The sequence below is a fragment of the Delftia tsuruhatensis genome (assembly GCF_903815225.1).
GTDB classification, from domain to species: Bacteria; Pseudomonadota; Gammaproteobacteria; order Burkholderiales; family Burkholderiaceae_C; genus Comamonas; species Comamonas tsuruhatensis_A.
This window is the reverse complement of sequence record NZ_LR813084.1, coordinates 4,632,405-4,746,026: the sequence shown is the minus strand read 5'-3', so window position 1 is coordinate 4,746,026 and position 113,622 is coordinate 4,632,405. Positions and strand designations below refer to the sequence as shown.

Sequence of the window (113,622 nt, the reverse complement as noted above, 5' to 3'; positions counted from 1 at the left end):
GCTCTCGCCATCGGCCAGTTCCACCGAGGTGTCTGCCCGGCGCGTGCGTATGGCGGGCACGGTGACGCCGCTGATGGTGACGCCGCTGTTGAAGTCCAGGTCGCTGGCTTCGGGAGAAACCTTCAGGGCGATGCGTTCGTCGGACAGGATGGTCGGCGTCAATTGCAGCTTGATGCCGAACTCCTTGTACTGGATGGCGATGTTGCCGTCGCGGGCCGGCACGGGGATCGGCAGTTCTCCGCCCGCCAGGAAACTGGCGTTCTGGCCTGTCTGGGCCAGCAGCGTGGGCCGTGCCAGCACGCGGGCCATGCCATTGCCCTCGAGAATGCTCAACTGGGTGACGATGCCGGCACCGCTGAAGGCCTTGCCGAAGGTCATGACCAGGCTCATCGCGCTGGCGATGGCCGAGGATGTGTTGTTGGATACGCCGCCGGAGCCTGTGCTTCCCGAGCCCGTGCTTCCCGAGCCGGTGTTGCCGCTTCCCGTACCCGTGCCGCTGGTATTGGTACTGATGCTGCCGACGACGCCGGGGCTGAAGCTGCCGAAGCTGAAGCCCTGGTTGTTGCGCCCGCCGCTATAGATGTTGACACCGATGCGCTTCATCGCTGATTTCTTGAATTCCACCACCTGCACGTCCACCTGTACGGTATTGCTCCTGACGTCGATCTGCGAGTTGTCCAGGAGCAGGGTCTGCGCAGGCGCGCCCTGGCGCAGCTCGGCCACGGCCCGGGCATGCTCGGGCACCGAGGTCAGGCGCTTTTCCAGCACCAGGTGCTGGCCCCGGACCTGCACGATCCAGTGCTGTGGCAGGCCGCTCTTGTGGGGCCAGGCCACCAGTGTGGTACTGCCCTGGGCCTTGGGCGTGAGCAGCAGCTGCGCCGCTCCGGAATCGGCGCCGGGCGTGGCGCGCAGCACCTTGACGTCCAGTATGTTGGGGTCGCCCACGGCAATGCGGCCCGGAATGAATCCCGGCTGCAGCAGATGCTGGCGGCCGGCCACGAGCTGCAGGGATTCGCCATGCGGGCCATCGATCGCACCAGCAGAGCGGGGGCCCGTGGCGTCCGGGGTGTCCAGCGAGTTGGAAGCGGCGGGCTGCAGTGCCAGCAGGGCGGCTCCCCCGCACAGGGCCCAGGCGGCGCGCTGCATGGGCGTCGAGCGGCCATGCACGCTCCGTGGCAGGGGCTGCCGGGGCCTGTCGACTGTCTGCGAGATCGTCTTGCGCTTCATGGCAACTCCCTCGTGTTGTGTGTTTTCAATAGTTCACCATCTGCACTGCGGCCCCGTTGTGCAGTTCCACGGTGTGCTGGCGGGGTGCACGTGGCTGCCGCACGGCCGGTGCTTGCGCCGTCATGGGGGCCGCTGCCATGGGCTTGCGGATGTTCCTGGGGTCGGCTCCGGTGGCCAGATCCTGAAGTCGCAGGCCGGCGAACGCACGGTCAGAGCCCAGCAGTGCCTGGTCTTTCCTGAGGCGACCCGCCGTGGGCTGCAGCGCCGTGGGCAGCGCCGCGAACAGCGAAGGGTCGGGGAGGGCCTGGTCATCGGGGTTGCGCAGGGCCAGCGTCAGCTGCCCGAATTTCTCCGCCAGTGTCAGCCGCTCCACATCGTCCAGCGGCACGGCGAGCACGGCCGATTGCACGTTCTCGGGGCGTTGTCCCATGTCCTCGCGGGTGTTGAAGCGGCGTGACGAGGAGGCTCCCGACTCCTGCTCCTGCTGCGGCTGGCGCTGGGCGGTCGGCATGGGCGGCCGCTCCACGCTGCCGGCCCCATAGGCCAGTACTCTGCTGCGCGCCATGAGAAGCCGGGTCTGCGCGTCCACGGGGGCCTGGTCGGACCGGCCATCCAGCGTGAAGTAGACATCGACGAAGTCGCCGGGTCGCACGTGGTTGCCCGCCGCCATCTGCTCACGCACGGCGATCGCGACCGCCCGCTGGCCCGGCTCCAGCTGCAGGGCCAGCCCGCTGAGCAACTGCTGCTCGAAAAACGGCGTGCCCGGGGACAGGGCCATCAGCGTGGTGCGGCCGAGGACGTCATCCGCATGGGTGAAGCCACCCTGCACAGGGGCGGGCAGATGGGCCAGCTTGATATCGTCGCCGCCTATGCGCTGGCCAGCCGCGACCGCCCGCGCAGCCACCACGACGGCATGCAGCTGGGCAGACTCGGCGGCAGGCTGAGGCGCTGAGGCTGGCGTGGGCGGCGCCACCGGGCGCGAGGGCTGGCTGCCCAGCAGCCAGGCCAGACCTGCAAGCACCACGGCCAGCAGGACCAGCAATCCGGCAAGAATCTTGGTTATGTTCATGGCAGGGACTCCCGTCGGTCGTGCCCGGCGCCGAGTACTGCTGGCTGGCTGGCCTCTTGCCCTGGCGCTTTCCTGTCGTGGCTCCAGTGCTGCTCCAGGGCAGGAAAGCGTCCCGGCGGTGCGGGCCGGGCAATGGCGCACGGGGTGGGTCCTGTCTGGCGTTGCGAAATATGCTTGCTCGGCATCGACGTCTCCTGTTCAGGCAAGTTGCTGGCCGTGGCCCCAGGCCGTTGCGATGGCCGCGATGGCCATGTAGCCGGCATAGGGCACGGAGCGCCGTGGCTGGCGCGGGGCATCGGTGTCGGACCCAGGCGCAGTGGCCGATGGCGCCAGGCGTGCGGCCAGCGGCAACGGCAGCCTGGCCTGCAGCCACAGTCCACCCGGGCTGTGCTGAAGGTGGCGCAGCAGCAGGGCCAGCAGGCCATGCACGCCGGCCAGCAGGCTGCCGCCGGTCCAGATCAGCAGCAGATCGAAGGACAGTCCGAACCACAGGCCGGCGACCGCGGCGAACTTGACATCGCCCGCTCCCATCCAGCGCAGCGCATAGAAGGGAAGCAGTACGAAAAACCCCGCAAGCATGCCGGCCAGCGCGCTCCAGGCCGTGGCCTGCAACGGCTGTGCTCCGCTGGCCAGTGCTGCCGCGCCCGTGGCCAAGCCCAGCAGCACCATCCAGTTGCGCACGCGCCGCATGCACAAGTCCATGACCGCAACCATTGCGAGCCATATGACGCATGCGCCGAGCCATGGCGAGGCCTGCTCCATCTTCAGGGGACGAAGGCGCTGAGCTTGGTCGCGATCCGTCCGAACAACGCGTTCAGATCGGTGCCCAGTGCCGTGGCGCCCAGGACGATTCCCACGGCGATCAGGCCTGCGATCAGTCCGTACTCGATGGCGGTTGCGCCTTCCTCGTCTTTCCAGAAGTTCTTGATGATGTCGGTCATGGCATGGTCCTTTCGGTTTGCAAAGTGCCTTGAATCCGGGGGCTGCGGCATGGCTGGTGCAAGCCCGGTCAGGTCGCGGGCCCGGCGTTCAGGGGACGAAGCTGGTGAGCTTGGTGGCGATGCGGGTGAAAAGGCCGTTGAGGTTGGTGCCCAAGGCTGTGGCACCCAGCACTATTCCCACCGCGATGAGACCGGCGATCAGGCCGTACTCGATGGCGGTCGCGCCTTCCTCATCCTTCCAGAAGTTCTTGATGATGTCGGTCATGGCATCGTCCTTTCGGTCTTGCAAAAAGCCCATCGGTTGGATGACAGCGGCTGGCGATGGGCCAGAGCCGGCCGCTGCGGGAAACCTCACTTCACCACTGCTGTCGTGAGGCAGTGGCCGAAAAAGCGTTGGAAACAGGGCGCAACTGTGGATCGATGCGCAGTTGAAGGCGTTGGGGCAGGGCGCTGGCGGACAGTGCGGCAACGGCTGCATCCGGATATTCGTGGCGGGGTGGCTGCGGTGCGATATCGGGCTTCGTGCCGGGGGCGGGATCGGGAGTGGCCGGCAGGGCCTCACCACCGGACGGCAATGGCTTCTGCGAGGTGAAAAGTGCGTTCAGCCACTGCTCTGGCGGATCCTGGGGAAGCAGGCGTCCGGTGGTGCGCACCAGCCGCAATTCGTTGATGCGCTGGTCGTGGACGGCATCGGCCTCGTCCAGCATCAGCCGTTGCATGTCCAGCTGGGCATCCAGCACCTGGGCGAGGCTGCCGCGCCCGACCTCCAGCAGGCGCCGGCGGCCTTCGAAGGCGGCGCGCGCCTCGCGCACGGCATCGGCGAGCTGGGTCTCGCGCTGGCGGCCGGACAGGGTGCGGCCCCAGGCGGCCGAAGCGGTCTCGCGCACCTGGCGGCGCACGGTCTCCTGTTGCGCTTCCTGGGCCTGGAGTTCGTTGATGGCTTTCAGGATCTTGTCGCGCAGCTCGAAGCCGTTGCCGAAGTTCCAGCTCAGCTCCACGCCGTAGCGCGTGCCTTCGGCATACAGCACTCCGCTGGGGTCGCGCGTGTGGGCCACCACGGCGGCCAGGGTGGGAAAGCGCTGGGACTTGCTGCGGTCGACCTCGGCGCGGGCCTTCTCGATCTGCTGCTCCATCTCCTGCAGTTCGGGGCTGACGGCCTCGGAGGCCTGCAAGGCCGTGTCCTCGCTGGTTGGTAGCCACTGGTCGGGCACATGCAGCCGAGGCAGCCAGCCGGCCTCGGGCGTGAAGCCGAAGTAGCGCGTGAAGCGGGCCAGCGCGTCCATGCGCTGCGACTCCAGCGCATGCTGCTGGGCCAGTGCCCCGGCCTGGCGCGATGCCGCCTGGCGCAGGTCGTTGCGGCCCACGGCGCCCAGCTCGGCCCGGCGCTCCTCGATGCGCGCGAGCTGGCCGATGATGCGCGCCGACTCGGCCGCGATGCGCGCCTTGCTCTCGAAGCGCTGCAGCTCCAGCAGCGAGGTCAGCGCCTCCAGCAGCACGTTCTGGCGCGTGCCGTAGAGCACGCTGCCCTGGGCCGCTTCCTGGGATTCGGCCGAGCGTATGCCTGCACCGATGGCTCCGCCATCGAGCAGGGCCATGCGCACCTCGGCGTTGACGGCGGTGTAGGACTCGCGGCCCCGGCGCAGTTGCGCATCACCCGTGTTGGTGCCGACCTTGAAGGTGGGCCAGCGCGCGCCGCGCGCCGTGTGCACGTCGTGGCCGGCCGACTCGAGGGCCGCACGGGCCTTGCGCACATCGGGATATTCGTCGAGCAAGGTGTACAGCGCCTGCAGCAGGCGCCTTTGCCCGCCGTCGCTGGCAAGCGTGCCGGGCGTGAGCTGCTGGGCCAGCCGAAGCGTCACGGGCGCGGGCGGGGAGGCGGTGGAGGAGGCCTGTTCCAGTTCCCCGGCGGCCAGGGGCGACGCAGCGGCATGCAGCGCCGGAAGGCAGCAGGCGGCCGCCAGCAGCCGGCACAGCCGGGCGGGCCGGCCTGGGGTGACGGGGGTGGGGTGGCCTCGCATCAGGGCTCCCGGAAGGCTTCGCTCTGGATGCGCAGCACGGGCCGCAGCAGGTACCAGATGAAGGGCTCGTGGCCCAGCAGCAGGTCGAGCTCGGCCTGCATGCCGGTGGTGATGCGGTTGTCGCTGCGGCCCACCCAGGGCTGTTCCAGGCTGGCCTGGATGCGGAAGTACGAGGGCGCGTCGGCCAGGTTGGGGTCGCGGTCGGCATCGGCCGCCACCAGGGTGACCTGGCCCGGCACCGAGCCGTAGCGCAGGAAGTCGTAGGCCGTGATCTTGACCTTGGTGGGCTGTCCCGGGCGCACGTAGCCCCGGTCGGCGGGGTTCAGCCGTGCCTCCACGATCACCTCGTCCTTGTCGGGAACGACTTCGAGAATGGGCTCCCCGGGCTTGACCACCCAGCCCGCGCCCGCGCTGCGCAGTCCCTTGACCACGCCGCTGGTGGGGGCGAGCACGGCCGTGCGCGTGCGCTGGTTGCGGGCGCGTGCCAGATCCTCGTTCAGGCTGGCCAGTTCGCGCTCGGTCTGGGCCAGCTCGTCGGAGGCGCGGCGGCGGAAGGCGCCCCGGGTTTCCTGCAGCCGGGCCTGCGCCTGCTCGATCTTGGCACGGTTGCTGAACAGCGTCTGGCGCGACGCGGCCAGCTCGGAGCGCACCTGCTCCAGCGCGCGCTGCTTGTCCAGCACCTCCAGCTGTCCGATCAACTGCTCTGCCGCCAGCTGGCCTGCGATGGACGCTTCCTGCTGGTGCAGTCGCAGATTGGTCTCCAGGCCTTCGATGCGGGCCTGGATCTGTGCCACATCCCCGTGCGCCTGCTGCAGCTGGGCCTGGGCGGAGGCCAGGCTGCCCTGCTGCTCCAGGGCCCGGGCGGAGAAGGCTCCCAGCTCGGCCAGCACCACCTGCTGGTCCAGGTCGGAGGGAAAGTCGGCACGCTGAAGCGGCTTGCCGCGGCTTTCCGCGCTCAGCCTCGTCTTGACCGCCTGGGCCGTCGCCATGCGCGCGGTGAGCTGTTCGAGGTTGAGGCTGTTGCCGCCCAGGTCGATCTCCAGCAGGGGCTGGCCCTGGGTCACGCTCTGGCCTTCGCGCACATGCACGGCGGTGACGATACCGCCCTCCAGGTGCTGCACGGTCTGCACGCGGTCGGAGGGGATGACCTGGCCGCTGGCCACCACCACGTTCTCCACGGGGTAGAACAGGCCCGTGGCCACCAGGGCGCCGACCACGGCGACGAGCAACCCGCGGCGCCGGGCCCATGACGCCCAGCGCGATGCCGCGGCCTGCCCGGGGGGCTGGCCTGCCTCGGCCTGCGCGGTCCGGGACTGGCGCAGCACCAGGGGGAGATCGTCGTAGCGGCCGGCCCTCATGATGCGAGCTCCTGCGCCACGGCCGCGCTGGCGGAATGCGGTGTCTTGTCCTTGTCCACGGGCGCCGTGGCTTCGCGTGCCGTGCCGAACAGCTGGGGCAGCAGTTCATGCGGGGCACCATGCTCGATGCCGCCGTCGCCGCGCACGTGGTAGAGATGCTGGGCCATGGAGGCCACGCGCAGCGAGTGCGTGACGACGATGACCGTGTGCTTGAGCGCGATCTGCCGCAGCGTCTGCAGCAGCGCGGTCTCGCTTTCGAAATCCAGGTCGTTGCTGGGCTCGTCCAGGATCAGGACCGACGGGTTGCGCAGGAACAGCTGGGCCAGTGCCAGCTTGCGCAGCTCGCCCGCGGACAGGCCCGCACCGCCTTCTCCCAGCACGGTCTGGTAGCCCTGGGGCAGGCGGCTGATGAAGCCGTGGGCGCCCGAGATCTGGCAGGCGGTGACGATCTTGTGGTCCTCGGCATCGGGGTTGACCATGCGCAGCCCGTCGACGATCGGCCCGCTGAACCAGTACACCTGCTGTGCCAGGCAGCCGATCCAGCGGCCCAGCTCGGCGCGGGGAAACTGCGCCATGTCGTATTCGTCGATGAAGATACGGCCCTGCGTGGGCTGGTAGAGGCCGGCCAGCAGCTTGGCCAGCGTGGACTTTCCGGCGCCATTGCGGCCCACGATGGCATGCAGCCCGCCGGGGCCGATCTCCAGCGAGGCCTGCTCCAGCGCCACGTGGCCGCCCGGATAGTGGAAGCTGGCCTGGTCCAGCCGCAGCCGCCCCTGGGGCCGCGGCAGTTCCACGGAGGCGACCGTCGGTTCCACGGGCTCCTCCAGCACGGCCTGCAGCCGCCGCGCGGCCTCGTTGGCCTGTGCCAGCGAGCGCCAGTTGCTGGCCAGCTGGGAGATGGGCCCCAGGGCCTTGCCGGACAGCAGGTTCACGGCCATGAGGCTGCCTATGCTCATCCACTGCGCATTGATCGCGATCGCGCCCATGGTGATCACGGCGATGGAGAACAGCGTCAGCAGCACGGTGCTGGCTTCGCGTGCGTTCTCCATCTCGCCGTTCTTGCCGAAGCTCTCGGTCAGCCAGCAGTCATAGCCGGCCTGCCAGTTCTGGCGCGCGGCCGCGTCGTAGCCCAGCACCTTGAGCGTGGCCCGGGCGTTGCAGACCTCGGCCGTGCTGCGGTCCAGCATGCGGGCCTGGGCGACTTCCTCCACCCGGCCGCTGCGCACCTCGTCGGCCCACCACCAGGCCAGCACGCCCATGATGACCATGGCCGCCAGGATCACGGGAAGCACGGGCCAGGCGATGACGCCGATGACCACCAGCGCCAGCAGCGCCATGGGCAGGTCCAGCAGCGATGTCGCCAGGCCGCCGCTGGCCCCGGAACGCATGGCGCTCACATCGCGGAACAGTTGCAGCCATTGGCTGGAAGAGCGTTGCTCCAGCGCGGCCAGCGGGTGGCGCAGCATGCTCTGCATGAGTGCCTGCGATACGTCCCGGTCGATCATGGCGCCGGCTTCCCGCAGCGCGCGGGCGCGCTTGCGGCGCAGCCACCACTCCAGGCCGAGAAAGCATAGAACGCCGGCCACCATGGCCGTCAGCGTGGCCGTGCCGCCGCGCGCGATGACGCGGTTGTAGACCTGCAGCAGGAAGATGGAAGGCAGCAGCCCCAGCAGACTGATGGGAAGGGACAGCCAGGCTGCCCGGCGCAACTGGTGCGCGGCCCTGTCGAACGACTCGGCAATGGCGGATGCGAAAGGCCCCACCGTCTCCGTTCCCGACGGGAGCGCAGCGGCCTGGGCCAACTGGCGGGGAAGAAGGTATCGGATCATGTTCTGGTGGGGTGGCAAACGCTTTTACAAAATGTAAATGCGGTTAGTTTCACAAACACTGTAGCGAGTTATATACAGTGGTTCATAAGTTTTATTCAATCAAGAATGCAGATTCATTTGCTTTTGATGAATATCAAACTGAGGGCGATCGATTGGGTGTATGCAAGAGGGGATGTGATTGCCAACACTGTCTCTCACGGCATCGGCGGCAAGGGCCAGATTGGTGGTGGCGCGACCCGCCAATAAAACCGTGTCACCTTTGTGGGCAGTGCGAAGCAGTGAACATATCAATTGGTTCAGATCGTCATACCAATTGACGTGCAGCAGGTCGGCCAATGCCGCTGCCAGCGTGCGCAGCGGCTCTCCGTACAGCAGGACGCGGCGGGCCTGGGCGGCCCGGACCAGGGGCTCCAGCACCAGTTGCGATGCATCCAGCTGCCCTTGCTCCGCCTGGATGCCTGCAAGTACGACGAGGCGATGCCCGGCCTGAGGGGCATGGGACTGCAGTTGTGCAAATGCAGCACGCATGGACAGTAAGTGATTGCTCAGGCTGTGGTCCAGCAGGCAGACGCCGTTGGCCAGCAGCTGCGGCTGGCCGGCTCCCAACGGCGGCAACCAATGGGCCAGGGACGCATGGACCGTCCCGGATGTGTGCCCAAGGGCCCGCAGCGTGGCCAGCGCGGCCTGGGCATTCATGGCCATATGGTGTCCATCCGATTGCAGGGAAATGCCCAGCCGGTGATTATCGATCGCCAATTCAAGATTCCCGTTGTGGAACGCCATTTCCCGGATGCCGGCATGGGAATGGGGGCCAAAGGTAATGATTTTCACTCCTGTCAGTTTTGCAATCTCGGTAATCCAAGGGTTAATACCTATCTCATGCTCCGTGACCAGTGTGCTTCCTCTGCGCAGCTGTCGAATGGCCTCAATGACATCCTTGAATGCCCCAGATGGAGGCGAGGCAGGGGGACTGGATGCAATGGCATCCCTGATTCTTGGTATGTCGCTTGTTGCAAGATTGGTAATAACCAGAATATCTGGATCGGCCAGCGGCAGGTCCGTGCGCAGGCTCGGCAGAGCCAGCTCCACGAGGGCGCACGGCGATGTCTCGCTCCAGTTGATCATCTGCAGCGCAGTGCCTTGCGCCAGCAGGGCATCCGCCCGGGCATCACCATGGTCCTGCAGGCACTGGCGCAGCATGCCCACCGTGGAGGTCTTGCCCACGCAGCCTGTCACGGCCACCACCGGAGTCCGGATGCGCCGGCGTGCGGCGCCCGCCAGTCCCCGCAGGCCCTGGTCGAGATCGGCCACATGCAGGACCGGAAGATCATGGCGCAGCAAACCATGCGGACTGCTGCTGATCAGCGCGGCGGGCCGCAGTGTCGGCAGCGCGGCGCCGGGGACGCCGAAAGCCATGCCTGTCCGGCGCACCAGCACGGCGGCGCCGGGCAGATGATGCTGGCGGGTGGTGTCCAGCCCCGTACAGGCCGGCGGGGTCTGTGCGGCTGCGCGCTCCAGCCAGTGCCCCTGCATGAACCGGGCCAGCTCGGCACTGGTCCATGACAAGGGCGGATACGTGGGTGCCGTTCCCGTCTCGGACGGCGGCGCGGCCGACCCGGATGCGGTGCCACGTCCGTCCTGTCCGGGAGGTGTTCCGAGGGCGGGCATGCTCGCTGGTGGCGGGTTCCGAGGTTGCGTCGGCTGAGAGAGGGGTGCTGCGGACTGCGGGGCCGGTGCGATGGCATCGAGCAGCTCCAGCCCGGCCAGGCTGCAGAGCAGCAGCACGGCGATCTCCCGGGGGCTTTGCAGTACCTGCTGCTGGCTGGTGTCCGAGAAGGCCGCGTGGCGGCGCTGTGCAGGCGGCAGATGCAAGGCCTGCTCGGGCCAGACCGAGCGCATGGCGGCGCAGTGCAGCTGGCGCAGCAGATGGCGGCGCCAGTGGCCGAGGATGTCCCCGGGCTGCGTCTCCAGGCAGGCATCGGGTTGCAGCCCCTCGACCAGTGCCATGCCTGCCCAGCGCGCGCCGGGATCGTCCACCGCGCGCCCGGCGGCCGAACCGTCGATGCCTTCCTGGAGCTGTGGCAATACACGGTGAATGAAGGCGGCGGACAGGGTGAATGTGCCGGGCAGCGCACTGCGTGCGGCGCGCAGCGTGGGGCTGTCGTCGGCGTGCGGGCGGCAGCCTGCGTAGGCATGCATGGCCAGTTCCGCCCAACTCAGGGCCGGCGGTGCGCCGGTCGCGGCCAGCAGCGCTTCGGCCATCTGGTCCAGCATGGCGGGGAGCCTGGTGAGGTGCTGATCATCCTGTCCGGCCGCCGTGGCTGCCAGGACGACAGCATTGCGCAGGTGGCAGGTCAGCACCAGCAGGGCCATGGCGCGGGGCACGCATTCCCGGGTCATGGTGGGCAACTGCTGCTCGAAGTGGTCCATGGCCCGGGCAACGCTGCGGGCCAAGGCGGCGCTGCCGGCGTGGCGCTGTGCCTGGAGCAGGGTGTAGGTCAGGCCCAGGTGATCGCAGATGTCGTCGCAGCCTGGCCAGCCGCCGTCTTCACGCTGCTGGGCCATCAACTGTTCCAGCGCGGCGTGCACGGGCACGAGCTGTGTCCAGGTGCCGCACTGCTGCGCCTGTGCCCGGGGAATGGCGATCGCGGGCCCGGCACCGCTGAGGTAGATGCCGCGCAAGTGCAGCAGCAGGCAGGGGGCGGACATGGGCGGCTGCACTTGCTCCACGTGCGGTGGCACGGCCGGCGTGCCGGGCGCACCGCCGGTGGTGGTGCAGGGCAGCAGTCGGTACAGGGGGTGGGCCCTGTCCAGGCTGGCATCGGCCAGGGCCAGCGAGGCCATGGACGGCAGGCCGGCGTTGCAGCCATCCGGCAGGGGGCTGCCGGCTTTCAGCGGTGTGATGTCCTGTGCCCAGTCGATGCGCAGGTCGACCTCGTCGCGCTTGCGCGCCCAGGCCCATTGGCGCACCCGTGTCGCCCCTTCCCGCCAGGCGGCCTCCAGCGTGGTCGCGCGTACATGGAAGACGGAGGCAGCCTTGCCTTCGGCGGCTACCGTGAAGAAAAGAATGCAGCCCGGGTAGGGTTCGGGCAGCGGCACCAGATGCTGCTCCAGGTACTCCAGGCCTTTTGCCAACTGCTGCGACAACATGCTCTCGGCCTCGATCAGGGTCAGGTGGTTCCCGCTCTTGTCGCGCGTGCGGCATGGCATGCTGCGGCGGGCTGGCTGCGTGGAGATGCCTTTCCTCATGGCGGCCTGTCAGGCGGCTGGATGCGGGGCGGGCGGGTTCATCGGTAGTCGAATTCGACGCGCCTGTTTCGCTGGTGCGCCTCCTCGCTCTTGCCCTCGTCGGCCAACCGCTCCTTGCCATAGCTGACGGACTCCGCCCTGGCTGGATTGACGCCGAGCAGCTGCAGGCTGTTGCGCACCGCATCGGCACGTTTCTGTCCGAGGGCCAGGTTGTATTCGATGCCTCCGCGCGCATCCGTATGGCCGCGCAGCATCACGGAGCGGCCCGGATTGCTGCGCAGCCACTGCGCATGGCTTTCGACGATGGCACGGTCGCTGCTGCGGATGGTGTAGGAGTCGAAGTCGAAATAGACGATGTGCGCGACATTGGCGGGACCGCGCTGGTCGGCCTGCGAGGTGGCCACCACGGGGGCGACGCTGGTGCCGGCCGGCGCAGGGGCTGCAGGTTTTCCGAAGGCGTAGTGGTGCTCCGCGCGCTGGGTGCTGGTGCTGGAGGTGGTACCGCAGGCGGCCAGGCCTGCGGCGATGAGTGCGATGGTGCACAGCCGAACGGTGGTGGGCATGGGTTTCTCCTTGGGACTGCGCCGCCGCCCTCGAGCGGCGGCGCAGGAATCGGCAGCGGCGCCGCGGCGCCGCGGCGCCGCAGGGCATCACAGCAGCGTGTTGTGGTGCAGCGTTTGCGTGACCACGCTGGCCGCCGCGTCGGCAGCGCTGCCCGCATGGCTGCTGATGGCGGTGGCCACGGGTTCCAGCTCCGAGGCCGTGGCCGTCGCGGCAGCCGCATGCGAGCTGCCGCCGCCCAGCAGGCCACCGAGCAGGCCCGAGCCAGAGGAGCCTCCCAGAAGCCCTCCCAGCAGGCCACCACCGCTGCTGCCGCCACCGAGCAGACCGCTGACGATGCCATTGCTGCCCGCCACCGTATCCACCAGGCCGCTGACGATGCCGTTGTCGCCTGCCACGGTGTTGACCACACCGCTGACGATGCCGCTGTCGCCGACCACGGTGTCGAGCAGTCCGCCGACCGGGCTGCTGCCGCCGGTGAGGCCGCCCAGCAAGCCACCTTCCCCGCCGAGCAGGCCACTGACGATGCCGCTGTCGCCGACCACGGTGTCGAGCAGTCCGCCGACCGGGCTGCTGCCGCCGGTGAGGCCGCCCAGCAGGCCACCTTCCCCGCCGAGCAGGCCACTGACGATGCCGCTGTCGCCGACCACGGTGTCGAGCAGTCCGCCGACCGGGCCGCTGCCGCCGGTGAGGCCGCCCAGCAGGCCGCCTTCCCCGCCGAGCAGGCCACCGACGATGCCGTGGTCGCCGACCACGGTGTCGAGCAGTCCGCCGGCCAGGCCGCTGCCGCCGGTGAGGCCACCCAGCAGGCCGCCTTCACCGCCGAGCACGCCACCGAGGAGGCCGCCGTCGCCTCCCACCACACCGCCCAGCAGGCCGTCGCCGCCGGTCAGTCCTGCGAGCACACCGTTGACCGTTCCGATCACGGGCTGAAGGGCCTGGCCCGGGACCTGCGTCAAGCCGTTGGTCAGGTCCGTCACCACGCCGAGCGGGCCGGTGTTCGCGCTGGTCAGGCCTTCGACCAGGCCGGTAACCACGGACAGGGCTCCGTTGCCAGGATTGATCAGTGAATCGAGCACTTGGCCGACAGGTGCGCCAGCAGTGCCTCCCAGCAGGTCATCCACGGTGTTCTGCACCGAGGTGACCAGGCCTGCGTCACCGCCCGTGCCGCCCCCGGGAACCAGTCCTCCCAGCAGGCCGCCGACCAGGCCACCATCGCCCAGCACGCCGCCCAGCAGGCCGCCGTCGCCACCCAGCAGGCCGCCGACCAGGCCGTTGTCGCCCAGCAGGCCGCCGTCACCGCCCAGCAGGCCGCCGACAAGGCCACCATCGCCCAGTACGCCGCCCAGCAGGCCGCCATCGCCACCCAGCAGGCCACCGACCAGGCCGTTGTCGCCCAGCAGGCCGCCGTCACCGCCCAGCAGGCCGCCGACAAGGCCACCATCGCCCAGTACGCCGCCCAGCAGGCCGCCATCGCCACCCAGCAGGCCACCGACCAGGCCGTTGTCGCCCAGCACGCCGCCCAGCAGGCCTCCGTCGCCACCCAGCAGGCCACCGACCAGGCCGTTGTCGCCCAGCACGCCGCCCAGCAGGCCTCCGTCGCCACCCAGCAGGCCGCCGACCAGGCCGTTGTCGCCCAGCACGCCGTCCAGCAGGCCGCCATCGCCACCCAGCAAGCCACTGACCAGTTCGCCGAGGCCGCCTTCACCCAGGCCGCTGCCCAGGCCCGCAATCAAACCATTGAGCGTGCCGATCACGGGCTGCAGTGCCTGGCCGTCCACCTGGGTCAGGCCATTGACCAGCTCGGTCAGCACACCCAGGGGGCCGCCATCCACGCTGGTCAGGCCTTCCAGCAGGCCGGTGACCACGGATGCGGTGCCGTCGGTGGGGTTGGCCAGTGCATCCAGCAGCTGGCCCACGGGGGCGGCCACGGTGCCGCCCAGCAGGCCGTCGACCACGTCCTGCACGGAGGTCACGATGCCGTCGCCACCGCCGGTGCCAGGGCTGCCGCCATGCACCAGTCCGCCCAGCAGGCCTTCGACCAGGCCACCGAGGCCACTTTCACCCAGGCCGTCGCCCAGGCCGGCGATCAACTGGTTCAGCGTGCCGATCACGGGTTGCAGTGCCTGGCCGTCCACCTGGGTCAGGCCGTTGACCAGCTCGGTCAGCACGCCCAGGGGGCCGCCATCCACGCTGGTCAGGCCTTCCAGCAGGCCGGTGACCACGGATGCGGTGCCGTCGGTGGGATTGGCCAGTGCATCCAGCAACTGGCCCACGGGGGCGGCCACGGTGCCGCCCAGCAGGCCGTCGACCACGTCCTGCACGGAGGTCACGATGCCGTCGCCACCGCCGGTGCCAGGGCTGCCGCCAGGCACCAGTCCGCCCAGCAGGCCTTCGACCAGGCCACCGAGGCCGCCTTCACCCAGGCCGTCGCCCAGGCCGGCGATCAACTGGTTCAGCGTGCCGATCACGGGCTGCAGGCCCTGTCCGTCGATCTGGGTGAGGCCGTTGACCAGTTCGGTCAGCACGCCCAGGGGACCCCCGTCGACCGTGGTCAGATTCTCGAGTGCGCCAGTGACGGCCGACAACAGTCCGTCGGTGGGATTGGTCAGGGCATCGATCAACTCGCCGACAGGTTGCGCCACGGTGCCGCCGAGCAGGCCATCCACGACGTCCTGGACGGCTGTGACCACGCCGGTGTCAGGCGTTCCGGGGGGATTGCCCGAGCCGCCGCCCACCAGGCCACCGAGCAGGCCGCCCACGCCGGCGAGCAGCCCGCCCAGTGCCCCGCCTTCATCCAGCAGGCCTCCCAGCACGTTGTCCACGACGCCGCCGATGGAGCCACCGGTACCCACCTCGTCCAGGCCCTTGAGCAACTCGTTGAGCGTGCTGATCAGGGGCTCCAGACCCTGGTTCTGGATATTGACAAGGCCATCCACCAGTTCGGTGAGTACGCCCAGCGGCCCTCCGTTGGTGCTGGTCAGGTTTTCCAGCAGGCCGGTCACTGCCGACAGCGTGCCGTTGCCCGGGTTCACCAGCGTATCGATCAGATTGCCCACGGGACCTGCCACCGTGCCGCCGGCCAGAGCTCCCACCACGTCCTGCACCGAGGTGATCAGGCCATGACCATCCGTGGGATCCGTGGGATTGGTCGGCTCCGTCGGGTTGGTCGGGTTGGTCGGGTTCGTGGGTTCCGTGGGGTTGGTCGGGTTCGTGGGATTGGTCGGGTTCGTGGGTTCCGTGGGGTTGGTCGGGTTCGTGGGATTGGTCGGATTGGTCGGATTGGTCGGGTTCGTGGGTTCCGTAGGGTTGGTCGGGTTCGTGGGATTGGTCGGATTGGTCGGATTCGTAGGATTCGTCGGATCCGTGGGGTTGGTCGGGTCCGTCGGATGGGTGGGGTCCGTGGGGTTGGTCGGATCCGTGGGATCGGTCGGGCGTGGCGGTGCCGGGTCATCGTCGTCGTTGGCCGCGGCGATCAGGGCGACCCCGCCAGCCCCGATCAGGCCGGCCAGCAGGAAGTCGCTGAGCACGGAGCCGCCGGCTTGCGCACTTTCCTTGGTGACGATCAGGCCGACGGCATCGCCGTCATTGGCGGGTGCGACCTGGACATTGCCCGAACTCAGGTCCAGCACCATGGCGCCGGCTCCGTCGCCTTCACCGCGCTGGGCCAGCGTGGCCTGCGTGCCGCCCTCGAAAGTGCCCACCAGGGTCTGGCCATCCTTGCCCTGGAACAGCGCCTTGGCGCTGCCATCGGCGGGCACGATGATCTTGTCGCCTACCTGCAGCGCGCTGCCGGCCTGAGCCATCAGCGTCTCCCCGTTGCGCACGATCTGCACGCCCGGGCTGACCTGCGACAGCGTGGCGGGGATGGCCGCCTTCGGCAGGGCCGCCGCCGGCTGCATGTTCGGCGTGGTCATTTGCGCGACCACGACACTGGAGGGCTGCTGCTCGGCGAGCTGAGCGGAGCCGGTGGAGGTGTTGCCAGCGGGCTGCATCGATTGGGCGGTCATTTACTCTCTCCAGAAAAGGGTTGAGACGACAAGGTCAGACATGGCTTTGACGCCGTGGAAAATCTGTCGAGCCCTTTTGTGCAACATGCATGCCATGCGTCCGGGGATCACCCAAATGGACTAGAAATTTCTCTAAGGCATTGATTTGTAAGGATTTGAGTTTTGTTCACAATGTCGTTACGGGGGCCTGTTACGGCGTGCGTTACGTAACGCCGCACGCTGTTCTCCGTTACCTTCGGCATTTGCGCCACCGTGTTGCCCATGGGCGCGGACGCAAGAGCCCGTGCGACCGGGCGTTGCGGCTTTCGCCTATAAAATTGCTGGCTTTTGGCGGCAGGCGCGTAGTGGCGCACGCAAAAGCGAACAGGCCCGTCTTCCAACCTCATTGCGTAGAGAGCGCCCATATGCTGATTTCGTCCAGAGTTCCGTCGCGAGTGCCGGGTCATACCTATTTGCGGATAGCCCGGCCCGTGGCCATCGCAGCCTTCAGCCTGGGAGCTGCGCTGTGCGGGGCGTTCGCCCATGCCTCCCAGGAGGCGGTGGACGAGGTTTCCCGGCTGCTGGAGCAGGGCAAGGGCGCCCAGGCCGCCAAGCAGGCCGAGGCCTATCTGAAGCAGAACCCTGCCGATGTGCAGATGCGTTTCCTGCAGGGCGTGATCGCGGCGGAGCAGCGCCAGAACGCCCAGGCCATCAAGATCTTCACGGCGCTGACCCGGGACTACCCCAGCCTGCCCGAGCCCTACAACAACCTGGCCGTGCTCTATGCTGCAGAAGGCCAGGAGCGCAAGGCGTCCGAGGTGCTGGAGCAAGCCATCCGCACCAACCCCAGCTATGCCACGGCGCATGAGAACCTGGGCGATCTCTATGCCCGCATGGCCAGCGATGCCTACGCCAAGGCATTGCAGCTGGACGGTTCGCGCCAGGCGATACAGCCCAAGCTGGCCCTGATCACGCAGATCTTCCCCAAGCAGGGCGGTGCACAGACCAAGGTGGCACAGAACACGCCGGCGGCGGCAGCGCCCGCGAAGACGGCAGAAGCCAAGGTCGCGGATACCCGGGCCGCCGACGAGAAGGCCGCCCAGGCCCGTGCCGCAGAAGCCAAGGCGGCGGAAGCCAGGGCCGCGGAATTCAAGGCCGCCGAAGTCAAGGCGGCCGATGCCAAGGCCGCACAGGCCAAGGCTGCGGAAGCCAAGGCCGCGGAAGTGAAACTGGCGCAGGCCAAGGCCGCGCAGGAGAAGTCGGCCCAGGAAAAGGCCGCGCAAGAGAAGATGGCACAGGACAAGGCGCGTGCGGCAGAAGCCGCGGCCAAGGCGGCAGCGCCGGTCGCGGCAGCGCCGGTCGCGGCAGCCACGGCGGTGGCCGCAGCAGAGCCCGCCAAGGCGGTGCCTGCCGCCGAGGAAAAGAAGCCGGCGCAGCCTTCCGCTTCGCCGGAGGTCGAGGCCGCCGTCAAGGCCTGGGCCACTGCCTGGGCCGGCCAGGACATGGATCGCTATCTGGATGCCTACAGCGATCACTTCTCCCCTGCCGATGGCAGCAGCCTGGCCAAGTGGAAGGAGCAGCGCCGCCAGCGCATCGTCGGGCGGGCCTCCATCGTCGTCACCGTACGTGATCTCAAGGTCTCGGTGGACGGTGACAAGGCCACGGCCCAGTTCCGCCAGTACTATGCCTCCGGCGCCCTCAAGACAACGACCCGCAAGACGTTGCGCATGCAGCGGGAAAAGGGCCAGTGGCGCATCACCCATGAAGGAACCGGTGCCTGATGCCTGAAAGAGCGGGTCCCCTGACGGTGCCGTCGTCCGGCTTGCTGCGGCTGCACGCACGAGCGGCCGGGGTGGCCCTGCTCATCGCCGTACTGTCCATCGGGCCGGCCGCCCATGCCAAATCCGCCAGGTCCAAGGCGAAGCCGGCAGCCAGCAAGCCGGCGGCCGCCAAGCCGGGCACCGGCAAGGCCCCTGCCGCGAAGGCCCGGGTCTCCGGTGCCCGGCCTGCCGCGGCAACGGTGGCGGCCACGGCCGGGGGGGGTGCCGCGGCAGCCCATGCCAAGGCCGGGACGCCGCAAAGCCAGGCGGAGGCCCGCCTGCTGGCCATCATCCGGCAGGTGGAGCAGCGTGATCTCGATGGCGCCCTGAAAGCCGCGGCCGACCTCACGGCCGAGGTTCCCAATTTCCGCGCGGCCCAGCTGGTGTATGCCGATCTGCTGCGCTTCAAGACCGGCCGCGCTGGCGAGGTGCTGGCAGGCATGCCCGTGGCCGTGTCCTCGGCCGGCAGCGGGCAGGGCGTGCTGGTCAGGCACAACCTGTCCGTGGGCAGCGTCACGCGGCTGGAAGGCCCGGCCAGTCCCACCCAGGCCCAGTTGCAGGACCTGCAGCACGAACTCAAGCGCCGCCTGCAGGCCGATGCATCGGCACCGCCCGCTGGCTCCGTGCCGGCGGAATTCCTGATGCTGGGCACCTCCGTGCGGCATGCTATGGCCGTCGATGCCAGCAAGTCACGGCTGTACCTGTTCGCCCATGAGGCGGGCGGCCTGAGGCTGGTCGGCGACTTCTATGTCTCCGTCGGCAAGCTGGGCACGGACAAATGGCAGGAAGGCGACCAGCGCACGCCCCTGGGCATCTATTTCGTGGGCCGCCATATTCCCGGCCCCAGGCTGCCGGAGTTCTACGGCAAGGGCGCGCTCACCGTCAATTTTCCCAATGACTGGGACAAGGCCGTGGGCCGCACTGGCAGCGGCATCTGGCTGCATGGCTCCCCTCCCGACCAGTTCTCGCGCGCGCCCGAGGCCAGCGATGGCTGTCTGGTGCTGGCCAACCCGGATCTCACGCTGCTCATGCAGACCGTGGACCGCCAGACGCCGGTGCTGATCCGTGAAAAACTCCAGTGGGTGGCGCCCAAGTCCCAGGTCCAGCAGCGTGCGGCCGATGCCTTCGTGCGCGTGCTCGACGACTGGAGGACGGCCTGGAATGGCGCGGATCCGCGCAGGCTGGCCACCGTCTATGCGCCTGATTTCCTGCAGTCGCCCACCGCGCGTGCTTCGCAGGACCGGTTGAGCGCCTATTTCAATCGCCCCGGAGTGACGCTGCAGGATCTTTCCATCTACTCCTGGAAGGACGACAAGGGCGAGATCCGCGTGGTCAACCTGCGGGCCAGCAGCAAGTCCTTCGCGGAGAGCCTGCCGTTGCGCCAGTACTGGCGCAAGACCGGCGGGCGCTGGCAGATCTTCTCCGAGGACGTGATGGGCTGACCGTGACGGGCACGGTCCATTCCGCGTCGTGCCCTAGATTTCCTCGTTCTGGCGGGCGCTCTCGAACCGGCGCTCCGCATCGAACAGATGCTGGATCAGCACATGCGAGGTCATGTTGACGCCTATGCCACCGATCATGGCCGGCAGCAGGTACAGTGCCGTGGACAGTTCCGAGACGAAGAGGGTGTTGTCGGACAGCGAGGGCGTCTGCCTGGCCGCCGAGGCCAGGCTTTGCAGCAGATAGACATCCACCCCCGCCATGGCCACCAGGGCCAGGCCGAAGAGCAGCACCGTGGTGCGCGAGATGCTGCGCTTGGCCAGCAGGGCGGCGTAGATCGCGCAGGGCAGCACGACGGAGAAGACCACCAGGCTCCAGAAACGGGCTTCGGTGAAGACGGTGGCGCTGATCCGCAGGCTGTTCATCGGTCCGGTCCTTGTCTGGTGCGCATCGCCATGGTGTGCCGGCAGGGCGCTTGAAGCGGCCACTGTGCCGTGCTTGGGTAAATGCCCGGTAAATCGCATGCAAACCAGGTGTTCCATCTGCAACCGGGCGCGGTTCCGGCTTCTCTAGCGATCCCGGTGATCGGACTCGCCGCGCTTCCAGTAGCCTTTGGTGGCCAGTTGGGAGCGCTCGATGCCGCGCTCCAGAAAATGCAGCTTCAGTTCACGCATGGCGCTGGATTCGCCGGCCATCCACAGATAGCCGCTGCCCGGCGGCAGGGGCCGGTACAGCAATCGCTGGCACAGACGCCGGCCGGGCTCGCCCGGCGCGGCCGTGATCCATTCGGTACGCCAGGCGGCGGCCGTTTCCAGGGGTTGGCATTCGGCGTCATCGGCAATCTCCACATAGGCCTTGACCCGGGCCGAGGCAGGAAGGCTGGCCACGCTGTGTGCCGGCAGCAGGAAGTGTGGGCTCATGCATGGCTCGTCCCCCGGGGAGGGGGCCAGCGCAGCAGCAAGGCCACGGTGGCAGCCAGGGCCACGGCCAGGGCCGCCGCAAGATACACATGGCCCACGCCGGTGGCGCCCGCCAGCAGGCCTGCGGCGGGCGCCGTCACGCCCATTGCCAGGTCGAGGAAGGCCACGTAGGCGCCCATGGCGGCGCCCCGGGCCTGGGGTGGCGCGCGGCGCACGGCCTCCACGCCGAAGGCAGGGAAGGCCAGCGAGTAGCCAAAGCCCGTCAGTGCGGCGCCCAGACAGGCCCAGGCCGCATCGCCCGCGCCCCAGATCAGCAGCAGCCCCGCTGCCTCCATCGGGATGGCGGCCAAGGCCACCCGCACGCCGCCCAGCTTGTCGGGAAGATGGCCGAAGAACAGGCGCGCGCCGATGAAGGCCACGCCGAAGGCCGTGAAGGCCAGCGATGCGGCGCCCCATCCCCGTGCGGCGAACAGCAGCGCCGCGAAGGTCGTGATCACGCCGAAGCCCACGCTGGACAGCGCCAGCCCCAGGCCGGGCAGCCAGACCGTGCCCAGCACCTTGTAGAAGGGCGTGCGGCGCTGGGCGGCGATCGGCGTGGCCCGCAGGCCCACCACCATGGCCAGGGCCACGATGGGCAGCACCACGGTGGCCACGGCAATGCCGGAAAAACCCCAGGCCGCCTGGACGGCGACGCCGGCCGGCGCGCCCGCCGCATAGGCGCCGTACATGGCGATGCCCACCCAGGCCATCACCTTGCCGGCATTTTGCGGACCGACCATGCCCACGCCCCAGCTCAGGGCGCCGGTGACGATCAGGCTCTCGGCGCAGCCCAGCAGGATGCGCCCGGCCGCCAGGACCCAGACGGCGGTCTGGCCGTTTTCAAAGGCACGGGACACCAGATAGGCCAGGCCCGAGGCCGCGGCCAGCGCCATGCCCTGGACGACGGCCTGCCTGGCGCCTCGCGTGTCGGCCAGCGCACCGGCCCAGGCCCGCGACAGCAAGGCGGCGGCGAACTGGCTGCCCATGACCAGGCCCACGCCCAGCGTACCCAGCCCCAGGGTCTGGCTCAGGTGCAACGGCAGCACGGGCATGGGCATGCCTATGCACAGGAAGCCGACGAAGACCGCCAGCGTCAGCGGCAGCAGCCGCGCGAGTGCATTCACCGGCGGCGCACCGGCCGCGGAATGCGAAATCTTGGAAGACATGTGCATCACCTTTCAAATGCGAGTAAAAACTCAGTTCACATGTCCATGAGAATATGAGCCATGGCTCACATTGAAAACTCGCATTCCCAGCCGGCCGGACGCAGGCCGCCACAGCCCCGCAAACAGCCGCGCCAGGCGCGTTCCCTGGCCACGGTCGAGGCCATTCTGGAAGCCGCGGCTCGCGTTCTGGCCGAGCGCGGCTACGCCGCCACCAACACCAACCTCGTGGCCGAGCGCGCGGGCGTCAGTGTGGGATCGCTCTACCAGTACTTTCCGAACAAGGACTCGCTGATCACGGCCCTGCACGAGCGCCACGCGGCCCAGATGTACGCGGCCATTGCGGCCGTGCTCGCGGCAGAGCGGCCGCAGGGCCTGCACGGCCATGTGCAGGCCATGGTCCGCGCCTTGCTGGCGGCCCATCGGGTCGAGCCCGACCTGCATCGGGTGCTGGAAATTGAATTCCCCTTCTTCGACGCGCCGCGCGAGCAGAGTGCGGCTGACGGCGGGATCTTCCGCCAGGTGCGGCAGTTGCTGGAGCAGCATCGCGACGACATTGCCCCCCGCGATCTCGATCTGGCCACATGGATGGTGCTCCAGACCATGGAGTCACTGGTGCACGCGGCCACCATCGACCCGCCGGCCATGTTCGCGCCTGCGGCCATGGAGGCCGCCATCGTGCAGGTGTTGATGGGCTATCTGCGCGCGCCTTGAGGGCCGCGCCTGCGTCAGGCCTGCGGGCAGTCGCCCGCATCTTCCACCGCCGGGCTCACCCGCCAGTACAGCCGGGGAAAGCCGTCGCCCACCGGCTGGTGGCCATGCAGCGGCACATCGGACAGACGAAGATGCAGCACGCCGCAGGTATCCACCATGTGCTGGGACACCCAGGGGCTGATGTCCAGGCGGTCGTCGATCAGCACCAGGGGGCGCTCGCGAAGTTTCAGGGCCAGGGCCTTGGCCTCGGCGGTGGGGCCGGAGATCACGCGGATATCGCCGCCCAGCGCCTGGCGCGCCGGCTCTGCGAGCGCCCGGCTCAGGGCCGGCGAATCGAAGTTGCGCCAATGCCGGCTGTTGAGCCGCAGTTCACTGCGCGCCGATGTCATCTGGGCCACGACGAGCAGCAGCAGCTGGAGGGCCACGAAGCACTTGACGGCGGTGCCGACCGAGACGCGCGACAGCGCCAGCCGCAGCCTGGCGCCGCCCAGCTCCATGGCCGCGGCAATGGCCAGCAGCAGAAACGGCGTTCCCCAATGCAACTGCAATGACGAGCCCGCGAAGAGGCCGATGGCGCAGGTCAGCACGATAGGCGTGAGCCCGAAGCACAGGATCAGGGCCCGTGATGCCGGAGCAGGTTGGAGCTGCAACGCCGTCTCCTGCGGATGGACCGCGGACTTGCGGTGCAAGGCCATGGCCAGCCCCAGCAGCACCCAGGCAAGCAGGGCACGATTGAGCAACTGGTCGGCCAGCCAGTGCAAGGTATTGAGCCATCGTGCGCCGGCGCCCAGGCTGGCGCCCAGCGAGGACTCGGTGGCATAGCGGATCGGGCCGAAGTCGTTGAGGAACAGCCAGTACAGGTGAGGTGAGATGATGGCCAGCGAGAGGGCCGCAGCCAGTGCCAGGCCGATGCGATGCACCCGCTCGCGCCAGGCTCCCGAGGCCAGCCAGAAGAGGAACACGGCCACGGCGGCCAGGATCATCTGGTACTTGGCCAGTGCGCCCAGGCCCAGGCAGCAACCCAGGACGGCCCACCAGCGCAGTTGCCCGCGGCCCACGGCGCGCCAGGTGAGCAGGGCACTGGCCACGAAGAAGGGCATCAGCACGACTTCATGGTTGAAGAAGTGAAGCCGCTCGTTGTAGTAGGTGACGCACATGGCGGCCAGCAGGGCCAGGGTGGCATGGCGACTGCCGCGCAGCTCCTGGAGCAGCTTCCAGAAGACGAACAGCCCTGCCAGCGTGAACAGGGCTCCGGTCACATAGCTGGTGCGCGCGGACAGGCCCAGCAGGCTGACCGGCACCGAGAACATCCAGGTCGGCAGGGGCGGGTGCTTGTAGTAGCCCCATTCCAGGCTATGCACCCAGGTCAGCTGTTCGAGGTTGTCCTTGGGGGCGGTGAGGCTGGAGCTGTCGATCTGCAGCAGCCATGCCAGGGAAAAGACCAGCAGGCCAAGGGCGACTATGAGTCCGGGCGAAAACGCGCGCGGTGTCAGGGTCAGCGGGGCGCCTGGCGTGACGGCACCTGCCGCGTGAGGGGGGACGGAGTGTGTCATAGGAAATGCCGGCAGCTAGGAGGTGGCACTGGCACGGGGGATCCCCGGGGAGGCGTTCGGACAGGTGCTTTGGCGTTGGCTATGGACTCTTGGCTTACGCAAGCGGTGCAAGCAGGGCAGCTTATGTCTGGTCAGTTAATGCGATGTAAAGATTGTGTGAAGATAATGTGGAGGCGGCAATCGATCTGTGAAGGGGCGCCAGGATGCAGAAGTGCCTCGCTGCGCAGAGGACGGGCAAGAAAAAAGCGCCCCGAAAGGCGCTTTGCTTCTGATTTCCCGAATCTGGCGGAGACTGTGAGATTCGAACTCACGGACGGTTGCCCGTCGGCAGTTTTCAAGACTGCTGGTTTAAACCGCTCACCCAAGTCTCCGAAGCTGCGTATTCTAGCCGGCCTTGGCGGGGTAGCGGCGCTCGGCAAGGCGCCCGTGGAGGCTGCCTTGCCTTTGGCGCGGATCAGCCGCGGGCCGCGATGGCCTGGGCTGCGGCCAGGGCCGTCATGTTGACCACGCGGCGCACGGTGGCCGAGGGGGTCAGCACGTGGGCCGCGGCGGCGCCGCCCAGCAGGATGGGGCCGATGGTCGTGCCGTGGCCACCCGTGGTCTTGAGCACGTTGAACAGGATGTTCGCGGCGTCGAGGTTGGGGCAGATCAGCACGTTGGCCTCGCCGTGCAACGAGGATTCGAGCAGGGCGCGGTCGCGGATGGCTTCGGACAGGGCGGAGTCGCCGTGCATTTCGCCATCACATTCCACATCGGGGTTGGCGGCGGCGAACAGGTCGCGCGCGGCGCGCATCTTCAGCGCCGAGGGGCGGCTGGAGGAGCCGTAGTTGCTGTGCGACAGGAAGGCCACCTTGGGCGGCAGGCCGAAGCGGGCCACTTCCTCGGCCGCCAGGCGGGCGATGTCGGCCAGCTCGGTGGCGTTGGGCGCCTCGTTGATGTAGGTGTCGGCGATGAACAGCGTGCCGCTGTCCAGCATCACGGCATTGACGGTGGCGAACTCGCCCGCGCCTTCCTTGAGGCCGAGCACGTCGCGCACATGGGCCAGGTGGCTGTCGAACTTGCCGACCAGGCCGCAGAGCATGGCATCGGCATCGCCCAGGTGGACCATGAGCGCGGCGATCAGCGTGTTGGAGCGGCGCACGGCGGCCTTGGCGGTCTCGGGCGTGACGCCGTTGCGGCCCATCAGGCGGTGGTAGGTTTCCCAGTACTGACGGAAGCGCGGATCATCTTCGGGGTTGCAGATCTCCACGTCCTTGCCCAGCACCAGGCGCAGGCCGGCCTTGGCGATGCGGGCCTCGATCACGGCAGGGCGGCCGATCAGGATGGGCTTGGCCAGGCCGTCATCGACAGCCACCTGGGCGGCGCGCAGCACGCGCTCGTCTTCGCCTTCGGCATAGGCCACGCGCTGCTGGTTGGCCTTGGCGGCGGCGAACACGGGGCGCATGAACATGCTGGTCTGGTAGACGAAGCGCGTCAGGCTCTCGCGGTAGGCGTCGTAGTCGGCGATGGGGCGGGTGGCCACGCCGGACTCTTCGGCAGCCTTGGCCACGGCCGGCGCGATGCGCAGGATCAGTCGGGTGTCGAAGGGCGTGGGGATCAGGTAGTCGGGGCCGAACTTCAGCTCCTTGCCCTGGTAGGCGGCGGCGACTTCATCGCTGACGTCCTGCTTGGCCAGCGCGGCGATCTCGCGCACGCAGGCCAGCTTCATGGCTTCGGTGATCTTGGTGGCGCCGCAGTCCAGCGCGCCACGGAAGATGTAGGGGAAGCACAGGACGTTGTTGACCTGGTTGGGGTAGTCCGAGCGGCCGGTGGCCATGATGCAGTCCGGGCGCACGGCCTTGGCCAGCTCGGGACGGATTTCGGGCTCGGGGTTGGCCAGGGCCAGGATGATGGGCTTGTCGGCCATGGTCTTGACCATGTCGGCAGTGAGCACGCCAGGAGCCGAGCAGCCCAGGAAGACGTCGGCGCCATTGACGGCGTCGGCCAGGGTGCGGGCGTCGGTCTTTTGCGCGTACTGGGCCTTGGAGGCGTCCAGGCCACCGGGGCGGCCTTCGTAGATCACGCCCTTGGAGTCGCACATGAAGACGTTCTCGCGCTTGACGCCCAGGCCCACCATCACGTTCACGCAGGCGATGGCGGCAGCGCCGGCGCCGGAGACGGCGATCTTGACGTTGCCGATCTGCTTGTCCACCAGTTCCAGGCCGTTGAGCAGGGCGGCGCTGGAGATGATGGCCGTGCCGTGCTGGTCGTCATGGAACACCGGAATGTTCATGCGCTTGGACAGTTCCTGCTCGATGTAGAAGCACTCGGGCGCCTTGATGTCCTCAAGGTTGATGCCACCCAGCGTGGGCTCGAGCGAGGCGATGATCTCGATCAGCTTGTCCGGATCGCGTTCGGCCAGCTCGATGTCGAACACATCGACGCCCGCGAACTTCTTGAACAGGCAGCCCTTGCCTTCCATGACGGGCTTGCCGGCCAGCGGGCCGATGTCGCCCAGACCCAGCACGGCCGTGCCGTTGGTGATGACGCCGACCAGGTTGCCGCGTGCCGTGAATTCGGCGGCCAGGGACGGGTCGGCCTGGATGTCCAGGCAGGGATAGGCCACGCCGGGCGAGTAGGCCAGCGACAGGTCGCGCTGGTTGGACAGCGGCTTGGTGGGCGTGACGGAGATCTTGCCCTTGTTGGGGCTGCGGTGGTATTCGCGCGCTGCGTCGCGCAGGGCTTGTTCGGCGGTGGACAGGTTTTGGGTCATACAGGAATTCTCTGCAAATGCTCTCGGAGCTTACCGGATAGCTACAGCCTATGAGGGTCAGGACAGTTTTGCCTCAGGGATTTCGACAACAAGCCCCCTGGCACCGATGGATGGCAGGGGGCGGACTGCACGGCGGGTAGGCCGGGCGGTTGCTGGGCGTGCCCGCCAGGGCGGGCACTGTCTCATCAGTGGGCGTCGGCCTGGCGCGCGGCCCGGACGGCAGCAGAGGTGTCGCTGCTGGCTCCGTTGAAGAAAACGTTCAGTGCCACGGCGGTAATCGAGGCCAGCAGGATACCGGATTCGATCAGTGGATGAATGCTGTGGGGCATCCATTGGCGGAAATTCGGGGCGACCAGGGGAATCATGCCCACGCCGATGGAGACGGCGACGATCATGGCGTTGTTGCGATTGGTCTGGAAATCCACGTTGCTCAGGATGCGGATGCCGGTGGCGGCCACCATGCCGAACATCACCAGGCCCGCGCCGCCCAGCACCACGGTGGGCAGGGATTCGACCAGGGCGCCCATCTTGGGCAGCACGCCCAGGATGATCAGGATCACGCCGCCGGCCACGCAGACCCAGCGGCTCTTGACGCCGGTGACGGCGACCAGGCCCACGTTCTGCGAGAAGCTGGTGTAGGGGAAGGTGTTGAAGATTCCGCCGATCAGCGTGCCCAGGCCGTCGGTGCGCAGGCCGCGCGTCAGTTCGTCCTGGCTGATCTCGCGGTTGGTCATGTCGCCCAGTGCCAGGAACATGCCGGTGGACTCGATCATCACCACCACCATCACCAGGCTCATGGTGAGGATGAGGATGGGGTCGAACACGGGGGTGGCGATCTCGAAGGGCAGCACCAGGGTGAACCACTCGGCCTTGGCGACCTTGCTGAAGTCCATCAGGCCCATGGCCACGGACAGCACGCCGCCGATCAGGATGCCCATCAGCACCGAGACGTTGGCCAGGAAGCCCTTGGCGAAGCGCGCGATCAGCAGGATGGACAGCAGCACGACGGCCGAGATGCCCACGCCGGTCAGGTCCGCGTACTTGGGGTTGGGGATGGTGGGCACGACCGCGAAGCCCTTGGGCACGGGCGGCAGCGAGGAGCCCGGCGCGCCGGCCGTGGCCTGGGCGTCGGCCAGCCACTTCAGGTGCTCGGGGTTGGGCACGCTGGGCGCGGTCGGGCCCACGGGGTTGCCGAAGATCCAGTTCACGCCCACGCGCATCAGGCTGATGCCGATGACGGCGATGATGGTGCCGGTCACCACAGGCGGGAAAAAGCGCAGCATGCGGCTGATCAGCGGGGCGATGAGGATGGAGACCACCCCCGCCCCGATGACCGAGCCGAAGATCAGCCCGGCCCCCGCCGAGCCGCCCGTGGTCTGCGCCATGGACACCATGGGCGCCACGCTGGCGAAGGTCACGCCCATCATCACGGGCAGCTTGATGCCGAACCACTGGGTGGCGCCCATGGCCTGGATCAGCGTGATCAGGCCACAGCAAAACAGGTCGGCCGAGATCAGGTGGGCCACCTGCTCGGGCGGCAGGTTGAGCGCGCGGCCGACGATCAGGGGCACGGCCACGGCGCCCGCATACATCACGAGAACGTGCTGCAGGCCCAGCGCCGTGAGCTTGCCCGCGGGCAGCACCTCATCGACGGGATGAACGGAAGAATGCATGGGGATTTGTCTCCTCGCTGATTTATCGGAACGGACCTTGGCATGGCACGGGCTGGCACCAACATCCATACAAAAAGTGTATACAGATCATGGGAAATCTCTGCTCCCGGTAAACCCTGTTGCGACCGGCCGTCGAACCCGTTTTGGTGCGACGTGCCGGTCAGGGCGGGAGCGTGCTGGTGCGTTGCAAGATGGGTGCCAGCCGCGGTGTGCGCCGTGTGCACCCTGGCGGTGCCGTCATGCCCGGGGGCGGGGCGTGGCCACGGGCCTTGCGGCGCGCCGCGTCAGGTTGTGCCCCTGGATGGTGCGGCGGGGCGGTGGAGCGCCTGGTCAGGCGCCATGTCGCCGGCCTGGGCCTGCGCTTCCCGCATGGCTGCGTCCACCAGGGCCTGGGCGATCCACAGCGCCGTGCCCTCCACCTGGCGGTTGCTGGCGCCCCAGATGTCTTTCAGGATCACATAGGGCTCGATGCCGTAGATGATGGACAAGGCCTGGTGCAGCCTGTCGCGCACGGCCTTGGGCATGCTCGATTCGAAGGGCTGCAGCGCGTGCTCCAGGATGCGGATGCGGCTGCCACGCCGGTAGGGCTCCTCCTGCAACAGGCCGGCCCGCTCCAGCGCCCATTGCTCCAGGGCCAGCTGCGCGGCGGCGCGCAGCTGGGGTTCGAATTCCTTGAAACGCGGAAACGTGCGCTTGAACAGCGCCGTGACTCTTTCCCGTCCGTCCAGCCGGTCCGGCGCCAGCTCGCGCACCGGGCCCAGCGATGCCTCGATGACCGCCGTCACCAGCGCACTGCGGCTGGGAAAGTAGCGATAGGCGGTGGCCCGCGAGATGCCTGATGCCGCAGCGATCTCGGCCACGGCGGGGATGTGGCCCTGGCGCTGGATCAACTCCATGGCCGTGTCCAGCAGGAGCTTGCGGGTGGATGCCCTGACCCCGCTGGTGGGTGCGGGCGCCGAACGGGAGGGTTTGCTGCGTTGTGAGGGCATGTCAGGAGCTATGCGGGTAAATGGGTATCAAAAGAATAGCCATTGAAATCATGTTTTTCATAGAATTTTCCTAACGAGATACTCGAATCTCAAAATTAGACGCAAGTCTCATTTTTGCCGAAGCCCGGAGGCTGGTTTCTCCAGAGGCTTCAGGCGGTGTGCTGCAAGGCGATGGACAACCGACAAGGAGGCAACCCGAATGGCCCACATGGATGGTTCCAGTGTGATCGATGCGCCCGTTGAACCGCCGCGGCGCCGCCAGGCCGCCTATGTGGCGGGTACCTTCGACACCAAGGGGCGCGAACTGCACTACCTGCGCCAGTGCCTGGAGCGGCTGGGCGTGCGCGTGGTCACGGTCGACTTGTCCACGAGTGGCGACAGCACGGCCACCGATGTCCTGCCGCAGCAGGTCGCGGCCCACCATCCGCAAGGCAGCCCGGCCGTCTTCGTCACGGACCGGGGCCGTGCGGTCGCCGCCATGGCCCAGGCATTCGAGCGTTTCGTGCAGACCCGGGACGACCTGGGCGGGCTGTTGTCCGCAGGCGGCTCGGGCGGCACGGCCCTGGTGGCGCCGGCCATGCGTGCGCTGCCGGTGGGCTGTCCCAAGCTCATGGTCAGCACCATGGCCAGTGGCGATGTGCGCGGCTACGTGGGCGCCAGCGACATCTGCATGATGTATTCCGTGACCGATGTGCAAGGCCTGAACCGCATCAGCGAGAAGGTGCTTGCCAACGCCGCCAGCGCCATGGCCGGCATGGTGGGGGCGGACCTGCCCCAGCAGCAGGCCTGCAAGCCGGCGGTGGGCCTGTCCATGTTCGGAGTCACCACGCCCTGTGTGCAGGCCGTCGCCTCGGCGCTGGAGCCGCAATTCGACTGCCTGGTCTTTCACGCCACCGGCACGGGCGGCCAGAGCATGGAAAAGCTGGCGGACTCGGGCCTGCTGGCGGGCGTGATCGATGTCTCGACCACGGAGATCGCCGATGAGATCGTGGGCGGCGTGCTGTCCGCGGGGCCGGGCCGGCTCGATGTCTTCGCGCGCCGCCGCCTGCCATGGGTGGGCTCGGTCGGGGCGCTGGACATGGTGAATTTCGGTGCCCCGGACACCGTGCCGCCCCGGTTCGCCGGGCGCCTGTTCCATGTGCACAACCCCAGCGTCACGCTGATGCGCACCACGGCCCGGGAGTGCCAGGCCATAGCAGAGTTTCTGGCACGCAAGCTCAATGCCATGCAGGGCCCCGTGCGCCTGCTGCTTCCCGAGGGCGGAATCTCGGCGCTGGACCAGGCCGGGGCCGCTTTCCATGATCCCGAGGCCGATCGCGCACTGTTCGATGGCCTGGAGCGCCATTTCCGCCCGGGGCCCGATAGGCAACTGGTGCGCCTGCCCCACCACATCAACGACCCCGCGTTTGCCCAGGCCCTGGTGCAGGCATGGACCGAAGTCGGCGGCGCCGGCAACCCCACCATCGAGGAGTGACACCATGGCGAGAATTCCCAGGCAGGACCTGCTGCGACGATTCCGCGACCGGCTGGCCCGGGGCCTGCCGCTGATCGGCGCGGGCGCGGGCACCGGCCTGTCCGCCCGATGCGAGGAGGATGGCGGCGTCGATCTGATCGTGATCTACAACTCCGGGCGCTACCGCATGGCGGGGCGCGGCTCGCTGGCAGGCCTGCTGGCCTACGGCAATGCCAATGACATCGTGTGCCAGATGGCCGGCGAAGTGCTTCCTGTCGTGCGGCACACGCCGGTGCTGGCAGGGGTCAACGGCACCGACCCCTTCATGATGACCGGCCCGTTCCTGCAGCACCTGGCCGAACTGGGCTTCTCCGGCATACAGAACTTCCCCACGGTGGGGCTGATCGACGGCAACTTCCGCGCCAATCTGGAGGAAACCGGCATGGGCTACGGCCTGGAGGTCGAGCTGGTGGCGCATGCCCGTGCCATGGACTTGCTGACCACGCCCTATGTGTTCGACGTGCAGCAGGCACGCGACATGGCCGGGGCGGGAGCGGACATCGTGGTCTGCCACATGGGGCTGACATCGGGCGGGCGCATGGGCGCCGGCACGGTGCGCTCCCTGGACGACTGCGCGCGGCTCATCAACGACTGTGCCGAGGCGGCGCTTGCCGTCAACCCCGAGGTACTGGTGCTGTGCCACGGCGGCCCCATTGCCATGCCCGAGGATGCGCAGTGGATCTTTTCCCGCTGCCCGGCCGTGCATGGCTTCTACGGCGCCAGCTCCATGGAGCGCCTGCCGGCCGAGCAGGCGCTGACCGACACCGCCCGCCGATTCACGCGCCTGCGGCTGCACGGCCAGCCGGCGGCCGGCTGAGGGCCGGGCCGCATCGGCTGTCGCCCGCAAGGGCTCCATCTTCCCCTGCATTGCCTTGTCCATCCCTTCCCATCCCACAGGAGACTGTCATGGCCCACGTCCTCGCATCCAGCGTGATCAACGCCCCCATCGCACAGGTCTGGTCCCGGATCCGCGACTTCAACGCGCTGCCCCAGTGGCACCCCGGCATCGCCGACAGCCGGATCGAGGGCGACGGGCCCTCGGACCGGATCGGCTGCATCCGGCACTTTCACACCCGCGACGGCGGCCTGATCCGCGAACAGCTGCTGGCGCTGTCCGACCATGATTTCTCGTGTACTTACGCCATCCTGGAAAGCCCCATGGGCGTCAGCGGCTATGTCGCCACCCTGCGCCTGCTGCCCGTGACGGACGGCGACCGGACCTTTGCGCAGTGGACGGCGGATTTCGACTGCCCCGCCGAGCAGGAGCTGGCGCTTTGCACGCTGATCGGTGGCGGCGTCTTCCAGGGCGGCTTCGATGCGCTGTCCCAGCATTTCCAGAGCCGCCAAGCCAGGACCTGAGGCAGGAGGTCTTTCCATGTCGGCCCAAATCCATCTGAACAATGTGACCCGCAGCTATGGCCGCGTGCGGGCGCTCGATACCGTCAACCTGCGCATAGAGGCAGGGCAGTTCGTCGCCCTGGTCGGACCCTCCGGCTGCGGCAAGACCACCTTGCTGCGCCTGGTGGCGGACCTGGACCAGCCCAGCAGCGGCAGCATCCTGGTGGCAGGGCTGCCGCCGTCCACCATGCGGCGCCAGCGCAGGCTGGGCCTGGTGTCCCAGCGGCCGGCCGTGCTGCCGTGGAAGCGGGCCATCGAGGATGTGCGGTTCACGCAGCAGGTGACGGGCAGGGCCGGCCTGGCGGCCGACGCGCTGCTGCGCGACTTCGGCCTGGCCGGGCATGAGCAGCAGTGGCCGCACCGCCTGTCCGGAGGCATGCTGCAGCGCGTCAACTTCGCCTCGGCCATCGCCCATGACCCCGACGTGCTGCTGATGGACGAGCCGTTCTCGGCGCTGGACGAGATGAAGCGCGAGGAATTGGGCATGTGGCTGGGGACCGAGCTGGCCAGGCGTCCCAAGACCGTGCTGTTCGTCACCCACCATGTCGATGAGGCCGTGCTGCTGTCCAACCGCGTGCTGGTGTTTTCGGGCTCGCCGGGCCGCATCGTGGCCGACCTGGAAGTGGGCGAGCGGCGTCCGCGCACGGCGGCCTTTCGCACCAGCCGCGAGTTCGTGGAAATCACCGACCGCGTGCGCGGGCTGCTGTTCGGCAGCGACCGGAGGGTCGCATGAACCCGAAAATCCTTTCACCCGCCGCGCCATCGCCGCACGGCCGGCGCCAGCGTGGCGAGGGCGCCAGGGCCTGGTACTCCTGGCTGCGCCTGGGTGCGCGCCTGGCCTTTCCGCTGGTCTCCATCTTCGGGCTCTGGTATCTGGCGATCGCCCTGTCCGACCTGCCGGAGTTCGTGATTCCCCGGCCCGCCCAGGTCTTCGCCGTCCTGACGCAGGAGACATCGTTCGTCACCCACCACCTGCTGGTGACCCTGCAGGCGGCGGCCTGGGGCTTCTTGCTGGCCAACGTGGCCGGCATCGCGCTGGCCGTGCTGTTCGTGGCCGTGCCGTTCGCCAATCCGCTGCTCATGCCGGCGGCCATCACCTTGCGCAACATTCCCTATGTGGCCCTGGCCTCGGTGCTGGTGCTGGCCGTGGGCGACGGGCTCTGGACCCGCGTGGCCATCGTCGCGGTGGCGGGCTTTTTCCCCGTGCTGGTCAACACCATGCGCGGCCTGGAGGCGGTGGATGCGGTGGTGCTGGACCGCATGCGCATCCTCGATGTGCCGGCCTGGAAGGTGTTCCTGAAGGTGCGCCTGCCGTACTCGCTGCCCTACGTCCTGGCCGCGCAGGAGATCACGGGCTCGGGCAGCATCATCGTGGCCGTGGTGGCCGAGTGGATGGTCTCCACCGAGGGCCTGGGCTTCGTCATCAACCGCGGCATGGCCCAGTACCGGGGCGACCAGGTGTATGCGGTGGCGCTGCTGGCGGCCCTGCTGTCGTACCTGATCTTCGTGCTGGTCCAGGTCACAGGCCGGCGCATCAACTGGAGCGAGCGCATGCGCCAGGACGGGCGGTGAGCCGCCGTACCTGTACCCGCTGCGCCTGCGCCGGCCATGGCCGCGCACCACGGTTTCCCCCATTCCACCGACCCATTCCAAGGAGTCCACCATGACTGCCTCCGTGTTTTTTCGCGCCATCGCCGCCCTGTGCCTGGGGCTGGCAGGCAGCTTTTCCGCGCAGGCCCAGCAGGCCCCCGAACAGGTCCGGATCGCCCTGTCCTGGCTGCGCAACGGGCAATATGCCGCCTTGATGGTGGCCGATGCCAAGGGCTACTTCGCGCAGGAAGGGCTCAAGCTGGCGCTGATCGATGGCGGGCCCGCCAAGAACCCGGTGCCGGTCGTCGGCGCGGGCCAGGCCCAGTTCGGCATCGCCAATTCATCGGCCATCCTGTCCGCGCGGCTGGCGCCTTCGCCCGTGGACGTGGTGGCGGTGGGTGCGCTGCTGCAGGAGTTCCCCTATGCCTACCTGACCCTGCGCAAACCCGGCGATCCCGAGCCCACGCCCAGGGATTTCGAAGGCCGGCGCGTGGGGATACAGGCGCCCGATGAGATCTATCTCAAGGCGCTGGCCCGGCGCAGCGGCATCGACATGTCCAAGGTCAAGGTCGACATGGTGCTGGCCACGCCCGAGCCCCTGCTGGTGGGCAAGGTCGACTTCTTCGGGGCCCTGCTGCCCAACCAGACCTACCAGATCGAGACCGAGACATCCCGGCCCGACGGTTTTCCGGCCGCCCGGGGCAAGGTCTGGAAGGCGGTGCGCTTTTCCGAATTCGGCGTGCGCCACTTCGGCGACGTGCTCTTCACCAGCGGCGCGCTGGTGCGCGAGCGGCCCGAGCTGGTGCGCAAGGTCGTGCGGGCCGTGGCCCGGGGCCTGCAGTTCACCATCGAGCATCCGCGGGAGACGGTGCAACTGGTCGATGCCTATCCGCAGCAGATCGAGCGCGCCGACAAGCTGGCCTGGCGACTGAAGATCCAGACGCCGCTGAGCCAAAGTGCCGAGACCCGGGCCAAGGGCCTGCTGTGGATGGACGCCAGGCCCTGGGAGGACCTGATGGGCTTCTATCTGGAGCAGGGGCAGATCCCGCGCACCGTGCCCGTGTCCGACATGGCGACCAACGCCTTCAACCCGGGCATCAAGCCGCGCTGAGACCCGGCGCGCTGCCTGCCGCGCGCATTCCCCTGCCTCTTGCCGATGCTGCCAGCGCAGCCCTTGCCGGGCTGCGGGCATGCCTGCGCCCGTCTTTCGTCAACCCCTGCATGCCTATCACCATGAAACCCTCCATACGTACCCGTGGTACCACGCCCGAACGCTTCACTGCCGAGCTGTGCTTCATCACCGAGCTGTCGAATTCTCCCGATGACGAGGACTTGTCCGTGGCCCTGGTGCGGGTGGCGCCGGGCGTGACCACGCGCTGGCACCTCGTCACCGGCTCGGCCGAGCGCTACGTGATCCTGTCCGGCGAAGGCGTGGTCGAGATCGGCGACCTTCCCCCGCACAAGCTGCTGCCCAGCGACGTGGCCATCATCCCGCCGCGCTGCCGCCAGCGCATCACCAACAGCGGCCCGGCGGACCTGGTCTTCCTGGCGCTGTGCACGCCGCGCTATCGGCCCGACAGCTATGTCGACATCGAATGAGGCCGGCCTGCCGCTTTCCTTGCCGCTTTTTCCCACGAAGAGGTGATCCCATGAAAACACACGCCCGTCTGCTGTGCGCGCTGGCCATGCCCTGCGCCTTTCCGGTGCTGGCCCAGAACGACGCCTACGCGTTCAAGGATGTCAGCTTCAATGCGTTCGGCTGGACCCAGCGCACCAAGGACCACACCGCGCCGGGGCCCATAGGTCGCAAGCGCAATTTCAACTATGTGGAGCTGCAAGGCGGCATGGGCGGGGCCTGGGGCGATGTCTACGGCTACCTGGACATCGAGAACCCGCTGAACAACGTGGCCGAAGCCAACCCCACCCGGGACCGCCGCTATGTGGCCAAGGTGATCGGCAACATCCGGCTGGCGCAGGCCGGCGGCCTGCCCATTAACCTGCGCGCCCAGGTCTACAGCATCAACGACAACGGCTTCTACGACCAGAACCGCGTGCTGGGCCTGAGCACCACGCTGGCCGGCGCGGGCTGGTGGGTCAAGCCCTTCTTCGGCCTGCACCAGGAAAGCAAGACCGGGGCCGGCTCGCACGGCAATGGCCAGATGCTGGGCTGGTCGGCCAGCTACCGCTTCAAGATCGGGGGCGAGTCCTTTGCCCTGAGCAACTGGCACGAGATCGAGCTGAACCGCAAGGCCGCCTATCTGCGCATGTCGCGCGACGGCAAGGTGCTGCTCGGCAGCCGCACGGGCCAGAACGGCGCCCTGGGCCTGGACTGGTCCGCGACGCCCAGCGTCACGCTGGGCGTGCGCTACCGCTATGCCTCCAACAAACTGGGCTATGCGGGCTACCAGGATGGTCTCATCCTGTCGGCACGCTACAGCTTCTGAAAGCAGGGGGCGCAGGAAGGAAAAAGGCAAGGCGCGCGGGCACCTTGCCTTTTTTCCGCATGCGGCCCGACGGAGGCTCGGGCCGCTGGCGATCGCCTCAGGCGGTCAAGTCGCACAGCATGCGCGCAACGACCTTGGTCGCGCGGCGCAGGTCTTCCAGCACCAGGCGCTCGTCGGCGCGCTTGGCGTGGGATTCCAGCACGGTGCGCGGGCCGGCGCCATAGATCACGCCGGGGATGCCGCGCTCCACGTACAGGCGCACGTCGGTGTACAGCGGCGTGCCCACGGCCGGGGGCTTTTCGCCGAAGACGGCCTCGGCGTGGGTCTGGATGGCGTCCACCAGGGGTTGGTTGCCGGGCAGGGGCGTCATGGCGTTGGCCAGCAGCAGGCGCTTGATGTCCACGCGCACGGCATCCTCGCCCGTATAGCCGCCCTTGGCATTGAAGTCCGCGATGGCCTGGGCGATGACGGCGCGGATGCTGGCCTCGACCTCGGCCGGGTTTTCCTCGGGGATCATGCGGCGGTCGATCTTGAGCACGACCTTGCCGGGCACCACGTTGGTGTTGGTGCCGCCTTCGATGCGGCCGATGTTCAGGTAGGGGTGCTTGATGCCCGGCACCTTGGAGGTCACCTGCTGGTACTTTGTGTTCTCGGCGTACAGCGCGTTCATCAGCACCACGGCGGCCTGCAGCGCGTCCACGCCCGTGTGGGGCACGGCGGCGTGGGCCATCTTGCCCTGCACGGTCACTTCCATCTGCAGGCAGCCGTTGTGGGCCGTGACGACTTCGTAGCTGAAACCGGCTGCGACCATGAGGTCGGGCTTGGTGAGGTTGTTGGCCAGCAGCCAGCCGGGGCCCAGGATGCCGCCGAATTCCTCGTCATAGGTGAAGTGCAGTTCCACCGCGCCCTTGGAGGGCCGGGCCACGGCTTCGAGCGCACGCACGGCGTAGGTGAAGGTGGCGAAGTCGCTCTTGCTCACGGCGGCGGCGCGGCCGTAGAGCGTGCCGTCCTCGATGGCGGCTCCGTAGGGGTCCTTGCTCCAGCCTTCGCCAGGCGGCACCACGTCGCCGTGGGCATTCAGCGCGATGGTGCGACCGCTGCCCGGGTTGCCATAGGGACGGCGCACGATCAGGTTGGTGATGGTCTCCATGCCGTAGGCCTTGACCTCGGTCTCGGGTACCACGTGCTTCTCGGCTTCGTAGCCGAAGGTCTTGAGCAGCTCGGCCGTGCGCTCGGCATGGGGCGCGTTGTTGCCGGGCGGGGTGTCGGTGGGGACCTGCACCATGGCCTGCAGGAACTGCACCTCTTCGTCGAAATGCTGGTCGATCCAGGCGTCCAGGGCGGCGTAGGTGGCTTGCTTGTCTTGGTTCATAGGGGTCATTGCTGCTCTTGGGCCAGCTGGTTCAGTACGTGGGAGAAGGCGTCGACGGACAGCTGCATGTCGTCGGCAGTGGAGCTTTCCAGCGGGTTGTGGCTGATGCCGGCGTTCAGCCCGCGCACGAACAGCATGGCCTGGGGCATGATTTCGTGGATCTTCATGGCATCGTGGCCGGCGCCGCTGGGCATGCGGAACAAAGGCACTCCCAGGGCGTCCACGGCGGTTTCCCAGCGCTTTTGCCATTCGGGCGCGCTGGGCGCGGCGGCGGCCTTCATGGCCAGCTCGGTGGTGTAGCGCAGGCCGCGGCGCTGGGCGATGGCGTCCAGCTCGGCCAGGATGTCGGTCACCATGGCGTCGCGCTGCTCGTTGGTGGGCGCGCGCAGGTCCAGGCTGAACTGGCAGCGGCCGGGCACGACGTTGACCGAGCCGCTGGGCACGTGGAGCTGGCCCATGGTGGCCACCGAGGTGCCGTCGCGCGCGGCGCGCTTTTCGATGTACAGCGACAGCTCGGCCACGCCGGCGGCGGCGTCGCGGCGGCGGTCCATGGGCGTGGTGCCTGCATGGCTGGCCATGCCGATCATCTCGCAGATGTAGCGCGCGCTGCCGTTGATCGAGGTGACGATGCCCAGCGGGATGTCCAGCTCGTTGAGCACGGGGCCCTGTTCGATGTGCACCTCGATGAAGCCCAGGTAGCGGGCCGGATCGCGCTGCAGTTTGGGGATGTCGTCTATGCACAGACCGGCGTGCTGCATGGCCTCGCGCAGGGTGATGCCGTCGGCGTCCTTTTGCTCCAGCCACTCCTGCTTGAAGTCGCCGATCAGTGCGCCCGAGCCCAGGAAGGTGGCCTTGTAGCGCTGGCCTTCCTCTTCGGAAAAGCCCACGACCTCGATGTGGAACGGCAGGCGCCTGCCCTGGCGGTGCAGCTCGCGCACGCAGGCCATGGGCACGAAGATGCCCAGGCGGCCGTCGTACTTGCCGCCGTTGCGCACGGTGTCGTAGTGGCTGCCGGTCAGCAGGGTCTTGGCATCGTCGGTGGCCGCCTTGTAGCGGCCCACGACGTTGCCCACGGCGTCGATCTCGACCTCGTCGAAGCCGCAGTCGCGCATCCAGTGGCTGATGCGCTGGGCGCAGGCGCGGTGGGCATCGGTCAGGTAGGTGACGGTGAGCTGGCCCTTTTCGGCATAGCCGGGGTCGCTGTGCTGGGCCAGCTTTTCCTGCCAGTCCCAGACATCGTTGCCCAGCTCGGGCGTGTAGCCGAACTTGTCGTTCAGGCGGATCTCGGCGATGCGGTGGATGTTGCGCAGCGCCTCGCCCAGCTCGAAGTCGGGGTGGTTGTGCAGGCGGCGCTCGAAGGTCTCGATGATCTCGGCCTTGGCCAGGCCGGTGCCGCGCGGGCCGCGCACGGCCAGGATGAAGGGGAAGCCGAAGCGCTTGCCGTATTCGGCGTTGAGCTTGCGGATGTGCTCCAGCTCCTCGGGCGTGCAGCGTGTCAGGCCGGCCTTGTTCTGCTCATTGGTCGATTCGGCCGTGAGCGTGTTCGTCTCCATGGCCTTGCCGGCCAGCTCCGGGTGGGCGCGGATCAGGTCGAGCTTGGCCTGCACGGGCGCCTTGTCCAGCACCTGGGCCATGGCGTACTTGATCTGGGCCAGCGAGCGGAAGGGGCGTCGGGCCAGCGCGGCTTCGGCGATCCAGGGAGAGTGCTCGTACAGGCCGTCCAGCAGACCGGTGGCGGTGGCCAGGTCGGCTCCATTCAATTGTTCCAGCGTCAGAGCCATGCTCGTCATTCCTTGTCGGGGTGGTTGTGTGCCCAGTGGCGCGCGAGGTCGATGCGGCGGCAGACCCAGACCTTGTCATGCTGCTGGATGTGGTCCAGAAAGCGCTGCAGCGCCGTGATGCGCCCGGGACGGCCCAGCAGGCGGCAGTGCATGCCTATGCTCATCATCTTGGGGGCGTCGTCGCCTGCCGGATCGCCCTCGGCGTAGAGGGCGTCGAACGTGTCCTTCAGGTACTGGAAGAACGGGTCGGCGTGCGAGTAGCCCTGGGGCAGGGCGAAGCGCATGTCGTTGCAGTCCAGCGTATAGGGCACGATGAGCTGGCTGTGCGTGCCGCCGTCGCTCTTTTGCACCTTCATCCAGAAGGGCAGGTCGTCGCCGTAGTAGTCGCTGTCGTAGGTGAAGCGGCCGTCGTCGGCCACCAGGCGGTGGGTGTTGGGGCTGTCGCGGCCCGTGTACCAGCCCAGGCCATGGTCGCCGTCGTGGCCGTACAGCTCGCCGAAGATCTCCATGCACTGCTGCATGTGGGCGCGCTCCACATCGGCGGGAATGTTCTGGTAGTGGATCCACTTGAGGCCGTGGCAGGCCACTTCATGGCCCAGCTCGGCGAAGGCCTGGGCCAGTTCGCGGTGCTTTTGCAGCGCCGTGGCCACGCCGAACACGGTCAGCGGCAGGCCGCGCTTCTCGAACTCGCGCAGGATGCGCCAGACGCCGGCACGCGAGCCGTATTCATAGATGCCCTCCATGCTCATGTGGCGCTCGGGATAGGCGGCCGGATTGAACATCTCGGAGAGGAACTGCTCGCTGGCGGCATCGCCGTGCAGCACGCAGTTCTCGCCGCCCTCTTCGTAGTTGAGCACGAACTGCACGGCCACGCGGGCCTGTCCGGGCCAGCGGGCGTGCGGGGGCGTGCGACCGTAGCCGATCAGGTCGCGGGGATAGGGGGCTGTGGCGTCGTAAGTCATGCGGATACGGAAGAAAGAGCCATCGAAAGGTCGCTGGTCGGCATGTCGCGGTCGAAGGTCAGGCCGGCCTCCACGTGGTCCAGGTGCTGCTGCATGAGCTGCACGGCGTGGTCGGCGTCGCCGCCGGCCAGGGCCGACACGATCTCGGAGTGCTCTTCATGCGAGTGCTCGGCGGCGGTGCTGGACTGGTACATCAGCGTGATCAGCGCGCAGCGCGAGATCAGCTCGCCCAGCAACTGGGCCAGGACCTCGTTGCCCATGAGCTCGGCCATGCGCACGTGAAAGTCTCCGAGCAGCTCGGTGCGCTGGCCGACATCGTTGCCGTCCATGGCCTTTTTCTCGGCCGCGACGTGCTGCCTGAGCGCGCGGATCTTGGCCGGCGTGCTCTGGGCGATGAAGGCGCGCACCATCTCGGCTTCGAGCATGCGGCGCACGGCGAAGACCTGGCGCGCCTCGTCCACCGAGGGCGTGGCCACGAAAGCCCCACGCGCGGGCTCGAGCCGGATCAGGCGGTTTTGCGACAGCTGGAACAGCGCCTGGCGCACCAGGGTGCGCGAGACGCCGAAATGGTCGGCCAGCTTTTGCTCGGCCAGCTTGGTGCCGGGCAGCAGGCGGTGTTCGACGATGGCCCGGGTCAGGCTCTCGACAATGAAACTGGTGGTGGAAGTCTCCATGCAGCCATCATAGCGGCTGCCCACAAGAGTTGTATACAGTTTCTGTCTACTGGTTCATTGGAGTTTCCCCGCATACGGCACTCAGAATTTCGGCGATGCGCCGTCGAAATGCTGGGCCAGGTGCTCCACGAAGGCCTGCACGCGGCGGGTGGCCACATGGCGCTGCGGATAGACCACGTGGATGTCGGCCGGCGGCGTGGCGTAGTCGGCCAGCACCTGCACCAGGCGGCCGCTACGCAGGTAGCGCGCGATGTCCCATTCGGCACGCATGACGATGCCCAGGCCCGCCAGCGCCCAGCTGACGGCGATCTCGCCGTCGTTGGTGCTCAGGCTGTCGCGCAGGCGGATGGCTTCGGCCTTGCGGCCACGGCTGAAGCGCCAGATGCCATGGGCCTCATCACCCTGGCGGATATCGATGCAGTCATGCCGCGAGAGTTCCCCGGGCGTGGCCGGCGTTCCATGCCGCGCCAGGTAGGTGGGGGCGGCACACAGCAGGCGCCGGTTGGGCGCCAGGCGCCTGGCGATGACGCGCGCATCGGGCGGCTCGCCGAAGCGGATGCACAGGTCGAAGCTGTCGTCCACCAGGGCCGGGGGCGAGGCCGACAGCTGCAGCTGCACCTGGATCTGCGGATGCCGGCGCACGAAGCTGGTGATCAGCGGCGCGATGTGGCTGCGCCCGAAGCCCAGCGTGGCATTGACGCGCAGCAGGCCCTGCGGGTCGGTGCGCAGGCCGGACACGGCCTGCTCCATGGCCTCGATCTCGCCCAGGATGCGCCGGGCATGCGCCAGGTAGGTCTGGCCTTCCTCGGTCAGGCCCAGGCGCCGCGTGGTGCGGCTGACCAGTTGCACGCCCAGCCGCGCCTCCAGCTGGGACAGGCGCCGGCTGGCCGCCGGGGTGGTGATGCCCAGCTCACGGGCCGTGGCCGACAGGCTGGCGCAGCGCGCCAGCAGGCTGAAGAAAGCCATCTCCGATGGCGCCGAGGCAGGTGTGCTCATTGTTGAACCAAAGTGAACAATGCCATCACTTTAGAGGCGTTCCGCACGGGGTTCCATCGATAGATTCACGGACAGGGCCATGTGTCTGCATGGCCTGCCTTCCATACAACCATCCAAGGAGTCCGTACATGAGCAAGACCTATCGCATCGCCTGCATCCCCGGCGATGGCATCGGCAAGGAAGTGGTGCCTGCGGGGCAGACCGTCTTGCAGGCGCTGGCCGATACCCAGCCCGACCTGGGCTTCGACTTCACCAGCTACGGCTGGGGCGGCGACTGGTACCGCGCCCATGGCGAGATGATGCCCGCCGACGGCCTGGACGCGCTGCGCGACAAGGACGCCATCCTGTTCGGCTCGGCCGGCGATCCGCACATTCCCGACCATGTGACGCTGTGGGGCCTGCGGCTGAAGATCTGCCAGGGGTTCGACCAGTACGCCAATGTGCGTCCCACGCGCATCCTGCCCGGCATCGATGCGCCGCTCAAGCGCTGCACGCCCCGGGACCTGGACTGGGTCATCGTGCGCGAGAACTCCGAAGGCGAATACGCGGGCGTGGGCGGCCGCGCCCACCAGGGCCATCCCATCGAGGTCGCCACCGACGTGAGCATGATGACCCGCGCGGGCGTGGAGCGCATCATGCGCTTCGCCTTTCGCCTGGCGCAATCGCGGCCGCGCAAGCTGCTGACGGTGATCACCAAGTCCAATGCCCAGCGCCACGCCATGGTGATGTGGGACGAGATCGCCGTGCAGGTGGCCGCCGAGTTCCCCGACGTGCGCTGGGACAAGGAACTGGTGGACGCGGCCACGGCGCGCATGGTCAACCGGCCCGCCACGCTGGACACCATCGTCGCCACCAACCTGCATGCCGACATCCTCAGCGACCTGGCCGCCGCACTGGCCGGCAGCCTGGGCATCGCGCCCACGGGCAACATCGACCCCGAGCGCCGCTACCCCAGCATGTTCGAGCCCATCCACGGCTCGGCCTTCGACATCATGGGCCAGGGCCTGGCCAATCCGGTCGGCACCTTCTGGAGCTGCGTGATGCTGCTGGAGCACCTGGGCGAGCAGCGCGCCGCGCAACGCCTGATGCAGGCGGTGGAGCAGGTCACCGCCGATGGCGCGCTGCACACGCGCGACCTGGGTGGCAAGGCGACCACGCAGCAGGTGACCGATGCGGTCTGCGCCCGGCTGCGCGCACCGGTGGCCGAGCCTGTGCCTGCCTGAGCGTGCGCTGCATGGTCCGATAACAAACAACAGAACAGACAGGAGACAAGCCATGAAGTGCATCACCAAAGCCGCCGCCGCATGCGCGCTGGCCGCCGCCACCATCCCCGCCGCATGGGCCCAGGCCTGGCCGGCGCGCCCCGTCAACCTCATCGTGCCGTTCCCCGCAGGCGGCACCACCGACGTGCTGGCGCGTGCCCTGGGCCAGGAGCTGTCCAAAAGCCTGGGCCAGCCCGTGGTCGTGGAAAACCGCCCGGGCGCGGGCGCCACCCTGGGCGCCGACCATGTGGCCAAGGCCAAACCCGATGGCTACACCCTGCTCATGGGCGCCGTGCACCACACCATCGCCACCAGCGTGTACCGCAGGCTGGGCTATGACTTCCAGAAGGACCTGGCGCCCATCACCGTGGTCGCCGTGGTGCCCAACGTGCTGGTGGTCAACCCCCAGCAGCCGGCCAAGACCGTGCAGGAGCTGCTGGCCCAGGCGCGGGCACAGCCCGGCAAGCTGACCTATGGCTCCAACGGCGCCGGCACGGGCCAGCACCTGATCGGCGCGCAATTCGAGGCCCTGGGCGGCGTGGAACTGCTGCATATACCGTACAAAGGCAGTGGTCCGCTGACCACGGACCTGCTGGGCGGGCAGATCGCCATGTCCTTCGATACCGTGACGCCCGTGCTGCCCCACATCAAGGCCGGCAAGCTGCGCGCGCTGGCCGTGACCACGGCCAGGCGCTCCGTGGCCCTGCCCGACGTGCCCACGCTGGACGAGGCCGGCCTCAAGGGCTTCGACATGGGCACCTGGTTCGGCGTGCTGGCGCCGGCCGCCACGCCCAGGCAGGTGCTGGCGCGGCTGGGTGCGGACATGAACCGCATCATCGAGTCGCCGCAGTTCCGCAGGAAGATGGAGGAGATAGGCGCCGAGCCCATCGGCGGATCGCCCGAGCAGATGGCGCGCCAGATCCGCGACGACACCGACCGCTTCGCCAGGCTGGTGAAGGACTCCAAGGTGGCCCTGGATTGAGTGGAGTTGGCGCGAGGAACGAGGCCGGGCGAATCAGTTGTGACTTGACCGCATGCCACCGCCGGTGCAGGAAATTCCATAATGCCCGGCGGAGACAACACACCATGACCAGCACCACGGACCTGCACCTCACCGATCCCCAAGCCTTTCTGCTCGACCTCTACCGCGCTGCGGTCAAGGATGCGCAGCCCCTGTACAGCATGGCCCAATGCCTGCCAAAGCCTCCCAAGGGCCGCACCCTGGTGCTGGGCGCGGGCAAGGCCGGCGGCTCCATGGCCCAGGCGTTGGAGGCGCTGTGGCCAGCGGACGCGCCGCTGTCCGGCCTCGTGGTCACGCGCTACCACCACATCCCGCCGCGCCCCGAGGGCCTGGCGCAGCGCATCGAGGTGGTCGAAGCGGCCCACCCCGTGCCCGATGCCGCAGGCCTGGCCGCCGCCGAGCGCATCCTGGCGCTGACCGAGGGGCTGACCGAGGACGACCTCGTGCTGTGCCTGATCTCGGGTGGCGGCTCGGCCCTGCTGACCCTGCCGGCCGAAGGCATCGACCTGGAGGAAAAGCAGCGCATCAACCGCGCCCTGCTGGAAAGCGGCGCGGCCATCGGCGAGATGAACTGCGTGCGCAAGCACCTGTCGCGCATCAAGGGCGGGCGCCTGGGTGCGGCCTGCGCGCCTGCGCGCGTGGTCACGCTGACCATCAGCGATGTGCCGGGCGACGATCCTTCCGTCATCGCCAGCGGTCCCACGGTGCCGGATGCCAGCAGCTGCGCCGATGCGCTGGCCATCCTCGCGCGCTACCGCATCGACATCCCTGAATCCGTGCGCCGCGCCCTGGAGGCCGGCGAACTGGAGACGCCCAAGCCTGGCGACGCGCGCTTCGCGGGCCACGAGGTCCACATGATCGCCACGCCCCGGCAATCGCTGGAAGCGGCCGCGCGCGTGGCCGAGGCGGCGGGCCTGCGTGCCCATGTGCTGTCCGACGAGATCGAGGGCGAGTCGCGCGAGGTGGGCAAGGTCCATGCGGCCCTGGCCCGTGCCGTGGCGCGCCATGGCCAGCCCTTTGCGCGGCCCTGCGTGATCCTGTCCGGGGGCGAGACCACGGTCACCATCCGCCAGCGCCCGGCCGGCACGCCCAAGGGGCGCGGCGGGCGCGCGGGCGAGTTCTGCATGGGGCTGGCGCAGGCCCTGCAAGGGCAGGGCAAGGTCTGGGCGCTGGCGGCCGACACCGACGGCATCGACGGCGTGGAGGACAACGCGGGGGCGCGCGTGTCGCCCGATACCCTGGAGCGGGCGCAGGCTCAGGGCATGCGGATTGCCGAGTATCTGGATCGCAATGATGCCTATGGGTTCTTTGATGCGTTGGGGGATCTGGTGGTGACCGGGCCTACGCACACGAACGTGAACGACTTCCGGGCGATTCTGGTGTTGTAGTTTTTGGCTCCTGCCGGGTGGTTGTTTTTCGAGGCCGGGTCTCGGCCCGGCGGCCGACTTACTTTCTTGCCGCGCGGCAAGAAAGTAAGCAAAGAAGCGCGCCCTGATGGCCACGACCCCAGCGCTGCGCGCTGGGGCAACCTGCGCCGTGCCATAAGGGGAGGTGGCACGTGCCATCGCTGCGCTCGGCCTTCTGTTTTTGCCTCACGCCCCGCGCGGCAGCGTCTCCCACCAGTCGTTGTCGAACTTGCCCTGCAAGAAGGCGATGAAGGACTGCACCTTCTGCGGCACCAGGCGTGGCGAGGGGTAGACGGCGTGGATTTCCTGCTCGGGCAGGCGGCAGGTCTTGAGCACCTCGACCACGCGGCCGGCCTGCAATGAGTCGTGGGCCACATAGCGGGGCAGGGCGGCGATGCCCATGTGCGAGCGCGAGGCGGCCAGCAGGGCCGAGAGGTTGTTGGAGCGCAGCCGGCCCGTGACGGGCACGGACACGGGCTCGCCGCTGGCGTTGCGCAGGCGCCAGAGGTCGTTGCCCTGCACGCTGCTGTAGATCAGCGTGGCGTGTTCCTTGAGGTCCGAGGGGCGGCGTGGCGTGCCGCGCTTGCGCAGGTAGCTGGGCGAGGCCACCAGCACCCAGGGATTGACGCCCAGGGCGCGGGCGCCCAGGCTGGAGTCGGCCAGCTTGCCCAGGCGCAGGGCCACGTCGATGCCGTTGGCCACCAGGTCGGTGTAGCGGTCCTCGAAGCTCAGGTCCACCTGCACCTGCGGGTTGTGCTTCATGAACTCCAGCGCCAGCGGGACCAGCACGCGCCGGCCGAAAGCCACCGAGCTGCCGATGCGCAGCTGGCCCTGCACCTGGGTCTGACGCACCTGGACGACGCTCTCGGCCTCGGCCACGTCGTTGACGATGGTCTTGCATTTCTCGTAGTACAGCGCGCCCGCTTCGGTCAGGCTCACGCCGCGCGTGTTGCGGTTGAGCAGGCGCACCTTCAGGCGCGCTTCCATGGCCGCGACCTGCTTGGTCACCGTGGGCTGCGTGGTGGCGAATTCATGCGCCACCTTGGTGAAGCTGCCGGTCTCCACCACGCGCACGAACATGTGCATGGCATCGAGTCTGTCCATGGCTTCTGTCTCCTGTCCGGTCGTATCTATTCCTTGGTGGAATAAATTTTATGGTCTGCGCAGGCGTTCCGCCAAGGGCCTGCTCTGCCTAGAGTTGACTCCAGTTCGAAGGAGACCACCCATGGCAAGAATGAAAGCAATCGAAGCCGCAGTCCGCGTGCTGGAAAAGGAAGGCGTGACCGTCGCATTCGGCGTTCCCGGTGCCGCCATCAACCCGCTGTACGCAGCGCTCAAGGACCATGGCGGCATCGGCCACATCCTGGCGCGCCACGTCGAGGGCGCAAGCCACATGGCCGAGGGCTACACCCGCGCCGTGGCCGGCAACATCGGCGTGTGCATAGGCACCAGCGGACCGGCCGGCACGGACATGATCACGGGCCTGTACTCGGCCAGCGCGGATTCGATTCCGATTCTCTGCATCACCGGCCAGGCGCCGCGCTCGCGCCTGCACAAGGAGGATTTCCAGGCCGTGGACATCGCCTCCATCGCCAAGACCGTGACCAAGTGGGCCACCACCGTGCTGGAGCCGGCCCAGGTGCCGCGCGCCTTCCAGCAGGCCTTCCACCTGATGCGCTCGGGCCGCCCCGGCCCGGTGCTGATCGACCTGCCCATCGACGTGCAATTGGCCGAGATCGAGTTCGACATCGATACCTACGAACCCCTGCCGGTCTACAAGCCGGCGGCCACGCGCAAGCAGGCCGAGAAGGCCATCGCCATGCTCAACGAGTCCGAGCGCCCGCTGCTGGTGTCGGGCGGCGGCGTGATCAATGCCGATGCCTCCGAGCTGCTGGTCGAGCTGGCCGAGCTGCTCAACGTGCCCGTGATCCCCACGCTGATGGGCTGGGGCACGATTGCCGACGACCATCCGCTGATGGCCGGCATGTGCGGCCTGCAGACCAGCCACCGCTACGGCAACGCCACCATGCTGGCTTCCGATTTCGTGCTGGGCATCGGCAACCGCTGGGCCAACCGCCACACGGGCTCGGTCGAGGTCTACACCAAGGGCCGCAAGTTCGTGCACGTGGACATCGAGCCCACGCAGATCGGCCGCGTGTTCGCGCCTGACTTCGGCATCGTCTCGGACGCCGGCGCCGCGCTGCAGCTCTTCGTCGAGGTGGCGCGCGAGTGGAAGGCCGCGGGCCGCCTGAAGGACCGCAGCGGCTGGGTGGCCGAGTGCCAGGGTCGCAAGAACAGTGTGGAGTTCCTGCGCAAGACCCACTTCGACAACGTGCCGATGAAGCCGCAGCGCGTCTACCAGTGCATGAACCGCAGCCTGGACAAGGACACCTGCTATGTCTCCACCATCGGCCTGTCCCAGATCGCCGGCGCCCAGTTCCTGCATGTCTACAAGCCGCGCCACTGGATCAACTGCGGCCAGGCGGGCCCGCTGGGGTGGACCGTGCCTGCCGCCCTGGGCGTGCGCGTGGCCGATCCGGCGCGCAAGATCGTGGCGCTGTCGGGCGACTACGACTTCCAGTTCATGATCGAGGAGCTGGCCGTGGGCGCGCAGTTCAAGCTGCCCTACATCCACGTGCTGGTCAACAACAGCTACCTGGGCCTGATCCGCCAGGCGCAGCGCGCCTTCTCCATCGACTACTGCGTGCAGCTGGCCTTCGACAACATCAATGTCGACGACAAGGAAGAGTCCAAGGGCTACGGCGTGGACCACGTCAAGGTGGTCGAGGGCCTCGGCTGCAAGGCGATCCGCGTGCACCGTCCGGAGGACTTCGCACCCGCCATGCAGCAGGCCGAAGCCTGGATGGCCGAGCACCGCACGCCCGTGGTCGTCGAGGTCATCCTGGAGCGCGTGACCAACATCTCCATGGGGGCCGAGATCGACAACATCGTCGAGTTCGAGGACCTGGCGGCCACGCCGGCCGACGTGCCCAGCGCACTGGCCCTGCTGGACTGAAGCAAGACACCCCCTGAGCGGCTGCGCCGCTTCCCCCTCTCTTCGGAGGGGGACGATGCCATCGCTGCGGGGCGGCCCTTGCTTGGCATCCCTGGCTGGCGCTGCGCCAATGCCTGCATTGCGGGCGGTGCAAGCACTCGGGGGGGCGATTTCCATTGCCCCTTGGGCATTTTTACCGGCGGGGCGCTTTGCGTGCCCTGCCGCCACCCACCAAACGATGACCGGAGACTTTTGACATGCCCCGTTTCGCTGCCAACCTCAGCATGCTGTTCACCGAGGTGCCCTTTCTCGACCGCTTCGAGCGCGCGGCCCGCGCCGGCTTCGAGGCCGTGGAGTTCCTGTTTCCCTACGCCCACACGGCCCGGGAGATCAAGGAGCGCATCGACGCCCATGGCCTGCAGATCGTGCTGCACAACCTGCCCGCGGGCGACTGGGATGCGGGTGAGCGCGGCATCGCCTGCCATCCGGACCGTGTCGATGAATTTCGCGCCGGCGTGGCCAAGGCCGTGACCTATGCCCACGCGCTGGGCGTGCCCCAGCTCAACTGCCTGGCCGGCAAGGCGCCGGCCGGCGTCGATGCCGCCACGCTGCGCCGTACCTTCGTCGAGAACCTGCGCTTTGCCGCCGCCGCGCTGAGCGCCGCCAATCTGCGCCTGCTGATCGAGCCCATCAATCCCTTCGACATCCCCGGCTTCTACCTGAACCGCACGGACGAGGCCCTGTCCATCCTCGACGAGGTGGGCGCGCCCAATGCCTTCGTGCAGTACGACATCTACCACGCCCAGCGCACCGAGGGCGAACTGGCGGCCACGCTGCAAAAGCACCTGGCGCGCATCGGCCACGTGCAGCTGGCCGACAACCCGGGCCGCAACGAACCCGGCACGGGCGAGATCAACTACCCCTTCCTGTTCGCGCACCTGGACCGCATCGGCTACCAGGGCTGGGTGGGCTGCGAGTACAAGCCCGCGCGCGATACCGAATCGGGCCTGGGCTGGATCGAGGCGCATGCCGCCGTCGCGGCCTGAGCGGGTACCGACCTTTTTCAGATTTCCCGAAATTTCCAAAAACGACAAGGAGTACACAGCATGAATGCATCCTCTCTCAAGCTCGGTTTCGTCGGCCTCGGCATCATGGGCGCGCCCATGGCGGGCCATCTGCTGTCGGCCGGCCACCAGCTGTTCGTCAACACCCTGGGCAAGATCCCCGCGCAGATCGCCGAATCCAGCGCCACCCAGTGCACCACGGCGCGCGGCGTGGCCGAGCGCGCCGACATCATCTTCCTGATGCTGCCCGACACGCCCGATGTCGAGAAGGTGCTGTTCGGTGAAGACGGCGTGGCGGCGGGCCTCAAGGGCAGCAGCGGCAAGGTGGTGGTGGACATGAGCTCCATCTCGCCCGTGGCCACCAAGGACTTCGCGCGCCGCATCGAGGCCATCGGCGCCCAGTACCTGGACGCGCCGGTCTCCGGCGGCGAGGTGGGCGCCAAGAACGCCACGCTGTCCATCATGGTCGGTGGCCCCGAGGACGTGTTCGCCCGCGTCAAGCCCCTGTTCGAGCGCATGGGCAAGAACATCACCCTGGTGGGCGGCAACGGCGACGGCCAGACCGCCAAGGTGGCCAACCAGATCATCGTGGCGCTGAACATCGAGGCCGTGGCCGAGGCCCTGCTGTTCGCATCGCGCGCCGGCGCCGATCCGGCCCGCGTGCGCGAGGCGCTGCTGGGCGGCTTCGCCTCGTCCAAGATCCTGGAAGTGCATGCCGAGCGCATGATCAAGCGCACCTTCGATCCGGGCTTCCGCATCGCGCTGCACCAGAAGGACCTGAACCTGGCCCTGAGCAGCGCGCGCCAGCTCGGCGTCTCCCTGCCCAACACGGCCCAGGCCCAGGAGCTGTTCAACAGCTGCGTCGCCCACGGTGGTGCGGGCTGGGACCACTCGGGCCTGGTGCGTGCGCTGGAAATCCAGGCCAACTTCGAGGTCGGCCAAAAGGTCCCATCCTGATTTCCGGCAGTTGGCAAAGCGATTGAAGCGATTGGTGGGAGGGCGGCCTTGCGCCGCCCTGTTGTGAAAAGCAGCGCCCGGCAAGGGGCGCGGCTTTTCTTTCTTCAATACCCCAGCGTCTGTCCATCCGGATTGCGGGGGTCCGAGGCGCCGTAGAGCATGCCGTCGCGCAACTGGATGGTCTGGGTGCGGCCCATCGATGCCTTGACCGTGACGTTGTGGCCACGCGACTTGAGCAGGTTGATGGTGTCGATGCCGAATCCCTTTTCCACGCGCAGTTCGTCGGGGGTCCACTGGTGGTGGAAGCGCGGCGTGGCGGCGGCCTCGGCCGGGTTCATGCCGAAGTCGATGACGTTGACGACGGTCTGCAGAACGGTGGTGATGATGCGCGCGCCGCCCGGGCTGCCCGTGACCAGCACGGGCTTGCCGTCCTTGAGCACCAGGGTCGGCGTCATCGACGACAGCGGACGCTTGCCGGCGGCCACCGCATTGGCGTCCCCGCCCACCAGGCCATAGGCGTTGGCCACGCCGGGCTTGGCCGAGAAGTCATCCATCTCGTTGTTGAGCAGGATGCCCGTGCCCTTGGCCACGATGCCGCTGCCGAAGTTCGTGTTCAGCGTATAGGTCACGGCCACGGCGTTGCCGAAGCGGTCCACCACCGAGTAGTGCGTGGTCTGGTCGCTCTCGTAGGGCTGGGGCTTGCCGGGCCTGATGTCCCTGGCCGCCCGCGCCTGGTAGGGATCGATGCCGGCGGCCAGCGCCTGCGCATAGCGCTTGGAGGTCAGGCCCTTGAGTGGCACCTTCACGAAGTCGGGATCGCCCAGGTGCTCGGCACGGTCCGCATAGGCCAGCTTCATGCCCTCGGCCATGTAGTGCACACTCTGCGCGCTGTTCGCGCCCCACTGGTTCATGGGCCAGCGCTCCATCATGTTGAGGATCTGGATCAGGTGGGCACCACCCGAGGACGGAGGCGGCATGGTCACGATCTCGTAGCCGCGGTAGGTGCCGCGCACGGGCTCGCGCTCGACCACCTTGTAGCCCTTGAGGTCCTGCAGCGAGAGGGCGCCCGCATGCGGCGCCATCTCGGCCGCGATCCGGCGCGCGATCGCTCCTTCGTAGAAGGCCTTCGCGCCCTGCTGGCCGATCAGGCGCAGCGACTGGGCCAGGTCCTTTTGCACGAGCTGGTCGCCGCGTTGGAGCGGCTCGCCACCTTTCCAGAAGATGGCGCGGGTGGCGGGCCACTGGCCCATGTTCTTCTTTTCCTGCTGCAGGATCTTGGCCAGAGTCTCGCTGACGGGAAAGCCCTTGTCGGCCAGCTTCACGGCAGGCGCGATCACCGTGGACAGCGGCAGCGATCCCCATTTCTTCAACGCATGCTCCATGCCGGCCACGGTGCCGGGAACGCCCACGGCATGGTGGGTGTACAGCGACTTGCCGTCGATGACCTTGCCGTCGGCGCCCACATACATGTCGCGCGTGGCCTTGGAGGGCGCCACCTCGCGGAAGTCCAGGGCGATGTTCCTGCCGCTCCTGGCGTCATGCACCATCATGAAGCCGCCACCGCCGATGTTGCCCGCGTTGGGCAGCGCCACGGCCAGCGCGAAGCCCATGGCCACGGCCGCGTCCACCGCGTTGCCGCCCGACTTCAGGATCTGCAGGCCGATGCGCGAGGCCAGCTCCTGCTCGCTGGCGACCATGCCGTTCCTGCCCACGACCGGGTGGAACACATCCATGTCGAAGTCATAGGCGGCGCTGGCGGCCTGGGCGGCGCTGCCTTGCGTGATGGGCACCGCGTCCGGCGCGGGGGGCGTTGCGGCAGCAACGGCTGGCGCGGGCGCCGAAGCCGCTGGTGGTGGCGCGCTGCCGCAGGCGGCCAGGCTGGCAATGGCCAATGCCAGGCTGGTGGCAAGCAAGGGGGAACGAAGCTGCATCGGTATCTCCTTGGCGGTGGGGTCGGGTGTCAGGCGGGGGCCTGCCGTGGCGCGAGACGCCGCGGCGGCAGCGGACCACAGTGTAGAAGCTGGCGGCCGCGCGGTCGCCAGCAGGCCGTCAGCATGCGGGCCGGATGCGGGTATCTGCCTAGGCTCAGGCCCTGGCTTGCCCTTCAAGAGAGTACAAAAATTGTATACACTTTGGGAGTGCCTCACAGGCTGCGAGTGCTGTCGCGTGCCATTGCAGGGCATCGACCAATCAATGACAACCGGGCGGGGCCAGCTCCCGCCGCACAGGAGATTTCCATGGGCCTGAGCACCCACGTCCTCGACACCATGAACGGCTGCCCCGCGGCGGGCATGGCCGTCGCGCTGTATTCCACCGATGGCGAGCAGGCCACGCTGATCAAGCGCCTGGTACTCAACCACGATGGCCGCACCGACGCTCCGCTGTTCGACAACCACAGCCTCAGGACCGGCACCTACCGCCTGACCTTCGACGTGGCGGCCTACTTCAAGGCCCGTGGCGTGCAGCTGCCCGAGCCCAACTTCCTGGACAAGGTCAGCCTGGACTTCGGCGTGGCCCATGCCGACCAGCACTACCATGTGCCGCTGCTGGTCAGCCCCTGGAGCTACTCCACCTACCGCGGCTCCTGACCGCCGCAGGCCACAGGCGCAGACGGGCTGTCGGGGGATGGCCTGGAGTGATGAAAAAGGAGAGCACGCAAGCTCTCCTTTTTGCCTTTCGGGGCTACTTGCCCTTGGCGTGGCCCATGGCGACCACCAGGGCTGTGACGAAGAAGAAGGCCTGCAACTCCAGTGCCCAGCCGCCCGAGCTGTGCAACTGCATCACCTGCCCCGTGTGCACCAGCGCGAAGGCCACGACCATGTTGATGGCGATCACCAGGGCCGCCGGCACCACCCACAGGCCCACCAGCAGCAGCAGCGGCGCCACCACCTCGCCCAGATAGACCGCATAGGCCAGCCAGCCTGGAGCGCCTGCGGATTCCACCATGCGCTCTATGCTGCCTATGCCGTAGCGGATCTTGGCCCAGCCGTGGAACAGCAGCAGCACCGCGAGCGTGACGCGCAGCAGCACCATGGCCGCCTGAGGATGGTGAAAGTGGCTCCAGAACTTCATGGACTCCCTCGGTGTGGATGAAACCGGCATGCCGGGCGATGGCGTGGCGCGCTCCGTCTGGCGCGGAAGGCTGCATTCTGGCACCAGCGGGCCGACAGGCGCCGCGCCAAGCGTACAGGTCCGGATTTTCAGACATTTCCCGCCCGCATGTAGGCCTACGGCGCAACTTGTGACATACCGCATCACAAGGCCGCCAAAGCGATCTAGCATCGACCCCAGCCTGATTTCCGCAGCCATGTCACCTGTGAGCGGATCTGCGAGCACCGGAGAGGGGCGAGAGCCCGGGAGCAGGCCACTTCAAACACATAGACGAAAGGTAGGTTGATCCATGCGTGAGCTTTCTTTGCGTACCGTCGTGCTGGCCGCGGCACTGGCTGCCGGCAGCATGGCCATGGTCGGTTGCACCACCACCAAGCCGGATACCAAGTCGGCGCCGCGCGCTGACGCCACCACCGTGAATGCACGCGCCACGGCCGCCCTGGAGCGGCTGTACCAGACGGCGCCCGGCTCCAAGGAGATGGTGGCACGTGCCAAGGGCGTGCTGATCTTCCCCTCGGTGATCGGCGGCAGCTTTGTCATCGGTGTCGAGCATGGCCGCGGCGTGCTGCGCGTGAACGGCCAGAACAAGGGCTTCTACAGCACCACCGGAGCTTCGGTGGGCTGGCAGGCCGGCGGCCAGTCCAAGGCCGTGATCTACGTGTTCAACACGCAGGAGGCGCTGGACAAGTTCCTGGCCAGCGACGGCTGGTCCGTGGGCGCCGATGCCACGGTGGCCGCGGGCAAGGTGGGGGCCAATGGCAGCGTGGACACCACCACCGCCCAGGGCCCTGTCACCAGCTATGTGCTGACCAATGCGGGCCTGGAGGCCGGCGTGTCGCTGCAAGGCTCCAAGATCACCAAGGTCGTGGAGTGATCCGGGGCCCTGGCGGCCCATGGAAGCAGGCCGGCCCGAGGGCCGGCTTTTTCATGCTTCGCCGGCACAGGGGCGCAAGGTACGCCGCGTGTTCACTGCGCAGCGTCGGCAGGCGGCGTCGGTGGGGGCGGTGCCATCGCCTGTTCGATGCGCTCCAGGCGCTGTTCGATGCGCTCCACGGCCTGCGCGCTCATGCGGATGTCGTAGAGACTGGTCGGCTCCTCGCCCGGGATGGCGGGGTCTGCTGCCGTGGCCATGCGCCCCAGCGCCGGGCTGTCGAACGTGGCCTGCAGTCGCGCCACGACCTCGGCGTTCATGGAGCGGCCCGAGTGCCGGGCCGCTTCCTCGATCTGGTCCTTGAGCGCCTGGGGCAGGCGCAGCTTGTACTGGGGATCGGTCTGTTTCATCACCGGCAATGGGGGTGGCAGGCAAGATGGGCCGGCCTCAGAGCTGGCCTTCCGTCAGCGTGTCCAGCTGGAAGCGCCCTGACTTGTCCCACAGCCAGGTGTCGGTGTACGTGACGCGGCCGGAGCCGCCCGGCGCGGGGTAGGGGGCGGCCGCGCGCACCAGGCGCTCGATCTCGCCCACGACCTCGGGGGCATGGCTGGGGGCGCGCATCCAGTGCAGGCGCTGGACCTGGCCGTTGCGGTCGATCTGGACCTGGAGCACGCCGATGGCATAGAGCATGGGGGGCAGCTTGCCCTTGTAGATGCGTTCGGCGTTGCGTGCGTACAAATGGCTGGCCGCCAGCTTGCGGTACTGCAGCTGGGCGCTGGACGTGCCATCGTCCGGCCGGGGGCCGGGGCCGGGCGGCGACTTGCAGGCGGTCACCAGCGAGGCGATGGCAGCCACCAGGCCGGCCCATAGCCAGGGACGGCCGGAATGTGACTTGGGCACGCAACTGTGCTGAGAAGAATCGCGGGAATCGGGCATGATGGCTAGCGTATCCTGAAACACTGCGGCGCCATGCAGTCGGAGCGCAAAACTCGGGCGTCGCAAGGGAAAATCCCGCAACAAATTCCAACGAAGCCCGCAGGCGCCACGACGGGCTGTCAGGTGCGCGCATGTGGAGTGACACGTTCAAGAAGGTGGAGCAGGGCCTCGCGCAGGGGCCGCTGTGCTGGGTCGAGGTGATGGAGTCGCGCGGCTCCGTTCCGCGCGAGCGCGGGGCCTGGATGGCGGTCTTCGCCGACCGCGTGGCGGGCACCATCGGCGGCGGCCACCTGGAGTTCGACGCCATCGACAAGGCCCGCGGCCTGCTGGGCGACTGGGCGCGGCAGGGCGAGGCAGACGGGCCTGACGCCACCGAGCACCAGCACCGCTATCCCCTGGGACCCAGCCTGGGCCAGTGCTGTGGTGGCGTGGTGGTGCTGCGCTTCGTTCTCGTGCCCCGTGGCCGCATGGAGTTGCTGCGCGAGCGCCTGCAGCCGCCGCGCGACTGCGTGGCCCTGTTCGGTGCCGGCCATGTCGGCCATGCGCTGGTGCGCCTGCTGTGCAATCTGCCCTATCGCGTGATGTGGGTGGACAGTCGCGACGCGGTCTTTCCCGAGGAGGAGCACGCGCTGGTGCAGTGCGAGTATTCCGACCCCGTGCAGTCCGCCGTGGCCGACCTGCCCGCCGGCTCCCAGGTGCTGATCATGAGCTTCAGCCATGCCGAGGACCTGGAAGTGGTCGCCCAGTGCCTCAGGCGCCAGCGCGAGCGGGGCGACTTGCCGTATGTGGGGCTGATCGGAAGCGCCACCAAGTGGGCGACCTTCCGGCGGCGCCTGCGCGAGCGCGGTTTCAGCGAGCCGGAGCTGGACCATGTCACCTGCCCGATCGGCGTGCCCGGCATCCGAGGCAAGGAGCCCGAAGTGATCGCGGTGGCCGTTGCCGCGCAATTGCTTCAGCGGCGCCTGCTGCCCTGAAACGGTGTGCACCGCGAGGGTGCGTCGGCAAACTCAGGGAAATCTCTAGTGTCTTGATGCGGCGCAAGCATGAAGACCGGGGAAAAATTGCATACACTTTGTGTCTACAGAATGGTCGCAGCGGTGCACCGGCGGGATCGTCACCGGGTGCGCGGCCTTTTTCTTCTGCTCAGAGCGCCCGCAGTGGTGAGCAGGTTGTACACCGGCAGCCCCCACGCTGCCAAGGTTGAGAGCTATGGAAAGCTACATTCTCGACTGGGCCAACCTGCTGTTGCGGTGGCTCCACGTCATCACGGCCATCGCCTGGGTCGGTTCCTCCTTCTACTTCGTCTTCCTCGACAGCAGCCTGACGCCGCCCGTCGATGAAGACCTCAAGAAGCAGGGCGTCAATGGCGAGCTCTGGGCCGTGCACGGCGGGGGCTTCTACCACCCCGTCAAGTTCAACGTCTCGCCGCCCAAGCTGCCCGACCACCTGCACTGGTTCTACTGGGAAAGCTACACCACCTGGCTCAGCGGCTTCGCGCTGCTGACGGTCTCCTATCTCTGGAATGCCAAGATCTACCTGGTCAACCCGGCCGATCCCAACGCCATGGGCTCGGGTGCCGCCATCGTCTCGGCCCTGGCCTTCCTGGTGGTGTTCTGGCTGCTGTACGACGGCATCTGCCGCGTCTTCGGCCAGAAAAAGAACGGCGATGCCACGGTGGGCGCCATGGTGCTGGTGCTGGTGTGCATCGCGGCCTTCCTGGCCTGCCACATCTTCCCGGGCCAGGCTGCTTTCCTGCTGATGGGCGCCATGCTGGCCACCTCGATGAGTGCCAACGTGTTCTTCTGGATCATTCCCGGCCAGCGCAAGGTCGTGAAGGCCCTGAAGGAAGGCCAGCCCGTGGACCCCATCCACGGCAAGCGCGGCAAGCAGCGCAGCGTGCACAACACCTATTTCACGCTGCCTGTGCTGTTCGCCATGCTGTCCAATCACTATGGCTGGCTCTACAGCCATGAGCTGAACTGGCTGGTGCTGATCCTGATGATGTTCGCGGGTGCCGCCATCCGCCAGTTCTTCGTGATGCGCCACGGCTTCAAGCTGGGCCGCAACGCCCATCCCTGGCCCTATGCCCTGGTCGGCGTGCTGGTGCTGGTCGCCACCGCCATCTGGCTCAAGCCCGCGCCCGCGCCCGCGCCCGCGCCTGCGGCACCTGTCGCCGTGGCGCCGGCTTCCCCGGCAGATGCTGCGGCACCGGCCACCGGTACAGAGCCCGCTGCATCTGCCGCACCTGTGGCCGCTCCGGCCGATGGCGCGGTCGGCTATGCCCAGCTGGCACCGTTCTTCCAGCAGCACTGCGTGGTCTGCCACGGTGCCGCCCTGCAGCAAAAGAATGTGCGCCTGGATTCGCCCGAGCAGGTCAAGGCCCATGCCCAGCAGATCTACCAGCAGGTGGTGCAACTGCGCAAGATGCCTTTCGGCAACCCCGGCGCGCTCAATGACGATGAGCGCGGCATGGTCAAGCGCTGGTACGAGTCGGGCGCCTCCGTGAACTGACACGGCCGCTCCCTCCTGCCCCGCGACCCGCAGCCTCGCAAGAGCCTGCGGGTTTGTCGTTCGGGCCGGTTCCGACGTGCATGCAGGCTGGCCGCGGGTTGACATGGCTCAAAACGCGGATCGGACAAAGCCGGCACAGTGGCCTGCATGTTCGCCCTGTCTTCCTTGCAAGCTTTCGCCTTCGCGCCGGGTTCCGCCCAGGTGTTGGCCGCGGGTACCTGGCTCAGGCTGCGTCGGCAGTCGCCGGATACGGTGATGTATCTGGAGCGCGGGCGCGTGCTCCTGGGCATAGGCCAGGGGGGGCAGATGCGCCACCAGCTGGGGGTGGTCGAAGGGCCGGCCTGGCTGGACGCGGCCTTCGTGCTGCAGAGGCGCTCCAGCAGCCTGGACATGCTGGCCGACAGCGACGTCCGGGTGCAGCAGCTGCCGCAGTCCGACTTCCTGCAGGCCGTCTCGCAACTGCCATCGCCGGCCCAGCAACTGCTGCAGGACATGGCGCAGGCCTATTGCGCGCAGACGGAGCTGGCCGTCAGCCGCCTGTCCAAGGATGCCGAGGCCCGCTGCGCCCAGTGGCTGCTGCGCCACGCCATGCCGCACGAAGCCGGTGGGCTGCGCGTGACGCTGCACCTGCGCAAGCGCCTGATCGCGGCCCAGCTCGGCATCGCGCCCGAGACCTTCTCGCGCGTGCTGCGCCAGCTGCGCGAGCACGGACTCATCGCCGGCCGGGGCAATGTCATCGATCTGCCCAAGCCGGCGGCGCTCGAAGTCCTCGCGGTAGGCTGATTCCCACGCGGCGCCCAGGTCTGCGCTGGCAGTGCCGGGGTGTTGCCTGACGGGGTATCCACGGGGTTGCGGGTTCCACCCAGTGGGACGCCCCGCAGGGCTGCATATATTGATGGCGTCATGTCCATGGACGCCCATCGAAACCCTTTCCTGCAGACGCTGCTGGCATCCGGAGATGCTCCGCAGGACGCACCCGCTGCGTCGCGCGCCGCCACGGGCTGGGGGGCCGTGCGCTGCACCGTGCTGGCGCTGGTCGCCGCCGCCATGCTGCTGGTGGGCGCCGGCGGTGCGTGGTGGGTGTCGCACAGCCTGCGCCAGCAGGTGCTGGAGCGCGCCATGGTGCGCCAGACCGACGAGGTCGATGCCATGGCGCGCATGCTGGCGGCCCGGCTGGAGCAGCAGCAACGCCTGCTGGGCGTGCTGGCCCAGGGCATGGCCGGCCCCGGCAGCGATCCCGGCCGGCTGCTGGGCGAGGCGCTGCGCGGTGATGCCTCGGTGCGCCTGTTCGACAGCCTCCAGCTGGCCGATGCGCGCGGCCAGTTGCAGCTGAACCTGCGCGGAGGCCGTTCCGAGCCCCTGGCCGACCTGGACGAAGGCGTGCGCGACGTGATGCGGCGCAGCCTGGCCGAAGGCAAGCCGCTGGTCTCCACCATGTCCCGCAAGGGAGGCGATCCCGGCCTGGTGGAGCTGCTGTACGCCGTGCCGCTGCGCGATGGCAGCGGCGCGGTCAGCGGCGTGCTCTCGGCCGGGGTGCGCATGTCGCCCCAGGCACTGCTGCCGCCGGGCATCGATGCCTCGCGCTCGGGCAGCCGCATGCTGCTCATCCAGCGCGATGGAAGCATCCTGGCCGACACCGACCAGTTCCGGCAGTCCGGGCGCGCCGGGGCAGGGCACGTTCCCGACTGGCTGCGCGATCTGCCGGCGGCCGGCCTGCAGGCGGCGCCGGACACCGAGCGGCGGGGGGGCTATCTGGTCACCTCGGCGGGCATGCCCTTGCCGCAGTGGCTCGTGGTCCGGCTCACGCCCGAGGACACCATCGCCCCCGGGCTGCCGCCTCAGGCGCTCTGGTGGGGGCTGGCCGCCCTGGCGGGGGCCACGGCCTTGCTGGTGCTGGTGCTGGTGCTGGTCACGGAGCCCATGGCCGCGCTGTACCGTGGTGCCCGCCATTGGCTGGCGGGCCAGGGCCGGCCGCTGGCGCACCCGCCCGGCCCGCTGCCGGCCGAGGACGGGGGCTGGCGCATGCCCTGGACCCATGCCTGGGGCGAGGCGTCCACGCTGTGGCAGCTGCTGCACCATCTGGGCCGGCTGGGGCTGGAGCAGGCGGGTGAGGTGAAGCGCCTGCAGATGCAACTGCAGACGCTGATGGACTACGCGCCCGTGGGCCTGGTGGTCACGCGCGCGGCGCAGCTGGAGCTGATCGGGCAGCAGGCCGCGCGCATGCTCGGCTACCCGCAGCGCGAGCTGCAGGGGCGCGCGATACGCCAGCTGTGCGCATCGGACGAGGCCTATGCCCAGCTGCTGGAGCGCGTGCGCAAGGACCTGGACATGTACGGCCAGTTCGACAGCGAACAGTGTTTCGTGCGCAAGGACGGGCGCCCCATCTGGGTGCGCATGCATGGCCAGAGCCTGCAGCGGCTGCAGCGCGGCCTGGAGCCCCGGGCCCTGGAGCCGGCCGATCCGACCCTGGTGTGGGTGGTGGAGGATGTGACCATGCAGCGCCTGGTGCGAGAGCAGCCGGGCTGGAAGGCCCTGCATGACCCGCTGACCCTGCTGCCCAACCGCGAGGCCTTCGCCGTGCGCCTGCACGAATGGCTGCAGGAGTGCATGGCGCAGCGCAGCCCGGCCCTGGCCGAAGGCGCATCGGGCGCGCAGGCGGACGACGGCCCGGACGGCACGCAGGCCATGGCGCACCATGGCGTGATCCTGTTCCTGGACCTGGACCACTTCGCCCATGTCAACCAGCAGGGCGGCCATGCGGCCGGCGACGAGGTGCTGTGCCACATGGCCCGGCTGATCGAGAGCGTGGTCCGGCCGCTGGGCTGGGTGGCGCGCCTGGGTGGCGACGAATTCGCCGTCCTGCTGGCGGGCATCTCCGCCGAGCAGGGCATGCTGCTGGCGCAAAGCCTGTGCATGGCCGTGCAGGACTGGGAGGGCGCGCACGAGGGGCAGCGCTACCTGATGGGCGCCAGCGTGGGCATGGTGGTGCTGGATGCCCGCCAGCACACGGTCAGCAGCGCGCTGCGCTCGGCCGACATGGCCTGCTATGCGGCCAAGCGCAAGGGACGCAACCGCGTCGAGGTCCTGCAGGCAGCCTGAGCGGGTCCGGTCCGCCGCTGGCCCGCATATTGCATGCCTTGAGCACACAAGTGTTTTACCGCCCCGCCCTTGGTGGTTGTATCTAGCCGGAGCGCTCCATGGCTGGGTTACGCTGCGGGCTCCCCATGACCTGCGGCGAACTCCCGGTGCGACCGCTCTTTTTTCGGTGATTGCTTCGCTACATGCGCGACCAGGCCCTGTTCGACAAGATTGATCTGCATCTGATCCGGGTGCTGCACACGGTGCTGACCGAGCGCAGCGTCTCGCGCGCGGCCCTGCGCCTGGGCATGCACCAGCCTGCGGTGTCCGCCGCGCTCAAGCGCCTGCGCGACCTCGCCGGCGATTCGCTGCTGGTGCGCTCGGGCGCGCACATGCAGCCCACCGAGGCGGGGCTGCGCATGGTGCAGCCGGCGGCCGACATCCTGCGCGCGGCCGAGGGCCTGTTCAGCGATGCGCGGCAGTTCGACCCGCGCACCTCCACGCGCACCTTCCGCATCGCCGCCAGCGACTACCTCGATCCGCTGTTCCTGCCGCGCCTGGTGGCCCACCTCAAGGCCGAGGCTCCCGACTGTCCCGTGGACATCCTGGCGCTCAACGGCGATGCGCACTACGAGGTGCAACTGGCCCAGGGCGATGTGGACGTGGTGATCGGCAACTGGCCCGAGCCGCCGCAGGGCCTGCACATGGCAAGCCTGTTCGAGGACGAGGTTGTCTGCCTGGTCAGCCCCCAGCATCCGGCCGTGCGCCGGGGCTGGGACGCGGCCCAGTGGCTGGAGGCCGAGCACATCGCGCCCACGCCCACCTATCCGGGCGCGCGCGGGGTGATCGACGACCAGTTGTCGCGCATGGGCCTGCAGCGCCAGGTGGCGGCGCGCTGCGCGCACTTCAGCCTCATTCCCGACATCGTGGCCAACAGCCTGCTGGTACTGACCACGGGGCGGCTGTTCTGCGAGCGCTTCAGCCAGCGCCTGCCGCTGGTGATCCTTCCCTGTCCCGTGGAGTTTGCGCCGCTGGTGTACTACCAGCTGTGGCATGCCCGCACCCACATGGGGGCATCCACGCGCTGGCTGCGCGAGGCCGTGCGCCACGTGGCGCTGACGCTGCGGGGCCGCTGAACCCCAGGACCGTGCACACGGAATCAGTGGGCCCATATAGGGGTTGTCCGTCTGGTTTCAAGGGCATGTGCTCCAATTTGTTGCAGAAATTGAAAGACAATCCCGGCAATGAATCCCCCCGAACCCGACACTTCGTCCGCTGCGGCGCCGCCCCGGCTGCAGCTGACAGGCATCACCAAGCGCTATCCGGCGGTGGTGGCCAACAACGGCATTTCGCTGACGGTGGGCGCCGGCGAGGTGCACGCCATCCTGGGCGAGAACGGTGCCGGCAAGTCCACGCTGATGAAGATCATCTACGGCGCCGTCAAGCCTGACGAAGGCCGCATCGAGGTCGACGGCAAGCCGGTCCACATCCGCAATCCCCAGGAGGCGCGCCAGCTGGGCATCGCCATGGTGTTCCAGCATTTCTCGCTGTTCGACACGCTGTCCGTGGCCGAGAACGTCTGGCTGGGCCTGGACAAGAGCCTGCCGCTGACCGAGGTGGTGCAGCGCATCACCTCCACGGCGCGCGACTACGGCCTGGAGGTCGACCCCCACCGCCCCGTGCACACGCTGAGCGTGGGCGAGATGCAGCGCGTGGAGATCATCCGCGCCCTGCTCACGCACCCGCGCGTGCTCATCCTGGACGAGCCGACCTCGGTGCTCACGCCGCAGGCCGTGGAAAAGCTCTTCGTCGTGCTGCGCCGCCTGGCCTCCGAGGGCTGCTCCATCCTCTACATCAGCCACAAGCTGCACGAGATCCGCTCGCTGTGCACGGCCTGCACGGTGCTGCGCGGCGGCCAGGTGACGGGCGTGTGCAACCCCGCCGTGGAAAGCAATGCCTCGCTGTCGCGGCTGATGATCGGCTCGGAGCCGCCCGAACTCATGCACCGCGAGGCCCGGGTGGGCGCCAGCGTGCTGCGCGTGCAGGGCCTGGCGCTGCCGCGCTCGGAGCCTTTCGGCGTGGATCTGCAAGGCATCGACCTGGATGTGCGCGCGGGCGAGGTCGTGGGGATCGCGGGCGTCTCCGGCAATGGCCAGAAGGAGCTGCTGTACGCCCTGTCCGGCGAGGACACGCGCGCCGCGCCGCAGATGGTCCAGGTGGCCGGGCAGGCGGCCGGCCGCATGGGGCCGGGCCGACGCCGCGCGCTGGGCCTGCATTTCGTGCCCGAGGAGCGGCTGGGCCGTGGCGCCGTGCCCAGCATGGGCCTGGCGCACAACCTGCTGCTCACGCGCAAGACCGCGCTGGGCACCGGTGGCTGGATCCGCATGGGCCAGTTGCAGGAGCAGGCGCGCTCCATCATCGCGCGCTTCAACGTCAAGGCCGGCGGCCCGAATGCCGCCGCGCAGTCGCTGTCGGGCGGCAACCTGCAGAAATTCATCGTGGGCCGCGAAATCGACGCCAGGCCCGCGCTGCTCATCATCTCCCAGCCCACCTGGGGGGTGGACGTGGGGGCGGCTGCGCAGATCCGTGGCGCCATCCTGCAATTGCGTGACGAAGGCTGCGCCGTGCTGGTGCTCAGCGAGGAGTTGGACGAATTGTTCGAAATATGTGACCGCCTGCATGTGGTGGCCAAGGGCCGGCTGTCGCCCTCGGTGGCGCGGGCCGATGCCACCGTGCAGCAGATCGGCGAGTGGATGAGCGGCCTGTGGGACGGTGCTGCCGCCCCGAATGCGGCCAGGGGAGGCGCGCATGTTCAAGCTTGAGCAACGCCCCCAGGCTTCGAGGCTGTGGACCTACGGCTCGCCCGTGCTGGCGCTGGCCATCACGGTGCTGATCGGCGTGTGCCTGTTCGTGCTGCTGGGCAAGGACCCGGTGCGCGGCCTGCAGGCCTTCTTCTGGGATCCTGTCAAGACGCCTTACGCGCTGGGCGAGCTGGCCGTCAAGGCCACGCCCTTGCTGCTGATCGCGCTGGGCCTGGCCGTGTGCTTTCGCTCCAATGTCTGGAACATCGGCGCGGAAGGGCAGTTCGTGATCGGTGCGGTGGCCGCAGGCGGCATCGCGCTGCTGGCGGACAAGAACACGGGGCCGTGGATCGTGCCGGCCATCCTCGTGGCCGGCATGCTGGGCGGCATGGTCTGGGCCGGCATCGTGGCCCTGCTGCGCGACCGCTTCAACGCCAATGAAATCCTGGTCAGCCTGATGCTGGTCTACGTGGCCACCCTGGTGCTGGGCTTTCTGGTCTATGGGCCCTGGAAGGACCCCATGGGCTACAACTTCCCGCAGACCAAGACCTTCGAGCGCGTCACGCAGATACCCAGGCTCGTGCAGGGCATGCGCACCAACATCGGACTGCTGCTGGCACTGGCGGGCGCGGCCATGCTGTGGGTGTTCCTGTTTCGCACGCGCGCGGGCTTCGCGCTGCAGGTGGGCGGGCTGGCGCCGGCCGCCGCGCGCTACGCCGGCTTTTCCTCGCGCCGCGCGCTGTGGACGGCCCTGCTGATCTCGGGCGCCTGCGCGGGCCTGGCCGGAGCGCTGGAAGTGGCGGGCCCGCTGGGCCAGCTCACGCCCTACGTGCCGGCCGGCTACGGCTTCGCCGCCATCATCGTGGCCTTCGTCGGCCGCCTGCATCCCGTGGGCATGATCTTTTCCGCGATTCTCATGAGCATGTTCTATATCGGGGGCGAACTCGCCCAGTCGCGCCTGGGCCTGCCCAAGGCGCTGACCGGCGTCTTCCAGGGCCTCCTGCTGTTCACGCTGCTGGCCTGCGACACGCTGGTGGCCTACCGCCTGCGCTGGGTGCCGCGCACGCCTGTGGCCGTCAAGGAGGCCCGCTGATGGAATCCTACGCACTGCTGCTGGGCTCCACGCTCAGCGCCGGCACCGTGCTGGCGCTGGCCGCGCTGGGCCTGCTGATCAATGAAAAGGCCGGCATCGTCAACCTGGGCGCCGAAGGCATGATGCTGTGCGCGGCCATCGCCGGCTTCGCCACCGTGGTCCACACGGGCAGCACGGCCATGGGCTTTCTGGCCGGCATGGGCGCGGGCGCGCTGCTGGCCGCCGTCTTCGGCGTGCTGGTGATCTGGCTGAACACCAACCAGTACGCGACGGGGCTGGCGCTGTCGCTGTTCGGCACGGGCTTCTCGGCCTTCCTGGGCCTGGGCTACGTGCAGGCCCGCCTGCCCGAGCTGCCCAAGTTCGCCGTGCCCTGGCTGTCCGACCTGCCCGTGGTCGGCAACGCGCTGTTTCGCCTGCACCCCCTGGTCTATGGCGCCGTGATCCTCGTGGCGGCCATGGTCTGGTTCCTCTACCGCACGCGCGCCGGCCTGGTGCTGCGCGCCGTGGGCGAGTCGCCGCAGTCGGCCCACGCGCTGGGCTACCCGGTGCGCCGCATCCGCCTGGCGGCCGTGGTCTTCGGCGGCGCGCTGTGCGGCCTGGCCGGCGCCTACATCTCCACGGTCTACACGCCGCTGTGGGTGGAGGGCATGGTCTCGGGCCGCGGCTGGATCGCGCTGGCGCTGACCACCTTCGCCACCTGGCGCCCCGCGCGCGTGCTGCTGGGCGCCTACCTGTTCGGCGGCGTGACCATGCTGCAGTTCCACCTGCAGGCCACGGGCGTGCAGGTGGCCAGCCAGCTGCTGTCCATGCTGCCCTACCTGGCGACCATCGTCGTGCTGGTGCTGATCTCGCGCAATCCGGCCTGGATCCGCGCCAACATGCCGGCCTCGCTGGGCAAGCCCTTCTACCCGGGCTCCTGACGCTTTCAACCCTCTCCAGAACCACAAAAGGACAAACGCATGCACGCATCGCGCGAACGCACCCTGAAACGCACTCTCGTGAAGATGATCGGCCTGTCGGCCATCTCCGTGGCGGCCCTGACGGCCTGCGGCAAGAAGGAAGAGGCGGCGGCGCCCGCTCCCGCCGCCGCGCCCGCTGCCCAGGCCCCGGCCGAGAAGCTCAAGATCGGCTTCATGTACGTCAGCCCCATCGGCGATGGCGGCTGGACCTTCCAGCACGAGCTGGGCCGTAAGGCCATCCAGGAGAAGTTCGGCGACAAGGTGGAGACCTCCTTCGTCGAGAGCGTGCCCGAGAGCGCCGACGCCGAGCGCGTGATGCGCGACATGGCCGGCCAGGGCAACAAGCTGATCTTCGCCACCAGCTTCGGCTACCAGGAATTCGTGCAGAAAGTCGCGGCCGACCTCAAGGACGTGAAGTTCGAGCACGCCACCGGCTACAAGAACGCCGACAACGTTGCCACCTACGACACCAAGACCTTCGAGGGCGCCTACCTGGCGGGCATCGTGGCCGGCGGCATGACCAAGACCAAGACCATCGGCGTCGTGGCCTCGGTGCCGATTCCCGAGGTGGTGCGCAACATCAACAGCTTCGTGCTGGGTGCGCAAAGCGTCGATCCCTCCATCAAGGCCAAGGTGGTCTGGGTCAACGAATGGTTCGCCCCGCCCAAGGAGTCCGAGGCCGCCACCTCGCTGATCAACGGCGGCGTGGACGTGATGTACCAGAACACCAACTCGCCGGCCGTGCTCAAGACGGCCGAGGAGCGCGGCGTGCGCGCCTTCGGCAAGGACGGCGACATGAGCGCCTTCGCGCCCAAGGCCCACCTGGGCTCGGCCGTGATCGACTGGACGCCCTACTACAGCAAGGTCACCCAGGACACGCTGGACGGCAAGTGGCAGGGCGGCTCGTTCTGGTGGGGCGTCAAGGAAGGTGCCATCGACCTGCTGAAGATCGCCGACGACGTGCCCCAGGAGATCAAGGACAAGGTCGCCAAGGCGCGCGACGGCCTCAAGGACGGCAGCTTCGCCGTCTGGACCGGCCCCGTCAAGGACAACACCGGCAAGGAAGTGCTGCCCGCGGGCCAGGTCGGCGACCTGGGTTTCCTGACCAGCATCAACTTCTATGTCAACGGCATCGAAGGCATGGTGCCCGGCGCCAAGTAAGCGCCTGCCGCGCTGCTTGCAAAGGCCCTTCGGGGCCTTTTTTCATGCCTGCCACGGGCTCCGGGGACTGGGACCTTGCCCTGGAGTCATCGTTGCAACAATCAGGTACGCCACATCCGCAGTCAGTGCGAGGTGTCTCTGAGCGCAGTCTCTCGCACTTCGGGGTGCGCTGGCTCCGGACTACTGTGCAAGACTGCACAGGCTAGAGCGTGTGATGCACTTTGACGAACCCGCGTTGGCTTTGCGCGCTGGTGATCGCAAGGCGCAGTGCGCCGCCAAGGCCCATGCCCCAGTGCCGCGTGAACGTCGGAAAGGCCTGCAAGCCCTGGGCGGCAACTGGCGTATCAGGAGCACATGCGAGCAGGTACAAATGAAAACCCCGGCTCAAGGCCGGGGTGGAATTTTTAGGTCTTACATGAAGGGTCTTAGGCTTGCACCCATTGGAACTCTTCACCAACCTGGGATGCATTCTAAAGTGGGCAACCGGGCCTGTCAAACAGGCGTGTTCTGCCGCTGCTCAAGGAACAAGTCGAGGGCCTGAGGAGGGGAAATGCCGACAACGCTTCAATACCGCCCGATCCTGATCGATCAACTTATCAGCAATGAGCGAATCAACAGCTACCAGAGCGTTTTTCAGCCGGCGAATGATATCGAACTGATGGGCGCCTATCTCTGGAATGCCCATGTGAGCGGCGCAATCTATCCTGTCATCGGAGCGGCTGAGATCACCTTGCGCAACGCGATCGACAGGGCGCTCCGGGCACATTTGGGAAATTTCTGGTGGTCAGGCGCGAGGCTTCGGTACCGCTCCTTTGTCCGAGGTGCCTTGCCTCCGCATCCGGTTCAGGCGGTACGTGACAATTTTGCCAAGGCGGCACGGAAATTCGTTGCCGAGCAACGCATCCGATATGGAGTCACCGGCCATATCGCGCCGAATCACCATGGTGTGATAGCCAAGACGGAGTTTTCGACATGGGGATTCATGTTGAGTCATGAGTTCATGGGCAATGGCTTGATTTGGCCCAGCCGCCTGGGCGCAGTCTTCGCCGGCCCTTGGCCGAGTTCACAAGCGGCAACCATGCTGACTCACGTCCATGATCTTGTTTCGACGGTACGTGATTTCCGCAATCGGCTGTTCCATCATGAGCCTGCGTGGAAACGGTTCGGCGTGTTGACGCAGGAGGATGCTCTGGCCCATCTGCTGGAGAAGATCTCCAAGATTGAAAGTTTGATGGCGTTGATCCACCCTGAAAACCTCCGCCTTCTCGACAGAAACGGTCTGCTTGACACGGCTCGGCGCGCATGCACTTCGCATGAGATCCGGCGCTTCCAGCATCTGACGCGAATCCACAAGGTGAATTCGCTCGGCAAGCTCAGGGTGCTTGTGGATCAATGTGGCGCTGGTGATAGCGTGATCATGGCGAAGATCTACACGGGACGTCAGCGCCGATTTTTTCTGACCCCTCGCTAGAGCGAGTCACTTTTGCCATACAGCCCATCGCGATGCTTGCCAGGCTGATTCTGCTGCGGCAGCACCCTTGCATTGCGCTTTGCAGGTTGATGAATGACCAAGCCTTGTTTGGAGCAGGCCGCCCCGCGAAGAAGAGGCCCCCTGTGGGGGAGTCGGGTCACTGGAGCTGGCGCCAGCTGGGGCGGGCCGGTTGCTCGGGCATGCGGGCCAGGATGTTCTCCTCGTCCTTGTCGCCCTTCATGACGATGCGCTCGCCCTGGATGATCTGCGTCTGGGCGCCCTTGGAGACCGTCATGCGATGCATGTTCCCGTCGGCGGCGTTGTAGACGCCGTCGCCATTGGTGTCCATGACCTGCACCGAAGGGCGCTTGCCGTCCATGATGTTGAGCAGGGTCAGGAACTGGCGTTCACCGTCGACCGCCGTGGCATTGCAGGTTTCCTGCGTGCCTGCGGGGCCGCCATCGATCGCGCCCCGCGGGGGAACCTGGGTGTGGATGGCCAGGATGTTGCTGCTGTCGAAGAAGGCCATGGGCTTGAGCAGGCGCTCATGGAGCACGGGAAGGCGAAAGCGCCAGCCTCGGTGCGTGGTCCAGTTCACCCCCCCGCCGTTGACTTGCCAGAAGCTGCGGTCACTGCTGTGGCCTGCGCCTGGGGCGCCCGTGCCCCGGGTCAGGTCGATCAGTTCGCTGGAGGCCACGGGCCTGGGCGTCTGATCGGGGCGCAGCTTGCAGATGGCATCGGTGGCTTGGCAGGGCTCCACGCGGGCGCCGCCGCCGGTTTGCTTGTAGCGGGTGCTGTCCAGTATGGAGTAGATGGTGCCGGGCATCTCATTGCCGGGATCCTGCACCGTCACGTTGCGGCCCGTGCCGAAGGCGACCATCATGCCGCCGACGGCCAGGTTCTCATCCTGGCCCGCAGAGTTCTTCATGACCTGCCGGCGGTCGTTGGCGCGTACCGTGGGGGCGGCCGTGATGGACTTGGATTGCGTGTCGAAGGCAGCGGTGGCCGGATCGAACAATGTGAACAAGGGCTTGCCGCCAAACGCCGTCTCCCACTTGGATGGATCGTCGCTGGCGATCAGGAACTTCCACAGATTGCCGAGCAGGTCGCCGGCATAGGCCACGTCGGGCCGGCCATCACCATTGATGTCCACCAGGCGCGGGGCCGACAGGCCGTTGCCCGGCGTGCCGGCCGGCGTCTGCAGGCGCAGCAGCTCGCGGCCCTGGTCCAGGTACTGGACCAGCAGCACGGCCCGGCCGTTGTGGCTGTTGTAGCCATTGCCCATGACCACGGCCCAGCGGCCATCGTTCAGCTGGGTGATCTGGGTGGTGCGCTGGGGGTTGGAGTCATCCAGCACGGGCGGGGCGAAGACATGGCCGATGTCCTTGTCCTCCTCGCAGCGCTTGCGGGCCTGGTCGTCGGACAGTAAGGAGCAGTTGGCGGGGAAGGTTTCGCTGGCGTGCAGGCTGCGGTCCAGCAGCACCAGGGAGGCGGCATTGCTTTCGCCGAAGTTGGCGGGATCGGTGGCGTCCAGCGCGAAGTAGCCCTTGCCACCGGCGCCCAGGGTGCCCACCAGCAGGGTCTTCCACTGGCTGGCGATCTTCACGTCGCCGGTCATGGGCGAGCCGTCGACGAAGTAGCGGTGGCGATTGTCGTAGCCGGGCTCGGTGAGCTGGGCCAAGCCGGGGGGCTGGGCCGCGCTGGGGATCACGCCCCGGGGCACGTAGGCCAGCTTCTCGGAGCCGTCGAGGGCGGAGAAGCCGTGCAGCATGCCGTCGTTGCCGCCCACGTAGAGCATGGGGGTGCGTCCCTGGCGGGTCTGGGCGAACTGCATATAGTCCTGCGTGGGGTAGAGGCTGGAGGGTGCGCCCGTGTACCAGATGGCGGAGTTGATGATGTCGCCCTGGCGCGACTGGCGCTGTCGAAAAGGCCGGGTGGCGGTGTAGCGGGGCGGGCTGCCCGTGCCTTCCATGCCGCGTTCGCCGCGCAGGTAGTTGAGGCGATTCTCGCCATGGCCGTCGGGGGTGCCTCTGTTCTGGCCCAGGTGCGCCTTTTGCGCTGCATTCAGGGAGGTCCAGCGGAAGGGAACACCCTGGCCCGGCGCGCCCCGGCCGGGGCTGTCATTCCAGGTCAGGACGGTGCGGTTGTCGACATTGGGAAGGGCATCGAGCTGGTCGGCAGTGTGGGCGCTCCAGCCGGTGCCTGTGCCCGTACCCGTGCTGTTGCCAGGGGGCGCGATGGTCCGGGCGGTGATCCAGCCTTTCCATGCCTGCTGGGGGTCGTAGTGGGCGGTGTACAGGCCCACGGCGTTGCGCGTATTGGTGGAGCCGCTGGTGGCGGCGGAGCTGCGGTCGGGTTCGGATTCGGCGTTGATCTGCTGGACGATCTGGCGGAAGGCGGCTGCCAGGTCTGCGCTGCGGTTGACGGCATAGAACTGCCCACGGCCGTTGAGGGCGGCGTGCCACATGTCGTGGCCACGGTCGGCGCTTGTGGCCTTCCATGTGAATGTGCCGTTGGCATAGTCGGCCAGATTGCCGTCATGGCCGTAGGGCACCAGGGAGGTGGGGGCCGTGATTCTTCCTGCCCGGGTGTTGTCGCTGCTGCGGTAGTTGTTCTGGGGGAGGGCTTCATCGCTGAACCCGATGGTGAAGGTCACCATGTGCGGCCAGGTGGCGGGGTCGAAGCGCGGGTTCCAGTACTTGTCCAGTGTGGCGGACGCCCCGCTGGCCCGGTTGGTGAAGGTCTCGGTGCGCGGGGCATTGCGGTACTCGGCCGATGGCCTGACGCTGCCTTGCAGGCGGGCCGGGTCCTGGAGTGGCCTGGCCCAGCTCATGAAGGCCCAGTCGGCGATCGAGGAGGCGGCCTCCGCATCGCGGTAGAGCCGGGTCTGGGCATTGGTGGCGCGGTAGAGGGTGCCGTCGGGAAAATCGTGATCGGCATTGTCATAGTTGGTGGGTGAGGTATTGGCCCTGTCTTGGTTCCAGCCACCATCGGTCAGCAGGATGTGGTAGTTACGCCGGCACCCCAGGAACGGACGCTCCTGTTGCCCGGGGATGGCGGCCCAGGGACTGTTGATGTTCAGCGGCCCTCGCATGTATTCATCGGCCCTCTTCACCATCTGGTGGGTGGGGGTCATTCCGCTTGCGCCGAGTTCGCTGGCCACGAAGGTGAGAAAACGGGCCCGATGGGCCTCATCGAGAACGCGCATGGAGTTGTCCGTGTTGTTGCCCAGCGCGCGCGGGCTGCCGTTCATGACATGCCAGGCCAGGCGGATTTTTCCGGTGGGCAGCAGGGTCTGGTCGCTGAAGACGTCGCGCAGCGCCTGCCTCAATATGTCGACACGGCTGGTGCTCGTGGTGCTGTTCAGCCTTCCCGTCATGCTTCCGGAGTCATCCAGCGACAGGATCACATTCGGCGCCACATAGGGCTCCACCGTGGCTGGCGGCGATTGGGCCAGGTCCAGGCTCTGCGCCCAGCCGCTGGCGGGGCTCCAGGCGGCGGCCGCCAGCGTGGCCAGCACACGGGCCCGCCATGGAATGTATTGCCTCATGGATTTCCTCCCTGCATGGTTGCATCGGCTTTCGGGGCAGGGGCGGGTGCACCTGCGCCTTTTTCTGATTGCTTCGATGACCGCCGAATCTAGGGAGCCTGTGCGGGCCCGTCGCTAGGAAGTTTCTGATTCCAGGCAAAAAAACAGGACTGGCCAGCCCCTGGCAGGGCTTGCGGCGCCGGAACATGGCCGGTGTTCCCTCTGGGCCGGGGCGGGGCAGGCCTCTTGTTTTTTTCAGAGTCAGTCCGGCGCGCCGGGTGCCCGAGGCGAGGCAGGGGAGCGGCGCATGCGGGCTATCGCTCAGCGCCGAACCCGTAGGGGGCGAAGTGGCTGCTGTTCTCATCCACATGCAGCCCCCTGCCCACATACGGGAAGGCCCGCTGCGGGCACTGGTCGCGCTCGCAGACCTTGCATCCCATGCCGATGGGCGTCGCGGCCTCCGGATCTCCGAGATCCAGTCCCTTGGCGTAGACCAGGCGCGACGCGTGCCGGATGTCGCAGCCCAGCCCGATGGAAAAGGTCTTGCGTGGCGACCCGTAGCCGCGCTGGCCGTGCGAGACCGAGCGTGCGATCCACAGATAGCGCCGCCCGTCGGGCATGCTGGCCAGTTGGCGCATGACCTGGTCGGGCTGGCCGAAGGCCTCGTACACGGTCCACAGCGGGCAGGTCCCGCCCGTGCGGCTGAAGTGGAAATGCGTGGCCGACTGGCGCTTGGAGATGTTGCCCGCGCGGTCCACGCGCACGAAGAAGAAGGGCACGCCCGGGGACTCCAGGCGCTGCAGGGTGCTCAGCCGGTGGCAGACCGTCTCGAAGCCCACGCCAAAGCGCTGGCCCAGCAGGTCGATGTCGTAGCGCAGCGCCTCGGCGGCCTCCAGAAAGCGGCCGTAGGGGAGCATCAGGGCGCCGGCAAAGTAGTTGGCCAGGCCCACGCGCGCCAGTTTTCGCGAAGCCGGATCGCTGGTGAAGGACGGCGTGTGGATCAGCCTGTCCAGCAGTTCCCCCATTTCCAGCAGCGCCAGCTGGGTCGCCAGCTGGAAGGCGCGCTGCGCGGGCTCCAGCGCGCTGGACAGCCGCAGCTGGCGCGAGGCGGGGTCGAAGCTGCGCTGGTTCGCTGGCGCATCCTCCACCACATGCAGCTGCACTGCATGGCGGTGCTGCAGGCGGCGGGCCAGCCAGTCCGCCAGAGGCTCCCCGGTGGAGCGGGCTTCGTCGGCAAGGGCCTCCGCCGCACGATCCACCTCGTCGAAATGGTTCTGGTGCGCGAAGAAGAAGTCGCGCACGGCCTCGAACGGCATGGTGCGTGCCTCGGACATGTCCGAGCGGTCGTCGCCCAGTTTCAGCGACAGGCTCTCCAGGCGCTCCATGGCCTCGAGATGGCGGCGGTGCAGGGCGATCACCGCCCGGCCCAGGGCCGGCATCTGCGCGGCCACCTCCTGCAGCTCGGGCAGGGCGATGGATTCGGGCGCATCGGCCAGGGCCTCGCGCAGGCCGCCGACCAGACGGGTCTCCTCGTCTTCCGAGAACTCCTGGATGTCCACGTCCAGTGCGCGGTTGAGCTTGAGCAGCACGGAGACGGTCAGCGGCCGCTGGTTCTGTTCGAGCTGGTTCAGGTAGCTGGGCGACAGCCCCAGCGCGTGGGCCAGGGCGATCTGGGACAGGCCTCGCTCGGAGCGCAGCTTGCGCAGCTTCACACCCATGAAGGTCTTTTTCATGCCGGCCGCTCCTGGGCTGGGATCTTCGCTCCGTCGGCAATATTCGCAATATTCGCAAACATGGGGTATTCGTTTCGCAAGAATTCGCCTTTTCAGGCCTGTCTGAGGTTTGCTATTTTGCGTAAATTGCGAAGCATGACAACACCCCCGGCCATCTTGCAGGAGACCCGCAAATGAACACCACGGCTACCGAAGCGCCCGCAGCCATTGCAGCCGCCGCCTTCAAACCCAAGAAATCCGTTGCCCTGTCAGGCGTGACCGCCGGCAACACGGCCCTGTGCACCGTGGGCCGCTCGGGCAACGACCTGCACTACCGGGGCTATGACATCCTGGACATCGCCGAGGTCTGCGAGTTCGAGGAGATCGCCCACCTGCTGGTGCACGGCAAGCTGCCCACGCGCGCCGAACTGCGTGCCTACAAGACCCGGCTCAAGGCCCTGCGCGGCCTGCCTTCCAGCGTGAAGCTGGCGCTGGAGCAACTGCCCGCGGGCGCCCATCCCATGGATGTGATGCGCACCGGCGTCTCGGCCCTGGGCTGCGTGCTGCCCGAGAAGGAAGACCACAACCTGGCAGGCAGCCGCGACATCGCCGACCGGCTCATGGCCAGCCTGGGCTCCATGCTGCTGTACTGGTACCACTTCAGCAATTCGGGCCGCCGCATCGAGGTGGAGACCGATGACGACTCCATCGGTGGGCACTTCCTGCACCTGCTACACGGGCACAAGCCGTCCGAAGGCTGGGTGCGGGCCATGCACACCTCGCTGAACCTCTATGCCGAGCATGAATTCAACGCCTCCACCTTCACGGCACGCGTGATCGCGGGCACGGGCAGCGACATGTACTCCTCCATCGCGGGCGCCATCGGCGCGTTGCGCGGTCCCAAGCACGGCGGTGCCAACGAGGTGGCCTTCGAGATCCAGAAGCGCTACGACAGCCCCGACGAGGCCGAGGCCGACATCCGCCGCCGCGTGGAGGCCAGGGAGGTCGTCATCGGCTTCGGCCACCCGGTCTATACGGTCAGCGACCCGCGCAACGTGGTCATCAAGGGCGTGGCCAGACGCCTGTCCGACGAGGCGGGGTCGACCAAGATGTACGACATCGCCGACCGGCTGGAAGCGGTGATGTGGGAGGTCAAGAAGATGTTCCCCAACCTGGACTGGTTCAGCGCCGTCAGCTACCACATGATGGGCGTGCCCACGGCCATGTTCACGCCGTTGTTCGTGATCGCGCGCACCAGCGGCTGGGCGGCCCATGTGATCGAGCAGCGCCAGGACAACAAGATCATCCGCCCCAGCGCCAACTACACGGGGCCCGAGGACCAGCAGTTCGTGCCCCTGGATGCGCGTGCCTGACAGGCGGCCGCTGCCCCGCTGAAAGACTTTCCTCGAAACCGGTGGGCGGGCAGCATGCCCGCCCGCATTGCATCCGCCCCATGAACCCCAAGTACAAGAAACCCCTGCCCGGCACCGATCTGCACTACATCGACGCGCGCGCCGCCGTCGATGCCCTGCAGCCCGGCGCCTGGGCCTGCCTGCCCTATACCGCGCGCATCCACGCCGAGAACCTCGTGCGCCGTGCCGATCCCGCCCATTTGAACAACTACCTGCGCCAGCTCGTCCAGCGCCGCCGCGACATCGACTTCCCCTGGTTCCCCGTGCGCGTGGTCTGCCACGACATCCTGGGCCAGACCGCCCTCGTGGACCTGGCCGGCCTGCGCGACGCCATCGCCAAGGAGGGCAGCGACCCCGCCCAGGTCAACCCCGTCGTGCCGGTCCAGCTCATCGTCGACCATTCGCTGGCCGTGGAGTGCGGCGGCTCCGATCCCGACGCCTTTGCCAGGAACCGCGCCATCGAGGACCGCCGCAACGAGGACCGCTTCCACTTCATCGAGTGGACCAAGAAGGCCTTCGCCAACGTGGACGTGATCCCCGCGGGCAACGGCATCATGCACCAGATCAATCTGGAGAAGATGTCCCCCGTCGTCCATGTCCAGGACGGCCTGGCCTTCCCCGACACCTGCGTGGGCACCGACTCGCACACCCCCCATGTCGACGCCCTGGGCGTGATCGCCGTGGGCGTCGGCGGGCTGGAGGCCGAGAACGTGATGCTGGGCCGCGCCTGCTGGATGCGCCTGCCCGACATCGTGGGCGTGCGGCTCGCGGGCCGGCGCCAGGGCGGCATCACCGCCACCGACATCGCCCTGGCGCTGACCGAGTTCCTGCGCCGCGAGAAGGTCGTGGGTGCCTATGTGGAATTCTTCGGCGAGGGCGCCGACAGCCTGAGCGTCGGCGACCGGGCCACCATCTCCAACATGTGCCCCGAGTACGGCGCCACGGCCGCGCTGTTCTCCATCGACCAGCAGACCATCGACTACCTGCGCCTGACCGACCGCAGCCCCGAGCAGGTGCGCCTGGTCGAGACCTATGCCAGAACCACGGGCCTGTGGAGCACCGACTTGCAGACCGCGCACTACGAGCGCGTGCTGGACTTCGACCTGTCGGCCGTGGTGCGCAACATGGCCGGGCCGTCCAACCCGCACCGGCGCCTGCCCACCTCGGCCCTGGCCGAGCGCGGCATCGCCGATGCCGCCAGGCTGGCCGCCGGCCGGCAGCAGGAGTCCGAAGGCCTGATGCCCGACGGCGCCGTCATCATCGCCGCCATCACCAGCTGCACCAACACCAGCAACCCGCGCAACGTCATCGCCGCAGCCTTGCTGGCGCGCAATGCCAACCGCCTGGGCCTGGCGCGCAAGCCCTGGGTCAAATCCTCGCTGGCGCCCGGCTCCAAGGCCGTGGAGCTGTATCTGAAGGAGGCCGGGCTGCTCACCGAGCTGGAGCAACTGGGCTTTGGCATCGTGGCCTTTGCCTGCACCACCTGCAACGGCATGAGCGGCGCGCTGGAGCCCGCCATCCAGCAGGAGATCATCGAGCGCGACCTCTACGCCACGGCCGTGCTGTCGGGCAACCGCAACTTCGACGGCCGCATCCACCCCTATGCCAAACAGGCCTTCCTGGCCTCGCCGCCGCTGGTCGTGGCCTATGCGATCGCGGGCACCATCCGCTTCGATATCGAAAACGACGTGCTGGGCGTGGCCGAGGGCCGCGCGATCCGCCTGAAGGACCTGTGGCCGACCGACGAGGAGATCGACGCCATCGTCGCGCAGGCCGTCAAGCCCGCGCAGTTCCGCGCCGTCTACGAGCCCATGTTCGCCATCCACCGGGACGACGGCGGGCGGGTGGCCCCGCAGTACGACTGGCGCCCGCAATCCACCTACATCCGCCGCCCGCCCTACTGGGACACCGAAGGCGTGGGCGCGCTGGCGGCCTTCCCGCGCACGCTGACCGGCATGCGCCCGCTGGCCCTGCTGCCCGACAACATCACCACCGACCACCTCTCGCCCTCCAACGCCATCCTGGCCGACAGCGCGGCCGGCGAATACCTGGCGCGCATGGGCCTGCCCGAGGAGGACTTCAACTCCTACGCCACCCACCGCGGCGACCACCTCACCGCCATGCGCGCCACCTTCGCCAACCCGCAGCTGGTCAACGAAATGGCCGTCATCGACGGCGTGCAGCACCAGGGCTCGCTGGCCCGCATCGAGCCCGAAGGCCGCGTGGTGCGCATGTGGGAGGCCATGGAAACCTACCTGAACCGGCGCCAGCCGCTGATCATCATCGCGGGCGCCGACTACGGCCAGGGCTCCAGCCGCGACTGGGCCGCCAAGGGCGTGCGCCTGGCCGGCGTGGAGACCGTGGTGGCCGAAGGCTTCGAGCGCATCCACCGCACCAACCTGATCGGCATGGGCGTGCTGCCGCTGGAGTTCCTGCCCGGCACCGACCGCAAGACCCTGGGGCTGGACGGCACGGAGATCTACGGCGTGGAAGGCGAGCGCACGCCGGGCGCCCAGCTCACGCTGGTGATACAGCGGCGCGAAGGCCAGGTGCTGCGCGTGCCCGTGACCTGCCGGCTGGACACGGCCGAGGAGGTGTCGGTGTACGAGGCCGGAGGGGTGCTGCAGCGCTTTGCCCAGGATTTCCTGGCGCGGCGGCGCCTGAAGGCCGTTGACCAAGGCACCGAGGGGCCGCAGCGGGCGCACCCCGATGGAAGCAGGGTGCGTGTGCCCGGCGTCCGCGCCTGAAGCCGGGCAAGTCCGGAACACGCGCCGGCACGGGCTGCATCGACACAGCGACCGAGGCGTTTCAGCGCTTCATCATGCCTTGAGCCGCTCCTTCGCCAGCCTGGTGCCTTGCGCCAGCGCTTGCAGCTTGCGCCAGGCCACGTCCCGCGCCATCGGAGCCAGGCCGCAGTTAGTGCACGGGAACAGCCGCTCCTTGGGCACGAATTCCAGTGCCCGGCCGATGGTGTCGGCCACTTCCTCGGGGGTCTCCACCACGTCGCTGGCCACGTCGATCACGCCGACCATCACGTCCTTGCCGGCCAGCAGCTGCATCAGGTCAGGCGGCACGTGGGAGTGGATGCATTCCAGGCTCACCTGGTCGATGCGGCTGCGGGCGAGGGCCGGGAACACGGTTTCGTACTGGCGCCATTCGTCGCCCAGGGTGCTCTTCCAGTCGGTATTGGCCTTGATGCCGTAGCCATAGCAGATGTGCACCGCCGTCGTGCAGCTCAGGCCCTGCGCCGCGCGCTCCAGCGCCTGCACGCCCCAGTCGGCGGCATCCTTCATGTAGACATTGAAGGCGGGTTCGTCGAACTGGATGATGTCCACGCCATCGGCCTGCAGGGCCAGTGCTTCCTGGTTGAGCAGTTCCGCGAACGCAAAGGCCATCTTGACCCGGTCGCCGTAGAAGCGGTCCGCCACGGTGTCGACGATGGTCATGGGGCCGGGCAGGGTGAACTTCAGCTTCTTCTTCGTGTGAGCACGCGCCAGCTGCGCTTCAAAGGCATGCACGCGGCCCTTCAGGCGCAGGGCCGACACCACCTGCGGCACCATGGCGTCGTAGCGGTTGTCGCGGATGCCCATCTTCACCTTGTTCTCGAAGTCGATGCCTTCGACCTGCTCCAGGAAGCCGTGAACGAAATGCTGTCGCGACTGCTCGCCGTCGCAGACGATGTCCAGGCCGGCATCTTCCTGGGCCTTGATCCACAGCAGCGTCGCATCGGCCTTGGCCTGGCGCAGCGCATCGCCCTCGGCCTTCCACTGGGGCCAGAGCTTGTTGGTTTCAGCCAGCCAGGCGGGCTTGGGCAGGCTGCCGGCGATGGAGGTTTCAAACATTCGAGGGTTCCTTTGAGGCAAAGAGGGTGGCGGGTATTTTCGGGATGGACCGGCACGGGTGGCCTCGTGATGGGACGCTGGAAAGCGCCGTCATGACGGGCCTGTTTTCCCGGTGGGTCAGAGCGTGCAATCGGCAGTCCATCGGTCAAGAACATGCTTGTACGGCCGGATGAAATGCTCCTGCGCGAACTTCCCCTGCTTGACCGCCAGCTGGCTGCGTTCTTCCCGGTCGTAGACGATCTGCGTCAACGAGTAATCCGGATTCTTCAGGCTCGGCTGGTAGATTTTTCCCGCCGCGCAATTGGCGTTGTAGATTTCGGGGCGATAGATCTTCTGGAATGTTTCCATGGTGCTGATGGTGCCGATCAGCTCCAGATTCGTGTAGTCGTGCAGCAGGTCGCCATGAAAGTAGAAAGCCAGCGGGGCCACGCTTTTCGGGGGCATGAAAAAGCGGACCTGCATCCCCATTTTTGCGAAGTATCGATCGGTCGAGGACAGTTCATCCTGGTGGTATTCGACGCCCAGTATCGGATGCTGGTTGCCGGTATGCCGGTAGGTCTTGCCGGTCGAGGCGCTGATGCAGATGACGGGCCGCTTGGCGAAGCGCTTCCTGTAGGCGTCCGAGCCGACGAATTGCCTGAACAGCATGCCATGCAGGTCGCCGAAATCGTCCGGAGTGCCGAACTCGGGCCGATGGGCGTTGTACTCGGGAAGCAAGATGCTGAAGTCGTAGTCGCGCACGTAGGAGGAGAAGTTGTTCCCCACGATGCCGGCTGTGCGCTGGTTCGTCTTTCTGTCGAGAACATGGGTCTGCAGTATCTCGATCAACGGAAATGCGCCATGGCTTGTCTGGTTGCCGATGGCCATTTCGACCGAGATGATCTCGAGTTCGACGCCGTATCGGTCTCTGCTGGGGTTGTCCCAGTGCGCCAGGTCGTTGAAGCGGTTGTCAATCATCCTCAGCGTGTTGCGCAGGTTCTGCTGGCGGCTCTTTCCCCTGGCCAGATTGGCAAAGTTGGTGGTGAGGCGCGTGCTGTCCGACGGGCAATAGTTCTCATCGAAGCGGATGCTCCTGAGGTGAAAGCCGAGTTCTTCGTTCATGGCGATTCAGGGATTGGTTATGGGAGATGAAGCTGGACTCCACCTGCAGGCGGCAGCCATTTCCTCTGCAGGGAGGATCGGGGCGGCGGCTCGGGGGAGCCCAAACGAACAATGCAAGCGGATGGTAGGGTGGTGAATCGATGAAGTAAAATGGTCTTATTTCACTAATCAATGAGTGAAATTCATTTGAACGCGTGGGCACATCGGCCCCGGCCGTAGCTTGCGATTCCTCGCCGAACCATGCCCGTCAGCCGCGCCATGGATGCCTGTGCACCAGGCCTGTGCAAAGTTTCCGAAATGTGGTTTCCCCGCATGCCTGGAGGCCATGGCCGGTTGGGTTGGCGTCTTTCTTGCTTTATTCTCGGGACCCATCGCGGCAGGCCCGTGCTGGTGCGGGCCCGTCTTTCTCCTGTCTGCGGCAGGACCACTTGAGGAAACTTCGATGACTGATCTTCACAAACGCTCCCTGATCAAGGTGGCAGCGCTGTCGGCCGTGGCCGCCGCCGCGCTGGCCGGCTGTGGCAAGAAGGAAGAGGCCGCTCCCGCGCCTGCTCCCGCTGCCGAGGCCCCCGCTGCCGCCGCGACCGAGCCGCTGAAGATCGCCTTCGCCTACGTGGGCCCTGTCGGCGACGGTGGCTACACCTTCGCCCATGACCAGGGCCGCAAGGCGCTGGAAAAGGAATTCGGCGACAAGATCAAGACCTCCTACGTGGAAAGCGTGCCCGAGGGCGCCGACGCCGAGCGCGTGCTGCGCGACATGGCCGCCAACGGCAACAAGCTGGTCTTCGGCACCACCTTCGGCTACATGGAGCCCATCCAGAAGATCGCGCCCGACTTCCCCGACGTGAAGTTCGAGCACGCCACCGGCTACAAGACCGCCGCCAACGTGAGCACCTACGACAGCCGCACCTATGAGGGCGCCTACCTGGCCGGCATCATCGCGGGCTCGATGACCAAGTCCAACGTGCTGGGCGTGGTCGGTTCCGTGCCGATTCCCGAGGTGCTGCGCAACATCAACAGCTTCACGCTGGGTGCCCAGTCGGTGAACCCCAAGATCACCACCAAGGTGGTCTGGGTCAATGAGTGGTTCGCTCCTCCGAAGGAAACCGAAGCCGCGACCTCGCTGATCAACGGCGGCGCCGACATCCTGTTCCAGAACACCGATTCGCCCGCCGTGCTCAAGACCGCCGAGGAAAAGGGCAAGCGCGCCTTCGGCTGGGATTCGGACATGACGGCCTATGGCCCCAAGGCCCACCTGGCCTCGGCCATCATCAACTGGACGCCTTACTACACCAAGACCGTGCGCGACATGCTGGACGGCAAGTGGAGCAGCCAGCAGACCTGGTGGGGCGTGAAGGAAGGCGCGATCGACATCGTCTCGCTGGCCGAGGACGTGCCCGCCGAGGCCAAGGCCAGGATCGAGGAAGTCAAGAAGGGTCTGAAGGACGGCACGTTCCAGATCTGGAAGGGCCCGATCGCCGGCCAGGACGGCAAGGAGCTGCTGGCCGCGGGCGCCGTGGCCGAGGACAAGTTCCTCACCGGCATCGACTTCTACGTCAAGGGCGTGGAAGGCAAGGTGCCGGGCAAGGACAGCAAGTAAGACGCATTGCACGGCCCGGCGCGATGCCGGGCCGTCGCGCAGCCAAGGCCGCCTGCGGGCGGCCTTGGCGTTGGTGCGCCGCAGCGGCGTGGCCCGCCTGCGTGGGTTTATGCTCACTGCTGGCCGCCGCATGCCGGCGGCCGCGCAACAACAGACGACAAGAGATTCCCCCCCATGATCGAAAACACCTTCTGGCACCCGGTGGCCCAGGCCTGCGAAGTCCTGGACGCACCGCTGGGCGTACAGCTGCTGGGCCAGCCCGTCGTGCTCTGGCGCGACCCCCAGGGCCAGGTCCGCGCCTTCCTGGACCGCTGCCCGCATCGCGGCGCGCGCCTGTCCATGGGGCGCGTGGACAACGGCCAGCTCGAATGCCCGTACCACGGCTGGCAGTTCGCCGGCAGTGGCCAGTGCGTCAAGGTGCCTGCCTTGCCCAGTTTCACGCCGCCGGCATCGCAGTGCGTCAAGGCCTTCGAGGCGCAGGAGGCCCATGGCCTGGTGTGGGTGCGGCTGGCCCCGGGCGAGCAGGAGGCTGCGCTGCCGGCCTTCGGCGCCGAGACCGACGAGCACCTGCGCAAGCTCAACTGCGGGCCCTATGACGTGGCCGCCAGCGCGCCGCGCATCATCGAGAACTTCCTGGACATGTCGCACTTCGGCTTCGTGCATGAGGGCTGGCTGGGCAGCCGCGATGCCACGGCCATCGAGGCCTATGCCGTGGAGGCCACGCCCACCGGCGTGCTGGCCACGGGCTGCAAGGCCGTGCAGCCGCAGTCCAACCTGCATTCGACCAGCGCCGCCGAGGTCGAGTACACCTACGAGGTCACGGCGCCCTACGCGGCCGTGCTGACCAAGGTCCCCGAGTCCGGCACCACCAAGGCCGGCTGGCGAGAGTCCATCGCCCTGTTCATCTGCCCGGTCACGCCCGAGACCAGCCGCGTCTGGTTCCGCCTGGCCGTGGCCGATTTCGATTCGCCCGACGCGCAGTTGCAGGAGTTCCAGCACACCATCTTCTGCCAGGACCAGCCTGTGCTGGAGTCGCAGCAGCCCAAGTGCCTGCCGCTGGATCCGCGCGCCGAAATGCACTCTGCGGCCGACCGCATGTCGTCCGCCTACCGCCGCTACCTCAAGGCCAGCGGCATCACCTTCGGAGTCTGCTGATGAACGCCAACATCCCCCAGGTGGCCGCAGCCCATCTGCCGTCCCTGCTCAAGGCCATGCCCAAGGCCGAGCTGCACATGCACATCGAAGGCTCGCTGGAGCCCGAGTTGATCTTCGCCCTGGCCCAGCGCAACGGCGTGAAGCTGCCCTATGCCAGCGTGGAGGAGCTGCGCCGCGCCTACGCCTTCACCGACCTGCAGAGCTTTCTGGACATCTACTACGCGGGCGCCAGCGTGCTGCTGTACGAGCAGGACTTCTACGACATGGGGCGGGCCTACCTCCACCGCGCCGCGCAGGACAACGTGGTCCATGCCGAGATCTTCTTCGATCCCCAGACCCACACGCACCGCGGCGTGGGCATGGAGACCGTGATCAACGGCCTGTACCGCGCCTGCCGCGATGCCGAGATCGAGCAGGGCATCTCGTCCGCCCTGATCCTGAGCTTCCTGCGCCATCTCAGCGAGGAGGATGCCTTCGCCACGCTGGAGGCCGCGCTGCCGCTGCGCGACCGCTTCATCGGCGTGGGCCTGGACAGCAGCGAGGTCGGGAACCCTCCCGAGAAGTTCGCGCGCGTGTTCGCGCGCTGCCGCGAGCTGGGCCTGCATGTGGTGGCCCACGCGGGCGAGGAAGGTCCGCCCGCCTATATCTGGGGCGCGCTGGACGTGTTGCACTCCGAGCGCATAGACCACGGGGTGCAGGCCATCCACGACGCGGCACTGATGCAGCGCCTGGTGCGCGATGGCGTGCCGCTGACCGTGTGCCCGCTGTCCAACCTCAAGCTGTGCGTGGTCTCCGACCTGGCCCGGCACAACCTGCCGCAGCTGCTGGAGGCCGGGCTCAAGGTCACGGTCAATTCCGATGATCCGGCCTACTTCGGCGGCTACGTCAACGAGAACTACCTGCAGCTGTTCGCGGCCACCGGCATGGGCGCGGGCGAGGCCTGGCAGCTGGCGACCAACAGCTTCGATGCCAGCTTCGTCACGCCCCAGCAGCGCGCCCACTGGATGCGCCAGCTGGAGGCCGTGTTCGCCCGCCATGCGGCCATGGCCTGAGCCTGGTCAGGCCAGCGCCTGTCGTAGGCGCCCGGCATAGTCCTCCAGGGCCTGCATGCCGGGTTCCTTGCGGGGCCAGCCCAGGCCCACGCCGTCGCCCTCGTGGCGCGGCAGCACATGCAGATGGAAGTGGAATACCGTCTGCCCGCCGGCCGCGCCATTGGCCTGGAACAGGCTGATGCCCTCGGGGTCGAAGGCCGTCTGCACGGCCTGGGCCATGCGCCGGGCCGTGCGCATCACGGCGCCGGCCTCCTCGGGCGTCAGGTCCAGCAAGGTCACGGCATGGCGCTTGCTGGCCACCAGCACATGGCCGGGATTGACCTGGCCGATGTCCATGAAGGCGATGGTCTGCTCATCCTCCCAGACCTTGGCGGACGGAATCTCGCCGGCCACGAGGCGGCAGAAGATGCACTGGCCCGGGGGCGAGGTGTCGACGAACATCGGCATGGTCTTGTACTCCTTGGTGGTTGAAATTTGCCGGTGATCTTAGTGGACGCTATCCGCCTGGGCATATACCGGCCATAAGCGCAGGCCCGGGTAGCGGCCGCGGGCCCTGCCTATAATCGCGCCCCGCACCGGCCGCTGCCCATGGCCGGTGCGTTTTCATTTCCGGGCCATGTAGAGGAACACCATGTACAAAAACCTCGCAGCCGCCATCGCGGCCGCCAGTCTTGTATCCACGGCCCTGGCCCAAGGCCATGCCACCCGTTCCCCCGCAGCAGACACCGCGCCGCTCAAGGCGGCCTTCGTCTATCTGACGCCCGTGCTCGACGCGGGCTGGACGCGCCAGCACGACGAAGGCCGGCGCGCGTTGCAGTCGGCCCTGGGCCCGCGCGTGCGGACCAGCGCCGTGGACAGCGTGCCCGAAGGCCCCGATGCCGAACGCGTGCTGCGCGACCTGGCCGCCTCGGGCAACCGGCTGATCTTCACCACCAGCTTCGGCTACACCGAGTCCGTGATGCGCGTGGCGCGCGACTTCCCGCAGGTGAGGTTCGAGTCGGTCACGGGCTTCAAGCGCGCGGACAACGTGGCCACGTCGAATGCGCGCTACTACGAGGGCCGCTACCTGTCGGGCATTGCCGCGGGCCGCGCCAGCAGGACGGGCGTGGCCGGCTTCGTGGTCGGCTTTCCGATTCCCGAAGTGCTGCAGGGCATCAATGCCTTCACGCTGGGAATGCGCTCGGTCAACCCAAAGGCCACGGTCAAGGTGGTCTGGCTGGATACCTGGTTCGACCCGCCGCGCGAGCGCGACGCGGCCATGGCGCTGTTCAACGGCGGCGTGGACGTGGTGTCCTTCCAGGTCGCCTCCACGGCCGTGATGCAGGCGGCCCAGGAGCGCGGGCGCATGGCCATCGCCTACCACTCGGACATGCGCAAGGACGGGCCCGATGCACAGCTGCTGGCCGTCACCCACCAGTGGGGCGACTACTACACGGCGCGCGCCAGGGCCGTGCTGGATGGGCGCTGGAAAAGCCAGGACACCTGGGGCGGCGTGCGCGAGGGCATGATCCGCGTCGAGGGCTTCGGCCCCCGTTTGCCGGCTGCCGTGCGCGAGGAGGTGCTGTCGCGCCAAAGGGAGATGGCACAGGGCCGCCTGCATCCGTTCAAGGCGGGCAGCGAGCCGATCCGCGACAACCAGGGCCGGGTGCGCGTGCCCGCCGGCAAGCAGCTGGAGGACGCGCAGATCCTGCAGATGAACTGGCTGGTGGACGGCGTGCAGGCCACGCTGCCCCAGTGATCTTCGCGTAAACCCTAGGGCGGCGCCCGCCGATGGCGCCTATAGCGATGCGGATATGGAAGGCGGGAGGCGGCCCGCTAAGCTTGGCACCATGCAAATCTATAGATCCTCACTGCTGCGTTTTGCCGACGATGGCCAGGCGCTCTACGATGAAGACGGCCTGCTGGCCATCGCGCCGGACGACAAGGGCCGCCAGCGCGTGGTGGCTGCCGGCAGCTGGCAGGCACTGCAGGCGCATTACACGGGCCGCCCCGGCGTGCAGTTCACGCACCTGCCGGGGCGCCTCCTGGCGCCGGGCTTCATCGACCTGCATATCCACTATCCGCAGACCGATGTGATCGGCGCGCCGGCTCCGGGCCTGCTGCCCTGGCTGGAGAAGTACACCTTCCCGCATGAGTCGGCCTTTCGCGAGCGCGACCACGCGGACGCGGTGGCGCAATTCTTCCTGGATGAACTGTTGCGCAACGGCGTGACCACGGCCCTGGCCTTCGCGACCTCGCATCCCGGATCGGTCGATGCGCTCATGCAGGCCTCGCAGGCCCGCAGCATGCGCATGATCACCGGCAAGGTGCTGCAGGACCGCCACAGTCCCGACGGCGTGCGCGACCAGACCGAGCAGAGCCTGATCGATACCGAGGCCCTCATCCGGCGCTGGCACGGCGTGGACCGCCTGGGCTATGCCATCACGCCGCGCTTTGCGCCCACCAGCACGCATGCGCAGCTGCGCGGCGCGGGCGAACTGGCCGCGCGCTACGGCGATGTCTGGATCCAGTCGCATGTGGCCGAGAACCTGGACGAGGTGCGCTGGGTGGCCGAGCTGTTTCCCAAGGCGCGCAGCTACCTGTCCGTCTATGACGATTTCGGGCTGATGCGCGAGCGCGCCGTCTATGCGCACTGCATCCACCTGGACGACGAGGACCGCGCCCTGCTGCGCGAACGCCGCACGGCCGCCGCCGTGAGCCCGACCAGCAACCTGTTCCTGGGCAGCGGCTTCTTCGACTTCGCGCGCGCCGATGCCGCGCAGTTCCTCTACGGCCTGGCCAGCGATGTGGGCGGCGGCATGAGCTTCAGCCCCTTCAGGACCATGCAGGCCGCCTACGTGGCCGGTCGCGAGGGCCAGACCAAGCAGGGCCTGAGCCTGTCGCCCGGCAACCTGTGGTGGCAGCACACGGCGGGCGCGGCGCGCGCGCTGGGACTGGCCGGGCAGGTCGGCAACCTGCAGCCCGGCTGCGAGGCCGACTTCGTGGTGATCAACCCCGCCTGCACGCCGCTGCTGGAGCGCAAGACGCGCCAGGCCGCGAGCCTGGACGAACTGTTGTTCGCCATGATCATCCTGGGCGATGACCGCCTGATCGAGCGCACCGTGATTTCTCAAGCAAAATAGCGCCTTTGCGCCAGTGCCCGGCCGGGTGCCGGCGCTTGCACAAGGACAGCAGGAAATTGCCATGAGCATCAAGAGCGACAAGTGGATCCGTCGCATGGCCGAGGATCACGGCATGATCGAGCCCTTCGAGCCGGGCCAGGTCCGTGCGGTCGATGGCAGGAAGATCATCAGCTACGGCACCAGCAGCTACGGCTACGACATCCGCTGCGCACCCGAATTCAAGGTGTTCACCAACATCCACAGCACCGTGGTGGACCCCAAGAACTTCGATGAGAAGAGCTTCGTCGACTTCGAGGGCGACAGCTGCATCATCCCGCCCAACAGCTTCGCGCTGGCGCGCACGGTCGAGTACTTCCGCATCCCGCGCAACGTGCTGACCATCTGCCTGGGCAAGAGCACCTATGCGCGCTGCGGCATCATCGTCAACGTCACGCCCTTCGAGCCCGAATGGGAAGGCTATGTGACGCTGGAGTTCTCCAACACCACGCCGTTGCCGGCACGCATCTATGCGGGTGAAGGCTGCGCCCAGGTGCTGTTCTTCGAGAGCGATCCCGACGATGTCTGCGAGGTCAGCTACCGCGACCGTGGCGGCAAGTACCAGGGCCAGGTGGGCGTCACCCTGCCGAAGGCCTGATTGATCGTGACCCGCAGGAAAGGCCCGCAGCACATGCTGCGGGCCTTTTTCATTCCACCAGCGCCGGGGCGGCGTCGATGCGCGAATGCGCGCCGCAGCTCTCGCGTCGCGCGGCGGCGGCCGAGGCCATGAGCCAGCAGACGTCGAGCTGGTTGCGCAGCGCGTGGCCGGCGGCGGGCTCCAGCGCCTGGCGCCATGCGGCAATGCGTTGCAGCGCGTGGGCCAGTCCCTGGTCGCTGCGCTGTATGCCCACGCAGTCATGCATGAGCTGGCGCAGTTGCTGCTCCACGGCGGCGGTATCCACTGCCTGAAGGCTGGACCCCATGGGGCCGGCGACATGCGCGGGCGCCTGGACGGCGGCCGGCTGCTGTGCGATGGCCCGGGCCGCCGCGCGCCCCATCACCACGCATTCGAGCAGGGAATTGCTGGCCAGCCGGTTGGCGCCATGCAGGCCGGTGCGCGCCACCTCGCCGATGGCATGCAGGTCCTGAAGGTCCGTGCGCCCGTCGATGCCGGCCAGCACGCCGCCGCAGGCGTAGTGGGCACAGGGCGCCACGGGGATCGGCTGCGTGGCGATGTCGATGCCGTGCGCGGCGCACAGCGCCATGATGGCCGGGAAGTGCGCCTGCAGCCAGGGCCGGGGCCGGTGGCTGATGTCCAGGTGCACGAAGGCCAGTCCGTGGCGGGCCATCTCGTGCCAGATGGCGCGCGCCACGATGTCGCGCGGCGCCAGCTCGGCCCGGGCGTCGTGCAGGGGCATGAAGCGCGTGCCGTCGGGCAGGCGCAGCAGGGCGCCCTCGCCGCGCAGCGCCTCGGAGACCAGGCCGGCGGCGCGCCCGTCCACCTGCAGCGCCGTGGGGTGGAACTGCATGAACTCCAGGTCGCCCACGCGGCAGCCCGCGCGCCAGGCCATGGCCAGACCGTCGCCCGTGGCGGTGGCGGGGTTGGTGGTGCAGGGGTAGACCTGTCCCATCCCGCCCGTGGCAAGCACGGTGCGGCCCGCATGCCAGTGGCGCAGGGTCTGGTCGGGCATGCGCACCAGTGCACCTTCGCAGCGCGCGGGCTGGCCCGCGGTCAGCAGGTCGAGGGCGCTGGTGTGCTCGTGCAGCGCGATGTTCGGGCGCGCGCGGCAGGCGCGCAGCAGGGCCGCATGCACGGCCTGGCCCGTGGCGTCGGCCGCATGCACGATGCGGCGCCTGCCGTGGCCGCCTTCGCGTGTCAGGTGCAGGCGGCCGTCCGCCTCGCGGGTGAAGGGCACGCCGTGGGCGAGCAGCCATTCGATGGCCGCGGGAGCCTGTTCGAGGATGGCGCGCACGGCCCGGGCGTCGCACTGGCCGGCGCCGGCCACGAGCGTGTCCTGCACATGCGCGTCCAGGCTGTCTTCGGCATCGAGCACGGCCGCGATGCCGCCCTGGGCCCAGGCGCTGGCGCATTCGTCGGCCGCACCCTTGCTGAGCAGACTCACGCGCAGGTGCGCGGGCAGCGACAGCGCCGTGGCCATGCCGGCCAGGCCCGCGCCGATGATCAGGACGTCCGTGGAGGGCTGGGTCATGGCGTTCTCCTCAGGCGGGGCCGAAGTGGCGGAACAGGGCCTGGTCATGCGCCAGGTCCCCGCTGGCGCGCACGGGCTGGCGGTGGCCGGCGGCGAAGGCCAGCATGCGCTCGATGGGGCGGCGCGCGGCCTCGGCGGTGGCGGGGTCCACCTCGATGGCGCACAGGCCCTGCTCCAGTGCCTGCTCGACGCCGGACAGGCTGTTCATCGCCATCCAGGGGCACATGGCGCAGCTCTTGCAGGTGGCGCCCTGGCCGGCCGTGGGCGCGGGCAGGAAGGTCTTGCCCGGGTAGCGCATGCGCATGTCGTGCAGGATGCCCTGGTCGGTGGCCACGATGAAGGTGTCGGTGGCCAGCCGGCCGGCCGCGTTGATGAGCTGGGTGGTCGAGCCCACCACGTCGGCCTGGGCGGCCACGGCGGCCGGCGACTCGGGGTGGACCAGGATGGCGGCGTGCGGGTGCTCCCGCGCCATGGCGGTCAGCTCGTCGGCCTTGAACTCGTCGTGGACCAGGCAGGAGCCGTGCCACAGCAGCATGTCGGCGCCGGTCTGGCGCTGGATGTAGGCGCCCAGGTGGCGATCCGGTGCCCACAGGATCTTCTCGCCGCAGGCGTGCAGGTGGGCCACGATGTCCTGGCCCACCGAGGAGGTGACCACCCAGTCGGCGCGCGCCTTCACGGCCGCGCTGGTGTTGGCGTAGACCACGACGGTGCGGTCGGGGTGGGCATCGCAGAAGGCGCTGAAGGCATCGGCCGGGCAGCCCAGGTCCAGCGAGCAGCTGGCGTCGTCATCGGGCATGAGCACGCGCTTTTCGGGGCTCAGGATCTTGGCGGTCTCTCCCATGAAGCGCACGCCGGCCACGACCAGGGTGGAGGCGGGGTGTTGCGCACCGAAGCGCGCCATCTCCAGGGAGTCGCCCACGCAGCCGCCGGTCTCGCGCGCCAGGTCCTGGAGCTCGCCATCGACGTAGTAGTGGGCCGCCAGCACGGCGTCGTGCTCCTGCAGCAGGGCGCGTATGCGCTCGGCCGTCCGCTGGCGCTGGAGGCGGTTCTGCTCGGGGGGGACTCGGGCCCAGGCTTCGCCGATGCCGCACTGGCCGGCGATGGGGAACTGGGGCTTGTCGTACTGCACGGATTTGAGCTGCATGGTGGCCGTCCGGATCTGGGAGGAAAGGCTGGTGATGGCTGCAAATGATATGCTCAATTTGAGTATTAGTGTGATGTTTTTTCCGCATGCCTGTCGTGCGGAAAAAGGGGAACTAGCGCTGCAGCCGGACGTTGTTGCGGCCCGCGCCCTTGGCTTCGTAGAGCGCCTCGTCTCCACGGCGCAGCATGGCGGCGGCCGTGTCCGTGGTGCCGCGCAGCGTGGCCACGCCCATGCTGGCGGTGACGGGCTCGCCGTGGGCCATGGGGCTGTGCGCCAGCAGCTCGCGCAGTTGTTCCGCGATGGTCACGGCCGCGTCGGCCGTGGTGTCGGGCAGCAGGGCCAGGAATTCCTCGCCGCCCATGCGCGCCAGCACATCGGACTCGCGCAGGCGCAGGCGCAGGACGCGAGCCAGGGTGCGCAGTACCGCGTCGCCCTTGTCGTGGCCGTGCTGGTCGTTGATGCGCTTGAAATGGTCCACATCGATGACCAGCACGCTCAAGGGCCGGCCGCTGCGGCGGGCCAGTGCCATGGCGAAGTCCAGCTGGAACTCGAAGCCGCGGCGGTTGAGCAGGCCGGTCAGCGGGTCGCTGCGCGCCTGGTGCTCCAGCTCGGTGTTGGCCTGCTGGAGCTGCAGCGTGCGTTCACGCACCTGGCACTCCATGGCTTCGTTGGCCGATTGCAACTGGGCGATGCTGCCGCGCAGCGCCTCGGACAGGCGCTGCACTTCGCGGCTGCTGTGCAGCCGGGGAATGTCGGCGGCCGCGCCGCTGCCATGGATGTCGTTGGCCGCGCGGGCCAGGCGCTTGAGGTCCTGACTCAGCCTGCGCGCCACCAGCCAGGCGATGACGGCCGCCAGCAGCGCGGCGGCCAGGCCGCCGGCCAGCACCTGGTGCATGGCCTGGCGCGCGGGCGCGTAGGCGCTGTCCTGGGGCTGGCGGGCCACGATGTGCCAGCCCATGTCCGTGGTCTGGCTGCGGGCCTGCAAGGCAACGGTCGCGGTCAGGAAGCGCCGGGGACTGTCCCGCCATTGCGCGATCTGCACGGGCAGCAGGGCGGATCCGGGCGACAGGGCGTGCGTCACCGGCAGGCGCTGGTCCAGCTCGGTCCAGCGCTGCAGGCTGTCGCCCGGGGCATGCAGGAGGCGGCCGTTGCGGTCGAAGATGAACAGCTCGATCTGGCGGTCGCCACTGTCGGCCTGCTGCAGCGTTCGCATGGTCTCGCGCACCCATTGCCAGCTGCTGTGCATGCACAGCACGCCCTGCGTGAGGCCTCCCACCCGGATGGGGGCGGCGAAGTCCATGAAGCGCTGGGCGCTGCCGTCGGGCGTGGGGGGAAGCAGGGCGGTCAGTTGCGAGGAACTGCGCACATCGCCGACATGCACGCGCTGCAGTCCCGGTTCGAACCAGGGCCGGTCGCTGACATCGCTGTTGAGCAGCAGCCGGTCGGTGGCGCTGCGCACCGTGCCTTCGGCATCGGCCACGCCGATCCAGAGATTGGAGGGGGTCAGTACGCGGGCGCGGTTGAGCAGGGCGTCCACGCCGGGGGCATCCAGGCCCTGGACCCACAACTCGGGGGAGGCCGCCAGCACCTGCACGGTGTGGGCGCGGTCGAACAGCCCGTTGGCCAGCTCCCGCGAAGCATTGGAGGCCACGGTGTGCAGCGAATTGCTGACTTCCTGCTCCATGCGCCAGCGCAGCAGCTCGCCGAAAGCCAGGGACATCAGCACCGTCACGCCCACCAGCAGGGAGCCGAATACCAGGGCCAGCTGGGTGCGCAGGCCCAGACGCTGCCAGCGGCCGGGCGTCCCGGCGTCGGCAGGGGCCGCAGGAGCGGGGGCAGGAGTGTCCGCAGGAGGGAGGTCGTTCAACGCGCGGGTCCGTCTTCAATCGGGCTGGTGGATGGCGGGGAGGGCAGCCTGGCGCAGGGCCAGCCGCGTGGCGGCAAGATCCCAGCCGCCCCAGCCGCAGCTCTTGAACAGCACGGGGGTGTGCGCGCGCGGCCATGCCTCGCGTACCACCTGCGCCAGCGTGGGAAGGGCGGCGACGTCGATGCCGGCCTGCAACAGGTCGCCGGCCTCGTGCAGCGCCTCTTCGGTATCGACGACCACGCGGCCATCGCGCAGCATGGCGCGGCACAGATCGGGCGCCAGCTCGACCATCTGCGGCGTGAAGGCGCCCACGGCCGACAGGAAGGTGTCGGCGCGCGGAGCCTCGTGCAGCACCACGGCGCGGGCCGGCGTGCAGGTCACGATCAGCGGGCACTGCCGTGCGGCGGCCTGCGCATCCGGCGCGAAACGGGCCTGCAGGCCCATGTCCCGGGCCCGCGTGACCAGTGCCTGCGCGCTGGCCTCGCTGCGCGAGGCCACCTGTACTTCGCGCACGCCCAGGCCCTGCGCGAAGGCCTCCAGGTGGGCCAGGCCCTGCACGCCGGCACCGATGATCAACAGCGCTCCCTCGGGATCGGGGGCCAGCCTTTGCGCGGCCAGCAGCGAGACGGCGGCCGTGCGCCGCGCCGTGACGGTGGGGCCGTCGAGGATGAGGCGACGCTCGCCCGTGGCCACATCGAAGACCACCACATCCCCCTGGATGGTGGGACGAGGCGTGCCGGCATTGCCGGGGGTGAGGCTGATCAGCTTGGTCATGGTCACCCGGCCATCGGTGGCGGGCATGCAGAACAGGCAGCCGCCCGCGGCCATGGGCATCACGATGCGGGCCGGCACCTGCACCGCCTGGGGCTGCAGGAGCAGGTCGGCGATCTCGTCGGCCAGTTCTTTCCAGGGCAGCAGGGCGGCCGTTGCCTGCGCATCGAGGGTGGTGGTGGGGGGGATGCGGGAAGGGCTCATGGGCGCGACTGTACACAGTAGGCGTGGACCGGCCAATGTGCAATGTGTCCGGTGGCATGCGCGGCTCCCCATGGTGCGCCGCAGGCACTACGATGTGGCCCATGCCACAAAAGCCTTCTTATCCGCGCGAGGAGCCCCGCTGGGACGGCTCCGCACGGCCCGAGGCGCGTCCCGACGCGCGCCCTGAAGCCCGTCCTGAAGCGCCACCCAGGCGGGCGGCCCCGCGCTACGAGCAGCAGCGGCGGGAGCCCGCTCCCGAACCCTGGCAGCGGCAGGAGCCCCCCAGCGAGCAGGCGCCGGCTGCGCGCCGGCCCGGCGAGCCTGCATCCGGGCGGCGCAGGCGGGGCGGATGGGGGCTGGGCCTGGTGGTCATCGTCGGCCTGGGGCTCGTGGCCGTGCTGCTGGCCGGCATGGTGCTGGTGGCCAGCGAACAGGTGCAGCGCAACCAGGCGCCCGCCTCCATGCCCCAGCAGGTGCCGCCGGTGCGCTGATACACGCCGTATCATTGCTGGACGCCGGGGGCTCTGCAGCCTTGCCGGTTCCGACGTAATATCGCCGCCCGATGCTGCAGGCCGCAGCGCAGATCCAGGAGCGAAGACCATGAGATGGGACGGTAACCGCGAGTCGGACAATGTGGAGGACCGCCGCGACGAAGGCGCTGGCGGCGGGCCCGTCTTCGGCGGGCGCAGCATAGGCATAGGCACCATCGTCATCGCGCTGGTGGGCGGCTGGGTGCTGGGCATCAATCCGCTGACCATCCTGGGGGCGCTCAGCGGGGGCTCGCCGGTGCAGGTGCAGCAGCAAGCGCCGGCGCACAGGCCACCCGCCGACGACAGGCTCGCGCGCTTCGTCTCCACCGTGCTCGCCGACACCGAGGATGTCTGGCGCGAGGTGTTCCGCCAGGGCGGCGCCCAGTATGTCGATCCCAAGCTCGTGCTGTTTCGCGGCGCCACGCCCACGGCCTGCGGCACGGGACAGTCGGCCATGGGGCCCTTCTATTGCCCCGCCGACCAGAAGGTCTACATCGACCTGGGCTTCTACGAAACCCTCAAGAACCAGCTCGGCGCACCCGGCGATTTCGCACAGGCCTACGTGATCGCCCACGAGGTGGGACACCATGTCCAGAATCTGCTGGGCATCAGCGCCCAGGTGGACCGCGCCCGGGGGCGGGTGAGCAAGGTCGAGTACAACCACCTGTCGGTCAAGCTGGAGCTGCAGGCCGACTGCCTGGCAGGCGTCTGGGCCAACCATGCGCAAAGCGCTCGCCAGATCCTGGAGCAGGGCGATGTGGAGTCGGCCATGAACGCAGCCGCCAAGATCGGTGACGACGCCCTGCAGCGCGCCGGGGGCGGTGCCGTCGTTCCCGACAGCTTTACCCATGGCACCAGCGCCCAGCGCCAGCGCTGGTTCAGCACGGGCCTGCGCACGGGCAGTGTCAAGTCCTGCGACACCTTCTCCGCCGCCTCTCTCTGAGTCCCTGGCGAGGGGCCGTGCCACGGGCCCTCATACCGGGTTTTTGCGGGTTGCGTTCACGCAACGCCATGCTTGTCCAGGTGCCAATTGGCGTTATTGCAACGCATAAATCGCGTCCGGTGCGACAATAGCGCCCTCAATGACAAGCTCTTTCTCCAATCTCCAACTGGCCGAGTCCCTGGCACGCGCCGTGGCCGACATGGGCTACGAGTCCATGACGCCCATCCAGGCGCAGGCCATTCCGGTCGTCCTGACCGGCAAGGATGTCATGGGCGCCGCCCAGACCGGCACAGGCAAGACGGCGGCGTTCTCGCTGCCCCTGCTGCAGCGGCTGATGCGCCACGAAAACGCCTCGGCATCGCCGGCACGCCATCCCGTGCGGGCGCTGGTGCTGCTGCCCACGCGGGAGCTGGCCGACCAGGTGGCGCAGCAGATCGCCCAGTACGCCAAGTACAGCAAGCTGCGCAGCACCGTCGTGTTCGGCGGCATGGACATGAAGCCGCAGACGTTGGAGCTCAAGAAGGGCGTCGAGGTGCTGGTGGCCACTCCGGGCCGGCTGCTCGACCATATCGAAGCCAAGAACGTGGTGCTCAACCAGGTCGAGTACGTGGTGCTCGACGAGGCGGACCGCATGCTGGACATCGGCTTCCTGCCCGACCTGCAGCGCATCCTGTCCTACCTGCCCAAGAACCGCACCACCTTGCTGTTCAGCGCTACCTTCTCGCCCGAGATCAAGCGCCTGGCCGGCAGCTACCTGCAAGATCCCGTCACCATCGAGGTGGCCCGTCCGAACGAGACGGCCTCCACGGTGGAGCAGCGCTTCTACAGCGTGAGCGACGACGACAAGCGCTATGCGCTGCGCTCGCTGCTCAAGCAGCGCGAGATCCGACAGGCCTTCGTCTTCTCCAACAGCAAGCTCGGCTGCGCGCGCTTGACGCGGGCGCTGGAGCGCGATGGCCTGCGTGCCGCGGCCCTTCACGGCGACAAGAGCCAGGACGAGCGGCTCAAGGCCCTGGAGGCCTTCAAGCGTGGCGAAGTGGACCTGCTGGTGTGCACCGATGTCGCGGCACGGGGTCTGGACATCAAGGATGTGCCCGCCGTCTTCAACTATGACGTGCCCTTCAATGCCGAGGACTACGTGCACCGCATCGGCCGCACGGGCCGTGCCGGCGCCTCGGGCATTGCCGTGACCCTGGTGACCAGCCACGACACGCGCCTGGTGGGCGAGATCGAGAAGCTCACCAAGAAGAAGATCAACGTCGAGGCCTGCCCGATGGAGGATTTCCGGGGCGGCCCGCGCGGGCATCGGTTCGACGACGTGCCCCGCCACAGCGGCCATGGCCGCGAGCGTGGCGAACGCTCCGAGCGTGGCGGCGATGGCGGTCGCGCAGGGGCCGGCTTCGGCCACCGTGGCTCGCGCATGGCGCAGCGCCCGGCGCACGCGGATCCTTTCTTCGACAAGCCTTACGAGCCGGCCGCCAGTTCCGATGCGAACTGGGAGAGCCAGCGCGCGGCGCCCAAGACCGGGGGCAACATCAAGCCCAAGCGCAAGATCGCCGCGCTGTTCAAGGCGCCCGTCATGCCTGCGGCGACTTCCGAGGCCTGAGCTTCGTCGGGCCGGACCTGCCATTGAGGAACAAACGCCTGCCTTGCAGGCGTTTTTTTCGAGGGGTCAGCCCGGCACCTGGGCCTGCGGGCAGTCCACCTGTATCAGTTCCCGATCAGACAGGCGGTCGCCGAAGCGCATCATGCTCAGGCATCCGCCCCAGACGCAGCCGGTGTCCAGCGCCACCAGGTCAGGGCGGTCGACATGGCCCAGCGTGGACCAGTGGCCGAAAGCGATGGGCACGCCTGCCGTGGCCCGGCCCGGCACATCGAACCAGGGCATGAGACCGGGCGCCGCCTGATCGGCCGATTCCGCACTGTCGAAGTCCATGGTGCCCTGCGCGGTGCAAAAGCGCAGCCGGGTCAGCGCATTGACGATGACGCGCAGGCGCTCCCAGCCCGTGAGCTGCGGGGACCAGTGGTCGGGCTGGTTGCCGTACATGGCCTTGAGGAACTCGGGCAACCGCGCGCCGCGCAGGACGGCATGCACTTCGTCCGCCAGGTCCATCACCTCCTGCGACGTCCATTGCGGCAGCACGCCGGCATGGACCATCAGCAGCTCGTCGCCGAGCGCCGTGCGGTGGCTGCGCGCCAGCGGCTGGTGGCGCAGCCAGTCCAGCAGCCCGTCCCGGTCCGGGGCCTGCAGCATCCGGGCCAGGGTATCGCGCCTGCTGTTGCGGCGCTCGCCATGGGCGGCCGCCAGCAGGTGCAGGTCATGGTTGCCCAGCAGCGCGCGCATGGAGTCGCCGGCGGCCATGCAAGTGCGCAGCACCTTGTCCGAATCCGGACCGCGGTTCACGAGGTCGCCAAGAACGTACAGGGTATCGCGGCTCGCGGAGAAATCGACGCGGCGCAGCAGTCGCTCAAAAGCGTCGTGGCAGCCCTGGATATCGCCGATACAGTAAAGTGCCATGGTCTTCTTTCTGATGTCTGAACCATGGATTTTCTGCTGATCGCGTTGCTGACGCTGCTCAATGGGGTGTTTGCAATGTCCGAATTGGCACTGGCCTCCAGCCGCAAGGCGCGGTTGGTGGCCCTGGCTGAAACAGGCGACAAGGGGGCGATGGCCGCGCTGGCCCTTCTTGAGAACCCCACGCAGTTTCTTTCGTCGGTGCAGGTGGGGATCACCTCCATCGGCCTGCTCAACGGCATCCTGGGCGAAGCGGCTTTCAGCGACGGGCTGGCCGCATGGCTGCAGGGACTGGGCATTCCGGACCGCGCGGCCAGCATTTCGGCCACGGCGGCCGTCGTGACGATCATCACCTTCGTCACCATTGTCTTCGGCGAACTGGTTCCCAAGCGCATAGGCCAGCTGTATCCGGAAACGGTGGCCACCATCATTTCCCGACCCATGACCTGGGTGGCATCGGCCGCCAAGCCTTTCGTGCGGCTGCTGGCATTTTCCACGCGTGCCGTGCTGACGCTGCTGCGCATCAATGAATCGGCGGCGCGCGCCGTGACCGAGGAGGAAATCGCCGCCAGCCTGGCGGAAGGGCGCGAGGCCGGCGTGATCGAGGCCAGCGAGCATCAGATGGTGCAGAACGTCTTCCATCTCGATGACCGTCCATTGACCTCCATCATGGTGCCGCGCAGTGATGTGCAATGGCTGGATGCGGACATGACGGTCACCGAGGCATTGCAGGCCTCGGCGGACGGCCATGAAAAGGGCGGCCATTCCTGGTACCCGGTATGCCGCGGCTCCCTGGACGATGTGGTGGGCATCATCAGCGTGGCACGCCTGCTGGCCCTGGGCCCGCAGCAAAGGGACACGATTCTCCATGAGCATGTGCTGGCGGCCTCCTTCCTGCCGGAGACGCTCAGCGGCATGGAGCTGCTGGAGCAATTGCGGGCCCGATCCGGACGCATGGTATTCGTCGTCGATGAATATGGCGTGGTCCAGGGCATCATGACCCCCCGTGATCTGCTGGAGGCGATCACAGGCGAGTTGCAGCCGGTGACCGAGGCCGAGGCCTGGGCCATGCAGCGCGAGGATGGCTCCTGGCTATTGGACGGATTGATGCCCATATCCGAGCTGAAAGCCCGTCTGGATATTCGGGAGCTGCCCGATGAGCACCGTGGCCGTTACAACACCGTGGCGGGGCTGCTTATGGCGGAAAGCGGCCATTTGCCCATTCTCGGGGAGCGTGTGAACTGTGCCGGATGGACGTTTGAAGTCATCGATCTGGACGGCAAGCGCATTGACAAGGTGCTTGCGATATCGGATTTATCCGAGAACGCGCCCTTGCAATAAGCATCAGCGATATTGTGGATTTTGCTTACATGATGGTTGCCCCACCGGGGCATTGTGTTTTTATAATGGAGCTTCATAAACCACTTTCAAGGCGCATACCATGAGCTCATACAAGGAACTGCTGAAGCAGCGACAGGAACTGGAGCAACAGATCCAGGAGGCACGCAAGCGGGAACTTTCCGATGCAGTGGGCAAGGTGCGCAATTTGATTGCCGAATATGGCCTGACGGCTGACGACGTATTTCCTCCGGCGCGTGGCCGTGCCGCCGGCTCCACTGGCGCCAAGGTGGCTCCGAAGTACCGCGATCCCGCCACCGGCCAGACGTGGACAGGCCGCGGCAAGCCGCCGAAGTGGATCCAGAATCAGGATCGCGAGAAATTCGCCATCTGATCGTCTTTCCCGCGCATGAAAGAGCCCGCCCTGAGCGGGCTTTTTTCATGGTCGTTCCACCTTGTGATGAAAATCGCGCCTTGGACGGGGTGCCAGTGGGAAGAAGCCACCCGGAAGTGGGAATGTGCCGGGTGGATTCCCATGGCGGCCAGCCTATTTGCGGGAAAGCCGGCTGATCGGGAATGCCTGTCATCTGCGGTGTGTCCGGTATGGGCACGGAAATTTTCCTGGCCGGCTGGCAAAACCTCACGGGTGGGGTGGGAGCATGCTGACCGGAGGCCGTGTGGCACCCAATCTCGCCAGCGCTTGCGAGATTCTTTGTCTTCTTGCGCGGTCGATAAGCCGTTGAACGTGGTTTTCGGAAAATTTCCTGTAACTTCTTGATTTTCTTCATGCGCATGTGGTTTGTTAATCTTTGTCCCCTCGTTCACCGGGGGGCGGCAGGGGCACAATAGGCGCATGAACAAGCAGGTGTTGATCGCCGGTGGCGGCATTGGCGGCCTGGCCGCAGCGATAGGTGCGTCGCGGGCTGGCTGGGAGGTGCGACTTTTTGAGCAAGCTCCCCAGCTCAGCGAGGTGGGGGCCGGCATACAGCTGGGGCCGAACGTCGTGCGCCGGCTGCAGGCCTGGGGCCTGCAAAAGCCTTTGCAGCAGGTGGTGGCCCTGCCCGGCTGTCTGCGGGTACGCAGCGCGGCCACCGGGCAGGAACTGGCCCGGATGACGCTGGGCAGCGAATCGGTCCACCGCTACGGGGCGGCCTATGCCACCATCCACCGCGCCGATCTGCAGCAATTGCTGCGGGAGGCCGCCCAGACCTACGAGGGCATGCACCTGAACCTGGGGCAGCCCATCGAAGGCTTTTCCGAGAACGAGGGCGTGGTCACGGTGCGGACCCAGGGCGGCAAGCTGATCGAGGGCGACGCCCTGGTGGCCGCCGATGGCGTGCGCAGCGTGCTGCGCCAGCAACTGCTGGGCGACGGTCCGCCGCGCGTCACGGGGCATCTGGCCTATCGGGCGCTGGTGCGCCAGGCCCAGTTGCCCAGGCGGCTGCGTGCCACCGACGTCACGGCTTGGCTGGGCTCGCGCCTGCATGCCATCCAGTACCCGGTGCGCCGCGGCGAATTGCAGAATCTGGTGGTCATCGTCCAGGGACCAGCCCCCGAAGACTTGGCGAGCTGGGACCATGCCGGCAATCTGGCCGATCTCGTGCAGGCGCTGCAAGGCAGTTGCCCCGAGCTGCTGGACCTGATCCAGCATGTGCCTGCCGCAGGTGGCGATTGGCGGCTGTGGCCCGTGGGCGACCGGCCGCCCGTGCAGTCGGCCGCGCAGATGGCGCGCGGCGTGGTGGCCTTGCTTGGCGATGCGGCCCATCCCATGCGGCCCTATCTGGCCCAGGGCGCGGGCATGGCCATCGAGGATGCGGCGGAACTGCAGCGGGCCCTGGCCATGCATGACCTGGATGTGAACATGCGCCTGCGCCGCTATGCACTCAACCGCTGGCAGCGCAATGCGCGCGTGCAGGCCCGCTCGCAGCGCAATGGCCGCATTTTCCATGCCACGGGCCCCGTGCGCTGGGGGCGTGATCTGTCATTGCGCCTGCTGGGCCCCCGGCTGATGGATCTGCCCTGGCTGTATCGGGGCGATGGCTCCGCGGCCAACGCCTTGTAGCCCGTGTCTTCTACACGGCCGATGCCTGGCGCAGCAGCGGCGAGGACGGCAGGAAGCGGAAGGCCGTGGAGGCGCCGACCAGGGTGGCTGCGATGGACACCATCACGGCCTGGTAGGGCTCCACGCCCCAGGCCTCGGCCCAGGCTGCCACCCAGCCCGTGAACCATTGGACCAGGGCCACGCCCAGGAACATGGCCATGGTGAACAGCGACAGCGCGCGGCCGGTGAGTTCAGGCGGGTAGGACGAGCGCACATCGGCGTACTGCAGCACCGAATAGCCTGACAGCAGGCCCATGGCGAAGATCAGGGCCACGTTGGCCCAGGCGTGGTGGAGGAAGGCCATGACCAGGAACAGGCTGCCCATGAGCAGGGAGTAGTTGTTGATCCAGCGCCGGCGCCGCGCCGCGCCCGGGTCCATGCGGCCGAAGAAGGCCGGGCTGAACAGCGAGATCAGCGACACGATCAGCGCCACGTTGCCGCTTTCCACCAGCGAGAAGTCGTAGCGGTGGATGAGCAGGGGCCCCAGCCACAGCCCGCGCAGCGACAGGAAGGAGGCATAGCAGGCCATGGCCAGGATCATGATGCCCAGCGTATGCGGCAGCGTGAACAGCTGCGCCATGCGCCGCACGGCCACGCCCCAGCTCTCGCGCACGGCGGGCTTCGTGCCGGCATGGGCCGGCTCATGCACGCGCCACCAGATCAGCAGCCAGGAGGCGGCGGCCATCACGGCCAGCAGCGCGAAGCCCGAGCGCCAGCCGAAGTGCTGGACCAGCCAGGCCAGAGGCGTGCCCGTGAACAGCAGCCCCAACCCGCCCACGCCCATGCCCACGCCCGACAGGAAGGCGAAGCGCTCGATGGGAAAGTGGCGGGAGATGAACATGGTGCAGGCCAGAAAGGCCGGCGAGCAGCCCACGCCGATGAGCAACTGGCCCACCATCAGCCAGCCATAGCCCGCAGCGGTGGCCGACAGCACGGAGCCCGCGATGGCCAGTGGAAACGACAGCAGCACCGTGCGCCGCAGGCCATACAGGTCCATGCCGATGCCCATGAGCAGCTGGGCCACGCCGAAGGACAGGCCGAACAGCCCTGCGAAGGCTCCCAGGGACTGTGCCGTGAGGCCGAAGTCCTGCTGCAGCCCCGTGGCCATGACGGAGGTGATGGTGCGAAAGGCCTGGCTCAGCGCAAAGGCCGAGAGCAGGGACAGCAGCATGGCCCACAGCAGCTGGCTGCGGGGCGGTGCTGCCGCCGGGGAGGCTGATGGGGTGAGCGGGTCTGCGTTGTTGTGTGGGGATGGTTCTGGCGCTGCGGACACGGTGGTTCTCCTGGCGCCGCAGCTTAACCGTTTGCACGCATGCCTGCTGTCGCCACCGCGGCCTGCCGCGGTGGCGGGCAGGTGGTCACAGCTCGGTGCGCAGGGCCCAGATCTCGGGGAACAGCACCACGTCCAGCATCTTGCGCAGGTAGCTGACGCCGCCGGTGCCGCCTGTGCCGCGCTTGAAGCCGATGACGCGCTCCACCGTGGTCAGGTGGCGAAAGCGCCACAGGCGGAAGGCATCCTCGATGTCGGCGAGCTTTTCGCCGAGCTGGTACAGGTCCCAGTGCGCATGCGGGTCGCGGTAGACCGTGATCCAGGCCTCCTTGACGCCTTCGCTGGCCTCGTAGGGCTGGGTCCAGTCGCGTTCGAGCCGGTCCGCGGGCACCTGGATGCCTTCGCGGGCCAGCAGTTGCAGGGAGACGTCGTACAGCGATGGAGTGCGCCATGCCGCCTCGACCTGGGCGAGCAGGTCGGGGCGATGGGCATGCGGTTGGAGCATGGCGGCGTTCTTGTTGCCCAGGGAGAACTCGATGCAGCGGTACTGGTAGCTCTGGAAGCCGCTGGAGTTGGCCAGGTAGGGACGCATGGCCGTGTACTCGGGCGGGGTCATGGTGGACAGCACGGTCCAGGCGCTGACGAGCTGCTCCATGATGCGGCTGACGCGTGCGAGCATCTTGAAGGCGTCGGCGCGGGTGCCGCCGGCGATGGCGGCCGTGGCGGCGCGGACTTCGTGGAGCATGAGCTTCATCCACAGCTCGCTGGTCTGGTGCTGGATGATGAAGAGCATCTCGTCATGGGCGGGCGAGAGGGGGTGCTGTGCGGTGAGGATCTGGTCCAGGTGCAGGTAGTCGCCATAGCTCATGGACTGGCTGAAGTCCAGCTGGGCGCGCTCTTCGTGGACGATGGATTCGGTGCTGCCAGGGCTGTGCAGGGGGCAGCCGGAGTGTTCGGTGGTCATGTGGGAGTCTCGCAAGTCTCGACGCGGAAAATGCAGCGCGCAGCGTAACCGAATCCCGCGCAGCAATCCTGCGGCTTGCAAGAAGCGGGATGCGCGCGGGCGCCAGGCTGCGTAGAGTAGGGCATCCGATGACCCAGAAAGACGAGCCGTGCCCACCCAAGCCATGAATCCACCAAGCGATGCCTCCGCCCTCGTGGCCCAATGCTGCCGCTGGCTGGAGACCGAGGAGCCGCCGCCGGCCCTGGGCTCGCTGGCCGATCGCTCGGGGCTGAGCCCCTGGCAGTTGCACCGATTGTTCAAGCAGGCCACGGGCCTGACGCCCAAGGCCTATGCCAAGGCCCATCGCGCACGGGCACTGCGCCAGGCGCTGCAGCCGGGCCGCAGCGACTCGGTCACGGATGCGGCCTATGCCAGCGGCTATGCGGCCAGCAGCAGCTTCTACCGGGATGCGGGCGCCATGCTGGGCATGGCCCCGGGCGCCTACCGGCGTGGCGGCGAGCGCCAGACCATCCGCTTTGCCGTGGCCGAGTGCACGCTGGGCAGCCTGCTCGTGGCCAGCACGGAGCGCGGCGTGTGCTGCGTGTTGCTGGGCGACGATGCCGAAGCCCTGGTGCAGGACCTGCAGCAGCGATTTCCCCTGGCCGAGCTGGTGGGTGGCGATGCGGGGTTCGAGCACACGGTGGCCCAGGTCGTGGCCCTGGTCGAGCAGCCGCGCCGCGGCCTGGCCTTGCCGCTGGATGTGCAGGGCACGGCCTTCCAGCAGCGCGTATGGCAGGCGCTGTGCGCGATTCCCGCCGGCCAGACCCTGAGCTATTCCGAGCTGGCGCTGCGCCTGGGCATGCCTACGGGGGCGCGTGCCGTGGCCAGCGCGGTGGCCGCCAACCCCATTGCCGTGGCCGTGCCCTGCCACCGCGTGGTACGCAATGACGGCAGCATCTCCGGCTACCGCTGGGGCGTGGAGCGCAAACGGGCCCTGTTGCTGCGCGAGGCACGCCAGGCTCAGGAGGTCCGGGAGCCGGCGCTCTCACCGCGGGCGCATGAGGCATGAGGCGCGCCGCGAAGGCGCCACGCCGGGCCGAGCAGTCCCTGGTGCTGCCGGTCGGCTACCGCATGGCCGAGTTCTGGGGCTTTCACCGGCGTGACGCCCAGCGCCTGTCCGAATGCGATGTGCAGGATGCCAGTGGCCTGCGCATGCACAAGGGACTGATGTGGCGGGGCCAGCCCACGCTGTTGACCCTGGCGCTGGTGGAGCAGTCCGGGAAAGGAACACTGGTCCAGGCCCGCTGGAGCCTGCCGGATGGTGCGGGGCAGGAGCAGGCCATCGATGAAGCGCTGGCCGCCATGCTCGGGCGCATGTTCGGCCTGTCGCAGGATGTGGAACGCTTCGAGCGCCGCTTTGGCCGCCATGCGCAGTTGGGCCCGCTGCTGGTGCGCCAGCATGGCCTGCACGTGCCGGCGGCCTGCACGCCCTGGGAGGCCTTGAGCTGGGCCGTCACCGGCCAGCAGATCAGTGTGGCTGCCGCCGTTTCGCTGCGCCGGCGCCTGATCGCCGCTGCGGGTCGGCCGGTATCGCTGCACGATGACCATGCCGACGCTCCGCAGCAGCTGTGGTGCATGCCCGAGGCGGCCCAGGTGGCGCAACTGGGGGAGCAGGACCTGCGCGCGGCCGGGTTTTCCCAAGGAAAGACGCAGACGCTGCGCCTGCTGGCGCAGGCCGTGCAGGCGGGCGAGCTGCCGCTGGACGACTGGGCCGCGCAGCCCGTTGTCCCGGCCGAGAAGATCGCCGAACGACTGCTGGCCGTCAAGGGCATAGGCCCCTGGACCGTGAACTACACGCTGCTGCGCGGCTATGGCCATCTCGACGGGCCATTGCATGGTGATGTGGCCGTGCGCCGGGCGCTGGCGCGCCTGCTGCAGGTGGAGGCCATGGATGCCAGGCAGACCGAGCTGTGGCTGCGCGACTTCGCGCCCTGGCGGGCCCTGGTCGCCGCCCACCTGTGGGCCTCGCTGTCGTCCATGGCCTTCTGAGCGCTGCGGGCTCAGGTCACCGCGTTGATGCGGTTGAACTCCGGTTGGCGCCATTCGCCCGATTCCAGCACCTGGCGCAGGTGCTCGACGGCGTTCCACACATCCCCGAAGCCCACGTACAGCGGTGTGAAGCCGAAGCGCAGGATGTCCTTGTGCAGGCCGGTGCCGTCGCCCTTGCGGAAGTCGCCGATGACGCCACGCGCGATCAGGGCCTGGACGATGGCGTAGGCACCGCTGTCCTTGCCGTCCACGCCCAGGCCTTCCTCGCGCGTCAGGCAGACCTGGGAGCCGCGCCGGCCATGCTCGCGCGGCGTGGCCAGGCCCAGGCCGTGGCCCTGGCAGCGTTCCTCGACCAGGGCGATGAACAGGTCGGTGAGCGCCAGCGATTTCCCGCGCAGCACATCCATGCCGCCCAGCGGCTCCACGGCCGTGAACACATCGAGCCCGCATTGCAGCACGCTCATGCTGACCATGGGCTGGGTGCCGCACAGATAGCGCTGGATGCCCTGGGCAGGATGGTAGTCGGGCACGAACCGGAAGGGCTCGGCATGGCCGAACCAGCCCGACAGCGGCTGCCAGAAGCGGTTGATCAGGCGCGGATGCGCCCAGACGAAGGCCGGCGCGCCGGGGCCGCCATTGAGGTACTTGTAGCTGCAGCCGATGGCGAAGTCGGCGTCGGCGCCCTTGAGGTCCACGGGCACGGCGCCCGCGCTGTGGCACAGGTCCCAGACGCACAGAATGCCCTTGCCATGTGCGGCGGCCGTCACGGCGGCCATGTCGTGCATGGCGCCCGTGCGGTAGTTGACATGGGTGAGCATGCAGATGGCGACCTCCTCGGTCAGCGCAGCGGCGATCTCCTCGGGTTCGAGCAGCACCAGCTCCAGTCCGTACTCCTGGCAGACCGACTGGGCGATGTAGAGGTCGGTGGGGAAGTTGCTGCGCTCGCTGATCAGGCGCTTGCGCTGCGGCGCGTCCTCGCGTGCGATGCGGGCAGCGGCCGTCAGCACCTTGTAGAGGTTGATCGAGGTGGTGTCGGTGAAGACCAGCTCGCCCGCGCCCACGCCGATCCAGGGCGCGAACTGGTCGCCCAGGCGCTGCGGCAGGCTGATCCAGCCGGCGTCGTTCCAGGAGCGGATCAGGCCCTGGGCCCATTCCTGCTGCACGACCTCGGCCACGCGCGCCGCGGCGGCCTTGGGGCTGGCGCCCAGCGAATTGCCGTCCAGGTAGATCACGCCTTCGGGCAGGGTGAATTGCGCGCGCAGGGCGCGCAGCGGGTCTTGGGCATCCAGCGCCAGGCAGTCTTGCAGGCTTGTCACGGGTTCTCCTTGGAGGTCAATGGCACACGGCGCCGGACAGGCCGGCGCCGCAGGGGAAACGGGGAAGGGTTCAGGCCAGGGCGCGCAACACGGCGCGCACGGGCGAGGCGTCGGCCTCGACCAGCTTGAGCGGCAGGGCGATCAGCTCGTAGTCGCCTTCGGGCACGTCGTCCAGCACCAGGTTCTCCAGCACGCGCAGGCCGCGGCGGCGGATCACCTGGTGGCTGTCCAGGCTTTTGCTGCTGGCCGGATCGATGCTGGCCGTGTCGATGCCTATGAGCCGCACGCCCCGATCGGCCAGGCGCTCCACCGTGGCAGGGGCGTAGGCCGGCAGCTCCGGGTCCCAGGCCGTGGGCGCGCGCTCGTAGGTGCGCACCAGCACGCGCGGCGGAAGATCCGCCACGGCGTGGGCAATGTGTTCCCACTCGATCAGCGGCCCCCTGGCGATGGCATGGATCACGCGGCAGGGGCCCAGGAAGGCCTCCAGGTCGACGTGTCCGATCGGGGCGCCATCGGCGTCGTAGTGCAGCGGCGCATCGGCATGCGCGCCCACATGGGGCGACAGCGTGATGGCACTGACGTTGACCGGGCAGCCGGGGCCGATGGTGGCGCACCACTGCTGGCGGTAGGGCGTGTCGCCCGGAAAGACGGGGCTGGCGGCCTGGACGGCCGGGGAGATGTCCCAGAGTCTGCGGGTCATGGTTTCAGTCCTTGCTGCGCGCCTGTGCGCGGGGCCGGTACCACAGCGCATAGGCCAGGGCCAGCAGGGCCAGGAAAGGCAGGCCCGTGATCAGCGTCATGTGGAAGACCTCGGTGAAATAGGTGGTGACGATCACGCCCAGCATCAGCGCAGCGCCCGCCAGCGTGAACAGCGGATAGCCCCACATGCGGAACTGCAGGCGCTGGCCGGGGTGCTCGCGCGACCAGCGCGTGCGGAAGAACAGATGGGTCACGAAGATCATGAACCAGGTGAACATGGCGCCGAACATGGACACGGACATCATCCACAGCAGCGAGCCCTCGGGTTTCCACAGGTTCACGGCCACGGCCACGGCGATGCCCAGGCAGGAGATGGCGATCGCCGCCACGGGCACGCCCCGGCTGTTCAGGCGACCGAAAACCGCGGGCGCGAAGCCGCCGCGCGAGAGGCTGAACATCATGCGCGAGGTGACATACAGCTGGCTGTTCATGGCCGACAGCGCCGCCACCAGCACCACGAAGTTGATGATGCTGGCGGCACCGGGGATGCCGATGATCTCCATCACCTTCACGAAGGGGCTCTTGTCCGTGCCGGCCTGCGGCCAGGGCACGATGGCCAGCATCAGCGCCAGCGTCAGCAGGTAGAAGATCACCAGGCGCGCCATGGTGGTGCGAAAGGCCCGGGTGATGGCGCGCCTGGGGTCCTCGGCCTCGCCGGCCGCCACCGCCACGGCCTCCAGGCTCAGGTAGCTGAAGATGGCGATGATCACGGCCACCCAGGTGCCCCACAGTCCCTTGGGGAAGAAGCCGCCATGGACCGTGTAGTTGAAAAGGCCGATGCCCTGGGGCTGCGAGCCGAAGACTACCCAGGCGCCGATCAGGATGAAGGCCACGATGGCCACGATCTTGACCATGGAAAAGCCGTACTCGACCTGGCCGAAGGCCTTGACGCTGCTGGCGTTGACGGCGATCAGCGCGCCCGAGAAAACCACCACCCAGATCCAGCGCGGCACGTCGGGAAACCAGTAGCCCATGTAGATGCCGATGGCCGTCACCTCCATGCCCACGGCCAGCACCACGGCGGCCCAGTAGGCATAGCGGACCATGAAGCCGGCCAGCGGGCCGATGTAGTGCTCGGCGTAGGCGCCGAAGGAGCCCGAGGTGGGATGGGCCACCGTCATCTCGGCCAGGCAACCCATGAGCAGCAGCGAGATCAGCGCCCCGATGCCATAGCTGAGCAGCACGCTGGGCCCGGCAAAGCCGATGGCGAAGGCGCTGCCCATGAACAGGCCCGTGCCGATGGCGCCGCCGATGGCGATCATCACCATCTGGGCGGCGGACAGTTGCTGGCGCAGGCCGGTTTCTCGTTGCTGTATGTCTTGGAAGTCGGCCATGGTGCGCGGCGTCGGTGGGCTGGAAGCGAAAGGCGTAAGTATCAGCGCTTTCGTCGCCCGCCCCGGGCAGCCGCGTGCAAAACCATGGCTGGCGGGGCGCTATGCGCCGCGCGCGTAGCAGCCCGGCGTCAGCGCGTGATGGGCCTTGAAGGCGCGTTGCAGATGGGCCTGGTCGGCAAAGCCCATGGCATAGGCCGCATCGGACAGTGCCGCGCCCGAGGCCAGCAGGCGGCGTGCTCCGTTGATGCGCAGGTTCAGGCGGTAGCTGCCGGGCGTCATGCCGGTGGCGGCCTTGAAGCGGCGGATGAAGCGCGTGGGGCTCAGTCCGCACTCCCGGGCCAGGGCCTCGACGGTCAGTCCGGCATCGGGGCCGGCATGCAGGCGCCGCATGGCGGGCTCCAGGCAGGATGCGCCACCGGGCTGCGCCGCCGCCGCGTGCTCGGCGCAGCGGCCCAGCAACTGTTCCAGGCCCGTGGCCAGCCGCCGCGCCGCGGCCTCCCCGTCGATGGGGCGGCACAGGGCGTCCACCTGGAAGGCCGTCTGCGCATCGGTCATCGCACGTTGTGGAAAGCGCAGCGCGGCCACGCCCAGCCGTGCGTGCAGCCAGTCCGGGTCGATGAAGAGCATGCGGTAGGACCAGGGGGCGCCTGGTTCCGGATTGCAGGCATGCCAGGCGCCGGGTTCGATCAGCACCACACCCCCCGCGGCCAGCGGCTGCGGGCCCTGGGCATGGTGGAACACGGTGCGTCCCGCATCGACGATGCCGATCGAGTATTCGGCATGCATGTGCAGGCGAAAGCAGTGCGGCGAGCGCGCGCTGTCGCGCAGCTCGGCCCAGGGGGCGGCCGGGTGGCGGTGGATGCGGTGGAAGTGGTGGGACGCGGAGAGGGATGTCATGGCGCTGCCTGTCCCCCATCATGCCAGCATGGCCGCCACGCTGGCGACCAGGAGCAGGGCCAGCAGGCGGTGGAACAGCCGCCGGCGCTGCGGTGTGCGCAGCCAGCCCGACAGCAGCCGGCCCATCAGCGCCCAGCAGCCGACGCCGATCAGGCAGGCCATGAGGGAGATGGCGCAAAAGCGCAGCAGGGCCTGGGCGGCATCGGCCTGCGGCAGCACGAACAGGCCCACGCCGGCCAGGGCCACCAGCCATGCCTTGGGGTTGAGTGTCTGCACGGCCGCGCCCTGCAGCAGGGCCGCCAGCTGGTGTCCCGCGCCGCTGCGGTCCTGGGCCTGCGCTTCGCCCACGGGCGCGTTGGCCAGCCGCCAGGCCAGCCACAGCAGGTAGGCGGCGCACAGCCATTGCGCGGCGGCGGACAGCTGGGGCAGCGCCTGCGTCAGCCACTGCGCGCCCCGGCCCATGGTCCAGACCACGGCCGCATAGCTGGTGCTGGCGCCCAGCACGTAGAGGCCGGAGGACAGGCGTGAGCGCGCCGCGCCATGGCGCAGGGCCAGCACGTTGACGGGGCCGGGCGTGATGGCGCCGACGAGGGTGAAGACGCCCATGGCGAGCAGCGAGGAGGACATGAGATGGCGCGCGGACGCGGGACTGCACAAGGCCCGCAGTCTCGCGCCCTGCGGCTGTCCTGTATTGAACGCAATTGCGCGCCACGGACATGCCCTGTGCCTTACCAGGGCAGCATGGCGTAGGCCACGATCTCCAGCTTCATGCCCGGCACCACCAGGGCCGAGATGCCCATGCTCGACCGGTTGGGGTAGGGCGCATCGAAGAACTCGCGGTAGACGGCGTCGATGGCCGTCATGTCGGCCACGTCGGTCATGTAGATCAGCACCTGGGTCACATGCGCCAGCGTGCCGCCCGCCGCCAGCAGGGCATTGCGCAGGTTGGCGAAGGTCAGGCGGGCCTGTGCCTCGATGGGGCCGGTGTCGATGCTGCCGTCGGGCCGCACGGGGCCATGGGCCGTGAACAGCATCTGGCCGCTGGCCTTGACGGCCCAGGAGAACGGCTGCTTGAGCGGGGGCAGGCCCACGTCGATGATTTGTTTCATGGATTTCCTTGTGTTTTGACCACATGCAAAGGCATGGTGCTCTTGCGTTGGAAACTGGCGCGGCCCATCGGCGGACGCCGAGCAAGGGCCGTCCCGCAGCGGGGGCGCCTAGCCGATGGCGTCGTCCCCTGCCCGCGCAGCGAGAGCGGGGGAAGCGGCGAAGCCGCTCAGGGGGTCACAGTTTTGTTCTTACGGACCAGATCTCGGGGAACAACACCACGTCCAGCATCTTGCGCAGATAGCTGACGCCGCCGGTGCCGCCCGTGCCACGCTTGAAGCCGATGACGCGCTCCACCGTGGTCAGGTGGCGAAAGCGCCACAGGCGGAAGGCGTCCTCGATGTCGGCGAGCTTTTCGCCGAGCTGGTACAGGTCCCAGTGCGACTGCGGGTCGCGGTAGACCTGGGCCCAGGCGGCCTGCACCTCGGCACTGGCCTCGTAGGGCCGGGTCCAGTCGCGGTCCAGGTGCCCGGCGGGAATGGCCAGGCCCTGGCGTGCCAGCAGGCGCAGGGCCTCGTCGTAGAGCGAGGGTGCGCGCCATGCGGCATCCACCCGGGCCAGCAGGTCAGGGCGGTGGGCATGGGGCTGGAGCATGGCGGCGTTCTTGTTGCCCAGGGAGAACTCGATGCAGCGGTACTGGTAGCTCTGGAAGCCGCTGGAGTTGGCGAGGAAGGGGCGCATGGCCGTGTACTCGGTCGGCGTCATGGTCGCCAGCACGGACCAGGCGCCGACCAGCTGCTCCATGATGCGGCTCACGCGGGCCAGCATCTTGAAGGCATCGGCATGGCGGTCGGCCGCCACGGCGGCCGTGGCCGCGCCCAGCTCGTGCAGCATGAGCTTCATCCACAGCTCGCTGGTCTGGTGCTGGATGATGAAGAGCATCTCGTCGTGCGTGGGCGACAGGGGCTGCTGGGCGCCGAGGATGGCGTCCAGCCGCAGGTAGTCGCCATAGCTCATGGACTGGCTGAAATCCAGCTGCGCCCCTTCCTCGGCGACGATGCGCCCGGTCAGGCCGCCATGGACGGGGCAGCCGCTCATTGCGGCGACTCCAGCACCTGGGCGATGGCGTCGGCCACATGCTGCACATTGGCGCCGGACAGACCCGACATGCACATGCGCCCGGAGCGGACCAGGTACACGCCGTGTTCTTCGCGCAGGCGGTGGACCTGGGGCTCGGTGATGCCCGTGTAGCTGAACATGCCGCGCTGGGTCAGCAGGAAGCTGAAGTCCCGGTGCCCGCCAAAGCGTTCCTGCAGCGCGCTGTGCAACCGGGCGCGCATGTCCTTGATGCGCCCGCGCATCTGCGCCAGCTCCTGCGCCCATTGGGCGCTCAGCGCGGGCGACGCCAGCACCTGCTGCACCAGGCGCGCGCCCCGCGTCGGGGGCGAGGAATAGTTGCTGCGCACGGTGGCCTTGAGCTGGCCCAGCACATTGCCGGCCGTGGCCGCATCGGCGCAGACCACGCTGAGGCCGCCCACGCGCTCGCCGTACAGCGAGAAGTTCTTGGAGAACGAGTTGGCCACGAAGCACTGGGCACCCGCGTCTGCCAGGGCGCGCACGGACCAGGCATCGTCGTCCAGGCCGTCGCCGAAGCCCTGGTAGGCCATGTCCACGAAGGGGATCAGGCCGCGCTCGACGATCACCGGGATCAGTTGCCGCCACTGGTCGCGCGTCAGGTCCACGCCCGTGGGGTTGTGGCAGCTGGCGTGCAGCAGCACCACGCTGCCCGAGGGGATGTCGCGCAGCGTCTGCAGCATGGCGTCGAAGCGCAGGCTGCCGGTGGCCGCGTCGTAGTAGGGATAGCCGTGGGTGCGCAGGCCCGCGCCCTGGAAGATGGCCAGGTGGTTGTCCCAGGTGGGGTCGCTGAGCCAGACCCCGGCATCGGGAAAGTAGTGCCGGATGAAGTCCGCGCCCAGCTTGAGCGCGCCCGAGCCGCCCAGGGTCTGCACGGTGGCGATGCGCTGGCTGCGCACGGCCTCGTGCTGTGCGCCGAAGACCAGTTCCTGCACCAGCTGGCGGTAGGGGGCGATGCCTTCGATGGGCAGGTAGCCGCTGGGGCCCTGCTCGCGGTCCAGCGCCTCGCCGGCCTGGCGCACGCAGTCCAGCACGGGCAGGCGCCCGGCCTCGTCGAAGTACAGGCCGATGCTCAGGCTGACCTTGGCGGGGCGGGGATCCTGCTGGAAGGCCTCCATCAGCGACAGGATGGGATCGCCCGGGTAGGGCGGGACATGGTGGAACAGGGAGGTCTTGGGTGTCGTCATGGGAAATGTCTGCCAGGCAGATCGGTCACGGAAAGATGGGAAGGTGGAACAGGCGGGCCGGCCTCACCGGCCCTGGGGTGCAAGCTGCGCTGGCGGCTTGCGATACCACAGCGCATAGGCGGCGACCAGCAGCAGCAGGAAGGGCAGGCCGGTCAGCACGGTCAGGCGGAACACGTCGGTGAACAGCGTGGACACCAGGGCGGCCAGCATCAGGCCCGCGCCCAGCAGGGTCAGCACGGGAAAGCCCCACATGCGAAAGGCCAGCGGCGCGTTGCCCTGGCGCACCCAGCGCCTGCGAAAGAACAGGTGGGTCACGAAAATCATGAACCAGGTGAACATGGCGCCGAACATGGCCACGGCCATCATCAGCATGAAGGATTGCTCGGGGTTGATGATGTTGAACAGGGTGGCCACGGCGATGCCCAGGCAGGACAGCAGCAGCGCGGGCAGCGGCACGCCGCGTGCATTCACGCGGCCCAGCACGGCGGGCGCATGGCCGGCGCGCGAGAGGCTGAACATCATGCGGGTGGTGATGTAGAGCTGGCTGTTCATGGCCGACAGGGCGGCCACCAGCACCACGAAGTTGACCACGCTGGCGGCACCGGGCAGGCCGATGATCTCCATCACCTTGACGAAGGGGCTGCCCTCCTTGCCGGCCGCGGCCCAGGGCACGATGGCCAGCATCAGCGCGATGGTGGCCAGGTAGAACACCACCAGGCGCACCATGGTCGAGCGGAAGGCGCTGGTGACGGCGCGCTGCGGGTCCTTGGCCTCGCCCGCGGCCACGGCGATCATCTCGATGCTCAGGTAGCTGAAGATGGCGATGATCAC

The 113,622-nt window shown here is 68.1% G+C and carries 93 protein-coding genes, 1 tRNA gene and 1 pseudogene (2 of these 95 running past the window's edge); 45 read left to right on the top strand and 50 right to left on the bottom strand.

Annotation, left to right across the window (positions count from 1 at the left end; translation table 11 throughout):
• The 11 genes from L1Z78_RS21545 to L1Z78_RS28010 form a co-directional block, all read right to left on the bottom strand.
• A protein-coding gene (locus L1Z78_RS21545; protein ID WP_234642234.1) for a type II and III secretion system protein family protein crosses the window boundary here: on the bottom strand, window positions 1-1,146 show its 5' portion. It extends 297 nt beyond the left edge of the window; the window shows 1,146 of its 1,443 coding nt (coding positions 1-1,146); it begins with the start codon at window positions 1,144-1,146; the stop codon falls past the left edge of the window.
• Between the two features lie 106 nt (window positions 1,147-1,252).
• Window positions 1,253-2,296, bottom strand: a complete 1,044-nt coding sequence (gene cpaB / locus L1Z78_RS21540) for a Flp pilus assembly protein CpaB (RefSeq protein ID WP_234638384.1) — start codon at window positions 2,294-2,296, stop codon at window positions 1,253-1,255.
• A gap of 198 nt (window positions 2,297-2,494) precedes the next feature.
• Window positions 2,495-3,058 carry an A24 family peptidase gene (locus tag L1Z78_RS21535; protein WP_267966992.1) on the bottom strand — a complete coding sequence of 188 codons (564 nt, stop codon included), beginning with the start codon at window positions 3,056-3,058 and terminating at the stop codon, window positions 2,495-2,497.
• 2 nt (window positions 3,059-3,060) lie between these two features.
• Entirely contained in the window at window positions 3,061-3,237 is a 177-nt protein-coding gene (locus L1Z78_RS21530; protein ID WP_234638382.1) for a Flp family type IVb pilin, read from the bottom strand.
• 88 nt (window positions 3,238-3,325) lie between these two features.
• Entirely contained in the window at window positions 3,326-3,502 is a 177-nt protein-coding gene (locus L1Z78_RS21525; RefSeq protein WP_234638381.1) for a Flp family type IVb pilin, read from the bottom strand.
• A gap of 91 nt (window positions 3,503-3,593) precedes the next feature.
• Window positions 3,594-5,255 (bottom strand): TolC family protein, encoded by a 1,662-nt coding sequence (locus L1Z78_RS21520; protein WP_234638380.1) that lies wholly within the window; start codon window positions 5,253-5,255, stop codon window positions 3,594-3,596.
• Window positions 5,255-6,613 (bottom strand): HlyD family type I secretion periplasmic adaptor subunit, encoded by a 1,359-nt coding sequence (locus L1Z78_RS21515; protein ID WP_234638379.1) that lies wholly within the window; start codon window positions 6,611-6,613, stop codon window positions 5,255-5,257. The genes L1Z78_RS21520 and L1Z78_RS21515 overlap by 1 nt, the downstream gene beginning before the upstream one ends.
• Complete coding sequence (locus tag L1Z78_RS21510; RefSeq protein WP_234638378.1) at window positions 6,610-8,442, bottom strand: peptidase domain-containing ABC transporter; 1,833 nt, start codon at window positions 8,440-8,442, stop codon at window positions 6,610-6,612. The genes L1Z78_RS21515 and L1Z78_RS21510 overlap by 4 nt, the downstream gene beginning before the upstream one ends.
• Window positions 8,443-8,541: 99 nt before the next feature.
• The gene (locus L1Z78_RS21505; protein WP_234638377.1) at window positions 8,542-11,151 is read right to left on the bottom strand and encodes a glutamate ligase domain-containing protein; all 2,610 of its coding nucleotides are present in this window, start codon (window positions 11,149-11,151) and stop codon (window positions 8,542-8,544) included.
• 578 nt (window positions 11,152-11,729) lie between these two features.
• Window positions 11,730-12,254 (bottom strand): OmpA family protein, encoded by a 525-nt coding sequence (locus tag L1Z78_RS21500; RefSeq protein ID WP_234638376.1) that lies wholly within the window; start codon window positions 12,252-12,254, stop codon window positions 11,730-11,732.
• Between the two features lie 87 nt (window positions 12,255-12,341).
• The gene (locus L1Z78_RS28010) at window positions 12,342-16,262 is read right to left on the bottom strand and encodes a hypothetical protein (RefSeq protein ID WP_267966991.1); all 3,921 of its coding nucleotides are present in this window, start codon (window positions 16,260-16,262) and stop codon (window positions 12,342-12,344) included.
• A 470-nt stretch (window positions 16,263-16,732) separates the two neighbouring features.
• On the opposite strand from L1Z78_RS28010, the gene L1Z78_RS28005 reads away from it, so the two are divergent.
• Both L1Z78_RS28005 and L1Z78_RS21480 read left to right on the top strand, forming a co-directional pair.
• A complete protein-coding gene (locus L1Z78_RS28005; protein WP_267966990.1) occupies window positions 16,733-18,022 on the top strand; it encodes a nuclear transport factor 2 family protein in 1,290 nt (429 codons plus the stop codon).
• Entirely contained in the window at window positions 18,022-19,503 is a 1,482-nt protein-coding gene (locus L1Z78_RS21480) for a L,D-transpeptidase family protein (protein ID WP_234638375.1), read from the top strand. Before L1Z78_RS28005 ends, L1Z78_RS21480 begins: the two co-directional genes overlap by 1 nt.
• Window positions 19,504-19,536: 33 nt before the next feature.
• On the opposite strand, the gene L1Z78_RS21475 is transcribed toward L1Z78_RS21480, so the two are convergent.
• The 3 genes from L1Z78_RS21475 to L1Z78_RS21465 form a co-directional block, all read right to left on the bottom strand.
• A complete protein-coding gene (locus tag L1Z78_RS21475) occupies window positions 19,537-19,926 on the bottom strand; it encodes a hypothetical protein (RefSeq protein WP_234638374.1) in 390 nt (129 codons plus the stop codon).
• Window positions 19,927-20,070: 144 nt separating this feature from the next.
• Window positions 20,071-20,421 (bottom strand): siderophore-interacting protein, encoded by a 351-nt coding sequence (locus tag L1Z78_RS21470; RefSeq protein ID WP_234638373.1) that lies wholly within the window; start codon window positions 20,419-20,421, stop codon window positions 20,071-20,073.
• Window positions 20,418-21,626, bottom strand: a complete 1,209-nt coding sequence (locus tag L1Z78_RS21465; RefSeq protein WP_234638372.1) for an arabinose transporter — start codon at window positions 21,624-21,626, stop codon at window positions 20,418-20,420. Before L1Z78_RS21465 ends, L1Z78_RS21470 begins: the two co-directional genes overlap by 4 nt.
• Before the next feature lie 60 nt (window positions 21,627-21,686).
• Between L1Z78_RS21465 and L1Z78_RS21460 the strand changes: the two genes are divergently transcribed.
• Window positions 21,687-22,337: a TetR/AcrR family transcriptional regulator gene (locus L1Z78_RS21460; protein ID WP_234638371.1), complete on the top strand. Its 651-nt coding sequence runs from the start codon at window positions 21,687-21,689 to the stop codon at window positions 22,335-22,337.
• A 14-nt stretch (window positions 22,338-22,351) separates the two neighbouring features.
• On the opposite strand, the gene L1Z78_RS21455 is transcribed toward L1Z78_RS21460, so the two are convergent.
• The 5 genes from L1Z78_RS21455 to L1Z78_RS21435 form a co-directional block, all read right to left on the bottom strand.
• Window positions 22,352-23,890, bottom strand: coding sequence for a glycosyltransferase family 39 protein (locus L1Z78_RS21455; RefSeq protein WP_234638370.1), 1,539 nt, complete (start codon window positions 23,888-23,890; stop codon window positions 22,352-22,354).
• A gap of 283 nt (window positions 23,891-24,173) precedes the next feature.
• A tRNA-Ser gene (locus L1Z78_RS21450) sits at window positions 24,174-24,261 on the bottom strand.
• Between the two features lie 83 nt (window positions 24,262-24,344).
• The gene (locus L1Z78_RS21445) at window positions 24,345-26,642 is read right to left on the bottom strand and encodes an NADP-dependent malic enzyme (protein WP_234638369.1); all 2,298 of its coding nucleotides are present in this window, start codon (window positions 26,640-26,642) and stop codon (window positions 24,345-24,347) included.
• Window positions 26,643-26,827: 185 nt separating this feature from the next.
• The gene (locus tag L1Z78_RS21440; RefSeq protein WP_234638368.1) at window positions 26,828-28,315 is read right to left on the bottom strand and encodes a nucleobase:cation symporter-2 family protein; all 1,488 of its coding nucleotides are present in this window, start codon (window positions 28,313-28,315) and stop codon (window positions 26,828-26,830) included.
• A gap of 284 nt (window positions 28,316-28,599) precedes the next feature.
• The gene (locus tag L1Z78_RS21435; protein ID WP_234638367.1) at window positions 28,600-29,304 is read right to left on the bottom strand and encodes a TetR/AcrR family transcriptional regulator; all 705 of its coding nucleotides are present in this window, start codon (window positions 29,302-29,304) and stop codon (window positions 28,600-28,602) included.
• Window positions 29,305-29,512: 208 nt separating this feature from the next.
• Between L1Z78_RS21435 and L1Z78_RS21430 the strand changes: the two genes are divergently transcribed.
• The 8 genes from L1Z78_RS21430 (at window position 29,513) to L1Z78_RS21395 (ending at window position 36,249) form a co-directional block, all read left to right on the top strand.
• Entirely contained in the window at window positions 29,513-30,778 is a 1,266-nt protein-coding gene (locus tag L1Z78_RS21430) for a Tm-1-like ATP-binding domain-containing protein (protein ID WP_234638366.1), read from the top strand.
• 4 nt (window positions 30,779-30,782) lie between these two features.
• A complete protein-coding gene (locus L1Z78_RS21425) occupies window positions 30,783-31,634 on the top strand; it encodes a phosphoenolpyruvate hydrolase family protein (protein WP_234638365.1) in 852 nt (283 codons plus the stop codon).
• Window positions 31,635-31,723: 89 nt separating this feature from the next.
• Window positions 31,724-32,176 carry an SRPBCC family protein gene (locus L1Z78_RS21420; protein ID WP_234638364.1) on the top strand — a complete coding sequence of 151 codons (453 nt, stop codon included), beginning with the start codon at window positions 31,724-31,726 and terminating at the stop codon, window positions 32,174-32,176.
• A gap of 16 nt (window positions 32,177-32,192) precedes the next feature.
• Window positions 32,193-32,948, top strand: a complete 756-nt coding sequence (locus L1Z78_RS21415; protein ID WP_234638363.1) for an ABC transporter ATP-binding protein — start codon at window positions 32,193-32,195, stop codon at window positions 32,946-32,948.
• Window positions 32,945-33,787 carry an ABC transporter permease gene (locus L1Z78_RS21410; RefSeq protein ID WP_234638362.1) on the top strand — a complete coding sequence of 281 codons (843 nt, stop codon included), beginning with the start codon at window positions 32,945-32,947 and terminating at the stop codon, window positions 33,785-33,787. Before L1Z78_RS21415 ends, L1Z78_RS21410 begins: the two co-directional genes overlap by 4 nt.
• A 91-nt stretch (window positions 33,788-33,878) precedes the next feature.
• Window positions 33,879-34,916 (top strand): ABC transporter substrate-binding protein, encoded by a 1,038-nt coding sequence (locus L1Z78_RS21405; RefSeq protein WP_234638361.1) that lies wholly within the window; start codon window positions 33,879-33,881, stop codon window positions 34,914-34,916.
• Window positions 34,917-35,038: 122 nt separating this feature from the next.
• Window positions 35,039-35,404 (top strand): cupin domain-containing protein, encoded by a 366-nt coding sequence (locus tag L1Z78_RS21400; RefSeq protein ID WP_234638360.1) that lies wholly within the window; start codon window positions 35,039-35,041, stop codon window positions 35,402-35,404.
• A 50-nt stretch (window positions 35,405-35,454) separates the two neighbouring features.
• A complete protein-coding gene (locus L1Z78_RS21395; protein ID WP_234638359.1) occupies window positions 35,455-36,249 on the top strand; it encodes an outer membrane protein OmpK in 795 nt (264 codons plus the stop codon).
• 97 nt (window positions 36,250-36,346) lie between these two features.
• On the opposite strand, the gene L1Z78_RS21390 is transcribed toward L1Z78_RS21395, so the two are convergent.
• The 5 genes from L1Z78_RS21390 to L1Z78_RS21370 all read right to left on the bottom strand — a co-directional run bounded on the left by L1Z78_RS21390 (window position 36,347) and on the right by L1Z78_RS21370 (window position 42,034).
• A complete protein-coding gene (locus L1Z78_RS21390) occupies window positions 36,347-37,630 on the bottom strand; it encodes a M20 family metallopeptidase (protein ID WP_234638358.1) in 1,284 nt (427 codons plus the stop codon).
• Complete coding sequence (uraD, locus tag L1Z78_RS21385; RefSeq protein WP_234638357.1) at window positions 37,627-39,402, bottom strand: 2-oxo-4-hydroxy-4-carboxy-5-ureidoimidazoline decarboxylase; 1,776 nt, start codon at window positions 39,400-39,402, stop codon at window positions 37,627-37,629. Before uraD ends, L1Z78_RS21390 begins: the two co-directional genes overlap by 4 nt.
• Before the next feature lie 5 nt (window positions 39,403-39,407).
• The gene (gene puuE, locus L1Z78_RS21380; protein WP_234638356.1) at window positions 39,408-40,364 is read right to left on the bottom strand and encodes an allantoinase PuuE; all 957 of its coding nucleotides are present in this window, start codon (window positions 40,362-40,364) and stop codon (window positions 39,408-39,410) included.
• A complete protein-coding gene (locus L1Z78_RS21375; RefSeq protein ID WP_234638355.1) occupies window positions 40,361-41,038 on the bottom strand; it encodes a GntR family transcriptional regulator in 678 nt (225 codons plus the stop codon). Before L1Z78_RS21375 ends, puuE begins: the two co-directional genes overlap by 4 nt.
• Window positions 41,039-41,119: 81 nt before the next feature.
• Window positions 41,120-42,034 (bottom strand): LysR substrate-binding domain-containing protein, encoded by a 915-nt coding sequence (locus L1Z78_RS21370; protein ID WP_234638354.1) that lies wholly within the window; start codon window positions 42,032-42,034, stop codon window positions 41,120-41,122.
• A 128-nt stretch (window positions 42,035-42,162) separates the two neighbouring features.
• On the opposite strand from L1Z78_RS21370, the gene L1Z78_RS21365 reads away from it, so the two are divergent.
• From L1Z78_RS21365 to L1Z78_RS21355, 3 genes are all read left to right on the top strand, one after another.
• Window positions 42,163-43,257: a tartrate dehydrogenase gene (locus tag L1Z78_RS21365; RefSeq protein WP_234638353.1), complete on the top strand. Its 1,095-nt coding sequence runs from the start codon at window positions 42,163-42,165 to the stop codon at window positions 43,255-43,257.
• A 52-nt stretch (window positions 43,258-43,309) separates the two neighbouring features.
• Window positions 43,310-44,278 (top strand): tripartite tricarboxylate transporter substrate binding protein, encoded by a 969-nt coding sequence (locus L1Z78_RS21360; protein WP_234638352.1) that lies wholly within the window; start codon window positions 43,310-43,312, stop codon window positions 44,276-44,278.
• Window positions 44,279-44,382: 104 nt separating this feature from the next.
• Window positions 44,383-45,705 (top strand): glycerate kinase type-2 family protein, encoded by a 1,323-nt coding sequence (locus tag L1Z78_RS21355; protein WP_234638351.1) that lies wholly within the window; start codon window positions 44,383-44,385, stop codon window positions 45,703-45,705.
• Window positions 45,706-45,909: 204 nt separating this feature from the next.
• Here L1Z78_RS21355 and L1Z78_RS21350 read toward each other — a convergent pair whose 3' ends face one another.
• Window positions 45,910-46,827: a LysR family transcriptional regulator gene (locus tag L1Z78_RS21350; protein WP_234638350.1), complete on the bottom strand. Its 918-nt coding sequence runs from the start codon at window positions 46,825-46,827 to the stop codon at window positions 45,910-45,912.
• Between the two features lie 121 nt (window positions 46,828-46,948).
• On the opposite strand from L1Z78_RS21350, the gene gcl reads away from it, so the two are divergent.
• From gcl to glxR, 3 genes are all read left to right on the top strand, one after another.
• A complete protein-coding gene (gene gcl, locus L1Z78_RS21345) occupies window positions 46,949-48,739 on the top strand; it encodes a glyoxylate carboligase (protein ID WP_234638349.1) in 1,791 nt (596 codons plus the stop codon).
• 236 nt (window positions 48,740-48,975) lie between these two features.
• A complete protein-coding gene (gene hyi, locus L1Z78_RS21340; protein WP_234638348.1) occupies window positions 48,976-49,764 on the top strand; it encodes a hydroxypyruvate isomerase in 789 nt (262 codons plus the stop codon).
• Window positions 49,765-49,824: 60 nt separating this feature from the next.
• A complete protein-coding gene (gene glxR, locus L1Z78_RS21335; protein ID WP_234638347.1) occupies window positions 49,825-50,739 on the top strand; it encodes a 2-hydroxy-3-oxopropionate reductase in 915 nt (304 codons plus the stop codon).
• Between the two features lie 104 nt (window positions 50,740-50,843).
• Here the strand turns inward: glxR and ggt are convergent, their stop codons facing one another.
• On the bottom strand, window positions 50,844-52,670 hold the full coding sequence (gene ggt / locus L1Z78_RS21330; protein WP_234638346.1) for a gamma-glutamyltransferase: 1,827 nt from the start codon (window positions 52,668-52,670) through the stop codon (window positions 50,844-50,846).
• Between the two features lie 306 nt (window positions 52,671-52,976).
• Between ggt and uraH the strand changes: the two genes are divergently transcribed.
• Complete coding sequence (gene uraH, locus L1Z78_RS21325; protein ID WP_234638345.1) at window positions 52,977-53,327, top strand: hydroxyisourate hydrolase; 351 nt, start codon at window positions 52,977-52,979, stop codon at window positions 53,325-53,327.
• A 94-nt stretch (window positions 53,328-53,421) separates the two neighbouring features.
• Here the strand turns inward: uraH and L1Z78_RS21320 are convergent, their stop codons facing one another.
• Window positions 53,422-53,811 carry a DoxX family protein gene (locus L1Z78_RS21320; RefSeq protein ID WP_234638344.1) on the bottom strand — a complete coding sequence of 130 codons (390 nt, stop codon included), beginning with the start codon at window positions 53,809-53,811 and terminating at the stop codon, window positions 53,422-53,424.
• A gap of 328 nt (window positions 53,812-54,139) precedes the next feature.
• Between L1Z78_RS21320 and L1Z78_RS21315 the strand changes: the two genes are divergently transcribed.
• Window positions 54,140-54,724, top strand: coding sequence for a YSC84-related protein (locus L1Z78_RS21315; RefSeq protein ID WP_234638343.1), 585 nt, complete (start codon window positions 54,140-54,142; stop codon window positions 54,722-54,724).
• A 92-nt stretch (window positions 54,725-54,816) separates the two neighbouring features.
• On the opposite strand, the gene L1Z78_RS21310 is transcribed toward L1Z78_RS21315, so the two are convergent.
• Window positions 54,817-55,131 carry an Arc family DNA-binding protein gene (locus tag L1Z78_RS21310; RefSeq protein ID WP_234638342.1) on the bottom strand — a complete coding sequence of 105 codons (315 nt, stop codon included), beginning with the start codon at window positions 55,129-55,131 and terminating at the stop codon, window positions 54,817-54,819.
• A 37-nt stretch (window positions 55,132-55,168) separates the two neighbouring features.
• Complete coding sequence (locus L1Z78_RS21305) at window positions 55,169-55,657, bottom strand: hypothetical protein (protein ID WP_234638341.1); 489 nt, start codon at window positions 55,655-55,657, stop codon at window positions 55,169-55,171.
• Between the two features lie 131 nt (window positions 55,658-55,788).
• Between L1Z78_RS21305 and xdhC the strand changes: the two genes are divergently transcribed.
• The 10 genes from xdhC (at window position 55,789) to L1Z78_RS21255 (ending at window position 68,731) form a co-directional block, all read left to right on the top strand.
• Window positions 55,789-56,631 (top strand): xanthine dehydrogenase accessory protein XdhC, encoded by an 843-nt coding sequence (gene xdhC / locus L1Z78_RS21300; RefSeq protein ID WP_234638340.1) that lies wholly within the window; start codon window positions 55,789-55,791, stop codon window positions 56,629-56,631.
• A gap of 235 nt (window positions 56,632-56,866) precedes the next feature.
• Entirely contained in the window at window positions 56,867-58,168 is a 1,302-nt protein-coding gene (locus L1Z78_RS21295) for a urate hydroxylase PuuD (protein ID WP_234638339.1), read from the top strand.
• A gap of 147 nt (window positions 58,169-58,315) precedes the next feature.
• The gene (locus L1Z78_RS21290; protein WP_234638338.1) at window positions 58,316-58,951 is read left to right on the top strand and encodes a Crp/Fnr family transcriptional regulator; all 636 of its coding nucleotides are present in this window, start codon (window positions 58,316-58,318) and stop codon (window positions 58,949-58,951) included.
• Window positions 58,952-59,071: 120 nt separating this feature from the next.
• Window positions 59,072-61,267 carry a diguanylate cyclase domain-containing protein gene (locus L1Z78_RS21285; RefSeq protein WP_418921641.1) on the top strand — a complete coding sequence of 732 codons (2,196 nt, stop codon included), beginning with the start codon at window positions 59,072-59,074 and terminating at the stop codon, window positions 61,265-61,267.
• A gap of 182 nt (window positions 61,268-61,449) precedes the next feature.
• Window positions 61,450-62,382: a LysR family transcriptional regulator gene (locus L1Z78_RS21280; RefSeq protein ID WP_234638336.1), complete on the top strand. Its 933-nt coding sequence runs from the start codon at window positions 61,450-61,452 to the stop codon at window positions 62,380-62,382.
• A gap of 108 nt (window positions 62,383-62,490) precedes the next feature.
• A complete protein-coding gene (locus tag L1Z78_RS21275) occupies window positions 62,491-64,068 on the top strand; it encodes an ABC transporter ATP-binding protein (protein WP_234638335.1) in 1,578 nt (525 codons plus the stop codon).
• Window positions 64,055-65,140: an ABC transporter permease gene (locus tag L1Z78_RS21270; RefSeq protein ID WP_234638334.1), complete on the top strand. Its 1,086-nt coding sequence runs from the start codon at window positions 64,055-64,057 to the stop codon at window positions 65,138-65,140. The genes L1Z78_RS21275 and L1Z78_RS21270 overlap by 14 nt, the downstream gene beginning before the upstream one ends.
• Window positions 65,140-66,060 carry an ABC transporter permease gene (locus L1Z78_RS21265; protein ID WP_234638333.1) on the top strand — a complete coding sequence of 307 codons (921 nt, stop codon included), beginning with the start codon at window positions 65,140-65,142 and terminating at the stop codon, window positions 66,058-66,060. The genes L1Z78_RS21270 and L1Z78_RS21265 overlap by 1 nt, the downstream gene beginning before the upstream one ends.
• A 39-nt stretch (window positions 66,061-66,099) precedes the next feature.
• Window positions 66,100-67,260: a BMP family ABC transporter substrate-binding protein gene (locus L1Z78_RS21260; RefSeq protein WP_234638332.1), complete on the top strand. Its 1,161-nt coding sequence runs from the start codon at window positions 66,100-66,102 to the stop codon at window positions 67,258-67,260.
• Window positions 67,261-67,810: 550 nt separating this feature from the next.
• Entirely contained in the window at window positions 67,811-68,731 is a 921-nt protein-coding gene (locus L1Z78_RS21255; protein WP_234638331.1) for a CAAX protease, read from the top strand.
• 157 nt (window positions 68,732-68,888) lie between these two features.
• On the opposite strand, the gene L1Z78_RS21250 is transcribed toward L1Z78_RS21255, so the two are convergent.
• Window positions 68,889-72,281 (bottom strand): pilus assembly protein, encoded by a 3,393-nt coding sequence (locus tag L1Z78_RS21250; protein ID WP_234638330.1) that lies wholly within the window; start codon window positions 72,279-72,281, stop codon window positions 68,889-68,891.
• A gap of 293 nt (window positions 72,282-72,574) precedes the next feature.
• Window positions 72,575-73,993 (bottom strand): short-chain fatty acyl-CoA regulator family protein, encoded by a 1,419-nt coding sequence (locus tag L1Z78_RS21245; protein ID WP_234638329.1) that lies wholly within the window; start codon window positions 73,991-73,993, stop codon window positions 72,575-72,577.
• A gap of 173 nt (window positions 73,994-74,166) precedes the next feature.
• On the opposite strand from L1Z78_RS21245, the gene prpC reads away from it, so the two are divergent.
• Both prpC and acnD read left to right on the top strand, forming a co-directional pair.
• Entirely contained in the window at window positions 74,167-75,345 is a 1,179-nt protein-coding gene (gene prpC / locus L1Z78_RS21240) for a bifunctional 2-methylcitrate synthase/citrate synthase (protein WP_234638328.1), read from the top strand.
• Between the two features lie 80 nt (window positions 75,346-75,425).
• On the top strand, window positions 75,426-78,131 hold the full coding sequence (gene acnD, locus L1Z78_RS21235; RefSeq protein WP_234638327.1) for a Fe/S-dependent 2-methylisocitrate dehydratase AcnD: 2,706 nt from the start codon (window positions 75,426-75,428) through the stop codon (window positions 78,129-78,131).
• Between the two features lie 72 nt (window positions 78,132-78,203).
• Here acnD and L1Z78_RS21230 read toward each other — a convergent pair whose 3' ends face one another.
• Window positions 78,204-79,226: a methionine synthase gene (locus L1Z78_RS21230; RefSeq protein ID WP_234638326.1), complete on the bottom strand. Its 1,023-nt coding sequence runs from the start codon at window positions 79,224-79,226 to the stop codon at window positions 78,204-78,206.
• A 117-nt stretch (window positions 79,227-79,343) separates the two neighbouring features.
• Entirely contained in the window at window positions 79,344-80,327 is a 984-nt protein-coding gene (locus L1Z78_RS21225) for a DUF1852 domain-containing protein (RefSeq protein ID WP_234638325.1), read from the bottom strand.
• A gap of 442 nt (window positions 80,328-80,769) precedes the next feature.
• Between L1Z78_RS21225 and L1Z78_RS21220 the strand changes: the two genes are divergently transcribed.
• The 3 genes from L1Z78_RS21220 (at window position 80,770) to L1Z78_RS21210 (ending at window position 84,134) form a co-directional block, all read left to right on the top strand.
• Window positions 80,770-81,927, top strand: coding sequence for a BMP family ABC transporter substrate-binding protein (locus L1Z78_RS21220; protein ID WP_234638324.1), 1,158 nt, complete (start codon window positions 80,770-80,772; stop codon window positions 81,925-81,927).
• Window positions 81,928-82,101: 174 nt separating this feature from the next.
• A complete protein-coding gene (locus tag L1Z78_RS21215; protein WP_234638323.1) occupies window positions 82,102-83,082 on the top strand; it encodes an aromatic ring-hydroxylating oxygenase subunit alpha in 981 nt (326 codons plus the stop codon).
• On the top strand, window positions 83,082-84,134 hold the full coding sequence (locus tag L1Z78_RS21210) for an adenosine deaminase (protein ID WP_234638322.1): 1,053 nt from the start codon (window positions 83,082-83,084) through the stop codon (window positions 84,132-84,134). The genes L1Z78_RS21215 and L1Z78_RS21210 overlap by 1 nt, the downstream gene beginning before the upstream one ends.
• A gap of 6 nt (window positions 84,135-84,140) precedes the next feature.
• Here L1Z78_RS21210 and L1Z78_RS21205 read toward each other — a convergent pair whose 3' ends face one another.
• The gene (locus L1Z78_RS21205; protein ID WP_234638321.1) at window positions 84,141-84,581 is read right to left on the bottom strand and encodes an HIT family protein; all 441 of its coding nucleotides are present in this window, start codon (window positions 84,579-84,581) and stop codon (window positions 84,141-84,143) included.
• A gap of 184 nt (window positions 84,582-84,765) precedes the next feature.
• Between L1Z78_RS21205 and L1Z78_RS21200 the strand changes: the two genes are divergently transcribed.
• The 3 genes from L1Z78_RS21200 (at window position 84,766) to dcd (ending at window position 87,890) form a co-directional block, all read left to right on the top strand.
• The gene (locus L1Z78_RS21200) at window positions 84,766-85,872 is read left to right on the top strand and encodes a BMP family ABC transporter substrate-binding protein (protein WP_234638320.1); all 1,107 of its coding nucleotides are present in this window, start codon (window positions 84,766-84,768) and stop codon (window positions 85,870-85,872) included.
• Window positions 85,873-85,963: 91 nt separating this feature from the next.
• Window positions 85,964-87,256, top strand: coding sequence for a guanine deaminase (gene guaD, locus L1Z78_RS21195; protein ID WP_234638319.1), 1,293 nt, complete (start codon window positions 85,964-85,966; stop codon window positions 87,254-87,256).
• Window positions 87,257-87,317: 61 nt separating this feature from the next.
• A complete protein-coding gene (gene dcd, locus L1Z78_RS21190; RefSeq protein ID WP_234638318.1) occupies window positions 87,318-87,890 on the top strand; it encodes a dCTP deaminase in 573 nt (190 codons plus the stop codon).
• 49 nt (window positions 87,891-87,939) lie between these two features.
• Here dcd and nadB read toward each other — a convergent pair whose 3' ends face one another.
• From nadB to L1Z78_RS21170, 4 genes are all read right to left on the bottom strand, one after another.
• Window positions 87,940-89,442: an L-aspartate oxidase gene (gene nadB / locus L1Z78_RS21185; RefSeq protein WP_234638317.1), complete on the bottom strand. Its 1,503-nt coding sequence runs from the start codon at window positions 89,440-89,442 to the stop codon at window positions 87,940-87,942.
• A gap of 10 nt (window positions 89,443-89,452) precedes the next feature.
• Entirely contained in the window at window positions 89,453-90,586 is a 1,134-nt protein-coding gene (nadA, locus tag L1Z78_RS21180) for a quinolinate synthase NadA (protein WP_234638316.1), read from the bottom strand.
• 112 nt (window positions 90,587-90,698) lie between these two features.
• Entirely contained in the window at window positions 90,699-92,453 is a 1,755-nt protein-coding gene (locus tag L1Z78_RS21175) for a sensor domain-containing diguanylate cyclase (RefSeq protein WP_234638315.1), read from the bottom strand.
• Window positions 92,454-92,468: 15 nt separating this feature from the next.
• A complete protein-coding gene (locus L1Z78_RS21170) occupies window positions 92,469-93,428 on the bottom strand; it encodes a delta(1)-pyrroline-2-carboxylate reductase family protein (protein ID WP_234638314.1) in 960 nt (319 codons plus the stop codon).
• A gap of 101 nt (window positions 93,429-93,529) precedes the next feature.
• Between L1Z78_RS21170 and L1Z78_RS21165 the strand changes: the two genes are divergently transcribed.
• The 3 genes from L1Z78_RS21165 to L1Z78_RS21155 all read left to right on the top strand — a co-directional run bounded on the left by L1Z78_RS21165 (window position 93,530) and on the right by L1Z78_RS21155 (window position 96,507).
• Window positions 93,530-93,919, top strand: coding sequence for a hypothetical protein (locus L1Z78_RS21165; protein WP_234638313.1), 390 nt, complete (start codon window positions 93,530-93,532; stop codon window positions 93,917-93,919).
• A gap of 109 nt (window positions 93,920-94,028) precedes the next feature.
• Window positions 94,029-94,901 (top strand): neutral zinc metallopeptidase, encoded by an 873-nt coding sequence (locus L1Z78_RS21160; protein ID WP_234638312.1) that lies wholly within the window; start codon window positions 94,029-94,031, stop codon window positions 94,899-94,901.
• 139 nt (window positions 94,902-95,040) lie between these two features.
• Window positions 95,041-96,507 carry a DEAD/DEAH box helicase gene (locus L1Z78_RS21155; RefSeq protein WP_234638311.1) on the top strand — a complete coding sequence of 489 codons (1,467 nt, stop codon included), beginning with the start codon at window positions 95,041-95,043 and terminating at the stop codon, window positions 96,505-96,507.
• Window positions 96,508-96,573: 66 nt separating this feature from the next.
• Here the strand turns inward: L1Z78_RS21155 and L1Z78_RS21150 are convergent, their stop codons facing one another.
• The gene (locus L1Z78_RS21150; protein WP_234638310.1) at window positions 96,574-97,419 is read right to left on the bottom strand and encodes a symmetrical bis(5'-nucleosyl)-tetraphosphatase; all 846 of its coding nucleotides are present in this window, start codon (window positions 97,417-97,419) and stop codon (window positions 96,574-96,576) included.
• Window positions 97,420-97,443: 24 nt separating this feature from the next.
• Between L1Z78_RS21150 and L1Z78_RS21145 the strand changes: the two genes are divergently transcribed.
• The 3 genes from L1Z78_RS21145 (at window position 97,444) to L1Z78_RS21135 (ending at window position 100,816) form a co-directional block, all read left to right on the top strand.
• Window positions 97,444-98,757, top strand: a complete 1,314-nt coding sequence (locus L1Z78_RS21145) for a hemolysin family protein (protein WP_234638309.1) — start codon at window positions 97,444-97,446, stop codon at window positions 98,755-98,757.
• A gap of 100 nt (window positions 98,758-98,857) precedes the next feature.
• Window positions 98,858-99,148, top strand: coding sequence for an H-NS family nucleoid-associated regulatory protein (locus L1Z78_RS21140; protein ID WP_234638308.1), 291 nt, complete (start codon window positions 98,858-98,860; stop codon window positions 99,146-99,148).
• 459 nt (window positions 99,149-99,607) lie between these two features.
• Window positions 99,608-100,816: an FAD-dependent monooxygenase gene (locus L1Z78_RS21135; RefSeq protein WP_234638307.1), complete on the top strand. Its 1,209-nt coding sequence runs from the start codon at window positions 99,608-99,610 to the stop codon at window positions 100,814-100,816.
• 10 nt (window positions 100,817-100,826) lie between these two features.
• Here L1Z78_RS21135 and L1Z78_RS21130 read toward each other — a convergent pair whose 3' ends face one another.
• Window positions 100,827-102,128 carry an MFS transporter gene (locus tag L1Z78_RS21130; RefSeq protein WP_234638306.1) on the bottom strand — a complete coding sequence of 434 codons (1,302 nt, stop codon included), beginning with the start codon at window positions 102,126-102,128 and terminating at the stop codon, window positions 100,827-100,829.
• Window positions 102,129-102,213: 85 nt separating this feature from the next.
• On the bottom strand, window positions 102,214-103,089 hold the full coding sequence (gene kynA / locus L1Z78_RS21125) for a tryptophan 2,3-dioxygenase (RefSeq protein WP_234638305.1): 876 nt from the start codon (window positions 103,087-103,089) through the stop codon (window positions 102,214-102,216).
• Between the two features lie 133 nt (window positions 103,090-103,222).
• Here kynA (L1Z78_RS21125) and ada point away from each other — a divergent pair.
• Together ada and L1Z78_RS21115 are read left to right on the top strand one after the other, a co-directional pair.
• A pseudogene (gene ada / locus L1Z78_RS21120) lies at window positions 103,223-104,137 on the top strand (bifunctional DNA-binding transcriptional regulator/O6-methylguanine-DNA methyltransferase Ada); the annotation flags it as partial.
• The gene (locus tag L1Z78_RS21115; RefSeq protein ID WP_234638303.1) at window positions 104,134-105,117 is read left to right on the top strand and encodes a DNA-3-methyladenine glycosylase 2; all 984 of its coding nucleotides are present in this window, start codon (window positions 104,134-104,136) and stop codon (window positions 105,115-105,117) included. The pseudogene ada and the gene L1Z78_RS21115, both read left to right, overlap by 4 nt.
• Window positions 105,118-105,128: 11 nt before the next feature.
• Here L1Z78_RS21115 and kynU read toward each other — a convergent pair whose 3' ends face one another.
• The 9 genes from kynU to L1Z78_RS21070 all read right to left on the bottom strand — a co-directional run.
• Window positions 105,129-106,433 carry a kynureninase gene (gene kynU / locus L1Z78_RS21110; protein WP_234638302.1) on the bottom strand — a complete coding sequence of 435 codons (1,305 nt, stop codon included), beginning with the start codon at window positions 106,431-106,433 and terminating at the stop codon, window positions 105,129-105,131.
• Between the two features lie 70 nt (window positions 106,434-106,503).
• Complete coding sequence (gene kynB, locus L1Z78_RS21105) at window positions 106,504-107,133, bottom strand: arylformamidase (RefSeq protein ID WP_234638301.1); 630 nt, start codon at window positions 107,131-107,133, stop codon at window positions 106,504-106,506.
• Between the two features lie 4 nt (window positions 107,134-107,137).
• Window positions 107,138-108,526, bottom strand: coding sequence for an amino acid permease (locus tag L1Z78_RS21100; RefSeq protein ID WP_234638300.1), 1,389 nt, complete (start codon window positions 108,524-108,526; stop codon window positions 107,138-107,140).
• Between the two features lie 99 nt (window positions 108,527-108,625).
• Window positions 108,626-109,423, bottom strand: coding sequence for a helix-turn-helix transcriptional regulator (locus L1Z78_RS21095; protein ID WP_234638299.1), 798 nt, complete (start codon window positions 109,421-109,423; stop codon window positions 108,626-108,628).
• 18 nt (window positions 109,424-109,441) lie between these two features.
• The gene (locus L1Z78_RS21090) at window positions 109,442-110,050 is read right to left on the bottom strand and encodes a LysE family translocator (RefSeq protein ID WP_234638298.1); all 609 of its coding nucleotides are present in this window, start codon (window positions 110,048-110,050) and stop codon (window positions 109,442-109,444) included.
• A 101-nt stretch (window positions 110,051-110,151) separates the two neighbouring features.
• The gene (locus tag L1Z78_RS21085; protein ID WP_234638297.1) at window positions 110,152-110,532 is read right to left on the bottom strand and encodes a RidA family protein; all 381 of its coding nucleotides are present in this window, start codon (window positions 110,530-110,532) and stop codon (window positions 110,152-110,154) included.
• A 175-nt stretch (window positions 110,533-110,707) separates the two neighbouring features.
• Window positions 110,708-111,568 carry a tryptophan 2,3-dioxygenase gene (gene kynA / locus L1Z78_RS21080; RefSeq protein WP_234638296.1) on the bottom strand — a complete coding sequence of 287 codons (861 nt, stop codon included), beginning with the start codon at window positions 111,566-111,568 and terminating at the stop codon, window positions 110,708-110,710.
• Entirely contained in the window at window positions 111,565-112,770 is a 1,206-nt protein-coding gene (locus tag L1Z78_RS21075) for an amino acid aminotransferase (RefSeq protein ID WP_275444448.1), read from the bottom strand. Before L1Z78_RS21075 ends, kynA (L1Z78_RS21080) begins: the two co-directional genes overlap by 4 nt.
• An 84-nt stretch (window positions 112,771-112,854) precedes the next feature.
• Window positions 112,855-113,622 carry the 3' portion of an amino acid permease gene (locus L1Z78_RS21070; RefSeq protein WP_234638294.1) on the bottom strand. 624 nt of this gene lie beyond the right edge of the window, so 768 of the gene's 1,392 nt are visible here — the last part of the coding sequence; its start codon lies off the right edge, out of view; it ends in the stop codon at window positions 112,855-112,857.

What these genes read in the sequence shown, in the direction of transcription:
- dcd (WP_234638318.1), top strand. Translation starts at nt 87,318, where the DNA reads ATGAGCATCAAGAGCGACAAGTGGATCCGTCGCATGGCCGAGGATCAC.
- L1Z78_RS21145 (WP_234638309.1), top strand. Translation starts at nt 97,444, where the DNA reads ATGGATTTTCTGCTGATCGCGTTGCTGACGCTGCTCAATGGGGTGTTT.
- xdhC (WP_234638340.1), top strand. Translation starts at nt 55,789, where the DNA reads ATGTGGAGTGACACGTTCAAGAAGGTGGAGCAGGGCCTCGCGCAGGGG.
- glxR (WP_234638347.1), top strand. Translation starts at nt 49,825, where the DNA reads ATGAATGCATCCTCTCTCAAGCTCGGTTTCGTCGGCCTCGGCATCATG.
- L1Z78_RS21260 (WP_234638332.1), top strand. Translation starts at nt 66,100, where the DNA reads ATGCACGCATCGCGCGAACGCACCCTGAAACGCACTCTCGTGAAGATG.
- L1Z78_RS21095 (WP_234638299.1), bottom strand. Translation starts at nt 109,423, where the DNA reads ATGACATCCCTCTCCGCGTCCCACCACTTCCACCGCATCCACCGCCAC.
- kynA (WP_234638296.1), bottom strand. Translation starts at nt 111,568, where the DNA reads ATGAGCGGCTGCCCCGTCCATGGCGGCCTGACCGGGCGCATCGTCGCC.
- L1Z78_RS21315 (WP_234638343.1), top strand. Translation starts at nt 54,140, where the DNA reads ATGCGTGAGCTTTCTTTGCGTACCGTCGTGCTGGCCGCGGCACTGGCT.
- L1Z78_RS21270 (WP_234638334.1), top strand. Translation starts at nt 64,055, where the DNA reads ATGTTCAAGCTTGAGCAACGCCCCCAGGCTTCGAGGCTGTGGACCTAC.
- nadB (WP_234638317.1), bottom strand. Translation starts at nt 89,442, where the DNA reads ATGACCCAGCCCTCCACGGACGTCCTGATCATCGGCGCGGGCCTGGCC.
- nadA (WP_234638316.1), bottom strand. Translation starts at nt 90,586, where the DNA reads ATGCAGCTCAAATCCGTGCAGTACGACAAGCCCCAGTTCCCCATCGCC.
- uraD (WP_234638357.1), bottom strand. Translation starts at nt 39,402, where the DNA reads ATGGCTCTGACGCTGGAACAATTGAATGGAGCCGACCTGGCCACCGCC.
- L1Z78_RS21395 (WP_234638359.1), top strand. Translation starts at nt 35,455, where the DNA reads ATGAAAACACACGCCCGTCTGCTGTGCGCGCTGGCCATGCCCTGCGCC.
- L1Z78_RS21360 (WP_234638352.1), top strand. Translation starts at nt 43,310, where the DNA reads ATGAAGTGCATCACCAAAGCCGCCGCCGCATGCGCGCTGGCCGCCGCC.
- L1Z78_RS21400 (WP_234638360.1), top strand. Translation starts at nt 35,039, where the DNA reads ATGAAACCCTCCATACGTACCCGTGGTACCACGCCCGAACGCTTCACT.
- L1Z78_RS21480 (WP_234638375.1), top strand. Translation starts at nt 18,022, where the DNA reads ATGCCTGAAAGAGCGGGTCCCCTGACGGTGCCGTCGTCCGGCTTGCTG.
- L1Z78_RS21370 (WP_234638354.1), bottom strand. Translation starts at nt 42,034, where the DNA reads ATGAGCACACCTGCCTCGGCGCCATCGGAGATGGCTTTCTTCAGCCTG.
- L1Z78_RS21375 (WP_234638355.1), bottom strand. Translation starts at nt 41,038, where the DNA reads ATGGAGACTTCCACCACCAGTTTCATTGTCGAGAGCCTGACCCGGGCC.
- L1Z78_RS28010 (WP_267966991.1), bottom strand. Translation starts at nt 16,262, where the DNA reads ATGACCGCCCAATCGATGCAGCCCGCTGGCAACACCTCCACCGGCTCC.
- L1Z78_RS21425 (WP_234638365.1), top strand. Translation starts at nt 30,783, where the DNA reads ATGGCGAGAATTCCCAGGCAGGACCTGCTGCGACGATTCCGCGACCGG.
- L1Z78_RS21245 (WP_234638329.1), bottom strand. Translation starts at nt 73,993, where the DNA reads ATGAAAAAGACCTTCATGGGTGTGAAGCTGCGCAAGCTGCGCTCCGAG.
- L1Z78_RS21320 (WP_234638344.1), bottom strand. Translation starts at nt 53,811, where the DNA reads ATGAAGTTCTGGAGCCACTTTCACCATCCTCAGGCGGCCATGGTGCTG.
- L1Z78_RS21090 (WP_234638298.1), bottom strand. Translation starts at nt 110,050, where the DNA reads ATGTCCTCCTCGCTGCTCGCCATGGGCGTCTTCACCCTCGTCGGCGCC.
- L1Z78_RS21275 (WP_234638335.1), top strand. Translation starts at nt 62,491, where the DNA reads ATGAATCCCCCCGAACCCGACACTTCGTCCGCTGCGGCGCCGCCCCGG.
- L1Z78_RS21455 (WP_234638370.1), bottom strand. Translation starts at nt 23,890, where the DNA reads ATGACACACTCCGTCCCCCCTCACGCGGCAGGTGCCGTCACGCCAGGC.
- L1Z78_RS21210 (WP_234638322.1), top strand. Translation starts at nt 83,082, where the DNA reads ATGAACGCCAACATCCCCCAGGTGGCCGCAGCCCATCTGCCGTCCCTG.
- L1Z78_RS21155 (WP_234638311.1), top strand. Translation starts at nt 95,041, where the DNA reads ATGACAAGCTCTTTCTCCAATCTCCAACTGGCCGAGTCCCTGGCACGC.
- L1Z78_RS21115 (WP_234638303.1), top strand. Translation starts at nt 104,134, where the DNA reads ATGAGGCGCGCCGCGAAGGCGCCACGCCGGGCCGAGCAGTCCCTGGTG.
- hyi (WP_234638348.1), top strand. Translation starts at nt 48,976, where the DNA reads ATGCCCCGTTTCGCTGCCAACCTCAGCATGCTGTTCACCGAGGTGCCC.
- L1Z78_RS21420 (WP_234638364.1), top strand. Translation starts at nt 31,724, where the DNA reads ATGGCCCACGTCCTCGCATCCAGCGTGATCAACGCCCCCATCGCACAG.
- L1Z78_RS21445 (WP_234638369.1), bottom strand. Translation starts at nt 26,642, where the DNA reads ATGACCCAAAACCTGTCCACCGCCGAACAAGCCCTGCGCGACGCAGCG.
- L1Z78_RS21280 (WP_234638336.1), top strand. Translation starts at nt 61,450, where the DNA reads ATGCGCGACCAGGCCCTGTTCGACAAGATTGATCTGCATCTGATCCGG.
- L1Z78_RS21390 (WP_234638358.1), bottom strand. Translation starts at nt 37,630, where the DNA reads ATGACCCCTATGAACCAAGACAAGCAAGCCACCTACGCCGCCCTGGAC.
- L1Z78_RS21460 (WP_234638371.1), top strand. Translation starts at nt 21,687, where the DNA reads ATGGCTCACATTGAAAACTCGCATTCCCAGCCGGCCGGACGCAGGCCG.
- L1Z78_RS21405 (WP_234638361.1), top strand. Translation starts at nt 33,879, where the DNA reads ATGACTGCCTCCGTGTTTTTTCGCGCCATCGCCGCCCTGTGCCTGGGG.
- L1Z78_RS21160 (WP_234638312.1), top strand. Translation starts at nt 94,029, where the DNA reads ATGAGATGGGACGGTAACCGCGAGTCGGACAATGTGGAGGACCGCCGC.
- L1Z78_RS21470 (WP_234638373.1), bottom strand. Translation starts at nt 20,421, where the DNA reads ATGAGCCCACACTTCCTGCTGCCGGCACACAGCGTGGCCAGCCTTCCT.
- L1Z78_RS21255 (WP_234638331.1), top strand. Translation starts at nt 67,811, where the DNA reads ATGCCGACAACGCTTCAATACCGCCCGATCCTGATCGATCAACTTATC.
- L1Z78_RS21200 (WP_234638320.1), top strand. Translation starts at nt 84,766, where the DNA reads ATGTACAAAAACCTCGCAGCCGCCATCGCGGCCGCCAGTCTTGTATCC.
- L1Z78_RS21430 (WP_234638366.1), top strand. Translation starts at nt 29,513, where the DNA reads ATGGATGGTTCCAGTGTGATCGATGCGCCCGTTGAACCGCCGCGGCGC.
- L1Z78_RS21440 (WP_234638368.1), bottom strand. Translation starts at nt 28,315, where the DNA reads ATGCATTCTTCCGTTCATCCCGTCGATGAGGTGCTGCCCGCGGGCAAG.
- kynB (WP_234638301.1), bottom strand. Translation starts at nt 107,133, where the DNA reads ATGACCCGCAGACTCTGGGACATCTCCCCGGCCGTCCAGGCCGCCAGC.
- L1Z78_RS21355 (WP_234638351.1), top strand. Translation starts at nt 44,383, where the DNA reads ATGACCAGCACCACGGACCTGCACCTCACCGATCCCCAAGCCTTTCTG.
- L1Z78_RS21530 (WP_234638382.1), bottom strand. Translation starts at nt 3,237, where the DNA reads ATGACCGACATCATCAAGAACTTCTGGAAAGACGAGGAAGGCGCAACC.
- L1Z78_RS21350 (WP_234638350.1), bottom strand. Translation starts at nt 46,827, where the DNA reads ATGGACAGACTCGATGCCATGCACATGTTCGTGCGCGTGGTGGAGACC.
- kynA (WP_234638305.1), bottom strand. Translation starts at nt 103,089, where the DNA reads ATGACCACCGAACACTCCGGCTGCCCCCTGCACAGCCCTGGCAGCACC.
- L1Z78_RS21500 (WP_234638376.1), bottom strand. Translation starts at nt 12,254, where the DNA reads ATGCCCACCACCGTTCGGCTGTGCACCATCGCACTCATCGCCGCAGGC.
- L1Z78_RS21365 (WP_234638353.1), top strand. Translation starts at nt 42,163, where the DNA reads ATGAGCAAGACCTATCGCATCGCCTGCATCCCCGGCGATGGCATCGGC.
- L1Z78_RS21310 (WP_234638342.1), bottom strand. Translation starts at nt 55,131, where the DNA reads ATGAAACAGACCGATCCCCAGTACAAGCTGCGCCTGCCCCAGGCGCTC.
- uraH (WP_234638345.1), top strand. Translation starts at nt 52,977, where the DNA reads ATGGGCCTGAGCACCCACGTCCTCGACACCATGAACGGCTGCCCCGCG.
- L1Z78_RS21305 (WP_234638341.1), bottom strand. Translation starts at nt 55,657, where the DNA reads ATGCCCGATTCCCGCGATTCTTCTCAGCACAGTTGCGTGCCCAAGTCA.
- L1Z78_RS21165 (WP_234638313.1), top strand. Translation starts at nt 93,530, where the DNA reads ATGCCACAAAAGCCTTCTTATCCGCGCGAGGAGCCCCGCTGGGACGGC.
- L1Z78_RS21465 (WP_234638372.1), bottom strand. Translation starts at nt 21,626, where the DNA reads ATGTCTTCCAAGATTTCGCATTCCGCGGCCGGTGCGCCGCCGGTGAAT.
- ggt (WP_234638346.1), bottom strand. Translation starts at nt 52,670, where the DNA reads ATGCAGCTTCGTTCCCCCTTGCTTGCCACCAGCCTGGCATTGGCCATT.
- L1Z78_RS21475 (WP_234638374.1), bottom strand. Translation starts at nt 19,926, where the DNA reads ATGAACAGCCTGCGGATCAGCGCCACCGTCTTCACCGAAGCCCGTTTC.
- L1Z78_RS21265 (WP_234638333.1), top strand. Translation starts at nt 65,140, where the DNA reads ATGGAATCCTACGCACTGCTGCTGGGCTCCACGCTCAGCGCCGGCACC.
- L1Z78_RS21230 (WP_234638326.1), bottom strand. Translation starts at nt 79,226, where the DNA reads ATGTTTGAAACCTCCATCGCCGGCAGCCTGCCCAAGCCCGCCTGGCTG.
- L1Z78_RS21415 (WP_234638363.1), top strand. Translation starts at nt 32,193, where the DNA reads ATGTCGGCCCAAATCCATCTGAACAATGTGACCCGCAGCTATGGCCGC.
- guaD (WP_234638319.1), top strand. Translation starts at nt 85,964, where the DNA reads ATGCAAATCTATAGATCCTCACTGCTGCGTTTTGCCGACGATGGCCAG.
- gcl (WP_234638349.1), top strand. Translation starts at nt 46,949, where the DNA reads ATGGCAAGAATGAAAGCAATCGAAGCCGCAGTCCGCGTGCTGGAAAAG.
- L1Z78_RS21525 (WP_234638381.1), bottom strand. Translation starts at nt 3,502, where the DNA reads ATGACCGACATCATCAAGAACTTCTGGAAGGATGAGGAAGGCGCGACC.
- L1Z78_RS21135 (WP_234638307.1), top strand. Translation starts at nt 99,608, where the DNA reads ATGAACAAGCAGGTGTTGATCGCCGGTGGCGGCATTGGCGGCCTGGCC.
- L1Z78_RS21220 (WP_234638324.1), top strand. Translation starts at nt 80,770, where the DNA reads ATGACTGATCTTCACAAACGCTCCCTGATCAAGGTGGCAGCGCTGTCG.
- L1Z78_RS21250 (WP_234638330.1), bottom strand. Translation starts at nt 72,281, where the DNA reads ATGAGGCAATACATTCCATGGCGGGCCCGTGTGCTGGCCACGCTGGCG.
- L1Z78_RS21435 (WP_234638367.1), bottom strand. Translation starts at nt 29,304, where the DNA reads ATGCCCTCACAACGCAGCAAACCCTCCCGTTCGGCGCCCGCACCCACC.
- acnD (WP_234638327.1), top strand. Translation starts at nt 75,426, where the DNA reads ATGAACCCCAAGTACAAGAAACCCCTGCCCGGCACCGATCTGCACTAC.
- L1Z78_RS21150 (WP_234638310.1), bottom strand. Translation starts at nt 97,419, where the DNA reads ATGGCACTTTACTGTATCGGCGATATCCAGGGCTGCCACGACGCTTTT.
- L1Z78_RS21100 (WP_234638300.1), bottom strand. Translation starts at nt 108,526, where the DNA reads ATGGCCGACTTCCAAGACATACAGCAACGAGAAACCGGCCTGCGCCAG.
- L1Z78_RS21140 (WP_234638308.1), top strand. Translation starts at nt 98,858, where the DNA reads ATGAGCTCATACAAGGAACTGCTGAAGCAGCGACAGGAACTGGAGCAA.
- L1Z78_RS21510 (WP_234638378.1), bottom strand. Translation starts at nt 8,442, where the DNA reads ATGATCCGATACCTTCTTCCCCGCCAGTTGGCCCAGGCCGCTGCGCTC.
- L1Z78_RS21285 (WP_418921641.1), top strand. Translation starts at nt 59,072, where the DNA reads ATGTCCATGGACGCCCATCGAAACCCTTTCCTGCAGACGCTGCTGGCA.
- L1Z78_RS21085 (WP_234638297.1), bottom strand. Translation starts at nt 110,532, where the DNA reads ATGAAACAAATCATCGACGTGGGCCTGCCCCCGCTCAAGCAGCCGTTC.
- prpC (WP_234638328.1), top strand. Translation starts at nt 74,167, where the DNA reads ATGAACACCACGGCTACCGAAGCGCCCGCAGCCATTGCAGCCGCCGCC.
- L1Z78_RS21225 (WP_234638325.1), bottom strand. Translation starts at nt 80,327, where the DNA reads ATGAACGAAGAACTCGGCTTTCACCTCAGGAGCATCCGCTTCGATGAG.
- L1Z78_RS21410 (WP_234638362.1), top strand. Translation starts at nt 32,945, where the DNA reads ATGAACCCGAAAATCCTTTCACCCGCCGCGCCATCGCCGCACGGCCGG.
- L1Z78_RS21505 (WP_234638377.1), bottom strand. Translation starts at nt 11,151, where the DNA reads ATGTCCGCCCCCTGCCTGCTGCTGCACTTGCGCGGCATCTACCTCAGC.
- cpaB (WP_234638384.1), bottom strand. Translation starts at nt 2,296, where the DNA reads ATGAACATAACCAAGATTCTTGCCGGATTGCTGGTCCTGCTGGCCGTG.
- puuE (WP_234638356.1), bottom strand. Translation starts at nt 40,364, where the DNA reads ATGACTTACGACGCCACAGCCCCCTATCCCCGCGACCTGATCGGCTAC.
- L1Z78_RS21290 (WP_234638338.1), top strand. Translation starts at nt 58,316, where the DNA reads ATGTTCGCCCTGTCTTCCTTGCAAGCTTTCGCCTTCGCGCCGGGTTCC.
- L1Z78_RS21515 (WP_234638379.1), bottom strand. Translation starts at nt 6,613, where the DNA reads ATGAGGGCCGGCCGCTACGACGATCTCCCCCTGGTGCTGCGCCAGTCC.
- L1Z78_RS21295 (WP_234638339.1), top strand. Translation starts at nt 56,867, where the DNA reads ATGGAAAGCTACATTCTCGACTGGGCCAACCTGCTGTTGCGGTGGCTC.
- L1Z78_RS21520 (WP_234638380.1), bottom strand. Translation starts at nt 5,255, where the DNA reads ATGCGAGGCCACCCCACCCCCGTCACCCCAGGCCGGCCCGCCCGGCTG.
- L1Z78_RS21205 (WP_234638321.1), bottom strand. Translation starts at nt 84,581, where the DNA reads ATGCCGATGTTCGTCGACACCTCGCCCCCGGGCCAGTGCATCTTCTGC.
- L1Z78_RS21535 (WP_267966992.1), bottom strand. Translation starts at nt 3,058, where the DNA reads ATGGAGCAGGCCTCGCCATGGCTCGGCGCATGCGTCATATGGCTCGCA.
- L1Z78_RS21170 (WP_234638314.1), bottom strand. Translation starts at nt 93,428, where the DNA reads ATGAGCCCTTCCCGCATCCCCCCCACCACCACCCTCGATGCGCAGGCA.
- L1Z78_RS21215 (WP_234638323.1), top strand. Translation starts at nt 82,102, where the DNA reads ATGATCGAAAACACCTTCTGGCACCCGGTGGCCCAGGCCTGCGAAGTC.